The following is a 115,343-nucleotide window of genomic DNA, read 5'->3' on the forward strand; positions in this document are numbered from 1 at the left end:
CAAGCCAGTGCCGGTGACGTGATGCCAGCGGTTCGGAGGGCTAGGACCTCGGTGACATGGGCCGCGCCGATCCAGGATGCCCCGGCGTGGATGGCGGCCCGGGCCACGGGAATGGCGCCATGTCCGTAGGCGTCGGCCTTGACGACGGCCATCAGTTTGGCCGGAGCCACCAGGGCACTGATCCGTTTGACGTTTTCCCGGATGGCCGAGAGATCGATTAGCGCACGCCGTTCCCAGGTGTTTTCCCTGGTGGGGTCGTTGGCTGCAAGGGAGGATTCGGGGTGGGTTTGAGCAGTCACCGTTTCATTCTCCCACTGTGTGACACAGCACCGTGGCCGCCACACCGAATTCGATGGGCGGCCACTGGGTGGTTTTGCCGCTTCTGCGCTTAGTGGGGCCATTCGCCGACACGGTGCGGCCATTCGCCCACGATGTGCGGCCATTCGCCAACGGTTGCTGCTGCGGACATGCCCCGGACCGGGTGGATGGTGGTGATTCGCTTGTTCATGGCGCGTCCTCTCCAGAAAGTTGTTGGTCAAGATTCAAAAAATTCATTGGGCACCAGTGGTGGAGATTGTTATCCGATGCTGGCGGCTTGCCCGATGTAATTAGTATCTAACCGATCTTTGCTTAATGTCCAGCGATTTATTGAAATGATCCAAATCTTTTTATTTACAGGATATTTACATTATAAATTGTCACATTCATTGGTTATCCCAACCGCAGACCGCAGCGTCAAACAGGAAAGCCCTCCCCCACCGAAGTGGGGAAGGGCTTGACGGTGCCCCGCGGATGCGGGCTGGTCTAGGGCGAGTGGATCAGCCGCGGCGCTTGAGTTCGTCGCGAATTTCGGCCAGCAGTTCCACTTGCGGATCCATCGGTAATTCTTCTTCGACGATGCCCCTGCGGGCCTCCGCCCGAGCGGTGATCTTGTTCATCGGCAGCACGACGATGAAGTAGATGGCCGCCGCAATGAGCAGGAAATTGACCAGCACCGTCAGGAATGCGCCGAACAAGATCTTGTTCCCATTGATGTCCAGCACCAGGAAGGCGTCGAAGTTCGGCGACCCGACAAGCGCTGAAATCAACGGCATGATGATGTTGCCAACCAGCGCCGTGATGACGGCTCCGAAGGCTGCGCCGATGACGACTGCAACGGCAAGGTCTACGACGTTGCCCTTCATGATGAAATCTCTGAATCCCTTGAGCATGAGGCTCACACTACAACGCATTAGCCCGCTCGTCACTGCATGACTAGTGGAAACCTGATCCGTTACCCAAACTCCACCTGCCCGCCAAGCAGCAGCCCCGTCGGGTCGCGCTTAGATCTTGCGCAGCAGCATCCGCCGGATGGAGTGGTCCGAATCCTTACTCAGCACCAGCTGCGCCCGGCCCCGGGTCGGCAGCACGTTTTCCCTCAGGTTCGGCTCGTTGATCCGTTTCCAGATCCCGTGGGCGGTTTCCCTCGCCTCATCGTCGCTGAGCACTGCGTAGCGGTGGAAGTAGGATGCCGGATCGGCAAAGGCCCCGTCGCGCAGGCGCATGAAACGGCTGATGTACCACTCCTCGATATCCGAGGTGCGGGCATCGACATAGACGGAGAAGTCGAAGAAGTCACTCAGGGCCAGCCCTGCCGTTCCATCCTGCCGGGCCCGGGCCGGTGCCAGCACGTTCAGTCCCTCGACGATAAGCACCTGGGGACTGCGCACCACGATTTCGCGCCCTGGGACGATGTCGTAGGTCAAATGCGAGTACCAGGGCGCCCGGACCTCGGGGGCGCCGGACTTCACCTCGGAGACGAAACGAAGTAGCCGTCGCCGGTCATAGGACTCGGGGAAGCCCTTGCGATGCATCATCCCGCGCTTTTCCAGCTCCGCGTTCGGGTAGAGGAAACCGTCGGTCGTGATCAGCTGGACGTCGGGAGTATCGGGCCACCGTCGCAGCATCTCCTGCAGTACGCGGGCCGTCGTCGATTTTCCCACCGCCACGGATCCCGCCACGCCAATGACGAACGGGGTCCGCCGCGTCGATTCACCCAGGAACGTATTGGTTGCCCGGTGCAGCGCCCCGGAACCCTGGACATACAGGTTCAGCAGGCGCGACAGCGGCAGGTAGACCTCGCTGATCTCGTTGAGATTCAGCTGCTCGCCCAGGCCACTGAGGCGTTCGAGGTCCGCCTCGTTGAGGGGTTGCTCGATTTCATTGGACAGCCGGGCCCACGTCTGTCGGTCTAGTTCAACGAAGGGGGTTGCCCCGGCTTCGGCTCCACGCTGTCCGTTCACCGTTGCATTCTGTCAAGGTCGGGGGCCTATTCCCAAACGCGGCGACGGGCAAACGGCTTGACGTGGCCGGAAATATCGCGCCCACAGGCACGACATGCGTCACGTTTATGCAAATGCGGCATTCAGCGGCATGTACGCTTTTTCCATGTGTGGAATCGTTGGCTATGTAGGCTCACCCCAGAAAACCTCAGGAACCCACGGCGCCCAAGACGTCGTCCTTGAAGGTCTCCGTCGTCTTGAATACCGTGGTTACGACTCGGCCGGCATCGCGCTGGTCGCTCAGGACGCGGTGCATATGCGCAAGAAGTCCGGCAAGCTCTCGAACCTGATCGCCGAAATCGAGGACGCCCCGCTTCCGGCGTCACTGACCGGCATCGGCCATACCCGCTGGGCAACCCACGGTGGACCGACCGATGTGAATGCCCACCCGCATCTGGCCGACAACGGCCACCTGGCCCTGATCCACAACGGCATCATCGAGAACTTCTCCGAGCTCAAGGCCGCCCTGGTCAAAGAGGGAGTGCACTTCACCTCGCAGACAGATACCGAGGTCGCCGCAGCCCTGCTCGGAAGCATCTACCGCGGCGCCGGCGCCGGGGACCTGACCCGATCGATGCAGCTCACCGCCCAGCGCCTCGAAGGCGCTTTCACGCTGCTCGCCGTCCACCGGGACCACCCCGGTGTCGTCGTGGCCGCCCGCCGCAACTCCCCGCTGGTCCTGGGCCTGGGCGACGGTGAGAACTTCCTGGGTTCGGATGTTTCCGGCTTCATCGATTTCACCCGTCGTGCCGTCGAGCTGGGCCAGGACCAGATCGTGACCATCACCCCGGAGGCCCATTCCATCACCGACTTCAACGGAAACCCTGCCGAGGGCAAGGAATTCCACGTCGACTGGGATGCGGCCTCCGCAGAAAAGGGCGGTTACCCCTCCTTCATGGAAAAGGAAATCAACGACCAGCCGGCCGCCGTCGCCGACACCCTGCTGGGCCGCGTCGACGCCTTCAGCCGGCTGACGCTGGACGAGATGCGCATCGACCCGGAGGCCCTGAAGAAGGTCACCAAGATCGTCGTGCTGGCCTGCGGCACCTCGGCATATGCCGGATCCGTGGCCAAGTATGCGATCGAGAACTGGTGCCGGATCCCCGTCGAGGTCGAGCTGAGCCACGAATTCCGCTACCGCGATCCGATCGTCGATGCCAACACCCTGGTCGTGTCGATCTCGCAGTCCGGCGAAACCATGGACACGCTGATGGCCGTCCGCTATGCCAAGGAGCAGGGCGCCCTCACCCTGTCCATCTGCAACACCAATGGGTCGACCATCCCGCGCGAATCCGATGCGGTGCTCTATACGCACGCCGGCCCGGAGATCGCCGTCGCGTCCACCAAGGCGTTCCTGGCACAGATCACCGCCACCTACCTGTTGGGGCTGTACCTGGGCCAGCTGCGTGGAAACCTGTTCACCGGACAGATCAAGGACATCCTGGCCGACCTGGGCAAGATCCCGTCCAAGATCCAGTCGATCCTGGATCGCGCCGAGGAGATCAAGGAACTGGCACGCTCCATGTCCGATGCCAGTTCGGTGCTCTTCCTGGGCCGCCATGTGGGCTACCCGGTAGCCATGGAAGGCGCGCTGAAGCTCAAGGAGATCGCCTACATCCACGCAGAGGGCTTTGCCGCCGGCGAACTGAAGCACGGCCCGATCGCGCTGATCGACGAGGGCCAGCCGGTCTTCGTCGTGGTGCCCTCACCGCGCGGCCGCGATTCACTGCACTCCAAGGTCGTCTCGAACATCCAGGAGGTCCGCGCCCGCGGCGCCAAGACCCTGGTCATCGCAGAGGCTGGCGACCAGGCAGTGGCCGAGTTCGCCGAGTTCGTGTTCTACGTCCCGGAGACGCCGACGCTGTTGATGCCGCTCCTGTCCACCGTGCCGCTGCAGCTCTTCGCCTGCGAACTGGCGACGGTCAAGGGCCTGGATGTCGACCAGCCGCGTAACCTGGCCAAGTCCGTCACCGTCGAGTAAGCCAGAACGGATTCCTGCACGGCAGGCCCCGTCGTTCAACCTGAACGGCGGGGCCTGCCGTGCTCCGGGCTCGCACCACCCGGCACAAAACAAGGAGACATATCCCCCGGTTGCTTTATCTACTAATAATTGATCTCATTCGCTGCCAGAACCTCCACGGGCCAGGTAGATCCCCTTGGCATAGGCGGCCTGACCGATGTGCTGGCCCGTCTCATTGAGCACGGAGATCAGCCGCACGCCGGCGCTGACCTGTGGAGTGAAACGGGCGTCGACGATTTTCACATAGTCCTCCGCGGTCAGTTGGCGAACGATGCCCGTCGTCACTTCCTGCACCCGCTCGTGGTAGCCGGCAAGCAACCCGGGATCGCCCACACAGAATCCCGCCACCTCCTCCTCGCTGTGGCCATAGCCGGTATCCCACCGACCATACGGCAGCGCAAAACGCTCGTCCCAACCCCCTTCGCCCCAGCATTGGCCCGACACCGCGTCAAAGCCCAGGGCCCGGGCCAGGCCCGCCATATGGTCGTCCTGGACACGGGTCAGGTGCCACAGCAGCCAGCCCACGGAATTCGCCCGGGGTCCGGGCCGGTGCAGCAGCAACTGCCCGTCCGCGCCCTCGAGCACCTCGTTGACAGACTCCCGGATCCTGCCGAAACCGTCCAACAGCAATTCAGTGGCAATCCACATGGGCAGGCTCCTTCGGTACTGGTTTCCCTTCGCCCGAGCCTAGACCGGACGAGGCCCGAAGTCACCGCCCCGCGTTCACCGATAGAATCGGGGCATGATCGTGGGTATTGGTGTCGATGTCGTTCAGGTTTCCCGTTTCAAGGCACAGCTGGAAAGGACTCCGGCCCTGCTCGAACGCCTCTTCGTCCCAGCCGAACGCGGCCTGCATGTGCGCTCGCTGGCGGCCCGCTTCGCGGCGAAGGAGGCCATCGCCAAGGCGCTGGGTGCTCCAGCGGGCATGAACTGGCAGCACTGCCAGATCATCAAGGACGCCTCGGGCGACCCACAGGTGCATGTAGACGGGTCGGTGGCGGAGGCAGCAGCAGCCAAAGGCGTCGTGCATTGGCACCTGTCCATGAGCCACGACGGTGACCTCGCCACCGCCATGGTCGTGGCCGAGCGCTGAGGTCCGGCCGGGGCATTGCAAGCAACCGGCCTCGGATCTCGATACTCTGTACACATGATTCCTGCCTACACCGGGGCGCAGATTCGCCGCGCCGAACGTCCACTGCTCGAAGCCGGACAGGGGCCTGCCCTGATGCAGTCAGCTGCCCACGCCCTGGCCAACCAGGCGGTCCTCGAACTGCGGGACCTCTACGGCCGGGTATACGGTTCCCATGTCCTCGGACTCATCGGTCCCGGAAACAACGGCGGCGACACGTTGTACGCGCTGGCGGCATTGGCCCCTCGCGGGGTGCGGATCAGCGTCGTGCTTACAGGTTCCACCGCCCACCCCGAGGCCCTCGCAGCCTTTGTCCGGGCAGGCGGCCGCACGGCGGAGGCCTCGGAGCTGGACGACCTGCTGGAGAGGGTCGACCTGCTGCTGGACGGGGTCCTTGGACTCGGGGCAACCCGCCCGGTTCAATTGCCGCGGATTCCTTCCGACCTGCGCGTGCTGGCCTGTGATCTGCCCAGCGGTATCGATGCCGACACCGGCGCCGCCCTGGGCGCTGTTCCCGGAGCCCACGCCACCGTCACTTTCGGGGCGTTGAAGACCGGGCTGGTGGTCGGCGACGGCCATCTGGCTGCTGGAAGGATCAGGGTCGCCGATATCGGACTGGGGCGCCACCTGCCCGAACCCGAAGCCTGGGTGCTCGAAGACCACGACGTGTCCAAGATCCTGCACAGCTCAGATCCCGGCTGGCGCGCAGGCTCGGTGCACAAGTACCGCCGCGGGGTGCTGGGCCTGATTGCCGGATCAGAAGCCTACCCCGGTGCAGCCCTGCTCAGCGCGGGCGCCGCCGTCGCCGCCGGCCTGGGCATGCTGCGCACCCATGTCCCGCCCGCTATTGGAGCCGCACTGCTCGCAGCCGCCCCGGAGGCCGTGCCGTTGAGCGCTACGGAGCTGAAGCAGCTGGGCGTACGTAGCAGGCGCAACGACAAGTCGACCACTGGCCGCATCGGCGCATGGGCCCTGGGCCCCGGGCTCGATGCGACGGACGGCAACGGAGCTCTGGCCCATGCGCTGGCCTCGGAGCTGCCGGCGGTCATCGACGCCGGGGCCCTGTCCGCGGTGACTCCCGGCGCCGGCGAGGCCCGATGGATCCTGACCCCGCATGCCGGCGAGCTGTCGGCGTTGCTGGCCCGGACCGGACTGCATATCGGCGCCGCAGAGATTGCCGCAGACCCCCTGCGCTGGGCCCGTTGGACCGCAGTGTCCTACGACGCCGTGGTTCTGCTCAAGGGCCCGGCCACCGTGTGCGCAGGACCCGACGGGTACACGGTGGTCTCGCGGTCCGGCGGGGCCGAGCTGGCCACGGCGGGCAGCGGGGACGTACTCACCGGCCTGCTCGGTTCGCTGCTGGCGGCCGCCGGGCCGCACCCGGATGCCCGCACGCTGGTGCGCCTTGCGGCTGCTGCCGCATACATCCATGGCCGGGCCGGCGTCCTTGCCGCTGCTGGGGGGCCCTTTGGTGCGGCCACCCTGTTGCAGACACTGCCGGTAGCGCTGCGCGACCTCGGAGTCTGAGCGGCGGCCCGAGGGCCATGAGCCCCCAGTGGCGCTCAGGCGATCTCTACGGGCCCTGGGCGCCTACGGGTTGGGGTAGCGGCGCCCCATGGCCGCCACGGACCATCCTGAGGCTTCCCAGCCTGCGTGGTCGAGCACGTTGCGTCCGTCGATGATCCGCTTCTTCCGCACCAACGGTTCCAGGTCGCCGGGCTGAAGCGCCTTGAACTCTTCCCACTCGGTCAGCAGCAGCACCAGCGAGGCGCCATCCACCGCTTCGTAGAGCGAATCGCAATAGTCCAGGCGGGGGAAGCGCCGGGCGGCGTTCGCATTGCCCTTCGGATCGTAGACGGCCACCTCGGCGCCGGCGTTGAAGAGCCGGGTCGCGACGTCCAGCGCCGGAGAGTCCCGCACATCATCGCTATCCGGCTTGAAGCTCACACCCAGCACGGCGATTTTGGCCCCCGCCAGCTCGTCTGCGAGCATGGCCTCGGCCAGGTGCACCACCCGGTCGCGGCGGCGCAGGTTGATCTCGTCGACCTCGGCCAGGAAGCCCATGGTGTGGCTCAGGCCCAGTTCGCTGACCCGCGACTGCAGGGCCCTGATGTCCTTGGGCAGGCAGCCGCCGCCGAAGCCGACACCGGCATTCAGGAAACGGCGCCCGATGCGCGCATCGTAGCCCAGCGCATCGGCCAGCGTGCCGATATCCCCGCCGACGGTCTCGGTGACCTCGGCGAAGGCGTTGATGAAGGAGATCTTCGTGGCCAGGAACGCGTTGGCCGCCACCTTGACCAGTTCGGACGTCTCGAAGTCTGTCACCACGACGGGGGTCCCGGCCTCCAGTGCCGTTGCGTAGACCTCGCGCAGCATGGCCTCGCTGTCTATCGTGCCGATGCCGAAGACCAGCCGGTCCGGGGTCATTGTGTCGCGCACGGCGAAGCCCTCGCGCAGGAACTCGGGGTTCCACGCCAGCGACAGCTCCACTCCCGGACGCGCGTGTTCGGCCAGCAGCGCCTCGAGTCGACGGGCCGTGCCGACCGGGACGGTCGATTTGCCCACAATCAGCGCATCACGGGTGATATGCCGCGCCAGCGAGGTGGCGGCGGCATCGACGTATGACATGTCTGCCCCCTGGCCGTCGGTACGTTGTGGCGTACCGACGCCGATGAAGTGCACATCGGCCCATTCCCCGACCTCAGCGTAGGAGGTCGTGAAGCGCAGCCGTCCGGAAGCCACGTGCTTGCGCAGCAGCTCGGGTAACTCGGGCTCGTGGAAGGGCAGCAGGCCCTCAGCTAGGCGCTCGATCTTGGCCTGGTCGATGTCCAGCCCGATGACCTCGAAGCCCAGTTCCGCCATGCAAGCGGCATGCGTCGCACCGAGGTAACCGGTGCCGATCACCGATACCTTCAGTGACATGCCGGCCCCCTAGAGTGCCAGCTCGCGGCTGACCACGTCGGCCAGCGCACGGGCATGGGCCTCGGCGGTGGCTTGGTCACGCGCCTCGACCATGACCCGGACCACCGGTTCGGTGCCGGAGGGGCGCAGCAGCACGCGGCCGCCGTGACCCAGCTCGGCCTCGACCGCTGCCACGGCGGCGCTCAGGGCCTCATTGCTGTCGGCAGCCGCCTTGTCGACGCCCTTGACGTTGATCAATACCTGCGGAAGCACCGTCATCACGGAGGCGAGCTCCTTCAGCGTCTTGCCGGTGGCCTTCATCCGGGCAGCGATCTGCAGGCCGGTGAGCACACCGTCACCCGTGGTGGCGTGGTCGGCGAAAATGACGTGGCCGGACTGCTCGCCACCGAGGTTGTATCCGTTGGCGCGCATGCCCTCAAGCACGTAGCGGTCCCCGACACCGGTTTCCAGGATGTTGATCCCGGCTTCCTGCATCGCGATCTTCAGGCCGAGATTGCTCATGACCGTAGCGACGAGGGTATTGTCCTTCAGTTTGCCGGCGTCCTTGAGTGCGCTGGCCATGACTGCCATGATCTGGTCGCCGTCGACGACAGTGCCTTCGTGGTCAACTGCCAGGCAGCGGTCGGCATCACCGTCGTGGGCGATGCCCAGGTCCGCACCGTGTTCAAGCACGGCGGCCTGCAGCTTTTCCAGGTGGGTGGAGCCGTAGCCCTCGTTGATGTTGATGCCGTCCGGTTCGGCGCCGATCACGAAGAGCTCGGCCCCGGCGGCCTTGAAAACCTCGGGCGAACAGCCGCTGGCGGCGCCGTGGGCACAGTCGAGCACGACTTTCAGGCCATCGAGCCGGTTCGGCAGTGTCTGCAGCAGGTGCAGTATGTAGCGGTCCTCGGCGTCGGCAAAGCGCTGGACCCTGCCCACGTCGCCGGCTACGGGACGCCGTGGTTCAAGCTCCAGGTGCGCCTCGATGGCGTCTTCGAGCGCGTCGTCGAGCTTCTGGCCGCCACGGGCCAGGAACTTGATTCCATTGTCAGGCGCCGGGTTGTGCGAGGCCGAGATCATCACGCCGAAGTCGGCGTTCAGGTCGGCGACCAGATAGGCGGCCGCGGGGGTGGGCAGGGTGCCGGCATCGAAGACATCCACGCCAGATGCGGCGAGCCCAGCCTCGATGGCAGCGGAAATGAAGTCACCGCTGATTCGGGGGTCCTTGGCGACCACCGCGACCGGCCTGCGGCCGTCGGTGATCTTGTCGAACCCCAAAACGACGGAGGCGGCCTGCGCCAGCCTCATCGTCAGCTCCGGGGTCAGGAGTTCATTTGCTTTTCCGCGCACACCATCGGTGCCAAATAACCTTGCCATTGTTCTCCATCATAGGGCTCCGGAGGCCGTCACAGGCCAGGGGCACGGGCTGGCCAGTGCAAATTGAATTGATTTCACACCGAGCCGGCATCCACGCACGGGCCTGTGTGTGCTTAAACGACTCGGGGACCCGAGCGGAAACATGTTCCGTTCGGGTCCCCGAGGGTTCCGGCCCGGGGGCCGAGGCAAGCGGTTTAGCGCTTGGAGAACTGCGAAGCCTTACGGGCCTTCTTGAGGCCAGCCTTCTTGCGCTCGATGACACGTGCGTCACGAGTCAAGTAGCCGGCCTTCTTCAGGGCCGCACGGTTGTTGTCGCGGTCGATTTCGTTCAGCGAACGGGCGATGCCCAGACGCAGAGCACCGGCCTGGCCCGAGGGGCCACCGCCGTGGATGCGTGCAATGACGTCGTACGCGCCGTCGAGCTCGAGGAGCTTGAACGGTTCGTTGACATCCTGCTGGTGCAGCTTGTTCGGGAAGTAGTTGTCCAGCTGGCGGCCATTGATGGTCCACTTGCCGGAGCCCGGGACGACGCGAACGCGGGCAATTGCCTGCTTGCGACGGCCAACGGCTGCGCCGGCAACGGTCAGTGCCGGGCGCTCCTTGACTGCGGTTTCTTCAACGGTCACGGATTCCGAGGTGTACGAAGCCGGAGCTTCACCCTCGAATTCGTTCTGCTCTTCAGTGTTCTGAGCCACGATAATCTCCTAAAGTCTTTTTACTCGGGGCCCAGCGCTACTGCGCGACCTGGGTGATTTCGAAGGCCTTCGGCTGCTGGGCAGCGTGCGGGTGCTCGGCACCGCGGTAGACCTTGAGCTTGGACAGCTGCTGGGCAGCCAGGGAGTTCTTCGGAAGCATGCCCTTGATGGCCTTCTCTACGGCGAGCACCGGGTTCTTCTCGAGAAGTTCGGTGTAGCTCACCGACTTCAGGCCACCCGGGAAACCGGAGTGGCGGTAGGCGCGCTTCTGCTCGAGCTTGGCGCCGGTGAGGGCAACCTTCTCGGCATTGATGATGATGACATGGTCGCCCATGTCCATGTGAGCGGCATAGGTTGCCTTGTGCTTGCCGCGCAGCAGGGTTGCGGCCTGGACGGCAAGACGGCCGAGAACTACGTCGGTGGCGTCAATGATCAGCCATGAGCGTTCCTGGTCGGCCGGCTTTGGAGTGTACGTACGCACTGTGATTGCCTTCGTTTCCTTAGTTACTGGTCAAGCGCCCGCCCTGACTAAGGCTGTGAGATCCTTCGTCGGTTGGTGCGCTGTGTTATCCATGCGCTGTACCAGTTTTTCAGGTGAGGACTGAAGTCAACCGGCTGTCCTCGTAATGTTCGCATTCTCCGCAGACCAGTGGCCCTGCAACCGGGCCGTCACGCGAAGAAAGTTGTGTCGAACAAAGGACACGCACAACAGCATTAAATACTACCGGATTAAGCCTAGCCGTACAAAAGCCGGATTTTCCGGATACCCATCTCCCACTTGCCGGCGACCCCCGTCGCTACCACGTCCAATAGGCGGAGGCAGTGCGCAGGGGACCCATCGGGCATCCCGCGGAGTTCCCGCGACGGACATCCGGCTTGCGGCCACAGGCAGGACTGGTCCAGCCAGCGGGGTCCGGAGACGCTCAGCCACGGTGCCGGGCTTCATTCTTGCGCTCCGCAGGGCACGACGCAGCGCAGCGGTGATCCGATGTACCTCTTGTCCGGCGGAGGCACCGGCACTCCCGGGGAAAACGGTCCTCCAGTACGCAACACCGCATCCCGTGGCACCAGCGCGGCAAAAGCTACCTCGGCAAGGATCCAGGCTCCAGGCTCCGCACAGACTACCCAGCGCTGCCGCGTCACCCGGCACGTCCAGAGCCACGGAAAACGTCAGCTGGAGCTGGCTGAATTGACCAAAGAGCACCAACCCGCAAGCCTGGCTCGCCCTTGCCCCGGACAAAACGCCGGTCTGATCCACGAGGCGCTCGATGGCACTGACGCAGTTCGCTGCCGGTGGACCAATCCGTCATGGCGCAAGGCAAGCTCAGCGCGGCCGGAGTGGTCTAGCTTGCTGGACGACGCGAACCACCGTCGAATCGTTGCTCAACTCGAGGGTCCATGACACGGCGATGGATTTCCCGGACCCTACCGGTCCATGAAGCACGTTCCGCCGCCAGCGTCCGGGAGGCTTCCGCTCCGGGCCCCGCCATCGCTTAGTTCCTTGACCCTGCGCTTCGTGCTTCCGATGGCCCGACTCAGGCACCAAAAATGACCCGATGCCAACATCTAATGGGGCACCAACCCACAACGCGACTTTGTGCTTCTCCTCACCCTAGAAGCAACTTAGTATCCAGCCCCGCCTCCCAGAAAAACGAGCATGACCTGGATTGATGAATGAAATAGCACGTCATAGCCCAACTGGAGCATCCACGCGTGGGGGCAGATGAGTGGTGTCGGAACCCGGCAACCGCCGGGCACGAGTGAGTTCGGCTCGTTCACCCATCAAGGTGTCGGACGGGTACGCAACCTCCTCGAGCACCAGGGCATGGGGCACAGCGAGCTTGCTGAGCGAATCGCGCACCCGCTCCCCCAAGCGGTGCGCCATCCAGCCAGGCTCCTTCCGACCGTCGCCGACCATGAGCGCCGCCCCGATGAGCGAGCGGACCATGTTGTGGCAGAAGGCGTCCGCCTTCACATGGGCCACCAGGAGGCCCTCCGCATCGCGGGCGAAATGGAACTCGGTCAGCGTGCGGATGGTCGTTGCCATCGGCTTGGGCTTGCAGAATGTCAGGAAGTCGTGGCGGCCGAGCAGCGACTCCGCCTCGTCATTCATGAGCCCCTCGTCCAATGCCTCACCATGCCACATGGTCACGTGGCGGCGCAGCGGGTCCCATTTGTCCGGGCCGTCGGCGATCCGGTATGAATAGCGACGCCATAGCGCGGAAAAGCGCGCGTCGAATCCTTCTGGCGCCACGGAGATCTCGTGGACGACCACGGCTCCGCCCTGGCGTCCCAGGATGCCGTACAGGCGGCGCAGCAGCGCCTCGCAGGGGTCCAGGTCCTTGCCACGCGGAAGTTGGCTGTATTCGGTGGGGGTCAGGTCGAAGTGAACCACTTGGGCACTCGCATGGACACCGGCATCGGTACGTCCGGCAACCACCGTGCGGATCTGTCGGCGGATCAGCAGCGAGAGCCCGTGCTCGAGCACGCCTTGGACGGTGGGCAGGGTTGGCTGGACCCCCCAGCCCGAATAGGCTGCCCCGTCGTAGGCCAGCGTGGCCCGCAGCCGAACCGTCGCCGGCTCCCCGCCGTGCCGCGACTCCGGGCTCAGACCGATCGATTCGAGCGAGGGGATGATGGGCGCAGTCTTCATGGCATCCATTTTAGCCAGCGCCGGGGCTCCCCCAAGACCGTTAAACGGGACATGGTCCGTCCCCGCGATGCGGGAACGGACCATGTCCACCAGGTTCACTTCGAGAAAGGACTAGGCCTTGTTCTCTTCGGTGGCCTCGGTTGCCGGAGCTTCGGTCTCGACGACCTCTGCCTCGACGACCTCGACAGCTGCAGCCTTTTCGGCGGCCTTGACGGCCTCCTTCACGACTGCCTGCTTCGGGGACACCGGCTCCATGACCAGTTCGATGACTGCCATGGGCGCGTTGTCGCCCTTGCGGTTACCGATCTTGGTGATGCGGGTGTAGCCACCATCGCGCTCGGCCATGACCGGTGCGATGTTCTCGAAGAGCTCGTGAACGATGCTCTTGTTGGTGCGGCTGCGCGAGGCAATGATGCCCTGCACACGACGACGGTTGGCCAGGTCTCCGCGCTTTGCGAACGTGATCAGACGCTCTGCATGCGGGCGAAGGCGCTTGGCCTTGGTCAGCGTGGTGGTGATGGATTTGTGCTCGAACAGCTGTGCCGACAGGTTCGCGAGCATCAGGCGCTCGTGCGCGGCGCTACCGCCGAGACGCGCTCCCTTTGGTGGGGTAGGCATGATGTAATCTCCTCAGATGGTACCCACCGGTCCACACCGCGAAGGTGCGGACCGGAGGGCAAAAGTTCTTTATGGTCGAAGGGGCCTAGGCCTCTTCATCACCGTAAACGTCGTCTTCATCGATCGCGGCGGCGCGAGCGGCAAGGTCGAACCCTGGAGGTGAATCCTTCAGGGACAGACCAAGATCGATCAGCTTCGCCTTGACCTCGTCGATGGACTTTGCACCGAAGTTACGGATGTCCATCAGGTCGGCCTCGGAACGTGCCACGAGTTCACCCACGGTGTGGATGCCCTCGCGCTTGAGGCAGTTGTACGAGCGAACGGTCAGTTCAAGATCCTCAATTGGCAGCGCCATGTCGGCGGCGAGTGCGGCATCCGTCGGGGACGGGCCAATCTCGATGCCTTCGGCTGCCGTGTTGAGTTCACGGGCCAGACCAAACAGCTCGACCAGGGTCGTACCGGCAGACGCCACGGCGTCACGCGGTGCGATTGAATCCTTGGTTTCAACGTCGACAATCAACTTGTCGAAGTCGGTGCGCTGCTCAACACGGGTGGCTTCCACGCGGAAAGTCACCTTCAGAACAGGCGAGTAGATGGAGTCGACCGGAATACGGCCGATTTCCTGATCCGCGCTCTTGTTCTGCGAAGCCGAAACGTAACCGCGGCCACGTTCGATGGTCAGCTCCATGTCGAACTTGCCCTTCGCGTTCAAAGTCGCGATGTGCAGGTCCGGGTTGTGGAACTCGACGCCGGCCGGCGGAGTGATATCCGCTGCCGTGACGACGCCGGGACCCTGCTTGCGCAGGTAGGCGACGACAGGTTCGTCGTGCTCGGAGGACACCGAAAGGTTCTTGATGTTCAGGATCAGTTCGGTGACGTCTTCCTTCACACCCGCTACGGTGGTGAACTCATGCAGTACACCGTCAATCCGCACACTGGTGACAGCTGCACCAGGGATGGAGGACAGCAGGGTACGGCGGAGCGAGTTACCAAGGGTGTAGCCGAAGCCCGGCTCCAACGGTTCAATGACAAACCGGGAACGGTTTTCCGCTACTACTTCTTCGGTCAGGGTGGGTCGCTGTGCAATAAGCACTTACATTTCCTTTCAGCGAGCATCCGCTATATGACGCAACACAGGGGGTGGAAAGGACGATGGCCGCGAGGCGTACGTCGGTTTCGGTCTGGTCAGGCCGCGGGGCGTCCATGCCGCCGCAACTCCCCCAGGGGATCTGCGGCGGCAGGGACGCTTTGGCGGTCTATTAGACGCGGCGACGCTTCGGCGGGCGGCAACCGTTGTGTGCGCTCGGGGAAACGTCCTGGATGGACCCAACCTCAAGGCCGGCGGCCTGCAGCGAGCGGATCGCGGTTTCGCGGCCCGAGCCCGGGCCCTTCACGAAAACGTCGACCTTGCGCATGCCGTGCTCCTGTGCGCGCTTGGCAGCTGCTTCAGCAGCCATCTGTGCGGCGTACGGAGTCGACTTACGCGAACCCTTGAATCCAACCTCGCCGGCCGAGGCCCAGGAGATTACAGCACCGGACGGGTCCGTGATGGACACGATGGTGTTGTTGAAGGTGCTCTTGATGTGCGCCTGACCCAGCGCGATGTTCTTCTTGTCCTTGCGACGCGGTTTGCGGACCGCTCCACGAGTCTTGGGGGGCATGCTTACTCCTACGAAATGATTTGGCTAAGGGGACCGCTAGGTTTAGCGGGTCTTCTTCTTACCGGCAACGGTGCGCTTCGGGCCCTTACGGGTACGTGCGTTCGTCTTGGTGCGCTGACCGCGGACCGGCAGGCCCTTGCGGTGGCGAATGCCCTCGTAGGAGCCAATCTCGACCTTGCGGCGGATATCGGCTGCCACCTCACGGCGGAGGTCACCCTCGACCTTGAAGCTGCCTTCAATGAAGTCACGCAGCTGAACGAGTTCAGCGTCGGTGAGATCCTTGACACGAGTGTCGGGGTTGATCCCGGTCTCGGCAATAGTATGTTCTGCACGGGTCTTGCCCACGCCGTAGATGTAGGTAAGCGCAATGATCACGCGCTTTTCGCGCGGGATGTCTACGCCAGCTAGACGAGCCATATTTGGTGTCTACCTTTCGATATGCGGAGGTCTAAAGCAGTACATAACCCGGTTTCCCGGTCCCCGGCCTCCGTGCCGAGGGTGTGCGTCCCGCGTAGTGGACGCTGTACTGCCGAATTATTAGCTACGCGCAGGTCAAAGCTCCCGAGAGGGGAAACTTAGCCCTGGCGCTGCTTGTGGCGTGGGTTTTCGCAGATCACCATGACCCGGCCGTTACGACGGATCACCTTGCACTTGTCGCAGATCGGCTTCACGCTAGGGTTAACCTTCACGGTTTATTTCCTTTGCGGTTGCTGTTTCAGTGGAGCAGTAACTACCAGCGCCGGCGGGCGGTGCCCGTCGGTCGAAAGTCTTTACTTGTAGCGGTAGACGATACGTCCGCGGTTGAGGTCGTATGGACTGAGTTCCACCACTACACGGTCCTCAGGGAGGATTCGAATGTAGTGCTGACGCATCTTTCCCGAGATAGTCGCAAGTACCACGTGCCCGTTCGGCAGCTCAACACGAAACATCGCATTGGGCAGCGCCTCCGACACGGTGCCTTCTACCTCGATGACACCCTCTTTCTTGGCCATATCCTCCGCTAACTTTTATGCCGATGACGGGTGCCACCGGCGTGTATGGTTTGTGGTTGCTGCCATCCGACCCGACCATAACGGCCATTTTGGGCACAGACATAGAGACAACCAACAATCAAGCCTACGTGTTCATCAGCGAAAATGGAAATCATCCCGCGAACAGCACACTGTTACCTTCGACACACGCCATTAGTTAAGTGGATAGGACCAGGGCCACCCATCGGGCGGTACCGGTCCTATCCGTTCTGCTACGGCGCCCGACGGGTCCCGAACCCGAAGGGGCTAGGGCATGATCGGGGTCGGCACGACGCCAAAGGGGGCCAGCCCCTCCACTCCCCCGTCATGGGCCGTGAGGACCCAGATGCCGCCGAGGTGGATGGCCACGCTGTGCTCCCACTGCGAGGCGCGCGCACCGTCGGTGGTCACCACCGTCCAGTCGTCGGCCAACACCTTGGTCTCGATGCCACCACGGACCAGCATCGGCTCGATGGCCAGGCACATGCCGGGCTTGATGCGTGCGCCACGGTGCCCGGTGCGGAAGTTCAGCACGTCGGGGGCCTGGTGCATTTCCGAACCGATCCCGTGGCCGACGTAGTCCTCCAGGATGCCCAGCGGCGCACCGGGGACACCTGAGACGAAGTCGTCGATGGCATCGCCGATGGCTCCGACATAGCGGGCCTCGGCCAGCGAGGCGATCCCGCGCCACATGGCCTCGCGGGTGACGTCCGAAAGGCGCTGGTCTTCCGGATCGGCAGTACCGACGATCACGGTGCGTGCAGAGTCGGCGTGCCAGCCCTCGATGATGGCACCGCCGTCGATCTTCAACACGTCACCGTCGGCAAGCACGTAGCCGCTCGGGAAACCGTGTACCACTTCCTCGTTCACCGATGCGCAGATGGAGGCAGGGAAGCCATGGTATCCCTTGAAGTTGCTGGTGGCGCCGTGACGCTCAAGCACGCCGGCAAAGACCTCGTCCAGACGCGCGGTGGTGACGCCGATCTGGGCCGCTGCCACTGCCTCATCCAGCGCTTCGGCCAGGACCAGGCCTGCCTCGCGCATCTTCAGGATCTGCGAATTGGTCTTATATTCGATTTTGGGCTGGCCGAATGCCATGGGAGGGGGTTCCTTCCGGATTGCTGTTGCTTAAATATCCCACATAAGACCAGTGAGGATCCCCGCCGGGCGGGCGGGGATCCTCACTGGTTCAACACGGGGGGGGTGTTAGACGTTCTGGCCCAACGCGTTGAGCACGCGCGCGGTCACATCGTCGATATCGCCGAGTCCGTCCACCTGGCGGACAATGCCGCGGTCCAGGTATCGGTCGACGACGACCTGGGTCTGCTCGTGGTACAGGGCAAGGCGGTGGCGGATGACGTCCTCGGTGTCATCGGCACGACCTTCGATCTGTGCGCGCTTGAGCAGGCGGGCGATGAGTTCCTCGTCGTCGGCGGTCAGCTGCAGCACGGCGTCCAGTGCCTCGTCACCGAGGATCGAGTCGAGTTCGTCGACTTGGGCGCTGGTACGCGGGTAGCCATCGAGCAGGAAGCCCTCAGCCGCGTCGGCCTGGGCCAGACGGTCCCGGACCATGTTGTTGGTGACGGAATCCGGGACGAAGTTTCCGGCGTCGATGTACTTCTTCGCCTCCAGTCCCAACTCGGTCTGTTCCTTCACGTTGGCGCGGAAAATATCGCCGGTGGAAATAGCCACCACGTTGAGGCGTTCGGAAATCCGTGCAGCCTGGGTGCCCTTGCCCGAACCGGGAGGGCCAATGATCAACAGTTTGGTCATCGCAGAAGTCCTTCGTAGTTGCGCTGCTGCATTTGAGCGTTGATTTGCTTGACGGTCTCAAGACCCACGCCAACCATGATGAGGATCGAGGTGCCGCCAAAGGGGAAGTTGTGATCGGCGTTGATCAACACGAACGCGATCAACGGGATCAGGGCCACGAATGCCAGGTAAATGGCTCCGGGCAGTGTGATGCGGCTGAGCACGTATTCCAGGTACTCCGCCGTCGGACGTCCTGCGCGGATGCCCGGGATGAACCCACCGTACTTCTTCATGTTGTCGGCAACCTCGGTCGGGTTGAAGGTGATCGCGACATAGAAGTAGGTGAAGGCAATGATCAACAGCGTATAGACGATCATGTACAACGGCGAGGAGCCGGAGAAGTTGGACTGCAGCCAAATGGCCCACTCCGGCATAGTCCCATCCGCGCGCACGTTGAACTGCGTCAGCATGCTCGGCAGCGCCAACATCGAGGAGGCAAAGATGACCGGAATGACGCCGGCCATGTTGACCTTGATCGGGATGTAGGTTGAAGTTCCACCGACGGTCCGGCGTCCCACCATGCGTTTGGCGTACTGGACCGGGATCCGGCGCTGTGACTGTTCAACGAAGACCACCAGTGCGACGATCGCCAGACCGATGATAATGACACCAACGAAGGTGCCCCAGCCCTGCGTGTTGGCGATGGTCCCCATGGAAGTCGGGAAGCCCGAGGCGATGGAGATGAAGATCAGGATGGACATGCCGTTGCCGACGCCGCTCTCCGTGATCATTTCGCCCATCCACATGATCAGGCCGGTGCCCGCTGTCAGCGTGATGATCATCAAGAGGATGACAATCAGCGATTCATCGGGAACCACGGGGAACTGGCAGCCCGGGAACAAGGTGCCGCTGCGCGCCAACGAGACCAGTGTAGTTGCCTGAAGCAGGCCCAAGGCAATGGTCAGGTAGCGGGTGTACTGCGTGAGGATCGCCTGGCCGGACTGGCCTTCCTTGTGCAGTTCCTCGAAGCGGGGAATGACCACGCGTAGAAGCTGAACGATGATCGATGCCGTGATGTAGGGCATGATGCCCATCGCGAAGACAGACACCTGCAGGAGGGCGCCGCCGCTGAAGAGGTTCACAAACTGGTAAAGACCACCAGTGGTGTTGCTCGCCTCCAAGCACATCTGGACGTTTCCGTAGTTAACTCCGGGTGCGGGTATGTAAACACCAATGCGATAGATCGCTATGATGCCGAGCGTGAACAACAACTTGCGTCGCAGGTCAGGCGTCCGGAATACCCGGGCAATGGCGCTGAACAAGCGTCCTCCTGAATGATGTGGATCCGGCTAGGGCCGGAGTTGACCTCCTGAGTCTACCGGGTGATGCCCCTCACCGCGCAAATGTAGCGCGTGATTTCAAGCATGACGGCAATCCTCCGTCTCCGGCGTATTCTCCGCAGCCCACGCCACAGACATAAAAACAGCTTCCTCAGTGCGTCAATGGAGCCCGGTAAACGAAAAGAAGGTCCCATCCGAAACCGGGATATCCCGGTCCGGATGGGACCTTCTTCAGTTGATCAGATGACCAGCTGGCTTAGAGCTCGATAACCGAGCCGCCGGCAGCGGCGATCTTCTCAGAAGCCGACTTCGAGAAGGCGTTGACCTTCACGTCGACCTTGACGGTGATGTCGCCGGTGCCCAGGACCTTGACGGGCTGGTTCTTGCGAACTGCACCCTTCTCGACCAGTGCCTCGACAGTGACCTCGCCACCTTCGGGGAACAGCTCCGAGATCTTGTCCAGGTTGACAACCTGGAACTCGACGCGGAACGGGTTCTTGAAGCCGCGAAGCTTCGGAAGGCGCATGTGCAACGGCAGCTGGCCGCCGGCGAAGCCGGCCTTGACCTGGTAGCGTGCCTTGGTGCCCTTGGTGCCACGACCAGCAGTCTTGCCCTTGGAGCCTTCACCGCGACCCACACGGGTCTTACGGGTTTTGGCGCCTTCGGCCGGACGCAGGTGGTGAACCTTCAATGCGTTGTCTTTTTCAGCCATGATTACTTCGCCTCCTCAACCTTTAAGAGGTGCGGAACCGTGTTGATCATGCCAACGGTCACAGCATCGGCGGTACGGAACACGGTGTGTCCGATGCGCTTCAGGCCGAGTGAACGCAGGGTATCGCGCTGGTTCTGCTTGCCACCAATGGTGGACTTGATCTGGGTGATTGCCAGCGTCGCGTCGCTAGGGATAATGTTCTTAGCCACTATTACGCACCTGCCTTCTGGTTCTGGATGTTACGCAGCATCTGCTCCGAAACAACTTCATCCAACGGCAACCCACGGCGAGCGGCAACTGCTGCCGGCTCTTCCAGGGCCTTCAACGCGGCCACGGTACCGTGGACGATGTTGATCTGGTTCGTGGAACCCATGGACTTGGAAAGAACGTCGTGGATGCCTGCGCATTCGAGCACGGCGCGAACCGGACCACCGGCGATGACGCCGGTACCCGGGGACGCCGGACGAAGCAGAACGACGCCTGCAGCGGCTTCACCCTGCACCATGTGCGGGATGGTGGTGCCGATGCGGGGAACGCGGAAGAAGGACTTCTTTGCTTCTTCAACGCCCTTGGCGATGGCCGCGGGAACTTCCTTGGCCTTGCCGTAGCCGACGCCGACCATGCCGTTGCCGTCTCCAACCACAACAAGTGCGGTGAAGCTAAAGCGACGGCCGCCCTTGACGACCTTGGAAACGCGGTTGATCGCTACAACGCGCTCAAGGAACTTGTCCTTGTCTTCGTTGCGGCTGTCCTTCGAATCGCGGCCACGGCCACGACCCTCGCCACGTCCGCGGCTTTCGCCGCCACGTCCACGGCTTTCGCCGCGACGAGCGCCGGCGTTGTCCGCGGCGGGAGCAGCAGCAGTCTCGACTGCCTCGGTAGCTTCAGACACCTGAGTTTCCTTCTTGTTAGTAGCTTCGCTCACAGTGCCAGCCCACCTTCGCGTGCGCCGTCTGCAACAGCTGCCACGCGACCGTGGTACTTGTTGCCGCCGCGATCGAAGACCACTGCATCGATGCCAGCAGCCTTGGCACGCTCGGCGACGAGCTCACCAACGCGCTTGGCCTTGGCGGTCTTGTCACCGTCGAGGGCGCGCAAGTCTGCTTCCAACGTGGACGCGGACGCCACGGTGATGCCCTTGCTGTCATCGACGATCTGCACGAACATGTGACGTGCCGAACGGTTGACGACCAGGCGCGGACGCGCCTCGGTGCCTGTGATGCGCTTACGAACACGCAGGTGACGACGGCCGCGTGCGGCTGCCTTGCTCTTACCCTTGATTCCGAGAGCCATGGTTACTTACCGGCCTTTCCGACCTTGCGACGCAGGATTTCGCCTGCGTAGCGCACGCCCTTACCCTTGTACGGGTCCGGCCTGCGCAGCTTGCGGATGTTGGCGGAAACTTCGCCCACAGCCTGCTTGTCAATGCCGGAAACGGTGATCTTCGTGTTGCCCTCAACGGTAAACGTGATGCCTACCGGCGGCTCAACGATGACCGGGTGCGAGAAGCCCAGGGCGAACTCGAGGCTCTGGCCCTTCGCTACAACGCGGTAACCCGTACCGTGGATTTCCAGCTTCTTTTCGTAGCCAGCGGTAACACCGATGATCATGTTCTCGATCAGGGTGCGGGTCAGGCCGTGCAACGAACGGGAATCCCGCTCGTCGTTCGGGCGCGAGACCGTAATCGTGGCTTCGTCCAGTACAACGGAGATCGGGCTGGCCACTACGTGGTTCAGCTCGCCCTTTGCACCCTTGACGGAGACGGTATCTCCGTCGATCTTTACCTCAACGCCGGCAGGAACCGTGATGGGAAGACGTCCAATACGTGACATGGTTTCTAATCCCTTTCCGGTTACCAGACGTAGGCGAGGACTTCCCCACCTACACCCTTCTTGGCTGCCTGGCGGTCGGTAAGCAGACCGGAGGACGTGGACAGGATAGCGATGCCGAGGCCCCCGAGGACATGCGGCAAGTTGGTGGACTTTGCGTATACACGCAGGCCCGGCTTCGAAATACGGCGAACGCCAGCGATTGAACGCTCGCGGCTCGGGCCGAACTTCAGGCTGATGGTCAGCGTCTTGCCAACCTCGGCTGCTTCCTCAACGAAGGAGCCGATGTAGCCCTGTTCCTTAAGGATCTGAGCAACGCGCACCTTCAGCTTCGACGACGGCATGGATACCGTGTCGTGGTAAGCCGAGTTGGCGTTGCGCAGACGAGTCAGCATATCTGCGACAGGATCTGTCATTGTCATTTGGGCTTCTGCCCTTCCTCGTTACGGTTTCCGCGCAAGCACGGACCTGCAACGTAGTTAGTCTAGTTGTCGGTCTTGAACGGGAAGCCAAGCGCCTTAAGCAGCGCGCGACCTTCCGCATCAGTCTTGGCCGTGGTAACTACGGTGATATCCATGCCGCGAACGCGGTCGATGGAATCCTGGTCGATTTCGTGGAACATGGACTGTTCCGTCAGACCGAAGGTGTAGTTGCCGTTACCGTCGAACTGCTTGCCGCTCAGGCCGCGGAAGTCGCGGATACGGGGCAGTGCAAGGGTTACCAAGCGGTCGAGGAATTCCCACATGCGATCGCCGCGAAGCGTTGCGTGGGTACCAATCGGCATGCCTTCGCGCAGCTTGAACTGTGCGATCGACTTGCGTGCCTTGGTAACCAGCGGCTTCTGGCCGGTGATGGCGGTGAGGTCGCGGACTGCGCCGTCGATGAGCTTGGAATCCTTGGCGGCTTCGCCAACACCCATGTTCACGACGACCTTGACCAGGCCCGGGATCTGCATAACGTTTTCGTACTTGAATTCGTTCTGCATGGCCTCGCGGATTTCCGCGGCGTACTTGGCCTTGAGGCGGGGCTGGATATTCACAGCTGCTTCAGTCATTACAGTGCCTTTCCGGAAGCCTTGGCGTAACGAACACGCACAGTCTTCTTCACGCCGTTCTTTTCCACAGATTCCTCGCGGAAACCGACGCGGGTCGGCTTCTTGGTTTCCGGGTCAACGATGGCGACGTTCGACGCGTGGATCGGGGCTTCAACAACCTCGATGCCGCCGGTCTGCGTGCCACGCTCGGTCTGGCCTGCCTTGGTGTGCTTGGTGACGCGATTAACGCCCTCAACCAACACGCGGTTGGTCTCGGTGACGACCTTCAGGACCTTGCCCTGCTTGCCGTTGTCCGAGCCAGCGATGACCTGAACCAGGTCACCCTTTTTGATTTTTGCACCCATGGTTACAGCACCTCCGGAGCCAGGGAAACGATCTTCATGAACTTCTTATCGCGAAGCTCACGCCCAACCGGTCCGAAAATACGGGTTCCGCGGGGTTCGCCGTCAGCCTTGAGGATTACGGCGGCGTTCTCATCGAACTTGATGTAGGAACCGTCGACGCGGCGACGTTCCTTCTTGGTGCGAACGATGACAGCCTTGACGACGTCACCCTTCTTTACGTTTCCGCCCGGGATTGCATCCTTGACGGTAGCGACGATAACGTCGCCGATGCCTGCGTAGCGACGGCCTGAGCCCCCGAGAACACGAATGGTAAGGATTTCCTTAGCACCGGTGTTATCGGCAACCTTCAGTCGCGATTCCTGCTGAATCACTTTTTACTCCTGTCGTCTCGCCGGTTCTCCCAGGGAGCCTAGCGGAACAGATATGGTCCATCTCCGGCTGTCGCTTACCCCCATCTCCAAACAGTGGCGAACAAGTTCGCTGCTGCTGGGGAGACAGGGCCGAGGCGATGCGCCGCAGAGCCGTGCCGCACCCTAGAATCCGGCGGCAAGCCGGCTTCTGGGCACTAGTAGTCTCGAATCGAGAGGTGGATAGTCTCTACATACAAGACGCACAGGATTTCAATCTTACGTTAAAAAGAGCGAGACCCGAAATCCTGTGATAAACACGGGATTTCGGGCCTCGCTCAGGTGGTCCGCACTAGGCGGTCCGAACGTTCCGAGTGGGAACGACGATCAGGCTACTTAGCCTTTTCGACGATCTCCACGAGACGCCAGCGCTTGTCAGCGGACAGCGGACGGGTCTCAACGATGACAACGAGGTCGCCGATGCCGGCGCTGTTCTCTTCGTCGTGAGCCTTCACGTTCTTGTTGCGACGCAACACCTTGCCGTAAAGGGCGTGCTTAACACGGTCCTCGACGTCAACGACGATGGTCTTCTGCATCTTGTCGGAAACCACGTACCCGCGGAGGGTCTTGCGGTCGCCGCGCTCTGCTGCTGCAGCCACTGCGTTCTCCTTCTCGCTCATTACTTGGCTTCCTCAGTCGCTTCGGCTTCGGTCGCCTTCTTGGAAGACTTCTTAGCCTTCTTGGCTTCCTCAACCGGAACGACGACTTCCTGACGAATGCCCAGTTCGCGTTCGCGCAGCACCGTGTAGATGCGGGCGATGTCGCGCTTGACAGTCTTCAGACGGCCGTGCGATTCGAGCTGACCGGTGGCCGACTGGAAACGGAGGTTGAACAGCTCCTCCTTGGCCTTCTTCAGTTCCTCAACCAGACGGGCGTTATCAAAGCCGTCCAGCTGCTCGGTTACGAGATCCTTGGATCCGATTGCCATTCCTATTCACCACCCTCACGACGCACGATGCGTGCCTTAAGCGGCAGCTTATGGATTGCCAGGCGCAGTGCCTCGCGAGCTACCTCTTCACTTACACCGGAGAGCTCGAAGAGAACTCGTCCCGGCTTGACGTTTGCGATCCACCACTCAGGCGAACCCTTACCGGAACCCATACGGGTTTCGGCAGGCTTCTTCGTCAACGGACGGTCCGGGTAGATGTTGATCCAGACCTTTCCGCCGCGCTTGATGTGACGGGTCATGGCGATACGAGCGGCCTCAATCTGGCGGTTCGTGACGTATGCAGGCGTTAGAGCCTGGATGCCGTACTCACCGAAGGCTACCGTCGTTCCGCCAGTTGCTGCGCCACTCCGACCGGGGTGGTGCTGCTTGCGGTACTTAACTCGGCGTGGGATAAGCATTTAAGCCTGTCCTCCTTCTACAGCCGCCGCCGGTGCCTCTACAGCTGCTGCTGCTTCAGCTGCCGGAGCAGCGGTGTTGCGGTCGTTACGACGACGGCGTTCGCCACCGGCGGCCGGACGAGCGCCGCCCGGACGATCGCCACGTTCGCCGCGGCCACGAGCCGGAGCTGCTGCAGCCTGAGCTGCCAGTTCCTTCGAGGTCACGTCGCCCTTGTAGATCCAAACCTTCACGCCGATGCGGCCGAAGGTGGTCTTGGCTTCGAACTTGCCGTAGTCGATGTTCGCACGCAGGGTGTGCAGCGGCACACGGCCTTCGCGGTAGAACTCCTTGCGGGACATTTCGGCCCCACCCAGGCGACCCGAGCACTGGACACGGATGCCCTTGGCTCCGGCGCGCATGGCCGACTGCATTGCCTTCTTCATCGCACGGCGGAAAGCCACGCGGGAAGTCAGCTGCTCGGCGATGCCCTGAGCAACAAGCTGAGCTTCGATCTCGGGGTTCTTGACCTCGAGGATGTTCAGCTGAACCTGCTTTGCGGTGAGCTTTTCCAGCTCGCCACGGATGCGATCGGCTTCGGCGCCGCGGCGGCCGATAACGATGCCCGGGCGTGCGGTGTGGATATCCACACGCACACGGTCACGAGTACGCTCGATCTCAACGCGGGCGATGCCTGCGCGCTCCATGCCAGTGGTCATGAGCTCGCGGATCTTTACGTCCTCACGAACGAAGTCCTTGTAGCGCTGACCTGGCTTGTTGCTGTCTGCGAACCAGTGCGAAACGTGGTCGGTAGTGATACCGAGTCGGAACCCATGCGGGTTGACTTTCTGTCCCATTTACTTTTCCCCACCCTTCTCCGGGCTCGCAACGACCACAGTGATGTGGCTGGTGCGCTTCTTGATCTGGTATGCACGACCCTGAGCACGCGGCTGGAACCGCTTCATGGTCGGGCCCTCGTCAACAAACGCTTCGCTGATGAACAGCTCGTCTTCGTTGAACGCGACTCCGTCGCGATCTGCGGCGGCACGGGCATTTGCCACGGCCGACGCTACAACCTTGAATACCGGTTCCGATGCCTGCTGAGGAGCAAACTTCAGAATCGCCAATGCCTCATTCGCTTGCTTGCCACGAACAAGGTTGACGACGCGCCGGGCCTTCATAGGCGTTACGCGGATATGGCGCGCAATTGCCTTGGCTTCCATTGCTTTCCTTCTCTCGTCTATCGAAGAAGTGCTAAGCACTCGCTAACCCCAGGGGGTTAGCGGCGCTTGCCCTTCTTGTCGTCCTTCACGTGGCTGCGGAACGTCCGCGTCAAAGCGAATTCGCCGAGCTTGTGCCCGACCATCGACTCGGTGACAAACACAGGGATGTGCTTGCGTCCGTCGTGCACGGCGATCGTGTGCCCCAGCATGTCGGGGATGATCATCGAACGGCGGGACCACGTCTTGATGACGTTTTTGGTGCCCTTTTCGTTTTCAGCTTCGACCTTGAGGAAGAGGTGCTGATCGACGAAGGGGCCTTTCTTCAGGCTGCGTGGCATGTTTCCAGGCTCCTATCGCTTGTTCTTGCCGGTACGACGGCGACGCACAATGAGCTTGTCGCTTTCCTTGTTCGGACGACGGGTGCGTCCTTCACGCTTACCGTTCGGGTTGACGGGGTGACGTCCACCGGACGTCTTACCCTCGCCACCACCGTGCGGGTGATCTACCGGGTTCATGGCAACGCCACGGACGGTCGGGCGGACGCCCTTCCAGCGCATGCGCCCTGCCTTGCCCCAGTTGATGTTCGACTGCTCGGCGTTGCCAACCTCGCCGATGGTTGCGCGGCAGCGCACATCAACGTTGCGGATTTCGCCCGACGGCAGACGCAGCTGAGCGAAGCGGCCCTCACGGGCAACCAGCTGGATCGATGCACCGGCGGAGCGGCCCATCTTGGCGCCGCCACCCGGACGCAGCTCCACGGCGTGGATAACGGTACCCACCGGGATGTTGCGCAGCGGCAGGTTGTTGCCCGGCTTGATGTCGGCGCCTGCGCCGGCTTCAATCGAGTCGCCCTGCTTCAGCTTGTTCGGGGCAATGATGTAACGCTTGGTTCCATCAATGTAGTGCAGCAGCGCAATGCGAGCCGTGCGGTTCGGGTCATACTCGATGTGAGCGACCTTTGCCGGCACGCCGTCCTTGTCGTGACGACGGAAGTCGATCAGACGGTACTGGCGCTTGTGTCCGCCACCCTTGTGACGGGTGGTGATCTTACCGGTGTTGTTACGGCCGCCAGTCTTGTGGAGCGGGCGGAGCAACGACTTTTCCGGGGTGGACCGGGTGATTTCTGCGAAGTCAGCTACGCTCGAGCCGCGAAGGCCCGGGGTAGTCGGCTTGTATTTACGGATTCCCATAGTATATTTCCTCGTTAAAGTGGTCTCCGCTTAAGAAAGCGGACCGCCGAAGATGTCGATCGTGCCTTCTTTAAGGGAAACGATCGCGCGCTTGGTAGCTTTGCGTGCACCCCATCCGAATTTGGTGCGCTTGCGCTTGCCAACACGATTAAGGGTGTTGACGGAATCAACCTTGACGTTGAAGATGCTCTCCACTGCCAGCTTGATTTCCGTCTTGTTCGAGCGCGGGTCGACCAGGAAGGTGTATTTGCCTTCGTCGATCAGACCGTAGCTCTTTTCCGAGACGACGGGTGCGATGACCACATCGTGCGGAGCCTTGGAGAAGGTGCTCACTTGGCTTCCTCCTTCTGGACCATGGCATCGAATGCTGCCTTGGTGAAGATGATGTCATCGGAAACCAGCACATCGTAGGTGTTGAGCTGGTCTACGTAGAGCACGTGCACCTCAACGATGTTGCGCACCGAAAGTGCTGCTACGTCGTTGTTGCGCTCGATGACTACGAGCAGGTTCTTGCGCTCGGACAGAGCGCGAAGGTTCGCCAGTGCTTCCTTGGTGGACGGCGTAGTGCCGGCGACCAGGGCTTCGATGACGTGAACGCGGTTGTTGCGAGCGCGGTCAGACAGGGCGCCGCGCAGTGCAGCAGCCTTCATCTTCTTGGGGGTGCGCTGGCTGTAGTCACGCGGGGTCGGGCCGTGTACGACGCCACCACCGGTCATGTGAGGAGCACGGATGGAACCCTGACGGGCGCGGCCGGTGCCCTTCTGAGCGTGCGGCTTGCGACCTGCGCCGGAAACCTCGGCGCGGGTCTTGGTCTTGTGCGTACCCTGACGAGCAGCAGCCAACTGGGCCACAACGACCTGGTGCAGCAGCGGAACGTTCGTCTGGACATCAAAGATCCCGGAGGGGAGTTCGACGTTGAGTGCCTTGATAGACATGTACTTATGCTCCCTTCACGGCAGAGCGGACGAGGACGACCTTGCCACGGGGGCCGGGAACGGCACCCTTGATCAGCAGGAGGTTCTTCTCGGCATCGACACCGTGAACCGTGAGGTTCATGGTCGTGACGCGCTCGGCACCCATGCGGCCGGCCATTTTCTGGCCCTTGAAGACGCGTCCCGGGGTGGATGCTCCACCAATGGAACCCGGCTTACGGTGGTTCTTGTGAGCACCGTGCGATGCCGGAGCGCCGTGGAAGCCGTGACGCTTCATGACACCGGCAAAGCCCTTGCCCTTGGAGGTTCCAACGACGTCGACCTTCTGGCCGGCGGCGAAGAGCTCGACGGACAGTTCCTGGCCCAGGGCGTAGGAAGCGGCGTCGGCGGTGCGCAGTTCAACGACGTGGCGGCGCGGGGTAACCCCGGCTGCTTCGAAGTGACCTGCGAGCGGCTTGGTGACCTTGCGCGGGTCGATCTGGCCGTAGCCGATCTGAACCGCTACGTAGCCATCGCGCTCGGCGTTGCGAAGCTGGGTGACAACGTTGCTGTCGGCCTGCACAACGGTTACCGGAATGAGGTTGTTGTTCTCATCCCATACCTGGGTCATGCCGAGCTTCGTGCCCAGCAGGCCCTTTACATTACGGGTTGCGGTCATAGTTTTCTCGCCACCTCCCCTAGAGCTTGATTTCGATGTTGACGTCCGCCGGCAGGTCGAGACGCATCAGCGAATCTACGGCCTTCGGGGTCGGATCGATGATGTCGATCAGACGCTTGTGCGTGCGCATTTCAAAGTGCTCACGGCTGTCCTTGTACTTGTGCGGCGAACGGATAACGCAGTACACGTTCTTCTCCGTCGGCAGCGGCACAGGGCCAACTACGGTTGCGCCTGCGCGCGTGACCGTCTCAACGATCTTCCGGGCAGAAACGTCAATGACCTCGTGGTCATACGACTTCAGCCGGATGCGGATTTTTTGTCCCGCCATGGCGTCATGCCTCTTTCTGATAGCACTCTCTGTCAAATTACTGTGCCCTACGGGTCCTTGACGGACCGGCACGCCTCATATCGGACTGAATCCGGATGAAATCCGGGTTCCTCACCCCGCCGAGGCCGACCCCCGCGCTCGGGCGTGTCGCGTTTTTAGCGCTTCACGAACCGTAGAAATTCGAGGGGGTGTCGTCTTTCGCTTTTCCACTTCGGCCGTACCGCTCCCTGGCCCCGGGCATTATCCCGGGCGAGACGCGATCCCTGTTGAATAACCCACTGTCCCGGTATCGGAGAACCGATCGGCAGACAGAGAGCACGGAAAAGCTATCGAACAACTTGTCCAGTGTGGCAGGTATTGCAGCCAAACGCCAAATCGACGTCTCCATCAGCTCACGTCCTCCGCTGGGCCAGCGGCGCTGATGAAGGGAGTACCGGGCCGAAAATCCCGCATTTTCAAGCCGGAAACTCCGCCAATGCCCATCACTGAGCGGCGATCGATATTCTGTCTAACCGTAGGTGAGGTGGCAAAAGTCACCGTCTGTCTTTGTGACCGCTGGCTATCGGCCGGGCGGCGGCGGCGGGGGTGTCACGAGCGCTGCTGCCTCGGGCACCGGGGCGGCAGGCGCGCCCGTATGTTGCGGTGGCTGGCGTTTACCCATTCGCGCAAGCCGCCAAAGGGCTACGGCAATCAATCCACCGGCCAGGACAAAGAGCAACAGGAAAGTGTATCCGCGCAGGAACCACAGCACCATCAGCCCGCTGCCGACAGCGCCCCAGATGACAAAAGTTCGGCGGTTGAGCAGCAACCCCGCGGCCAACAGCCCCGTGTAAGCCAGCAGAATCCAGAGCTGGCGCCCCGGTGTCCACCCGGCGATGGCGCCCAGACTGAGAAGCCCCGCCGATGCCCCCAGAAGGACAGTCGCCCGAGCACCACGCCGTCTCATGAATTCATAGCCCGCAAATAAGGCCAAGATGACAACCCAGTACTGGGTACCCCAGAAAAGGTCGATTCCGTCCCGATACACGGTCCATCCTCTTTGCGCCGAAGCGGCAGCAACCAGCAAGGCAGCTTCCATCCCGGTTTCCCGGAGGGAAACCGGAAATTCGGTCCATCCGGCGGCGAAGGCCGCGACCACGAGCAGGATGCATCCGGTATAGGCCCAGGTTCCAAAACTTGTGGCACCGATCAACCCCGCCATGCCTAGAATCAGCAGTGCGCCGAGGTGAAGTATCCGCGCGTGGGCGTTGCACCACCCCTGATGTACGGATCCAATGCCCTTCAATGACATGATCGGTGCATGGAACCGGCCTCCGGCAAGTCCCGCTATGAACAACACCGCGGCTGCTGTCGAGAGTCCAGCAACCGAATCGGCAGGTTCAGTCCAACGCAGTTGAAGAGCCTCATGCCACCAACTGATCGCGGCCAGTGCGGCGGGAACGGTTAGCAACACCGTGCCGGATACCAGTATTGCCCGTCCTGTAGTCGCGGAGAAAACCGCAAAAGCAAGGGCACCGAGCAGGTAGGCCAACAGCATCCAGCTCGATGAACCACTTATCTGGAGCACCAGAATCGTCCCGGCGAAAACCGTGACGAAGAATGCACGCAAGCCTCGGTATCCCACTCCCCCGATAGCCGAGGCCTCAGCCTTGAGCAGCGCTGTGGCAAGTGCGGTGCACAAGAGTGTGGCCACGACCGAATCCCACAGAGGTTTCGGCAGCCACCCCCCGTCGCGCAGCCCCGGTTCCCACACCGGTGTCACCACAAGGATCAACACCCCTAGGCCCACTCCGAGAGAAGCCATCTTGTGAAGGCCGAGATGCGGTGCTGAATCTCCGCGCAGCCACCACCCCAGGGAGAATCCGCTCAGGCACAGTCCTTGGACCAATAGCGCAGCCTGGTCGACCTGTGTGCCGGCAAACGCGACATACGATACAGGGAGCATGAGCAAAACGCCCTGAGTTAACCAGCCCATTTCCCGGCGCAGTCCGATCCCGCCGAACCCCAAAGATCCATTTTTGAACCAGAATCTGAATGATTGAGCGAGCGCCAGCGTAAACGCGGCTAGCGCCATTCTTCCGTGCGCGTCGGCACCCCACATATCAGCCAGCCGCAACGCTGAACCCGTGAAGAGCAGCTGTGCCAGAATTGCGTACCATCCCTTGACCTGAGGGCGTCCCGGTGCGGATATGCGGCCCCCTACATAAACCAACGCAACGCTCGCTCCAGCGATCAGCAACCAATCTGGCTCTATCAGAGCAAGGACTGGTAGGACGAAAGCAATCCCCAAGAGCCCAATAAAGTGGGCGACCAATCTGGCCATGCCAGCCGCGGACCCACGCGGGTCCACCCAGTCAAGATCTCTAGAGGTATTGGAAGCAGGTTCTCGTTCATGCCAGTGCGTTCCCAAGACAATGGTGGCGGCAACGAACAATGCAATAAGCAGCACTATTGCCATCAATCTTGCCCATGGCATCAACAGCCATTCCGGCTCCGTTCTTCCGTTGAAGTCGAAAACACCGCCGGCACCGATGAGCAGCCCCAACACCGCGGTGGCAGTCAAGGAACCTACAGCTAACATCACCGCCTCGGGCACAAAGGCAACCACTGATTTCTGGCCCACAGAAGTGTTCGCTCGGTACGGGCTCAAGCGGGACGCCGAAACCAGCAGCTGAAGGATCGTCATGAGAATGAATCCCACACCCGCGGCCTGGAGAACAAGGCTGCCGACGGATGCGTCCCTGCCTCCCACCATGCTCGGTGCGAAGGTGGCCCCCGCCGCTAGCCATCCAACCAGAGCCGCAGCGGTAATCGGCGTCAGGGCCCTCATGGCAAGCCCCACCTGTCCACGCAATACAGGATCCACCCGGCGGACAGCCCACCAGGCCAAGATGATCGCGGCGATCAGCACCAAACCCTGCCGACCTGGAGCTCCATTGAAAGGTTCAACGACTACCGGCAATGCCGCCAACAATGGCATCCAACGCAGCTTTGCTCCGAGCACGCGTGTTGCGCAGGCCGCCGTCAGCAACAGCGCCAGGATAGACCAGTTCAGATCAGCTACGGCCCAGGCACTTTGATCCCCCGCAATCCAGCGTTCACCACCGGCAAGTACCAGTAGTGCCGTCACGCCAAGCACAATCTTTGTTTCAGCGGCCAGCTTGGACTCATCCATCCCTGCCAGCCCCATATAGCGCCGGCGGGCTGCCAAGACGGTCAGCTGTTGAGCCAATACGAAGCAGGCAGTGACTCGAAAAGCCATTTCGTTTCCGACCTCGAAATGGCTCAGCAATGCACTCAAAGCAAGCGTTCCGCTTAACCTGATTGCCATCAGGTGAATGCGACGTTCGGCTGGGCCGGCCTGAAAAAAGGCCACTGTGTAGTAGACCGCAGCGGCCGTGAAGACCCAGAGGTACTCGGCTGCGGTGAGGACCTTGAAGGACAGCAAGGCTGCTGCAACCGTTGCAGGCACCAGGAAACGATGTGCTGCAGTGAAGGATTCCAGATAGATGCTATGGAGCCAGCGTGGTCGCCGGGCTGCCAATAGGGTCAGGCCGGAAGCGACAATCATGCTGAAAATGAAATACCAAATCAAACCGCGGTTCAAAACGGCTCCCCCGGACCATGCTGTAGAAACGAGGAACACGGTGGATAGGGCAGCAAGCACCCGGCTTTTCATGCGCGAGCAGGCAAAAATAAATGCCGCCGTTCCCACTAGGGAACCGCCAAACCATGAGGCCCCCGAATCCTTTCCAAGCAGCAGGTAATAGGCCAAAGCGGTGATCGGGATCAGCGCCAGACCTGTCCCGGCGAAGGCGACTGCGGCGGGCCGCAATCTACTGCTTTTGGCATGCATCAGCAGTCCACCAGTGTAGAAAGCAACGGTCAGCAGTCCCAGCCCGAGCACTTTCACCAGCGCGGGGAAGACGAGACCGATGATGAGGGAGGAGGCCGCAACCACCATCAGCGCAGCAACATACAGCGTGATGTTGATATTGCGGAGCGTTCGCTGCTCAGGGCTCAGTGCAGGCCTTTGGGCGGCCGGCGGCAGCACCCAAACCGGTGTCGGCGACGCTGTCACGAGGACAGGGTCAAAGGGTACGGAAACCATCGGGCTCCCGGCATCGGTCGTACCGAAATTTGCTGGTCCATGCAGGTCCTGCGCCGTTCCTTGCCGGGCCGAGACCGGCTGAGGCTCCGGTCTGTTCGGAGGCGGGAAACCTGGCGTGGTGGACTTCGCACCCGCAGATGCGCTTGCCGCGTCGAAGCCCTGTTGCCAGGCCTTGGCCAGCTCGAGCTTGAGCCGGTTCGTTGCGCCCTGTCCGTTCCGGCCCTGCCCCCAACCGATGAGCAGCCCGATGAGCAGACATACGACCGCCAACAGCAACCACATGGGGAATCTCCTTCTCCGGAAAGTCTTGAATATCCAAGCTTAACCCTAGAAGAACCACTTTTCCCGCATTCAAACTAACTGATGGATATATATGTCCGGTAAAAGACGAAAGACCCCGATGCCGAAGCATCGGGGTCTTTCGTTAGCCAATCAGGCCAGGATCAAAGCTTGAAATTAAGCGGTGATCTTGGTGACCTTGCCTGAACCAACGGTGCGGCCGCCTTCGCGGATAGCGAAGCCGAGGCCCTCTTCCATGGCGATCGGCTGGATCAGCACGACCGACATTTCGGTGTTGTCGCCTGGCATGACCATTTCCGTGCCCTCGGGCAGGGTGATGACGCCGGTTACGTCCGTTGTGCGGAAGTAGAACTGCGGGCGGTAGTTCGAGTAGAACGGGTTGTGACGTCCGCCTTCATCCTTCGAGAGGATGTAGACGTTGGCCTCGAAATCGGTGTGCGGGGTGATGGAACCCGGCTTGACGATAACCTGGCCACGCTCGACGTCTTCGCGCTTGATGCCGCGAAGAAGCAGACCACAGTTCTCGCCGGCCCAAGCCTCGTCGAGCTGCTTGTGGAACATCTCGATACCGGTAACCGTGGTCTTCTGGACCGGACGGATGCCGACGATCTCGACCTCGGAGTTGATGGCGAGGGTACCACGCTCGGCGCGGCCCGTAACAACGGTGCCACGGCCGGTGATGGTGAAGACGTCTTCAACCGGCATCAGGAACGGCTTGTCGCGGTCACGAACCGGGGTCGGCACGTGCTCGTCAACGGCGTCCATCAGGTCCTCAACGGACTTGACCCAAACCGGGTCGCCTTCCAGAGCCTTCAGGCCCGAAACGCGGACAACCGGTGCCTCGTCGCCGTCGAAGCCCTGCGAGGACAGAAGTTCGCGAACTTCCATTTCCACGAGGTCAAGCAGCTCTTCGTCATCGACCATGTCGGACTTGTTCAGTGCGACCAGCAGGTAGGGCACGCCAACCTGGCGGGCCAGCAGAACGTGCTCGCGGGTCTGAGCCATCGGGCCGTCAGTAGCGGCAACCACCAGGATAGCGCCGTCCATCTGGGCAGCACCGGTGATCATGTTCTTGATGTAGTCAGCGTGACCCGGGGCATCAACGTGCGCGTAGTGGCGCTTCTCGGTCTGGTACTCAACGTGCGAGATGTTGATGGTAATGCCGCGCTGGCGCTCTTCCGGAGCCGAGTCGATCTGCGAGAAATCGCGCTGCTCGTTAAGATCCGGGTACTTGTCAGCAAGCACCTTGGAAATGGCGGCGGTCAACGTGGTCTTACCGTGGTCAACGTGACCAATGGTGCCGATGTTGACGTGCGGCTTGTTCCGCTCGAACTTTGCCTTTGCCACAGGTTCCTCCTAGAAACGTTTACAGAAGACGTACCTCGCCCACTCGGATCGCGGGCGAACTCATACAAGTCTACTGGGGGCTGAATGAATTCTTTAAATCTTGGCTTCCATCGGGGCTCTTACCGAGTCCATCAGTCGGCCCGCAGGGGCCCTGGCCTGGAATTCCAGGCCAGGGCATCCACGTTGCGGTGCTTGCCCGGATTGCCGGGTTCACAACCAATAATGCATCCTTGGGAGATTACTCGCCGCGGGACTTCTGGATGATCTCGTCGGCAACAGCCTTCGGGACCTCAGCGTAACTAGCGAAGGTCATCGAGTAGACGGCACGACCCTGGGTCTTTGAACGCAGGTCACCAATGTAACCAAACATCTCAGACAGCGGAACCGTAGCTCGGATAACCTTCACGCCCACTGCGTCTTCCATCGAGGCGATGGATCCACGGCGGGAGTTCAGGTCACCGATGACATCGCCCATGTACTCCTCGGGAGTACGGACTTCGACATCCATGACCGGCTCGAGGATGATCGGCTGGGCGCGGCGTGCGCCTTCCTTGAACACCTGTGAACCAGCAATCTTGAACGCCATTTCCGAGGAGTCAACGTCGTGGTAGGCACCGTCGAGGACGATTGCCTTCACGCCGACCATCGGGTAACCGGCCAGGATGCCAAACTTCATGGCGTCCTGGATACCGGCGTCGATCGACGGGATGTACTCGCGCGGGATACGGCCGCCGGTGACGGCGTTCTTGAATTCGTAGATGACACCATCAACGACCTCAAGCGGCTCGAAGGTGACCTGCACCTTTGCGAACTGGCCGGAGCCACCGGTCTGCTTCTTGTGAGTGAAGTCGACCTTTTCGGCGGCCTTCTTGATCGTTTCGCGGTAAGCAACCTGCGGCTTGCCGACATTGGCTTCGACGCGGAATTCGCGGCGCATGCGGTCCACCAGGATATCCAGGTGGAGCTCGCCCATGCCGCCGATTTCGGTCTGGCCAGTGTCCTCGTTGAGGGAAACGGTGAACGTCGGGTCCTCAGCGGAGAGCTTCTGGATGGCCGTGGAGAGCTTCTCCTGATCACCCTTGGTCTTCGGCTCGATGGCCACGAAGATAACCGGTGCCGGGAAGGACATCGATTCGAGAACGATCGGGTTGGCCGGATCGCACAAGGTATCACCGGTGGTGGTGTCCTTGAGGCCAATCACAGCGTAGATGTGGCCCGCGTGGACCTCTTCTACCGGCATTTCCTTATTGGCGTGCATCTGGAAGAGCTTGCCAATGCGTTCCTTCTTCTGCTTCGTCGAGTTCAGCAGCTGAGTACCCGGAGTTGCCTTACCGGAGTACACGCGGATGAAGTTCAACTGGCCGAAGAACGGGTGCGTTGCGATCTTGAAAGCAAGTGCCGAGAACGGCTCGTCTTCACTCGGCTGGCGAGTGATTTCGATTTCTTCGTTCTTCGGATCGTGACCGATCGTCGCGCCGACATCCATCGGGTTAGGAAGGAAGTCGATAACGGCATCAAGCATCGGCTGAACGCCACGGTTCTTGAAGGCTGAACCACAGAAGACCGGGTAGATCTCCGAGTTGATGACCATCTTGCGAATGCCGGCCTTGAGTTCAGCAATGCTGATCTCTTCGCCTTCGAGGAACTTCTCCATGAGCTCGTCAGAGCCCTCGGCGACGGCCTCAACCAGGTTGGCGCGGTATTCCTCGGCCTTTTCCTGAAGATCCGCGGGGATCTCCTGGATTTCGTAGGCGGCACCCATGGTGACGTCGCCCTTGGAGTCGCCTTCCCAGACGAAAGCCTTCATCGTCAGGAGGTCGACAACGCCGGTGAACTCCGACTCGGAGCCGATCGGCAGCTGCATGACCAGCGGCTTGGCACCAAGGCGCTTGATGATGGTGTCGACGGTGTAGTAGAAGTCGGCACCCAGCTTGTCCATCTTGTTGACGAAGCAGATACGCGGAACGTTGTACTTGTCAGCCTGACGCCAGACAGTCTCAGACTGCGGCTCGACGCCTTCCTTGCCATCGAAGACGGCAACGGCGCCATCGAGCACGCGCAGGGAGCGCTCCACCTCAACGGTGAAGTCAACGTGACCCGGGGTGTCAATGATGTTGATCTGGTTGTTGTTCCAGAAGCAGGTTACGGCGGCAGACGTAATCGTGATGCCGCGTTCCTTTTCCTGCTCCATCCAGTCAGTCGTCGAAGCACCATCGTGCGTTTCGCCGAGCTTGTGGTTCACACCCGTGTAGAACAGGATGCGCTCCGTGGTGGTGGTCTTACCGGCATCGATGTGCGCCATGATGCCGATATTGCGGACCTTATTGAGGTCGGTAAGCACGTCCTGTGCCACGATGTCTCCCTTAGTTGGTTGTGTCCGGTACAACGACGGAATCGGCACTTAAGTGCCCATTCCGTCGTTGTCAAAAACCGCTTTTTACCAGCGGTAGTGGGCGAATGCCTTGTTGGATTCAGCCATCTTGTGCGTGTCTTCGCGGCGCTTGACAGCGGCACCGAGACCGTTGGACGCGTCCAGGATCTCGTTCATGAGACGTTCGATCATCGTCTTTTCGCGACGGGCCTTGGAGTAGCCAACGAGCCAGCGAAGAGCCAGCGCGGTGGAGCGGCCCGGCTTGACCTCAACCGGAACCTGGTAGGTGGCGCCGCCGACGCGGCGTGAGCGAACCTCGAGGGCCGGGCGGACGTTGTCCATGGCCTTCTTCAGGGTCACGACCGGGTCGTTTCCGCTCTTGGCCAGTACGCCTTCGAGTGCTCCGTAAACGATGCGCTCTGCGGTGGACTTCTTGCCGTCGACGAGTACCTTGTTGATCAGCTGCGTGACCAACGGGGCACCGTAGACCGGGTCGGAAACGAGGGGGCGCTGAGGCGCGGGGCCCTTACGAGGCATTACTTACTCTCCTTCTTGGCACCGTAGCGGGAACGAGCCTGCTTACGGTTCTTGACACCCTGGGTATCGAGGGCGCCACGCACGATCTTGTAGCGCACACCCGGAAGGTCCTTCACTCGACCACCGCGGACAAGCACGATGGAGTGCTCCTGCAGGTTGTGGCCGACGCCCGGGATGTAAGCGGTAACTTCAACGCCGCCGGCAAGGCGCACGCGGGCAACCTTACGGAGTGCCGAGTTCGGCTTCTTCGGGGTGGTGGTGTACACACGGGTGCATACGCCACGACGCATCGGGTTGCCCTTAAGGGCAGGGGCCTTGGTCTTTTTGACCTTCGGCGAGCGGCCCTTACGGACCAGCTGCTGAATAGTAGGCACTTTCGTGTCCTCCGATTTCTTGGTTCTGCCGCACCTGCCACTCTTGACGAGGCTGCAGGAACTGCGCTTTTGGTCGTTTCATCGCACCGTCCGCGGATTCGACCGTAGGCGTGCAAAAGTGTGGCATCTGTTGCGCAACCTACCCGCAACCCGGACCGTGTCCATTTGCCACACATAAAAACAATTAACACAAGAGTAGCACGAACTCGAACACCTTAATGACGTGGATCTCATCACACGACCGGCGGAAGCCGCGCGCGCATCGGGAAGACTGGTTATCTCCTGCCCGATTCACTGCTTCGCCACGGCCGACGCTCCCGAGCAATGCTGCACAGACGCCGAAGACGCGCTGCCATGTCCAAGATCCCTGGGCTGACACGGCGCCTTCAGCCCGAAAAGCCGGTGGTTTGCGGGATGTCGTGGAGTCGGCTGTCATGCTCCCGTCGTGCTCGTTTGCCGCCATCCCCGCCAGGTCCCGACCGGCGATGTCACCGAAGGTCCGCGCCGGGCCTATGTTAATACCACCGGCGGTGTCATGCACTCCCCTGATGCTGGCTTGGTCGTTGCCCACCACACGCAGCCCCCCCGATGGCCGTCCCATCGCTGCGCAGCACCCTGGAACGAGCATCCGCAACCATCCCGGCAAAGGTGCCGAAGGATCCGGGCACGCTCTTCACCACATGGAACGGCCACTTCTCAAGGGTGCCCAGCGTCGGGCTCGAGGCGTTCTTCGGGCCTCCGCCATAGCGCTTGAATTCGCTGGCCCCGCTGCCGAACTTCGGATCTACGCCCAGCCGGGCGTTTTTATTGAACTCGGCAACGGTTACCTCGAGACCCACCGCATCGAGGCAGCGCACCACACGCTCCCGGTCGTCATGGTTCCCGCCCTCGCTCTGGAACCGGTTACCGCGCACCCAACAGGTCCCCGCCGAAGAGGCCGTGCCCCTGCTCAAGTATTCGGTCTTTTCTGCTGCCAGCACGCACGCGCCGTGCGCGGAGGTGATCAATGCTGCAGAAAGCCACGCCGCACCTGTGGCGAGCACCAAGATATCCACTTCTCGGTCCCACTGTTATGCAGGGCACTGTTTCACGACTCCCCGTTGGCATAAGGACTGTGCTTCACCGCCGCGCCGTCAGAACCGTATGAAACGCCCAACCATGTACTGTCCACGATATTTTTGCCATTGATTATATAGGGGCTGAGCATGGTTTCCAGCCGACGGTTCCTCCGGCCCTGACCGCCAGGAAAACACTCCGGCGACGGCACCGCATCCGCTGGATCATCGCCGTGATGCAGTCCGCTTTCCCGAGGGGTTAAGAACGGCCCTCATCCAGCCACGACCGGTTGCCATAGGGGCGCTTCTCGGCGCCCATCGTGCGTGAGAGCGAGTGCCCGGCGGCAACCAAGACCGGAATGATCAGCTGTGGGGAGTCCTCGGCCACCGGAGTGACTACGGCGATCGCGCCGACCACCGCATTCCGCACCCCGAATACCGGCACGGAATAGGCCACGTTCGACTCGACTAGAACGCCCTTGAGGCAGGAATAGCCGCGTTCGCGGATCAGTGCCAAGTGCGACCTGATACTGATGGGATCGATATCGGTAGACGGAGTCACCCGCTCGAGATCCGTGGACAGGAATCGCTCCTGGACCGGATGCGGTGCGTGGGCCATCATCGTCAGGCCGGCTGAGGTGGTGTGCATGTCGAGTCGTCCGGCAACTTCGGCCAGGATCGAAGCCGTACCGTGCTGGTCAAGCCGTTCCAGATATAGCACGCTGTGGGATTCGAAGCGCGGAATCGATAGCGAAACGTGTTGCCTTACTGCCGCATGGATGCCCTCAAGCACCGGAAGACCTCGACGGCGAAAGTCCTCTGCCGGGTTGCTGCGCGCCGCCAGTTCCCACATCTGGATGCCCACGCCCAGTCGGCCTTCGGGATCGCGTTCGAGCAGTCCCGCATCGAGCAGCTCCGTGGCCAGCCGATGCGTGGTGCTGGTGGACAGGCCGGTGGACCGTGCGAGCTCGCTCATGGTCAGCTTCGGCGTGTCACGTCCGAAGGCGCGCAGGATCTTCACCGTCCGTTCAATCACGGACTCCCCCGAGAGTGAATTTGCCACGCATTTCCTTCCCGGTTCCCTGGCCCGATGCCCTCAGCGCTTAAGCCTACAGATGCCACTGGCCGACATACCCCGAATGGGGCATGCCGGCCAGTGGTGTTACATCGGGTGGTGTCCGGAACCGTTGGTCCCGGACATCTCCGGTGCCTTAGCGGTAGTCGTTACCGAGGTCGTAGTCGTCCATCGCGATGGCGTGGAATTCCGGGCTCATGCCCGGCTCAACACCGTCGTAGTCGAAGCCCGTTGCAAACGCGCTCTGACCGGTGAACAGGTTCGCCTTGGCCGCTTCGGTCGGTTCGACCGTCACCTGGGTGTAGCGATCCAGACCGGTACCGGCCGGGATCAGCTTACCGATGATGACGTTTTCCTTCAGGCCGAGCAGCGGATCGGACTTGCCTTCCATTGCAGCCTGGGTCAGGACACGCGTGGTCTCCTGGAAGGATGCGGCGGACAGCCAGGAATCCGTGGCCAGCGAGGCCTTGGTGATGCCCATGAGCTCGTCACGTCCCGAAGCCGGGGTCTTTCCTTCGGAGACCGCACGGCGGTTCTCGTTCTGGAAACGGTTACGCTCTGCCAATTCACCGGGCAGCAGGTCGGTTTCGCCCGACTCGATGACGGTGATGCGGCGAAGCATCTGACGAACGATGACTTCCACGTGCTTATCGTGGATGCCTACGCCCTGGGACTGGTAGACCTCCTGGACTTCGCGGACGAGGAACTTCTGTGCCTCGCGCGGGCCCAGGACACGCAGGACCTGCTTCGGGTCGATTGCACCGGCAACCAGCTGCTGGCCGACGGCGACGTTGTCGCCGTCCTGCACGAGCAGGCGGGCACGACGCAGAACCGGGTAGGCGATTTCTTCGTCGCCATTGTCCGGAGTGATGACCACGCGCAGCTGCTTGTCGCCATCTTCGATGGTGACTCGGCCGGCAACCTCGGAGATCGGGGCGACACCCTTGGGGGTACGCGCCTCGAAGAGCTCCTGGATACGGGGCAGACCCTGGGTGATGTCTTCCGCCGAGGCGGCACCACCGGTGTGGAAGGTACGCATGGTCAGCTGGGTACCCGGCTCGCCAATGGACTGGGCTGCAATGATGCCCACGGCTTCGCCGATGTCCACGGTCTTGCCGGTGGCCAGCGAACGGCCGTAGCACAGCGCACAAGTTCCGACTGCCGATTCACAGGTCAGCACGGAGCGGACCTTGATCTCGGTGACGCCGGCCTTGAACAGTTTGTCGATGAGCACGTCGCCCACGTCAGAGCCGCCCGCGGCCAGGACGGTGCCCTTTGCATCGATGACGTCGGTTGCCAGCGTACGGGTGTACGCCGAGTTCTCGACGGTCTCGTGCATGCGAACCGTACCGATCTCGTCCACCGAGGCGATCGGCACGGTCAGGCCGCGCTCGGTGCCGCAGTCGGACTCGCGAACGATGACATCCTGCGAGACGTCCACCAGACGACGGGTCAGGTAACCCGAGTTGGCGGTCTTCAGCGCGGTATCCGCCAGGCCCTTACGGGCACCGTGGGTCGCGATGAAGTACTCGAGGACCGACAGGCCCTCGCGGTACGAGGACTTGATCGGGCGCGGGATGATCTCACCCTTGGGGTTTGACACCAGGCCACGGATACCGGCGATCTGGCGCAGCTGCAACCAGTTACCGCGAGCCTTGGAGGTCACCATTCGGTTAATGGTGTTCAGCTCTTCCATGCCGGCCTGCATGGCCGCGGCAACCTCGTCGGTCGCCTTGGTCCAGATGTCGATCAGGTCCGAACGGCGCTCGACGTCGGCGATGAGGCCCTTGTCGTACTGCTGCTGGACCTTCAACGCACGCACTTCGTACGGGGCAAGGATTGCGGCCTTGTCCATGTTCGAGGTAATGTCCGAGATCGCCACGGTGATGCCGGAGCGAGTCGCCCACTTGAAGCCGGAATCCTTGAGGTTATCCAGCGTTGCTGCTGTGACGACCTTCGGGTAGCGCTCAGCGAGGTCGTTGACGATGTCCGAAAGGGCATCCTTGCCTGCGACACGGGCAACCCAAGGGTAGTCCACGGGCAGCGTCTCGTTGAACAGGACCTGACCGAGGGAGGTTTCGATGAGGGCAGGCGTGCCTGCTTCCCAACCTTCCGGGGCCGGCTGCTCCTCGGACGGCACGAAGCCGTCAACACGGATCTTGACGATCGAGTTCAGGTGCAATTCGCCGCGGTCCATGGCCATGATGGCCTCGGATGCCGAGGTGAATGCCCGTCCCTCGCCCTTTTCACCCGGACGCTTGGTGGTCAGGTGGTGAAGGCCGATGATCATATCCTGCGTGGGCAGGGCAACCGGGCGGCCATCGGAAGGCTTCAAGATGTTGTGCGAGGAAAGCATCAGGATGCGCGCCTCTGCCTGGGCCTCGGGGCTCAGCGGCAGGTGGACTGCCATCTGGTCACCGTCGAAGTCGGCGTTGAACGCGGCACAAACAAGCGGGTGCAGCTGAAGGGCCTTGCCCTCGACCAGCTGCGGTTCGAATGCCTGGATGCCTAGGCGGTGCAGGGTGGGTGCACGGTTGAGCAGCACCGGGTGTTCGGTGATGATCTCTTCCAGTACATCCCAGACCTGCGGACGGTAGCGCTCGACCATGCGCTTGGCGCTCTTGATGTTCTGCGCGTGGTTAAGGTCAACCAAGCGCTTCATCACGAACGGCTTGAAGAGCTCCAGCGCCATCTGCTTGGGCAGACCACACTGGTGCAGCTTCAGCTGCGGGCCGACGACGATGACCGAACGGCCGGAGTAGTCGACGCGCTTGCCGAGGAGGTTCTGACGGAAACGACCCTGCTTGCCCTTGAGCATGTCGCTCAGGGACTTCAACGGACGGTTGCCCGGTCCGGTGACCGGACGGCCACGACGGCCGTTGTCGAACAGCGAGTCAACGGCTTCCTGAAGCATGCGCTTCTCGTTGTTCACGATGATTTCCGGAGCGCCGAGGTCCAACAAGCGCTTGAGGCGGTTGTTGCGGTTGATCACACGGCGGTACAGGTCGTTGAGGTCGGAGGTCGCGAAGCGGCCACCGTCCAGCTGCACCATCGGGCGCAGTTCCGGCGGGATGACCGGTACGGCGTCCAGAACCATGCCCAACGGGGAGTTGGTCGTGGTGAGGAACGCGTTGACAACCTTCAGGCGCTTCAGGGCACGCGTCTTGCGCTGGCCCTTGCCGTTCTGGATGATTTCGCGCAGGATCTCCGCTTCGGCTTCCATGTCGAAGCCCTGGAGGCGCTTCTTGATGGCTTCGGCGCCCATGGAGCCTTCGAAGAACAGTCCGTAGCGCTCGCGCAGCTGACGGAACAGTCCTTCGTCGCCTTCCAGGTCGGCGACCTTCAGGTTCTTGAAGCGGTCCCAGACCTGCTCCATCCGCTCGATCTCGGCGTCGGCGCGCTTACGCACCTGGGCCATCGTCTTATCGGCGAAGTCGCGGGCCTTCTTCTTTTCCGCTGCCTTGGCGCCTTCGCCCTCCAGGCGTGCCAGCGTCTCTTCCAGATCGCGCGCGATGGCAGCGATGTCGGAGTCGCGGGTGTCGATCAGGTTCTTGCGTTCCAGATCGTGCTGTGCCTGCAGGTTCGGGAGCTCGGCATGACGGCGGTCTTCGTCGACTGCGGTGATCATGTAGGCAGCGAAGTAGATGATCTTCTCAAGATCCTTCGGTGCCAGGTCAAGCAGGTAGCCCAAGCGCGAGGGAACGCCCTTGAAGTACCAGATGTGGGTCACGGGAGCGGCAAGCTCGATGTGGCCCATGCGTTCGCGGCGCACCTTGGCTCGGGTAACTTCGACGCCGCAGCGTTCGCAGATGATGCCCTTGAAGCGCACGCGCTTGTACTTACCGCAGTAGCACTCCCAGTCGCGGGAGGGGCCGAAGATCTTCTCGCAGAAGAGTCCGTCCTTTTCCGGCTTGAGCGTGCGGTAGTTGATGGTTTCCGGCTTCTTAACCTCGCCGTAGCTCCACCCGCGGATCTCTTCCGCGGTTGCGAGGCCAATGCGCATAAGGCCGAATGAGGATTCGCTGGACATATGGTCCCTGTCTCTCTCGTATGTTCTCTGAAGTCTGTTGCCGTGACGGTGGGGATTCCGCCACGTGGGTCTTTGAGGGGTCCGTTGCCGGAGGCGGGGGCCCGGTTGTTCACCGGGACCCCGCGCTCCTAGCTAGACCTCTTCGACGGAGTTCGGTTCCGACCGGGAAAGGTCGATGCCGAGTTCTTCCGCGGCCCGGAAGACTTCTTCGTCCGAGTCCCGCATTTCGATCGTGGTGCCGTCGGTGGAGAGGACTTCCACGTTCAGGCACAGCGACTGCATTTCCTTGATGAGCACCTTGAAGGATTCCGGCACGCCGGGCTCCGGGATGTTCTCGCCCTTGACGATGGCCTCATAGACCTTCACACGGCCGTGGATATCATCGGACTTGATCGTCAGCAGTTCCTGCAGGGTGTAGGCGGCACCGTAGGCCTCCAGGGCCCACACTTCCATCTCACCGAAGCGCTGGCCGCCGAACTGGGCCTTACCACCCAGCGGCTGCTGCGTGATCATGGAGTACGGACCGGTGGAACGTGCGTGGATCTTGTCGTCGACCAAGTGGTGCAGCTTCAGGATGTACATGTAGCCAACGGACACCGGATCCGGGAACGGCTCGCCGGAGCGGCCGTCGAACAGGCGCGCCTTGCCGGAGTTGCCGATCAGGCGCTCACCGTCACGGGTCTTCGCCGTGTGGTCGAGCAGCCCGCGGATCTCGTTCTCGTCCGCACCGTCGAACACCGGGGTGGAAACGGTCGTCGGAGCGGATTCACGCGGCAAGTTCGGAAGGTTCTTAATCCATTCCGGCTCGCCCTCGATCTTCCAGCCCTGCCTGGCTGCCCAGCCCAGGTGGATTTCCAGAACCTGGCCGACGTTCATTCGACCCGGAACACCCAGCGGGTTCAGGACGACGTCAACGGGGGTTCCGTCTTCCATGAACGGCATGTCCTCGATCGGAAGGATCTTGGAGATGACGCCCTTGTTACCGTGGCGCCCTGCCAGCTTGTCACCATTGGTGATCTTGCGCTTCTGTGCCACGTAGACGCGGACCAGCTGGTTGACGCCCGGGGGCAGCTCGTCGTCGTTGTCGCGGTCGAAGATGCGAACACCGATGACTGTGCCGGACTCGCCGTGTGGAACCTTCAACGAGGTGTCGCGCACTTCGCGGGACTTCTCGCCGAAGATGGCGCGCAACAGGCGCTCCTCGGGGGTGAGCTCGGTTTCGCCCTTCGGCGTGACTCGGCCAACCAGGATGTCCCCTGCTTCGACCTCGGCACCGATATGGATGATGCCGCGCTCGTCGAGCTGGGCCAAGATGTCCTCGGACACGTTCGGGATGTCACGGGTGACTTCCTCGGCACCAAGCTTGGTGTCGCGGGCGTCAACCTCGTGCTCCTCGATGTGGATCGAGGTCAGCACATCGTCGGAAACCATGCGCTGCGAGAGGATGATGGCATCCTCGAAGTTGTGGCCTTCCCAAGACATGAAGGCAACCAACAGGTTCTTGCCCAGTGCCAGTTCACCCTTGTCGGTGGACGGGCCGTCGGCCAAGATCGAGTTGAACTCGACGCGGTCGCCCTCGGAGACCATGACGCGCTGGTTGTAGGCGTTGCCCTGGTTGGAGCGTGCGAACTTCATCACCGGGTAGGCGGATTCAGTTCCGTCGTCGTTCATGACGGTGATCAGGTCCGCAGAGACCTCGGAGACGACGCCCGGGTTGACGGCGGTGATCGAGTCACCGGCGTCGATCGCGACGTACTTCTCCATGCCGGTACCGACGAGCGGGGATTCCGAAGCCAACAGCGGCACGGCCTGGCGCTGCATGTTGGCGCCCATCAGTGCGCGGTTCGCGTCATCGTGCTCGAGGAACGGGATCAGCGCGGTTGCTGCCGAAACCATCTGGCGAGGGGAAACGTCCATGTAGTCGATTTCCGACGGATCCACGAGCACGGGCTCGCCGCCGCCGCCACGCTCACGGCAGAGGACCAGGTCCTCGACGAAGCCATTGGCTTCGTTCATGGGCGCGTTGGCCTGCGCGATGATGCTCTCGAGCTCTTCATCCGCGGTCAGGTAATCGATCTGGGCGGTCACGATGCCGTCCACGACCTTACGGTACGGGGACTCGATGAAACCATAGGCGTTGATGCGGGCGTAGGTTGCCAGCGAGCCGATCAGACCAATGTTCGGGCCTTCAGGGGTTTCAATCGGGCACATGCGGCCGTAGTGCGACGGGTGAACGTCTCGAACTTCCATGCCGGCGCGGTCACGGGACAGGCCACCCGGGCCCAGCGCGGAAAGACGACGCTTGTGCGTCAGACCGGCCAGCGGGTTGTTCTGGTCCATGAACTGCGACAGCTGGGAGGTTCCGAAGAACTCCTTGATGGCAGCGACAACGGGACGGATGTTGATCAGGGTCTGCGGCGTGATGGCCTCGACGTCCTGGGTCGTCATGCGTTCGCGGACGACGCGCTCCATGCGGGACAGGCCGGTACGGACCTGGTTCTCGATGAGCTCGCCAACGGCGCGGATGCGGCGGTTGCCGAAGTGGTCGATGTCATCGACCTCAACGCGCACGTTCACCGGTTCGCCGTTGCGGATGCCGCCGATGGTCTTCTCGCCTGCGTGCAACGCCACCAGGAACTTAATCATCGCAACGATGTCGTCCAGGTTCAGCACAGAAGCAATCGAGGAGTCCAGCGGGGTTTCGACGCCGAGCTTGCGGTTGATCTTGTAACGACCAACCTTCGCCAGGTCGTAGCGCTTGGAATTGAAGTACAGGTTGTCCAGCAGCGACTGCGCCGCATCAACTGTCGGCGGCTCGCCCGGGCGAAGCTTGCGGTAGATATCCAGCAGTGCTTCTTCCTGGGTATCCGTGGTGTCCTTTTCGAGGGTCGCACGGATTGACTCGTACTGGCCGAACTCTTCCAGGATCTGGCCTTCGGTCCAGCCGAGTGCCTTCAGCAATACGGTGACCGACTGCTTGCGCTTGCGGTCGAGGCGAACGCCGACCTGGTCGCGCTTGTCGATTTCGAGTTCGAACCAGGCACCACGCGACGGGATGATCTTCGCGGTGAAGATGTCCTTGTCACTGGTCTTGTCCGGGGTGCGCTCGAAGTAGGCACCCGGGGAGCGGACCAGCTGAGACACGACGACACGCTCGGTGCCGTTGATGATGAAGGTGCCCTTGTCGGTCATCAGCGGGAAATCGCCCATGAACACGGTCTGCTGCTTGATTTCGCCCGTGTTGTTGTTCATGAACTCGGCCTTGACGTACAGCGGCGCGGCGTATGTGGCGTCGCGGTCCTTGCACTCGGCCATGGTGTACTTCGGATCGGCAAATTCCGGTTCCGAGAAGCTCAGGGACATAGTCTCCTGGAAATCCTCGATCGGGGAGATCTCTTCGAAGATCTCGGCAAGGCCGGACGTGGATGCCACGCCGGAGATGCCTTCCTCACGGGCCTTTTCCACGCGCTTCTTCCAACGCTGGTTGCCGACGAGCCAATCAAAGCTCTCGGTCTGCAGCGCCAGGAGGTTAGGCACGTCAAGGGGCTCGTGAATCTTTGCGAATGAGAGTCGGCCGGCATATTCTGCGCTTCGGGCCGAGCTAGCGGTTTGGTTATTAGAGGTGCTCGAGGCGACCAAGAGGGATCCTTCCACAGACCGTCAGGTTTCCGACGCCCGCCCTTCTGCATGGGATAGCCCATGAACAGCACCTTGTGAGCAGGCCTACCGCTATATGAGGGCCGAAGGTAAAGAGGGAAGACGCAAAGCTCCATACTACACGTTTCCGCCTACCATGTCGAACGCCCCGCGCGCAACCACACTCGTCCACCGCGCAGCCGGACCACCCGGCCACTTGCTCCCGGGTACGCCGCCGCCAGCCTCGCCGTGCATTCTGTGGCGGGCACCACAGGGGCTAGTCTGGAGGAAAGTCCGCTCAAGCACACCATTCCGAAAGCAGGCAGATCGAACATGGCCTCACCTCGCGACGCAGTCATTATTGCCGGAGCCCGCACCCCGTTCGGGCGGCTCAAAGGCCAGCTGGCCCCGCTTACCGCAGTCCAGCTCGGAGCCGCAGCCATCCGCGGCGCCCTCGAACGTTCGGGGGTGCCGGCCGAGGACGTCCAGGCTGTCATCATGGGCCATGTGGTGCAGGCCGGCTGCGGACAGAACCCTGCTCGCCAGTCAGCCATCGCCGCAGGGATCGGCTGGGACGTCCCGGCCTCCACCACCAACAAGGTCTGCCTGTCCGGTCTTGCCGCGATCACCGACGCCGCCCGGCTCATCCGTCTGGGCGAGGCCGATGTCGTCGTGGCTGGCGGCCAGGAATCCATGACCAACTCCCCGCACCTGCTGCCCGGCAGCCGCCAGGGCTGGACCTATGGAAACATCACGGCCTTGGATTCGGTAGCCCACGACGGACTCACGGACGCCTTTGACGGCAATTCCATGGGTGTGAGCACCGAAGCGAAGAACACCGTACTGGGTCTGGGCCGCACCGAGCAGGACACCATCGCCGCAGGTTCTCACCAGCGCGCCGCAGCAGCTGCCGACGCCGGGATCTTCGAGCAGGAAATCGTTCCGGTGGCTATTGCACAACGCAAGGGCGAGCCGTTGCTGCTCAGCACCGACGAGGGAATCCGACCTGATACCACCGTCGAGTCTCTGGCGGCGTTGCGTCCGGCCTTCGCCACGGACGGCACCATCACTGCGGGCAATTCATCGCCGCTTTCCGACGGGGCCGCAGCCCTCATCCTCACCTCGCGCGAATACGCCGAGGCGAACAACCTCGTGGTACTTGCCGCCATCGGTGCACCGGGACAGGTGGCGGGACCGGATAATTCGCTGCACTCTCAGCCCTCGCACGCGATCACGGTGGCGTTGGCCAGCGCTGGGTGGAACACCGGGGATCTGGACTTCATCGAAATCAACGAGGCCTTCGGAGCAGTGGCCTGCCAGTCGCTCAAGGACCTGGACTACCCCTGGGAAAAGGCGAACATCCACGGCGGTGCCATCGCACTGGGGCACCCGATCGGCGCTTCTGGGGCGCGTCTGGCCCTGCATGCGGCGCTCGAACTCAAGCGTCGCGGTTCCGGCCGCGCTGCCGTGAGCCTGTGCGGCGGCGGCGGGCAGGGCGAGGCCCTGCTGCTGATTCGCGAACCCTAGCCCCATGACCGGGCCGGGCTTGGAGCGCTTCGTCCGTGAAGCGGCGGCCCGCGGCATCACGGTCGAAGTCGTGGGCCCGGCCTGCGGCCTCTTCGCTGCCGGAGGCTGGGCCGGATCTTGGGCTTAAAGCCCTCGGATATCGTCAAGTCATTGGTGATCAGGCACAAGGACGGGTCCTTCTTCTTCGCACTGATCCCCGGCGACCGGCAGGTCTCCTGGCCCAAGCTGCGCGCGTTGCTCGGCGTATGCCGCCTGCCTCTGCCCAGCGACGAATTGGCACTCGAGGCCCCAGGTTATGACCGCGGCACCATCACTCCCCTGGGCTCAAGCACGCCGTGGCCCGGCTATGCCGACGCCTCGGTGCAAGGGCAGCTGGTCACCATCGGCGCCGGCGCCCACGGATGCTCGGCCTTCATGGATGCCGATGAATTAGTCGCCGGGCTCGGTGCGGTGAGCGCAGACACCCGTGATCAGGCCTGAGTCGTCAGCTTCGTTCCCGGTGCAATCGCTCCGAGGTTCCACCGAGGAATCCCGTCAACGACACGGTGATCCTGCGCAGGCCCGCAGCCGTCGCCTTGGATAGCTTCCGGCCCCAGCGGAGCTCAACGAACCGATAGACCAGGTAGGCAGCGGTCAAAACCACGCCGAGCACGATTAGCAACACGGCATACGGATCCAGTATCGGGCTCAGCTGCTTGATCAGCCACCATCCCCAGACCTCGTGCAGCAAGTAGACCGGGTAGGTCAGCGCACCGGCCAGCGCGAGGCCTGGGAGTGACACATGGCCCAACCGAGTCAGGGAGATCAGTGCGATGGCGGCAAAGAGTGCCACTACGATCATCCAATAGACCCAGGCGGGCACCGCGTACCCGACCAGTTCGGCGGCGTCCCGGCTCGCGCCGGCCCCCGTCTGGTAAGCGGCAAAGACGACGTTGAATCCGAGCACTAGCCATCGTGCCGGGGTGTGCCCGAAGCGGTAGATCAGAAAGAGGACCATCCCACCGGCGAAGAGCGGGGCGTACTCGGGGACCAGCATCTGCTCACGCCAATTGGCGTGGATCCCGCTCGTCGCGATGACGGCCAGTGGCCACAGCATGGTGAAGGCCAGTAACCGTAAGGGTGTCATACAGCGCAGGAGCATCAGCGCGGCGATCCAGACGTAGAAGCGCAACTCGGCCCACAACGTCCAATAGACCCCGTCCATATGTGGAATGCCAAAACCCTGCTGGAGCATCGTAAGGTTCACCATCCAGTCCACGATGGTCCGGCCCTCCCCCATCGCGGGCCAAATAAACAGGACGAGGATTCCGGAAACTATCACCGCAACCCAGTATGCGGGAAAGAGCCTGCCGATGCGGCTGCCCACGAATGCCGGGATGTCCTTGCCGTATGAGGAGAGCAGGATGACGAATCCACTGATGATGAAGAACAGCTGTACGCCCATGTTCCCGAACATGGTCACGCGAGAAAGATCAGGCCAGGCCTCCTTTGCCTGAGTCCCGTTCCAGAATTCGTGGTGCCAGGCGGTGTAGTGGTACAGCACCACCAGCATCGCTGCCACGAAGCGAAGTCCATCCAACAATGACAGCCTAGGTCCTGGAGCGGGGGCAGCTGCCTCCCGAGGCTGAGTGGATGGCGCTTCTCGCCCTTGGGCCGGATAACCCATTTTGCTGACCTCATTCATCACAGGTTCATTCATAACGAATCGTTACACTAGCATCGCCAAATGGGCGCGCCCCGGGAAACCACGGGCCGGTCCCTCGCTCGTGTCGTCCCGGCGGGGAAATGCGCAAAGCAAGGGCAGTTCACCGCACGGCGGTTAAAAGGGAAGGACCCCCGCCGATCTTGCGATCAACGGGGGCCCTTCGCGCAAAGCGCGGTTACTACTTGACGGTAACCGTGGCGCCGGCGGCCTCGAGGGCCTCCTTGGCCTTCTCGGCAGCTTCCTTGGTTGCACCTTCGAGGACGGCCTTGGGAGCCGAATCAACGACCTCCTTGGCTTCCTTCAGGCCCAGGGAAGTCAGCGCGCGAACTTCCTTGATCACTGCGATCTTCTTTTCGCCAGCCGACTCGAGGACTACGTCGAATTCGGTCTGCTCTTCGGCTTCGGCTGCGCCACCGGCGGCCGGGCCTGCAACTGCAACAGCAGCGGCGGTGACTTCGAAGGTCTCTTCGAAGGTCTTTACGAACTCGGAGAGCTCGATGATGGTCATTTCCTTGAATGCTTCAAGCAATTCTTCGGTGCTGAGCTTCGCCATGATGAAGGCGTCCTTTCCAGGGGGCGGCATTTACATGCCACGAAAAAATAGGGAGTTTGAAAAAGCCTTAGGCTTCTTCGGTGGTGGCTTCGGCAGCGGGTGCTTCCTCGGCCTCAGCAGCGGGAGCATCGGCCTCGGCCGGGGCAGCGCCACTATTTTCTTCGAGCTTGATGCGCAGTGCGTCGATGCTGCGGATCGCGGCGGAAGCCGGAGCCTGCAATACACCAGCAACACGGGCCAGCTGGAATTCACGAGACTCGAGCGCAGCCAGAGCGGCCACACCTGCAGCGTCAAGGGACTTGCCCTCGAAGAAGCCGGTCTTGATGATGAGTTCCTTGTTGGCCTTTGCGAAATCCGTGAGGCTCTTTGCAGCAGCAATAGCATCGCCCTTGATGAAGGCGATTGCCGTCGGGCCGGCAAGCTGGCCATCGAACGCGTCGATGCCGGCTTCCTTTGCTGCGATGCCAGTCAAGGTGTTCTTGACGACCGCGTACTTGGTTTCGAGACCAAGTGAACGGCGCAATTCCTTGAGCTGTGCAACGGTAAGCCCACGGTATTCGGTCAGGACAGCGGCGGTCGACTCCTTGAAGTCGGCGGTGATTTCTTCAACTGCGGAAACCTTAGTCGGCGTTGCCATAACACTCCTTCCGGGGTATAGATCTGATGCCGGTCGTACCCGGAACCCCGGTCAGGATCGAGCCTGACATAAAAAACGCCCCATGCAGATGCACGGGGCTGAAACTCGAACCAGTCAAACTGATGAGCTACAAACTTCGTTCACCTGCGCAGGTCGTCCCTAGGGGAACTTTCGAGGAATTCTCCGTGCAAGCACGAATCTTCCCAACCGACGGTCTTTGGTAGATTTCAGCGTAACAGTGCCGGACGGCCCACGCCAAATCGAGTGGCCCCGACCGTTCGGAATCATGAAACTTAAATGGCTGAGGCCGGCTGCAGTCGCTCAACTTGGGGGATAGAGCGGAAGCACCCGGCCTCACATGCAACGGTATGGCTTGGGGGTACAGACCGTTGCACAGTTGACTCTTGGTGGCTTTGGGGGTCCAACCAAAAATCAGTGGCGCCGAAGCACCTCGTTGACTTCAATGAGTCAACCATTTAAGACTAGCAGGGTTAAACAGATCCGCACAGATGAAAAGTTTGTTACAGTAATGTCAATTCGTTGGTCTTTTTCCGTTCCAAGCCTCCCGAGACCTCGGCAATTCAACGCGTCGTCCCAGCTCAGGTACGGAAGGTGAGAATGGCCGCCATTTTGACACATTTCCGTTGAATGCTCGTCCACTACCACGAAGCAATAAACATCACACGGTGTACTAATGAGGTTCCCTGGGATTTATCGGGGATAAAACGCCTCGTCCGGGACCCCTTACCGACCATTTCGGCAAGCCAAGCCCGCTGTCCGGATCTGATGAATTCCACTATCCTTTTTGCGTCCCGGTGGATCGATCGATTGTCGGTATTCACAGCATCGATCGGATCCTTCAATCCAAGCTCCTCGAGATATCCCGCCCAGCACCTCAAGCCACGCACGGCAGGGGATTCTCTTCGCCCGCCACACCGCGGGTGCTGCCATCGCTGAGAGGGACGCCATCGAATATCTCGGTGGGTTGATTCCCTACCGCCCGGATCAGCATCCAGTCCCCCGGTATCGAGACGGGTTTTCGCGGCAGCGTAACAGAGCCTGGATTCGGACCGGCGAGCTGCTGCAGGGGTCGACTGCTCTCGTTTCCCGTCCGGCGCGACATGCTCCCTCATCATCCGGGGTGAGAAGGGCAACGACGGTCTCCTGCCGGCTGGACAACCGGTGCGGGGTTGATGCGTACGACGCAGCGGCAACTGAACATCCAAAGGGGTTGGAAACGCAATCCGGCATCCGGATGGTTCCGGAATCCTCGCATCCCCGGCATCCCTACTGTGCGCTTCTACTTGATCTGGTCCCTGGATCCGTTGGCCACAGCAGCCTCACGTCCAGCGCAGTGCTGCCGTGTCGGCAATGCTGACACCGCCGGCACGGGAATTGCCCACGCATTCCGGCCCGGACACAGCCGGAAGGTCCGCGGCCGAGTCGCCTCGGGCAAGAACCTCGCACTTCTTCACTGTGTCAAGGTCAAGGGCATCACCGAATCGCGGCTCAGCCTTCCGTGGAGGAGGAAATTACGGTGCTCGATGATGCGGTTGTCCGCGCTGGCTCCCCCGGCTGCGGGCAAAGCACTTGTTAATCAAAAATTCCCCCGCGGCTGAGCCACGGGGGAATTCCTGCCAAAGGTGAAGGACTAGCCTTCGACGAGCACCTTGGTGACGTTCGGGTCAACCGGGATGCCCGGGCCGAACGTGGTGGCCACGGTGGCCTTGGTGATGTAGCGGCCCTTGGAGGAGGACGGCTTCAAACGAAGCACCTCCTCCAGTGCTGCTGCGTAGTTCTCGGCCAGCTTTGCGGCGTCGAAGGAAACCTTGCCAATGATGAAGTGCAGGTTCGAGTGCTTGTCGACGCGGAAGTCGATCTTGCCACCCTTGATGTCGTTGACTGCCTTGGCGACATCCATGGTCACCGTGCCGGTCTTCGGGTTCGGCATCAGGTTACGCGGGCCCAGGACCTTGCCCAAGCGGCCAACCTTGCCCATGAGGTCCGGGGTCGCAACCGCGGCGTCGAAGTCGGTCCAGCCGCCAGCGATCTTGGCGATCAGGTCGTCCGAGCCAACGAAGTCGGCGCCGGCTGCGATTGCTGCCTCTGCCTTTTCGCCGTTTGCGAACACCAGGACGCGGGCAACCTTGCCGGTGCCGTGCGGAAGGTTCACGGTGCCGCGAACCATCTGGTCGGCCTTGCGGGGGTCGACGCCGAGGCGGAAGGCAACCTCAACGGTCGAGTCCATCTTCGAGGCCGTATTCTCCTTGGCCAGGGCGATTGCCTCGACCGGGCTGTAGAGGTTGTCGGCATCGATCTTAGCCGCGGCGGCTACGTATGCTTTGCTGCGCTTTGCCATCTGCTTTTTCTCCTTTTGCAGTCGTGGTCATTCATGGGTCGCGCGCGACCCTGCCACTGCGACGCGGTGCCCCGGGTGCCGGGGTTCCGTCGTCGTAATCTATGTTGGTGGTGCTCCCCGAGGGGTGCGGTCGAGGGCTGTTAGCCCTCTACGGTGATGCCCATGGAACGGGCGGTGCCGGCGATGATCAGGGCAGCAGCCTTGATGTCGTTGGCGTTGAGGTCTTCCATCTTCGTGGTGGCGATCTCCTCAACCTGTGCCTGGGTCAGCTTCGCAACCTTGACGGTGTGCGGGGTAGCGGAACCCTTGGCAACGCCTGCAGCCTTTTTGATCAGCTCGGCTGCCGGCGGGGTCTTCGTGATGAAGGTGAAGGAACGGTCTTCGTAGACCGTGATCTCCACGGGGATCACGTTGCCGCGCTGGGCTTCCGTTGCGGCGTTGTAGGCCTTGCAGAATTCCATGATGTTGACACCGTGCTGGCCAAGCGCGGGACCGATCGGCGGTGCCGGGTTGGCGGCGCCTGCCTTGATCTGCAGCTTGATAAGGCCGGTGACCTTCTTCTTGGGAGCCATTTTCAGGTCCTTACTACTCATATGAATTCCCCGCAGCACAGGAGCGTGTCCGGGGGTTTGGCCGCCGTGGCGCGGCGGCCGGATCGTTCCCTGCCGGTAAAGCATCCGGCCGGAACGAAGATTTTGGGGTGTTAGACGATCTTGGTGACCTGTGCGAAGGACAGGGTCACCGGGGTTTCGCGTTCGAAGATCGATACCAAGACGACCAGCTGCGAGGAATCCAGCTTGATCTCGGAGATCGTAGCCGGAAGGGTCTCGAACGGTCCGTCGTTGACGATGACTGCTTCGCCGACCTCGAAGTCGACGTTGACCTCGGTGATCGGGGCGCGGCCCGGCTTACCGGACTCGGAAGGATCTTCGGTGACGATGGTGTGCTTGAGCATCGAGAAGACCTCGTCAAGGGACAGCGGCACCGGATCATGTGCGTTGCCAACGAAGCCGGTGACACCCGGGGTGTGGCGCACTGCGCCCCACGAGGCATCGGTCAGTTCCATGCGGACCAGGACGTAGCCGGGGATGCGTACGCGGCGAACGATCTTACGCGTGGTGTTCTTGATTTCCACGACCTCTTCCATGGGGACCTGGATTTCGTAGATGAAATCCTCCATGGACAGGGTCTGGATGCGGGTCTCCATATTGAGCTTGACCCGGTTTTCGTAACCCGCGTAGGAGTGGATGACGTACCAGTCGCCGGGCTGGCGGCGAAGCTGCGTACGGAATTCCTCAACCGGGTCAACTTCCGGAGCCTGCTCGGCTTCTTCGGAATCGTCGACATCCTCGGAAACGGCGGGAGCCTGCTCGGCGTCCTCGGAAACGACGGAATCGGCCGATACCTCTTCGGTATCGACCTCTGCTGCCTGCTCAACGACTTCGTCGATGGCTTGCGGTTCGAGTTCCTGTTCGGACACTGGGGTTCCTGCTTTCTTTTACTGGATCACCAGACGAAATGGTGTGCTTCGTTCCGGCTTACTGCTCGGGAGGATTGGTGAAGACCAGGATCGATCCGTTACTGAAGAGGAAGTCCAAGCCGGTAACGATCAGCATCATCAGAGCGACGAAACCCAGGACCACCAGCGTGTAGTTCACCAACTCGCTTCGGGTGGGGGTCACCACCTTTTTAAGCTCGGAGATCATCTGACGGAAGAACAGGACCAGACCGGCAAAGATGCCTGCCTTGACGGGCTTCTTGCCGTGCGGGCCGTCCTGCGAACTTGCCGCAGCCGTTTCGGTCACCGGTTCCTCATTTCGCGTTAGCCAGATGAAACAGCCACGGTGCGCTGCAGCCATTGACCACAACACACCGTGACGTGAATTTGCGTGCGCTTCCTCCCGGCAAAGCCGGGTTTCAGCTACTGCGCAGGGCAGACAGGACTCGAACCTGCAACCTGCGGTTTTGGAGACCGCTGCGCTACCAATTGCGCCACTACCCTTCGGACCGAAATCCGCGTGATGTTCCCCACCGAAAGTGCTCCGGCTTGATACATCGCGGTGTTTTTCAACACCGAGGATCAAGTCTACGCAAAGACGGGGCCCAATGTCGAACCGAGTTCATCCGCGGAAAAAAATCCTTGTGTTCCAGGGGATTTTCCAAAGACGATTCAGCTCCTGAGCGGGGCACCCCTGTCCGGGCCAGTCGTTGTTGTTTTCCGTACCGCAGGAATCCGAAAAAATGCGCAGCACCGCATCAAATGCGGATGCCGACCACTTGAAGCCATAGCGGGCACCCGGCGCCACCCAGGACGCGTCCGTTTCATCACGGAGGCCGGGCAGGCCGGCCAGGTCCTTCGAAGAAGGTACGGTGCGCGGCAGTCCACCCGACGAGACCCGGTTGCCCGGCTCCGTCATCGCCGGGTCATCAAACCGTTCGCAGGGCAGTGGCTTCCAGCCGAGGGCCACCCCCCACACTGATCTCGGTGGAGGGATGGACCGGCACCCCGGCGAGGGAATTGAGCACCAGGCAGCTGCATGCAGGCCTGGCGTGGAGTCCGGCGTGACTGTTGCCGTTGAGCATTGTTCCCCCGCCTGTGGGCAGCTCCTTGGGCACAGGCGGCCTGCCCCGACCGGACCGTCGCGGTAGTCTGGGGGTCATGACTTCCCCCGCTTCGCCGCTCCATTTCCCCGCCCGCATCGGCACCCTGATCCTCACCGTTTTCGCCGCGGGAGCCGTTCCCGGTGCAGTGCTCGAACTCATGGCGGGACCAGACGTGGACGGGCGCAACGGATTGAGGGCCGCGGTGGTTGCCCTGCCGATGCTGATCAGCCTGGCCGCATGGTTCGTGCTGCGCCGGCAGAAGGAGGTCCGCGGGGTCATGGTCCTGCAGGTGCTGCTTGCCGCCGTGCTGGGACTGGCAACGGCCGGTTCGGCGGCACCGTTGAGCTGGTATCTGGGCGCCGGATTGGTGCTCTGGGCGATGCGCCTGGGCCGTAACGAACTGATGTGGGTCGGCACCGTGCTGCTGGTGCTGTGCGCGGGCGTGCAGTTCGGCATGCTGCCCGCCGCCGGTTTCGGCTACGTCCTGGCTGGAGTGTTGGCGCCGCTGATCCTTACCGGGGCCGCAGCCTACTCATGGTGGCGGTTGCGCACCGGCGGGGACATCGTGCGGGAGGCCAGCGCGGCCGATGAGCTGCACCGCAGCCGCTACGGCACGCTACCGGGCCAGTAGCCCCCCTTCAGCCTGGCCGGAGGGCGCCGCGGGCCCTCCGGACACGTTACATTCGTGCCCGTTCTTCGCCCCGGGGCGACACCACCACTAAAGTGGGTGGTGAACTTCATCTCCCCTTCCAGGAAGCGACGACATGTCACGCATCTCCCGACGCATCGGGTCCATCGCAGAGTCCGCCACCCTCGCCGTAGACGCCAAGGCGAAAGCGCTGAAGGCCGCCGGCCGCCCGGTCATCGGGTTCGGCGCCGGGGAGCCCGACTTCCCGACCCCCGACTACATCGTCGAAGCCGCGGTCGAGGCGGCGCGCAACCCGCGCTTCCACCGTTATTCCCCCGCCGCCGGACTGCCCGAGCTGCGTGCCGCGATCGCCGAGAAGACCATGCGCGATTCGGGCTACGGCATCGAAGCGAACCAGGTGCTGGTCACCAACGGCGGCAAGCAGGCCGTCTACAACACCTTCGCCACGCTGCTGGACCCGGGGGATGAGGTCCTCCTGCCGGCACCGTACTGGACCACCTATCCGGAGGCCATCCGGCTGGCCGGCGGCGTGCCGGTCGAGGTCTTCGCCGGCCCCGAACAGGGCTACAAGGTCACCATCGAGCAGCTCGAGGCGGCACTGACCGAGCGCACCAAGGTGCTTTTGTTCGTTTCCCCGTCCAACCCGACCGGCGCCGTGTACTCCCCGGAGATGGTCGCGCAGATCGGCCGCTGGGCTGCGTCGAAGGACCTCTGGGTCGTCACCGATGAGATCTACGAACACCTGACCTACGATGCGGCATCGTTCACCTCGATCGCCACGGCGGCCCCGGAACTGGGCGACAAGGTCATCATCCTCAACGGCGTCGCCAAGACCTACGCGATGACCGGCTGGCGCGTGGGATGGATGGCCGGACCGGCTGACGTGATCAAGGCGGCGACCAACCTGCAGTCCCACGCCACCTCGAACGTCGCCAACGTCTCGCAGATGGCGGCGCTGGCAGCCGTCTCCGGCTCGCTCGATGCCGTCGCGCGGATGCGCACCGCGTTCGACCGCCGCCGCAAGGCCATGGTCACCGCCCTGAACTCTATCGACGGCGTGGACTGCCCGACACCGGAGGGTGCGTTCTACGCCTATGCCGACGTGCGCGGCATGTTCGGGCGCGAGATCCGCGGCATCGTCCCGGCGACCTCCGCCGAGCTGGCCGCGCTGATCCTCGAGCAGGCCGAGGTGGCGGTGGTTCCGGGCGAGGCGTTCGGCCCCTCGGGCTACATCCGCCTGTCCTACGCGCTGGGCGACGATGACCTGGCCGAGGGCGTGGCACGCATCCAGTCGCTGCTCGGCGAGGCCCAGTAGCCCCACCATGACGACGGACCGGCCGGGTTCCCGCACTGCGGGGACGCCGGCCGGTCCGGTTTAACCGGTGACAGGATTACAGGATGCGCCGGTCCACCGCCCAGCGGGTGAGTTCATGGCGATTGGAGAGCTGGAGCTTGCGCAGCACCGAGGACACGTGGGTTTCCACCGTCTTGACCGAGATGAACAGGTCCTTGGCGACCTCCTTGTAGCTGTAGCCGCGGGCTATCAGCCGCATCACCTCCAGCTCGCGAGCCGAGAGCAGGTCAAGGTCCCCGTCGGCACTGACCGCGGCCTGGGTGCCGAACGCGTCGAGCACGAAACCGGCAAGCCGCGGGGAAAACACCGCGTCCCCGCCGGCCACCCGGGCGACGGCATCGGAAATCTGCGCACCCGAGATGCTCTTGGTCACATAGCCGCGGGCGCCGGCACGGATCACCGTGACCACGTCCTCCGCCGCGTCAGAGACGCTCAAGGCGAGGAAACGGGTCTCCGCGAACAGATCGGTGCACCCGGCGAGCACCTCGGCCCCGCCGCCGCCGCGTCCGCCGGGCAGGTGCACGTCCAGCAGTACCACGTCGGGACGGTGCAGGTGAATCCGTTCGATGGCCTCCTCGACCGAGGCCCCCTCCCCCACCACGGTGATCCGCGCGTCGAGGTCGGCCTTCAGCCCGGACCGGAAGATGCCGTGGTCATCGATGATGACCACGCGCAACGGCTCATTCATGTTCTTCTCCCTGGATGTGCTTCATGGACAGGCGCACCTCGGTGCCGTCCTCTGAACTGCCGATGGACGCCGAGCCGCCATTGCGGTCCATGCGCCCGATGATCGATTCGCGGACGCCGAGCCGGTCCTGCGCCACGGCCCCGACGTCGAAGCCGGGACCGTGGTCCCGGACGAACACCTCGACGCCGTCGCCGCGCGCCTCCACGTAGACCGAGACCGACCCGCCGGCGTGCTTGGCCGCATTGACCATTGCCTCGCGGGCGGCCTGCAGCAGCGCGTCGTGCCCGGCCAGGCCGGAAAGCTGCCCGACGGTGACCACGTCGATGTGCGCCCCGTGGCTTTCCTCCACCAGCGCCGCCTCGCCTCGGATGGCCTCGGCGATGTCGCCCTCGGCGGCCGGGGCCTCACGGTAGAGCCATTGGCGCAGTTCGCGTTCCTGGGCCCGGGCCAGCAGCATCACCCGGGCCGGGTCCCCTGCCCGGCGTTGGATCAACGCGAGCGTCTGCAGCACCGAATCGTGCAGGTGGGCCGCTATCTCCGCACGTTCGTCGGCGCGGATCCGCGAGGCACGTTCGACCTTGTAACCACGCCAGAAGCGCAACGCCCAGGGCAGCAGCACCAGTGCCACGCCGCCGAGCAGCACCGCGCCGACCAGCAGCCCGGAGAGCAGCGCCGACCAGGCGACGGTGCCCGAGAGCAGCAGGACCAGGCCCAGCACCACCAGTGCGACGCCGGCCACCAGCCGGGCCAGGCCGGCGGCACGGTTGGCCCCGGCGCTGCGGATCAGCCCCTCGCGTCCGCCGGAGTCAAGCTGCATCCACGTGATGACAGCGCCGGCGACGATGATCAGCACCGGCCAGATCACGCCCCAGTTGATCTGAAGGCCCAGCAGCTGGGCGGCGACCAGGCCGGCGACCAGCAGCAGGCCGGCACCGGCGAGGATCTCCCGGTTGGCGCCGCCGCTTCCCGCGCGCTGCGATTCCACCACCCGGTTCAGCGATTCAGCAAGGGAGGTGCGGCCCGGGCCGGCCCGCAGTTCCGCCTCGCGGGCGGCATCGTCCAGCGTGGGCATGAAGATCCAGAGCCAGCCGTAGAGCACTATCCCGGCACCCCCGGCGAACACCGCTGCGACCATCAGCAGGCGCACGGCTCGCGGCGAGAGGCCCAGGTGCGCGGCGAGTCCGGCGCAGACGCCGGCCAGGATGCGCGGCTCCGCGCGAACCAAGGCGGGGCGGGTCTGGGCTGTTGTCATGCTTCCATCCAAGCACGGTTCGGGGTCGGGAACCGGGGTTTCGGGGGTAATCCCGGTGCGGTTTCAGGGTTCACTCAGGGCCGACCCCCATGGCGGGGGCCGAAGTTCCGCGGAAGGATGGAAGCATGAACGAAGCACCTGTTGAAAACGGATTTTTCCGCTGGGTCAGGACCCTGGGGGTCAACCGCAGCGAACACGGCTGGATCGGCGGCGTCGCCTCCGGCATCGGCGCCCGGTTCGGCATCGACCCGGTCCTGGCCCGCGGCATCATGGTGGTCCTCGCCCTGTTCGGCGGGTTCGGCATAGCCGCCTATGGATTGGCGTGGGCCCTGCTGCCGGGGCACGACGGCCGCATCCACCTGCAGGAGGCGGCCCGCGGCCGTTGGGCCAGCGGGATGACCGGTGCGCTGATCTTCTTCATCGTGGGCAGCGTCGGCGAGCCCTGGGGTGTGGGCTGGTGGGGCTGGGACGGCGGCTGGGGCTGGATCTGGCCGGTCGGCGCCGTGGCCTTGGTGCTGTGGCTGGTTTTGTCCCGTGAATCACCGGGAGCCGACGCCGACGGATCCACCCGCACCTCCCGGTTCAAGGCGGCCTTCGGTCAGCAGGGGCCGCGGGGCGGCTACTCCACTGCGGCGCAATCCACCCACGCCGCATCCACCACGGGAACCATCCCGCCGCTACCCGAGGACGCCACCGACATGAACAACACTTCTCCCACCGATCCGGCCTCCGGCACCGAGCCGGGACCGGTCAGCCTGCACAAGCCACCGGCCGATTCCGCTGGATTCGGCTCCGGATTCGACAGCGGCTTCGATGCCGGATTCGACTCCGGCTACCAGCCGCCTGCCTATGTTCCGGCTCCGGCCGAACCCCGGGCTCCGCGGATCCCGCGGGCACACCCGCTTCCCGGATACCAGGGCGCCATCGTGCTCGGCATCGCGGCCCTGGCAGCAGGCCTGATCCTGGCCCTGGAGAACATGAACGTCATCAGCCTGGGCGCCAGCCCGGTGGCGGTCGCCCTGGCCGCGGCGTTGCTGGTGATCGGCATCGGCGTCATCGCCGCCGCGGTGCGCCGGCACACCGGCGGCGTGCTGATCGGCCTGGGCATCCCGGTACTGGTGCTCTCGCTGGTCTTCGGCGGGACTGCGCTGGGTTCCGCCAGCCGCACCGCCTGGATCGGCGGAATCACCGACCAGACCGGCAACGCCTACACCTATGTGTTCCACTCCGGGCAGCTTGACCTGACCGGGTATTCCACCATCACCCAAAACACCACGCTCACCGTCGACAACGTCTTTTCCTCGGTGGACATCGCCGTACCGGGCAACATACCGGTAGTGGTGGAATCCACCGGCGTCTTCAGCAGCCTCGAGCTGCGCACTGCCGACGGCGTCACCGGGACGAGCACCAGCTCCGGGCAGCTGAACCCCGGAGCCACCGGACCGACTCTGACCATCAAACTCGACGGAGCGTTCACCAGCGCCACCGTCACCTCCCAGAAAGCAACGGTGACACCATGAGCGAGCCATCCACCGCCGAATCCCCCGCCCTCCCCGAGGAACCCGTCCGGTTCCCCGTCGGGACGCTGGTGTTCGGACTCGTCCTGGTCCTGGTCGGGGCGCTGCTGCTGGTGTCGCTGCTGACCGGGTTCACCTTCAACCCCGGCATGCTCGCCATCTGCGTGCTGGTAGCCGCCGGCCTGGTGCTGGTCATCGGCGGCATCGCCGCCAGCCGCCGGCACCGCTGAGCCTCCCACCCCTTTCCCACGGCACCTCCCACCTGAAAGACTCAATCCCATGGATAACATCTACTCGGCCCTCCGTTCGATCCCGCTGCGCCGCGGCCCCAAGCGCATGCTCGCCGGCGTGGCCGGCGGCATCGCCGAGAAGTTCGGTTGGGATGTCAATCTCGTCCGCATCGGGATGCTGCTCTCGTTCCTGCTGCCGGTGATCGGCATCGGCCTGTACCTGGTGTTGTGGCTGGTGCTGCCCTACCAGGACGACTCGATAGTGCTCGAGCGGATGCTCACCCGGAAGTAGCCGCCTGGGGGATCCCGAACCGCTCCAACGGTCCCAGACCCCCTCGCGCGTCCCCGACATCGCCGTCATCCGGGTGTGGCCTTCGTTCCGTCCTGTGTCGGCGGTGCCTGTCCGGCGGCGTCATCGACTGATTTGCCTGGTGCTGACCGTCAGTTCGGCCAGGATGTCCAGGTCGACGTCGATGCCCAGGCCCGGTCCCTCCGTGAGCTGGACTTCGGGCAGCAGGTATTGGAGGTTTCCGGGTTCCTTCGTGAACTTCACGGGTCCCGAGAGCTCCGTGGAAACGATGTTGGGATGGCTGACGGCGAGATGGAATCCCGCGGCGGAAGCGATGCTGGTTTCCAGCATCGATCCGATCTGCACCTTTAAGCCACCGAGTTCGGCCTGGGTGGCCAGGCGGTGGCACGGGGTGATCCCGCCGCTTTTCATGAGTTTGAGGTTGACCATGTCCACTGAGCGGTCGCTGACGAAGCGGGCCAGGTCGTCGGCGTCGATTACCGATTCATCGGCCATGAGGCGGGTAGTGGTGTCTTGGCGCAAAAGCCGAAAACCATCGATGTCCCCGGCCCTGAGCGGCTGTTCCACCCAGTCGATCCGGTAGGGTTCCAAGGCGCGGATCATGTCCCGTGCCGTCGCCGGGTCGGACCATCCTTGGTTGGCGTCCACCCGGATGTCCAGGTCGTTGTTGATCGCCGCCCTGACCGCGCGCACCCGTTCGATGTCCAGGCCGTCGTTGCCGCCGAGCTTCATCTTAAGCTGACGATACCCTTGGCTCCGCGCCTGGACGGCTTGTTCCGCCAGGACTCCGGGCGCAAGGATGCTCATCACCTTGGCGATGGTGGGGGCTTGAGGCCGGCGTCCACCCAGCAGGGCATAGACCGGTCGCCCGGCCGCCTTGCCGGCAAGGTCCCAGCAGGCTATGTCGACGGCGGCCTTCGCTGCTCCGCAGCCCCTAAGCGTGCGGTCTAGCTGCTGGTGTATTGCCGTGATGTCTCGCGGGTCCATTCCCAGGATCGCGGGGATGAGTTCGGTTTCCAGCGCCAGGGCCACCCCGGCGGGCGTCTCGCCGGTGATGTGGGCATCCGGGACGCTTTCGCCGTAACCGATCGCCCCATCGTCGGTCTCCAGGGTGAGGATGACGCTGGGCATCGAATCGTAGGTGGCGTATGAAACCACGAATGGTTCCAGCAGGGGAACGTCGATGAGCGTGATGATGACGCGGGAGATCTTCATGGAGTGGCTCGCTATTCATGGGTGGGGCAAGGCGGTCTGGGCAACGGATCCGTGCCGTGGGCACGGAGGCTCACATGACGCTTTCGAGGAAGGCGATGGTCCGTGGGTTCTTCGGGTGGTCCAGCACCTCGGCGGGGGTACCGGATTCGACCACTACGCCGCCGTCCATGAAGACCACGCTGTCCGCGGCGCTGCGGGCGAAGCCGATCTCGTGGGTCACTACGATCATGGTCATGCCCTCGGCGGCCAGCGTGCGCATGACGTCGAGAACGTCGCCCACCAGTTCCGGGTCCAGCGCGCTCGTGGGCTCGTCGAACAGCAGGAGCTGGGGATCCATGGCCAGGGCCCGGGCGATGGCGACCCGTTGCTGTTGGCCGCCGGAAAGTTGCGCCGGATAGGCTTTGGCCAGGGGCGCCAGGCCCACCCGGTCCAGCAGTTCCATCCCCCGCCGGAGGGCTTGTTGCTTGGGGATCTTCTTGACGCCCGAGGGAGCGGCCCAGATGTTCTCCAGGGCCGTCATGTGCGGGAAAAGGTTGAAGCGCTGGAAGACCATGCCGATGCCGCTGCGCTGCTTCGCCACTTCGCGGGGATTCATTTCGAAGATCCTGCCGTGGCGTTGCGCGTAGCCGATCAGCTCGCCACCTACCGAGATCCTGCCTCCGTCAATCCGTTCGAGGTGGTTGATGCAGCGCAGGAAGGTGGATTTGCCGGAACCGGAGGGGCCCAACAGGCACATGACTTCGCCGACATTCACGGTCAGGGAAATCCCCTTCAACACCTCCAGTCCGCCATAGTGTTTCCGGACGTTGGTGGCGACGACGAGCGGGGCGGTTGCCGCAGGGACATCACGGCGGCCGGTCGGGGCTGGTGCCTCGATCATGGCTGGGTTCCTTTCGGTACTGGGTGGCCCGGGGTCCTACGCCATGCCGCACTGATCCTGCCCAGCGGGGTGGGGGCCAGCTGACGGGAGTTGCCCTTGCCGTAGTGGCGTTCCAGGTAGTACTGGGGAATGGCGAGGATGGATGTGAGGAAGAGGTACCAGCAGCTGACCACGACCAGCAGCTCCACCTGGCGCAGGTTCTGGGAAGAGATCTGGGTGGCCACGGTGTACAACTCGAGCACCGCGATCACGGAGAGCAGCGAGGTGTTCTTCAGCATCGAGATGGTCTCGTTGCCCATCGGCGGGATGATGACCCGCATGGCTTGCGGAAGCACCACCCTGAAGAGGGTGAAGGTCGGGGACATGCCCAGCGACGACGCTGCTTCGTGCTGGCCGGTGTCGACCGAGAGCATGCCGCCGCGGATGATCTCGGCAGAGTATGCGGCCTGGTTCAGTGTCATGGCCAGGAGCCCGGCGGTGAAGGCCGGCACCAGGGTATTGGTGTCGATGGAAAACGCCGTGAGCTCGGTCAAGGGAATGCCGAGGGAAATCTGCGCATACAGTAGCCCGAGGTAGCCCCAGAAGACGATTTGGATCAGCAACGGGGTGCCCCGGAAAACCCAGACATAGAACCAGGCGAACGCGTTCATCACGGGGTTCTTCGATAGCCGCATGATCGCCAGCAGGACACCGAGGATGGTGGATACCACCATCGCTACCACGGTCAGGATCAGGGTGAGGCCCACTCCGTTGAGGATCCGCGGGTTGAAGACGAAGCTGCTGATCGTTGCGTGGTCGATGTTGGGGTTCTCCCACAACGAGGATGCCAGCGCCGCGAAACCAAGTGCCAGCAGGCCCGCCCCGACCCAGCGCCAAGGATGCCTGAGCGGGACGGCGACGACGTCGTCCGGGGCTGCCCCGTCGATGGACCGCTCATCGGCCGTCGCGGAGCCTTCCCCCGGGGGGATGGTCGCGGTTCCCTGTTTCATGGTTTGGCTGCTCCCACGTTCAGGCCGGCTTCCTTCACGGCGTAGGCCGAGAGGTCGTACTTGGCCAGGATGGTTTCGTAGTTGCCGTCGTCAATGATCGACTGGAGGGCCGCCTGCAGGGCCTTGGAAAGTTCAGCATCCTTTTTCAGCACGCCGATTCCGGTATGGACCGGGTTGTACCCGGCCGGGTAGGCCGGGTCGTTGACCAGGTCGAAGATTTTGCCGTCCCCGGCAGTCTGCGCGGCGTAAGCCGCCGCTGCCGAGTCCACCACGTCCGCATCGGCCTTCCCGGAGCGGACCGCGGTCTGCACGTCGGTCTCCAGGGGGAGCTCCGACACGCGGATCGGACTGGAACCCCTCCCGATGCATTGCTGGTCGTAGCCGTGCAGGATCTCTGCCTGGACGGTGGCCTTCTGCACCGCGACGTCCTTGTCGCAGAGGTCCAGTACCGTGGTGATGTTCTTTGGATTTCCCGCGGGGACGAGGATGGAGAATCCTGCATGGAAGTAGTCCACGAAATCCAGGGTCTTCTGGCGTTCGGCCGTGTCGTTCATCCCCGACATGATGATGTCGTTCTTGCCCGATTGCAGCGACGGGATGATGCTGTCGAAGGCCTGGGTCTGCAGCTCGAGCCTCACCCCGAGCTTCGCGCCCATGGCTTGGGCCAGATCGTAATCCAGGCCGGTGAGCTGCTGGTTCTCATCAAACATCTCCATGGGTGGATAGGGGATGTCGGAGGCGACCTTGATGACGCCGGAGCTCCGGTAGCTTTCGGGCAGTAGCGCGGCCGCGGCCGGGTCGACATCGGCGGCCGAAGGCGCCTCGACGTTGGTTGCTGTCGTCGCTCCCGCCGAGCAGGCCGTCAGGCCCACTCCGAGGCTCAGTCCTGCCAGGGCAAACATCATTCGGGCTCTTGCCCCACGATGGTCGGTACTCATATGGTGCTCCTTCGGGGTGGGTTAAGACGGATCGGTCAGGCTCAGGCGGTACCAGCCACTGCGGGTGACGCCGGTGGCCAGGTAGCCGGAGGCAAGCGAGGATTCCAGGATCCCGCGCAGGTGGCTACGCCATTGGCCGGCTTGCCCGGGGTCAGTGGCCCGCATCAGGACGATGTCTTCGGGGGCACGGCACCAGAGGCCGCCGTCGGCTTGGAAAAGGCCGGGCTGCTGATCCGGACCGTATTCCAACACCTTGACGCGGGTTCGGGGGTCGAATTCCACCTCCCCGGGGAGTCCGCGGCTGGCTTGGACGCTGCGTTCGGAGACCAGCGGCCAGTGCGCAACGAGCCGGTCGCTCTCGTCGTTGGCGTTGATGTCGTCCAACATTGCGCCGTAAAAGTCTCGGGCGTATTCCGAAGCCACGGCACCGAGCTTGGTCAGGTTGAATCGGGCGTTCCGGCTCACCAGCGGATCAAATGTCCACGTCATGGACTCGATGCCCCGGGCCAGGGACCAGGCCCGTTGGTGCTGTTTCAGGGCGAATCCGACGCCCCTGTCACCGGTCCCGGGCAGGACGCCGGCGATCAGCGAATAGGTGGCCGTCCCACCGGGCGTAACGATCCCCACGGCGGCCCCGCAGAGACGTCCGGCCCGATCATAGGCGGCCGACACATTGCACCCGGCATGCGAAATGCTGCGTAGCAGGTCATAGGGAACCGGCGCCCCGTGGGGTGACATGCCCCAGATCGAGATGAGGAGTCCTTCGACGTCCCGGAGCCGTTCACGGTCGTGTTCATCCACCACGAGGACGCCTGCTTTGGCTGCGGCGGCGGTCGCCGCCTCGGCGGCCTGGCTGGCGAGGGGGCCCGCATCGAGAGTCATTGACATGTGTCTACTCTCGGGGGGATGCCCTCCTCTTGGCTTCGGCGCAGAGCACCAGCCTAAAGCCAATGCATTGTGTCTGGGCACAAGCCGCATTAGCATTGTTCCTCATGGCCACCGAGTCCGGATCACCCGGCAACATCACCTTGCCGGCGCTACTTCGCGTTTTGGCGAGTCCCGCCGTCACGCTGCGCTCCCATGCGATTCCCCCAGCGCTGTCGCTGACCAGTCCCGCGCTGCACGACCCGCATGCACCAATGGAGGCAATCCCCGGGGCCATTCTCCTCGGGCTTGGACTCCACCCGGCCGAACCCCTCACCACCTCCATCGTGCGCGAGGCCGCGGCGGCGGGTTTTGCCGCGCTGGTCATCAAGCAATATGCCCAGGAGCTGGGGCACGTCATCGCCGCAGCCGACCGGTCGGGCATCGCACTGCTGGTGGTCGACGACGACATCGGGTGGCGCCAGCTCGATACGCTCCTGGACTCGGCGCTCAAGGCCTCGGCGGAAGCCGGAAGCACGCTGTCCACGCTGGGCGTGGGCGACCTCTTCGCCTTGGCCAATGCCATAGCGGCCATGGTGGGTGGTGCCACGGCCATCGAGAATCTGCAGGAACAAGTGCTGGCCTATTCAACCCTCGCCCACCAGCCCATCGATGAGGACAGGCGCCAGGGAATCCTGGGTCGCCAGGTTCCGTATCTTCCGGAGAACGCCGGACAGTACGCTGCCGTATTCCGCTCCCGCGGGGTGGTCCGGATCGAAGGGGTCGGTTCGGCGTTGGACCGGCTGGCCATTGCCGTCCGGGCCGGCAGAGAGCCCCTCGGGTCGATTTGGGTGGTGGACCAAGACGGTGACCTGGATGCCGGCGCCGAGCAGGCCTTGGAACGGGCCGCCGAGCTGGCCGCCCTGCACATGCTGCGGGCCCGAAGCGCCTACGACCTGGCCCGCCAACAGCGCGCCGAGTTCCTGCGCAACCTCATGGAAGGCGGGGAGGACGCCACGCTGATCGCAGAGCAGCTGGGGCTTCGGAACTCCGGCCCGTTCATGGTCATCGCCGTCCAACCGGACATGGGACAGGCGACGGAGATGACGCTGGGCCGGCTCGTGGACCTCGTCGCGACCGAATGCGAGGTCCACCGTCGGGGGGCGCAGTGCGTACTGATGGGCACCACCATCTATGCGCTATTCTCCGAGGTGGATCCCTCATCGTTCAGGCCCATTGAATCCCTGGCCCGGCGAATCACCGAGCGATCTCGAGTATCCCTGGCCGTTGAGCTGCGCATTGCCGCCGGGCCCGCGGCCGCCAGCGCATCGGAGATCGCCCGGGCCAGGCACCAGGCCGATCTGGTCCTGCTCATGCTCGGTTCCAACCCTGCCACCGGCACCTATGCGAGCGCGAGCGAGGTCCGCAGCAAGCTTGCCCTCCTGGACCTGGCCGCGCATGTGCGCACGACGCCGAACCTGATGTCGGCCGCCGCGGAAAGCATCACCGCATGCGATGCCCGGACCGGTTCCGAATATGCGAAAACGCTGCGGACCTACCTTGACTGTTCCCGCGATTCCGCCCGGACCGCAGCCGAGTTGTCCCTCCACCAAAACACCTTGCGGTACCGCCTCAAACGGGTCGGTGACTTGTTTGACGTCGACCTAGACCAGCCAGAGGACACCCTACTGCTCTGGTTAAGCCTTCACCTGCTTGAACTCAATTAATGACGCGGCAACAACGTCCAGACCCCCCCGGTGGCGCAAGGCCCGGGCCGCGGGCAGTGTGCGAGCCCGGCATCCCCACTGAGCGCATGTCAGGGATGGCCGCGGCGCGACATGGAAGCACCTGGTGTTGGCCGTCACACAGTGCGCTCGGTAGACTGAGGGGCATTGAGCCCAGCGTCGCGCTCCACCGAAGACCGCCGTAGTTGGTGGTGAGAGCGCAAATGAAAGCTGAGTGAACATGCGAATCGGAATCCTGACCAGCGGCGGGGACTGCCCGGGTCTGAACGCGGTGATCCGCGGGGCAGTGCTGAACGGCATCAAGAGCTACGGGCACGAGTTCGTCGGCTTCCTCGATGGCTGGCGCGGCGTGGTCGAAGGCGACGTCATCGAGCTTCCCCGCCATGCGGTGCGCGGCATCTCCAAGCAGGGCGGCACCATCCTGGGCACATCGCGCACCAACCCCTACGAGGGCGACCGGGGCGGTCCGGAGAACATCAAGGAAACGCTGCAGCGTCTGGGCATCGACGCGGTGATAGCGATCGGCGGCGAGGGGACGCTGGCCGGGGCCAAGCGGCTGACCGAGGCCGGATTGGACATCGTGGGCGTGCCCAAGACCATCGACAACGACCTGGACGCCACCGACTACACCTTCGGCTTCGACACGGCGAACCAGATCGCCGTGGAGGCCATCGACCGACTACGCACCACCGGCGAATCACATCACCGCTGCATGGTCGCCGAGGTCATGGGCCGCCACGTCGGCTGGCTTGCGCTGCATGCGGGCATGGCGGCTGGCGCGCACGCGATCCTGATTCCCGAGCAGTCGGTCACCATGGCGCAGATCAACACCTGGGTACGCGAGGCCCACGACCGCGGCCGTGCGCCGCTGGTGGTGGTGGCCGAGGGGTTCGTTCCGGAGGGCGCAGAGGCGCCGCACTCCGAACGCGGACTGGACACCTTCGGGCGCCCTCGCCTAGGCGGCATCGGCGAACGCCTGGCCCCGCTGATCGAGGACGCCACCGGCATCGAGACCCGCGCCACTGTACTCGGGCACATCCAACGTGGCGGCGTTCCGAGCGCCTTCGACCGGGTGCTGGCCACCCGCCTGGGCATGGCGGCGGTGGATTCGGTGCAGGAGGCGGCCTGGGGCACCATGGTCTCGCTGCGCGGCACGAACATCAACCGGGTTCCCTTCCAAGCCGCGCTGAACAACCTCAAGCGCGTGCCGCAGGCCCGATACGACGAGGCGCGCATCCTCTTCGGATAACGTGTCAGGTATGGAACTTGAGTTCGGCACCCGTGCCATCATCGGTTTGGCATGGGCCCGGCGATTCGGTCTGGCCGATTCCGCGCTGCAACCCCTGGACACCGGCATCTGCTCGGAGCGGATGCTGCTGCCCGAGGAGGAGGCCGACACCGTGCGGTTCCTGCGCCTGATGGGGCACTGCGTGCTCGCCGGGCCGCAGTGGTTCCTGGACGCGGCCGCAGGATACGGAGATGCGGCACTTTCCGAGGAGCAGGCGCTGCTGCGGGTGGCCCGCGATTCGGGCAGGGCACCGGGTGCACGCGGGATGGGCGAAGCCACGCTCTACTACCTGGACGAGCCGATGGACATCGTCGGCTCCGATTCCGTGGTGGTCTCCCACGATGCTCAGCATGCCGCCGAACTCGAGCAACTGTGCCCCCGCGACGACGTCGCGGAGGTCGGACTCACCGGATTCGACCACCACTTCACCCTGCTTTCCACCGAGGACCGGACCCCGCTTGCCGGTTCCGGCTATGTGGTCGGGGAGGGGATCCTGGCCGATGTCGGCACGCTGACCCAGCCCGGTCTGCGCCGGCACGGGCTCGGTTCTTTCGTCACGGCGGTGGCCATCGACGACGCGCTCACGCAGGGTCTGATCCCGCAGTGGTGCGCCCCGGTCGAACACCGCGCCGCGCACATGACGGCCCGCACCCTGGGCTTCGTCTCGGCCGGCTCGCTGACAGCCATGTCGTTGGGCTCCTGAGCCGCGCTATCGCGCCAGTCCGCCTCTCCGCGTGTTGGACAGTGCCACGAAAGCGTGTATATGCTTTCCCCCTGCTCAGGTAATCCTCCTTCGTTCCCGCGCCCGTGGCACCTGCCCTTTCCGTCGCCGCCCACCTGCGCGTTGATGGCATTTCACACTCCTTTGCCGACCGCCGCGTCCTGACCGGCATCAGCTTTACCCTCCCCGGCGGTGAACGCGCAGGACTGATCGGGGAAAACGGTTCCGGCAAGTCGACGCTGCTGCGCATCATCGCCGGACTGGCGAGCGCGGATGCCGGTTCGGTGAGCGCAGTGCTGCCTGGCGGTAGGGCAGCCCGGATCGGGCTGCTGCATCAGGAACCGCCGTTTTCCCCCGATGACACCGTCCTCCAGGCGTTGGAATCGGCAGTCGCACCGGTGCGCGCCGCCGCCGCGGCGCTTGAACAGAGCGCCGCGGCAATGGCCGCCTCCCCCGGGGACGTCGCCGCCAGCGACGCGTTCTCGGCGGCCTTGGAGCTGACCGAACGGCTGGGGACCTGGGACATCGATTCCCACATCTCCTCGATGTGCTCCGGCTTCGGGCTGTCGGACCTGGACCTCGAGGGGACAACGGGTGCGCTCTCGGGCGGCCAGCTCTCACGGCTGTCACTGCTCTGGGTGCTGCTCAGCGCCCCGGATGTGCTGCTGCTGGATGAGCCGACCAACCACCTCGACGACGCGGCGACGGCCCACCTGCGCACCGTGTTGGCCGCGTGGCCGGGGCCGGTACTGATTGCCAGCCATGACCGGTCCTTCCTCGATGACTCGCTCACCTCGCTGATCGACCTTGATCCGTCACCGATGCCGCAGGCGTTTGCCCGATCCCTGGTCGGGGATGGGGACGGTTCGGGGATCGGCACCACCCGCTTCAGCGGCAGTTACACCGGCTACCTGCAGGCCAGGCTCGATTCCCGCGAACACTGGGAGCGCCGGTACACCGATGAACAAGCCGAACTCAAGCGTTTGCGGGCCTCGGTACGGGAGAACCAGGGTGTCGGACATGCCAATTGGAAGCCCCGCAGCGAGGTCCGGGCGATGGCGAAGTTCTCTTCCGACAGGAACGCGAAGGTCGTTTCCCGTCGGGTCAACGACTCACGCTCCCGGCTTGATGAACTCCAAGCGCAGCAGATCCGCAAGCCCCCAAGGGAACTGTGCTTCAGCGGCCTGAATGCAGCCGGATCCACTGCCGGTTCCGGGCGGTCCTTCTCCGGTCCGGTGCTGGCAGCCGCCGCTGTTGCAGTGGACGGCCGCCTGCCGGCGAGCTCGCTGAGTGTGGCAGCCGGTGAGAAATGGCTCATCACGGGTCCCCACGGATCGGGCAAGTCCACGCTGTTGGACCTCTTGGCCGGGCGGTTGGCCCCGGATGCCGGGTCGGTGAACGCCCCGGCTTCGCTGCGCATCGGCCTGCTGGCCCAAGACGTCGAGCTACCGGATCCGCGGGAACGCGGCCCCGGGCGCACCGTCCTGCGGGCCTACACCGATCTCGTCGGAGAGCGGCTGGCATCCGAGGTGCCGCTGCGGTTGTTCGGCCTGGTCGCCGGCCGGGACGAGAACCGCCCGGTGGCAACGCTCAGCGTCGGTCAGCAGCGCCGGCTGGCACTGGCGATCCTCCTGGCCGACCCGCCTGATGTGTTGCTGCTCGATGAGCCGACCAACCACCTGTCGCTGGTGCTTGCCACCATGTTGGAGGCCGCGATCCCGGATTACCCCGGCGCCGTGGTCGTGGCATCGCACGACAGGTGGCTGCGCCGCGGATGGACGGGGAGGCGCTTGGAGCTCTCCGATGCGGCCGGAGGCCGGTAGGCGGACGGAGTCCCGGCCAATGGCCGGGACCCCGTATCGTGACGTCTGCGTTTCGCTACGACAACGGGTGTTTCAGGCGCCCAGCTCGTGCGTGCGGTCCTGGATGTGCCAGGGCGAGTCGTAGCCCTCCGGGGAGCCGAGCAGCTCGAGGAACGGCTTGGCGTCAAAGGCCTCCGGGCCCAGCACTCCGGCTCCGGTCCAGACGCCGGTGGCCAGCAGTTCCAGCGCGATGACCGGGTTAAGCGCGGTCTGCCAGACAACGGCCTGGGAGTTGTCCCGGGCCATTGTCTCCTCGTTGTCGGCCACGTGGTAGAGGTAGACGCGTTTCGCGGCACCGTCCTTGTCCTTGCCGGTGACCAGCAGCCCGGCGCAGGTCTTGCCCTTCATCAGGTGGCCCAGCTGTGCCGGATCCGGCAACACGGCGGCGACCATGTCGCGCGGGGAAACCATCTGGCCCTTGACGTTGACCGGCTGGGTGGAGTCCAGGCCAAGCATGTGCAGGGTCTTGAGCACTGAAATGAATTCCTCGCCCAGGCCGTACTTGAAGTTGACCCTCTTGGCATCGATCCAGCGCGGCATCAGCAGCACCTCTTCGTGCTCCACGTTCACGCACTCGACCTCGCCGATGCCCTCGGGGAAGTCGAAGACCTCCGGCTCGGAGAACGGTGCCGTGGTGAACCAGCCGCGGTCCGCCTCATACATCACCGGCGGGTTCAGGCATTCCTCGATGGTGGTCCAGATGGAGAACGACGGGGCGAATTCGTAGCCATCGACCGTCAGATTCGCTCCGTCGCGCACACCGAGCTCGTCGATTTCGCCGAACAGCTCGTCCGCAGCGTAGCGGGCGAAGACATCGGAGAGACCCGGCTCGACGCCGATGCCGCACAGGGCCAGGACGCCGCGGGCGGCGAGCTCTTCGCTCTGCTTGAACTGTTCGTCGCCGAGCTTCACGCCGGTGAGCTCGTGCGGGTTTTCGGGGTGCGGGCTGGACAGGCTCATGGCCATGTCCAGGTAGGTCGCCCCCGCGGTGGTGACACCGGTGAAGATCGGCATGACGAAGCGCGGGTCAACGGCGTTCAGAGTGTGGGTGATGCCGTGCTTCCGGACCAGCGCCTCGACCGCGGCGGCGTCGGACGCGTCAACCTGGGCCGCCTTGAAGCGGGGGTCGGCCAGCTCGGTGACCAGGGCCTCGGGACGGGAGGGGTCGTAGTCGGCGATGACGCAGGTGGTGAAGAAGCTGCGGCGCTTGGCGATGCGGGCTGCCGCCGCGCCGACGCCGCCGGCGCCGATGATGAGGATCTGCATGATGAGGCCTTTCTAATGGCAGTGTGCTGCGTGGTGATCCGGCGATTGCACCGGATCGGGGGAAGAAGTCTGCGACCGGGGGTGTGGCGTCCCGGGTTTATTCTGGGGCCAGGATCTTTGAATCCTTGTTGATGGTTTCCTTCTTGAAGTACGGCTTCGACTCCGGGAACGCCGCCCAGGCGAACATCGCCACGACACCCAGGGCCAGCGAGCCGATTCCGATGACGAAGGTGCTTCCGACTCCGGCGATCGTCGCGTTTCCGTAGTCGGGATCGGCCATGTCGATGGCCGACTGCACAAAGGCCCAGGCCATGAACACCCCGCCGAGCAGCGGGAAGAAGAAGCGGTGGAAGAAGTTGCGCGCGGAGGCGAACAGGCTGGAGCGGAAGTACCAGATGCAGGCGAAGGATGCGATGCCGTAGAACAGCGCGATGGCCAGGCCGATGGAGAGCACCGAGTCCTGCAGCACGTTGTTGCTGACCATGCTCATGCCCACGAAGTAGGCGATGGAGATGATGCCCATCAGCAGCGTGGAGAACGTCGGGGTCTGCGACTTCTCGCTGACCTTGGCGAAACGCGCCGGCAGCGCCTTGTAGATGCCCATGGCGAAGGTGCCGCGGGCCGTGGGCAGGATGGTGGTCTGCGAGGAGGACAGCGCGGAGATGGCGACGGCGATGACCAGGAACCAGCCCAGCGGCCCCATGGCCAGCGAGGCCAGTCCGTAGAAGACGTCGTCCGCGTGCGACTCGTTCGCCAGCCCGGTGCCCGTATCGCCGACGCCGGCGTACATCATCACGGCGAGGGTGATGCCGACGTATGTGACCAGCAGCAGGACGGTGGAGAGGATGGCCGCGCGGCCCGGGGTCTTTTTCGGGTCCTTGGTTTCCTCTGTCAGCGCCAGGCAGGTGTCCCAGCCCCAGTAGATGAACAGGGCCAGCATGACTGCCTGGACCATGCCCGAGTGATCCGCCAACATCGGGTTGAACCAGTCAAGGGAGATCGGGGTGGCATCCGGTGCGTTGCCGGTGAAATAGCCGACGAGGCAGCCGATGACGAAGGCGGCCATGGCTGCGTACTGGATGAGCAGCAGGACCGTCTGCACTTTCTCGCCGAGTTCCACGCCGCGCATCGACACGTAGGTCATGATGGCGATGGTCACGGCGCCCAGGCCCACGACCAGGACCCGGTTTTCGACGAGCGAGCCGTCTCCGACCAGGTGCAGGATGTAGATGGCGGTGATTTCGGCGAGGTTCGCCATGACGAAGATGCCGGCGACGGCGAGGGCCCAGCCGGAGAACCAACCGGTGCGCGGTCCGAAGGCCTTGGCCGCCCAGGTAAAGACGGTGCCGCAGTCCGGAAGCGCGTTGTTGAGCTCGCGGTAGGCGAAGGCGGTGAACATCATCGGGACGAAGGCGATGATGAAGGCGATGGGAGCCTGCGCGCCGACGGCCAGCACCACGTAGCCCAGTGTCGCGGCGATCGAGAAGAGCGGCGCCGTGGAGGCCAGCCCGATGATCGTCGAGCCGGCGATGCCCAGCGTCCCCGCGGCCAGGCCCTTGCCGGACATAGCCGGCCCAGCCTGTTGGACGACTGGTTTCGACTTCGTGGTTTGCATTCGGGCACCCCTGCTAGCTTTGTGATCCACCGCATAGGCGGTTGTGACCTAAAACCTACCATCTGGTTGGTAAGTTCACAAAGTGACGCATGGCACTGTCATTGGGTGGTGTTCCGCAGAGGCCTCGAATCCCGGTTAGGCCCGCGGACCGGCCGCTTGCTGCAGCCGCTCGATCATTCCCAGCAGGTCCGTTGCCACCGAGGCGCCCAGGAACGATTCGTCACCCTCGCCCAGGCTCAGCAGCGCGTTATGGTTGATGCCGTCGCCGGCAAAGAGCACCAGCTTGGCCAGCAGTTCATCCCCCAACCCCTGCAGCAGCGCCTCGTACCAGCCCTCGCGGCAGGTCCTCAGCAGCTCGAGTGCGGCCTCGTCGCCGGTTTGCCCCAGCCGGTACACCGCCTCGATGAGCCGTTCCAGCAAGCTGTCGCGCCGTTGGGAGGAGACCACGTAGTACCGTGCTGCGTTCGGGGGGTCGGCCAGCATCCGGTGCGCGTCGGCGGCGGCCTGCGCTCGGAGCTCGGCAAAGATGCCCTGGCGCAGCGCGTCCATGGAGGAAAAGTGGTAGAGGACCCCGGCCTTGGAGAGGCCGCAGGCGACCCCGAGCGCTTCGAGGGTGGCTGCACGCATGCCTTGGTACACGATCAGGTTCAGGTACGCGGTGAGGATGGCCTCCCGCTTTCCTTGTTGGGTCAGCATCCGATCATCCTATGCCGAGGGGCCGGACGGGACCCCCTCAGGTGTTTAGCCCGCGACCAGGCCCGCCACCCAGGCGAACCACCGGCAGCGGGCTGCCGGTGGTTCGCCTGGGTGTGGTTCACTACGCGCTTGGGTTGTTGGCCGCTAGCGGCGCGGTCCGCCGCGCAGGAAACCGGTTTGGCGTCCGAGCACCTGTCCGGCATCGGTTGCCACGATCATTTCCTGGGCCGCGGCATAGGCCTCATCGCCGTCCACGACGCTGAGCCCAGCCGCCGGGTCGACGTTTCGCTTGATGACGGCCAGGGCAATGGGCCCGGCCTCGAAGTGCAGCGCGTCGGAGGTGATCCGGCCGACGGCCTTCTCCCCCAACCGGACCTCGGAGCCCGGTGCGGGAAGCGTGTGCATCGAACCGTCCAGGTGCAGGAAGACCAGGCGGCGCGGCGGGTGGCCGAGGTTATGGACGCGCGCGATGGTCTCCTGGCCCTTGTAGCAGCCCTTGTCCAGGTGCACCGCAGTGCGCATCAAATCCAGTTCGTGCGGGATCGTCTTCTCATCGGTGTCCACCCCGGCGCGCGGTCGCCAGGCGGCGATGCGCAGCGCCTCGACGGCCATCATGCCCGCGAGCTTCATCGACGCCGTCGCCGATTCGAGCTCCGGGCGCGGGACGAGGTATTCATACCAGGGGCGTTCGACGCCCGGGTGCTCGGCGGCCGAGTAGGCGTAGCCGCCGGTGACGACGCCTGGCCAGGGATCGCGCCAGCAGGTTAGGCCGGAGAACTCGGGAACCGGAGCGCACGAGGCGACGACGGCATAGTCGGCACTGACGTCGGTGACCGAAACGCGCAGCATGAAGCGCATGCGGTCCAGCCACCCGGCGATGCTCGGGGCTTGGCCCGGTTCGACGATCAGCCAGGAGGTCTGCCCGTCATCGACCAGGCGCAGGTCGTGCTCGATGCGCCCCTGCACGCTCAGCAGCAGGGTCTGGACGGCGACGCCCGGTTCGAGTCCCAGCAGCAGCTGGCTGCTCAGGCTGTTGAGCCAGGAGAGCCGGTCTTCCCCGGAGACGGTGACTACGCCGAAGTGCGAGAGGTCGGCGAGGGCCTGGCCGCCGAGCAGCCGGCGCTGTTCGCCGCTCGGGTCGCCGTAGTGGGCCGCCACCCCGGCGTCGATGCCCGCGCCTTCGACGGCGCCGGGACGTTTGAGCAGGGGTGAGGTCATGTTTGTTACGCCGTTTTCTTCAGTGCAGCCGAAGCGTGGGCCTTGAGGTCATTGTCTCCGGTGGAGACATCCCATCGCCAATACAGGTCGCCGTTGACCAATCCATACATGCGGGTCGCCGAGGCATATTCCTTGGCGTGGGACCCGCGCATCACCAGATCAGTTGCCAGGTGGATCTGCGGGCCCCTGATCTGGCCGTAGTACAGCTCGGAGATTCCCCCGGGGTGCACTATGCCGACCTGGATCTTGAAGCCGCACTCCTCGGTGCGCAGCTCCTCCACGGCATCGGCCGATCGCAGCGCCGGCACCACGTCGCCCGGGCGCATGCCCGGTCCTCCGTCGGCATCGAGCAGCGGCCGTTCCAGGGACCAGAATCCGGTCTCGATGGACAGTGGGCGCAGCTTGGTGCCGGCCTCGTCGGTCAACCAGGACTCGGCCCGGTACTCGAGGTACGGCAGGCCGATATGGCTGAAGACGACGGACTGGAAGAAGTGCTCGTCGTCGGCTTCGCCCTCCCCGAGCCGGCCGGCGCCCTCCCAGGTGCCGATCAGCCAGGAAAGCGGAACGAGTTCGGGAGTGAGGTCCGTGGGGATTTCGATGGGCATGCCGGAAGCCTTCCTGGGGAGTAGGCGGTGCTTACTTCTGACCCTTGAACAGGCGGGTGACCACGAGGCCGGCGAAGCCAGCCATGCCGACACCGGCAACGACGAGCAGCGAGATGAAGAAGATTTCCAGGGCGAGGTAAGTTTCCATGGCACCATCCTAACGCTTTTGCCCGTCCCGTTTCCGCTCCGCGTCGCGGGACGGAATTATGCGATGCACGCCACATCCTCGGCGCCGCCGCGGGGTGGTCAGCTGACCAGCAGCGTTTCGACGAACCAGGCCATGGCACCGCAGACGAGCACCGGCACGATGCCGGCGGCTATTGCACCGCGGTTATCCGCGGGGCCGCCCTCGCTGACCAGGATCGCACGGAACGCCACGATGACTGCACCGGTGACCGCGCCAAGCACGAGCGCCGGCACCAGGTCCACGTCCGCGAACAGCACGCTGCTGACGCCTCCCAGCAACACGGCGACAATCCAGCCCAGCGGGGCCACGATCCGGTCCGGCCAGCGGATCGCTCCGATCAGCCCGGCGCCGACCATGCTGATGCCGGCCACCACGACTACCGGGGTGCTGTGGCCCAGCCCGTCCAACGCCACCCAGCCGGAGCCGAGTACCGCGATGAGCACGCCGGTGGCACCGATGGCCGTTCCCTCGAGGCGCATCGCGCCCCCGGTTCCACGCAGCAGCTGGGCCAGGAAGGCCAGGAGCACGCCGGCGGCAACGCAGGGAGCCAGCCAGTCCATGGTCGGCCCGGATCCGGTTCCGATCGCCAGCGCGGAAGCTCCCGCTCCGGCAATCAGCAACACGACGCCGAGTGCCGCCTTGCCCGGGAAGCCCAGCAGGCTCCCCCACCCGAGGGCGAGCCCCGCCAACAGCACCACCACCACCCCGAGGGCCGCGAACGAGGATTCGGTGGGCGCGTAGGAGGCCCCCACGATCAGCAGGGTTGCCAGAATGGCCGAGGCCATGACTTTGAGTCTCACCTTATCTATCCTGCCTTACCGCACCGTTTTCAGGCCCACCGGGCGGCCGTTCGTCATGCTCTGCGGCGTGGTTCCGTGGGCAAACTATACTGAAAACCACCCCGACCCCGAGGAAGTGTCCGGTTCCGTTTCCGTTCAACACCTCATAAGGAGGCACCCCGTGGCCAGCATCCGGCTCCTGAGCGATGCCCCCGGTCCCGCCCACGGCGTGCTGCCCGCCCTCGGGCTGCTGGGCCACGAGCTTCTACTGCTTCCCGCCAGCGCCACGGCACTGCTCGGTGCCGAACCCGGGGACGTGATCATGGTCGATGCCCGCAAGGACTTGGTCGGTGCCCGGGCGCTCTGCCAGCTGCTGCGCAGCACCGGATCCGCGACCCCGACGCTGCTGGTGCTCACCGAGGGCGGCATGGCGGCGGTCTCCGGACTCTGGCAGGTCGACGACGTCGTGCTGGATTCCGCCGGTCCGGCGGAGGTCGAAGCCAGGCTGCGCCTGGCCCTGGCCCGCGCGCAACCCGCCCAGGCACTCGAGGTGGCTCCGATCCGTGCCGCCGGCGTCGTGATCGACGAAGCGAGCTACACGGCGAAGGTCCACGGATTGCCGCTGAACCTGACCTACAAGGAATTCGAGCTGCTCAAGTACCTGGCCCAACACCCGGGGCGGGTCTTCACCCGCGACCAGTTGCTGCACGAGGTCTGGGGCTACGACTACTACGGAGGCACCCGGACAGTGGACGTGCACGTGCGCCGGTTGCGCGCGAAGCTGGGCACCGAGAACGAGCAGCTGATCGGAACCGTACGCAACGTGGGCTACCGCTTCGCCCAGCAGCGCGAGGATTCCACCGAGCTCATCGGGGCCTGAGCAGGCCCGACGCGCCACCGGCCGGAACCACTGCCCGTCGACGTCGTGGAGCCGCGGCGGCTATGTTAGGAACATGAACGCACCGACCAGCTCCAACTGGACCATCGATACCGTCAAGGGCGCGCCAGAACCCGATATCTTCGCCCGGGTACGCGCCTTGGCCACCGCCGCCGAGGAATCCGATGGCAACCCGCCACTGAGCGAACAGACGCTCGTGGAGCTGCGCACAGCCGATGACCCGGATATGCTTCTCGGCGCCTACGCCTACCTCTCCGAGGGCGCAACCCACGATTCCGGGGAACTGATCGGCGCCGCGGTGGCAGTGCTTCCCACCGACGGTTCACCGGGCACGCTGGAGATCGCGGTGCATCCGGAATTCAGGAACTGCGGTATTGGTTCGGCGCTGGTTGAATCGCTGGGCGCGGGCATCGGCTTGGAACGGCTGCGCGCCTGGGCCCACGGCAACCACGAAGCCGCCGCGAAGCTCGCCGCCGCCCATTGCTTCATTCCGGTCCGCGAACTATGGCGGATGCGCCTGGTACACCAGGCGGACCTGGCAGAGCCCGCACTGCCCGCCGGAGTCACGCTGCGCGCCTTCAACACGGCGACCGATCCCGACGCGTGGCTGGCGGCGAACGCTGCCGCCTTCGCCCACCACCCGGAACAGGGCTCGATGACCCGCTCGGACCTCGACGCCCGCATGGCCGAGGACTGGTTCGATCCGGCGGGGTTCCTGATCGCCGTGGACGAGGCCGGCACGATGCTCGGCTTCCACTGGACCAAGGTCCATGTCCCGGCACCGGGTACCGGCGGCCCGCACCCGGGAATCGGCGAGGTCTACGTCGTCGGTGTCGTCCCCGAGGCCCAGGGCACCGGGCTGGGCAAGGCACTGACGCTGGCAGGCATCAGGCACCTGCGCAATGCCGGGCTCGAGGCCGTCATGCTCTACGTCGACGCGGATAACGAGGCGGCGGTGAAGCTGTACCGGAAATTGGGCTTCACCCGCTGGGATGTCGACGTGATGTACGCACCGGCTTCGGTAGAGTAGGGGACAGACGCACTGCCGTGCCCCGGCCTACCGCGGGCACGGGTTCCATCCAGCACGCATAGGGGACACCGTTACATGGATCCGCAACCCGCCACCTCATCGCTGGGCATTACGGACGTGCCTGCGGCACGGGCCACCCAGGACCGCATCGAGCTGCCCGAGTTCGAACCGCCGCTCGGCCCGGAGGGCGACTTCGCCGAGGACCGCTTCCTGGACCGGGAGCTCAGCTGGCTGCACTTCAACTCCCGCGTGCTCGAACTGGCCGAGGACCCGGACTTGTACCTGCTGGAGCGGGTCGGTTTCCTCTCCATCTTCGCCTCGAACCTCGACGAGTTCTTCATGGTCCGCGTCGCCGGGCTCAAACGCCGCATTGCCACCGGATTGGCTGTGCCCTCGGCAGCCGGGCTGAGCCCGATCGACCAGCTCGAACTGATCCTCAACGAGGCCAAGGACCTGCAGCGCCGGCACGCGCACGTCTTTGCCGAGCAGGTCCGCCCCGCCTTGGCGGCAGAACAGATCCTGCTCACCCGCTGGGCCGAACTCGATGAGCGCGCCCGCGAGGAACTGCACCGCTGGTTCATCGACCAGATCTTCCCCGTGCTGACCCCGCTCGCCGTGGACCCCGCACACCCCTTCCCGTACATCTCCGGGCTCTCGCTGAACCTTGCCGTGGTGGTGCGCAACCCGGTCTCCGGCAAGGAGCTCTTCGCCCGCGTGAAGGTGCCGGACCGGATGCCGCGGCTGATTTCGGTGGACGGCCCGCGCGCAGGGAACACCGCCTGGCGCGTGGCCCGCTTCGTGACGCTCGAGGAGGTCATCGCCGTCCACCTGGAACACCTGTTCCCGGGCATGGACATCGTCGAGCACCACACGTTCCGCGTCACCCGCAACGAGGACCTCGAGGTGGAGGAGGACGATGCCGAGAACCTGCTCCAGGCACTGGAGAAGGAACTGCTGCGCCGCCGATTCGGTCCGCCGGTGCGCCTCGAGGTGGCCAACGACATCGCCCCGAACATCCTGGCGTTGCTGGTGCGCGAGCTGGGCATCGAGGAGGATGAGGTGTTCGCGCTGCCGGCCCCGCTGGATCTGCGCGGGCTCTCGGTGATCGCCGGCATCGACCGGGTGGACCTGCACTACCCCAAGCACCTGGCCCACACCAGCCGCGCCCTGAACGAGTCGGAGACCTCCAAGGCGGCCAACGTGTTCGCCGCGATGCGCCGCCGCGACATCCTGCTGCACCACCCCTACGACTCGTTCTCCACCTCGGTGCAGGCGTTCCTGGAGCAGGCGGCCAGCGACCCGAAGGTCATGGCCATCAAGCAGACCCTGTACCGCACCAGTGGCGATTCGCCGATCGTGGATGCGCTGATCGACGCCGCGGAGGCCGGCAAGCAGGTCCTCGCCCTGGTGGAGATCAAGGCCCGCTTCGACGAGCAGGCAAACATCTCCTGGGCACGGAAGCTCGAACAGGCAGGCGTGCACGTGGTCTACGGCATCGTCGGGCTCAAGACGCATTCCAAGCTCTCCCTGGTGGTGCGCCGCGAAGGAGACAAGCTGCGCCGGTACTGCCACATCGGCACCGGCAACTACCACCCGCGCACCGCCCGCTACTACGAGGACCTGGGCCTGCTGACCACCGACGACCAGGTCGGCGAGGACCTTTCGCGGCTGTTCAACCAGCTCTCCGGGTATGCTCCGCGCTCCACCTTCAAGCGCCTGCTGGTCGCCCCGCGCTCGCTGCGCTCGGGCCTGATCGACAGGATCGAGACCGAGATCGCCAACCGCAAGGCGGGCCTCGCTGCACGCGTGGTGATCAAGGTGAACTCGATGGTCGACGAGGCCATCATCGACGCGTTGTACCGGGCCAGCCAGGCCGGGGTGCGGGTCGACGTGATCGTGCGCGGGATCTGCGCGCTGCGCCCGGGCGTGCCGGGTCTGAGCGAGAACATCTCGGTGCGCTCGGTGCTGGGCCGCTTCCTGGAGCACTCGCGTGTGTTCTACTTCGCCAACGCCGGCAACCCGTGCGTGTACATCGGCTCGGCCGACATGATGCACCGGAACCTGGACCGCCGCGTGGAGGCGCTGGTGCGCCTGTCCAACCGGGAGGACATCGCCGAGCTGGGCTCGCTGCTGGACCGCTACCTGGATCCGGGAACCGCCAGCTGGCACCTCGATGCACAGGGAGTCTGGACCCGGCACCACAAGGACGCCGAGGGCAACCCGCTGCTGGATGTGCAGAGCTGGTTGCTCGAGTCGCGGACCCGCCAGCGCGGAGCGGCCCGACGCTGATGCTGCACCTTGCCCGATCCTCCGACTCGGCCGCCATCGCCGAGGGCGGCTTTTCCGTGGTGGCCGCCGGCGCCATCCCCTGGCGCATCACCGACGGCACCCTCGAGGTGCTGATGATCCACCGCGACCGCTACGACGACTGGTCCTGGCCCAAGGGCAAGCTGGACCCCGGGGAAACGGCGCCCGAGGCCGCGACCCGCGAGGTGTTCGAGGAGATCGGCATGGACATCACCCTGGGCATTCCGCTGCCGGCCATCGAATACCTGGTCGGTTCCCGGCGCAAGGTCGTGTACTACTGGGCGGCGAAATCCCCGGGCACCGTTGCCGTGCCCGATGGCAAGGAAACGGATGCGGTGCGCTGGTGCGAGCCCAAGACAGCGGCCAAGTGGATGACCAATCCCTCCGATGTCGAACCGCTTCACGCGCTGGTCGCCGCGCACGAGGCCGGCAAGCTCGATACCGTCCCGTTCATCGTGGTGCGCCATGCCAAGGCCAAGCCTCGCTCGAGCTGGACCCGCGAGGAGGGCAGGCGCCCGCTGGCCGCCACCGGGCAGCGCCAGGCCCTGGCTGTGGCCCGGCTGTTGGCCGCCTGGCGTCCGGCCAAGGTGGCTTCCAGCCCGTGGACCCGCTGCGTGCAGACGGTCGCGCCCTATCTTCACCAGCACCGCTACACGGTGAAGCTGATGGCCCAGCTCACCGAGCACGAGGCCACACGCAACCCGGCCAAAGCCAGCAAGGCCATTGCCAAGCTGATCGACAAGGTCCGCCCGCAAGCTGTTTGCACGCACCGCCCGGTGCTGCCGCTGGTGCTGGAGGAACTCGCCTCGCGGATGGGGCGCAAGCTGGCAGCCCGGCTGCCGGCCGAGGACCCGTACCTGCGCCCCGGCGCGCTGATCGTGGCCCACCAGCCGGTGGCGGGAAAGGGGAAAATCGTCTCGCTCGAAATTTACGACGCATTCGCCGACTGAAACCACCCCGCCGGTGCCGCCGGCAACGGCGGCGCTGTAGGGTGGCAGTAACGCGGCGGTTCCACACGCGGGCCGCGCGCCGGCAGCGTTCGCACGCGGTAAGGAGCCCAAGATGCACATCCGTCACCAGCAGCCCGCCAAGATAGTCCACGAGGGCCTGCGACTGGACCACGACGAGGATCGCGGCCGCTATTCGCTGTGGCAGGGCGTCACCTACATCGGCTTCCTCGGTTACAGGGTCCAAGACGGGGTCGCCACCCTGCAGCACACCATCATCAACGAGGAATACGGGCGCCACGGCTATGCGCGCGCCCTGGTCACCCTCGTGCTGGACCAGATGCGCGCCCGCGGGCTGAAAATCATCCCGGAGTGCACCTACGTGGCCGGCTACCTGCGCCGCTACCCCGAATACAACGACCTGCTCGTCCGTGCCTGAACCAGGGCCCTGCGCCCCGTCCGCGGTCGAACCTGCCATCGTCGACCCCGCCGACCTGGACCGGGGACAGGTGCTGGCCTGTACGACGCCGTGGGCTGGAGCGCCCATACGAGGGATCCGAACACGCTGTTCGCCGCGTTGACCGGATCCTCGGCGGTTGCGGCGGCCCTGGCGGAGGGCGAGCTGATCGGACTGGCCCGGGTCGTGTCCGACGGCGCCAGCATCTGTTACCTGCAGGACGTACTGGTCCACCCGGAGCACCGGCGGACCGGGCTCGGCGCACGCCTGGCTTGCCTGCTGTTCGGTCGCTATCCGCGGGTGCGGCAGAAGGTGCTGCTCACCGACGGCGAACCGGGGCAGGCCGCCTTCCATGCATCGCTGGGCTTCTCGCTGGTCGGCGGGGACGACTCCCCTGCGCTGCGTTCCTTTGTCCGGTCCGACTGAGATAATCTGCTCCATCCGTTGATCTTTGTCTCAATGACTTGATACATTGAGACAAAGATCAATCCAGGGGGTTCCCGATGGGCACGCAATTCATGCAGGCACTTTCGGCGAGCGCGACATCGGCTGCAGTCCTTGCCGTCTTCGCCTACGCCGGGCTGCGCTTCATGGCAGGGAACCCCGGTTCCGGCCCCGCGGGCCTGGGAGTACCCCGGCATGCGGGATGGATCTCGGCCATCGCACTGGTGCTCATCCACCTGATCGGCTGGCACACCAGGCCGAAGCGGACCGGTTCCGTGCGCCGGGCAACGCTCCAGGCACGCAGGCTCTCCAGCTACCTACCGCGCAAGCTGACCTGGTTCTTCGCCGCCTGTGTTGCCTTGGCGCTGGCCGTGGCCGCCGCGTCGCTGGTCCGCCCCGGATATTCCCCGCAACCCCCGGGGCCGCTGTTCGATGCGGCAGGACTGTAGGTGGGGCACACCGCAGGTACTGCCGGACTGGTACCCGGCAGCGTTGCGGGTCCGCACTTCCTGGTTGCCATTGTGCTCCCGGCTGCCGCAACGGCGTTGCTGGTAGCGCTGGCGGTGCGCCGCCCACCGCTGGGCACCCTGGACGAGCAGGAAAACGATGCGCTGCGCCGGATCCGGGTGAACCGGCTCCTGCGCACCGGCTCCTGGGCCGTGTTGATCATCGGCGGCGCATCACTGAACTACGTGGACCGCCCGGTCACGGACCTCGGCCCGGTCTTCCTGCTGCCCCTGCTGAGCCTGATCGCCAACATCGGCCAGGGCCTGAGGCTGGTGGCTAGGGTGGTCCTCGTTCCGTGGGCTCCCCCGAAGCTGGCGCAGCGGCTCAGCCCCACCCCGGGAATGCGGGCCCTGACATGATCCCGGTACCCCGTCCCCCCGGTGGAAACACACCCTCAGACCGCACATGCCCGACCGGCCCACCCGGCGAGCGCACGCAACAGACGCCCACCACTCCCCTGCCGCACCGAAGGAACTCGCCATGACCACCTCGCTGTATCTGAACCTCGGTTTGAGCATCGCACTGGTAGCGGCCATCGTCTACGCGTGGCTGCGCCATCTCTCCTCCGGCAGGGGGCGTGAACACCCGCTGCTGGTGGTCAGGCGCCATGCCTGGTGGACGGCATTCATCGCCCTGTTCGCCAGCGGTACACTGGGCCTGCCTTCCATCTGGACGATTGACGGTGCCGGTACCTCCGCCTCGAGCATCCCCGCGCAGGACATCTGGGTGCATGTGCCCCAGGCCTTGGGTCCGGGGCTGTGGCTCGGGGCCATCTACCTGCTGGGTCAGTTCACCTGGCCGCGGCAGGTCGGCAGTGCCCGTTCGGCGTCGCTGCGGATCCGCCGGATGACCAATTACGTGCCCAGGACGCTTGCCGCCGTCTTCGCCGGCTCGGTCTTGGTGGCGGCGGGCGTCATGGCGTGGGCCTGGGGCACTCCGGGCACACCCAACACGGCGACCGCCACCGGTGCCGACGGGGTGCGTTTCATCCTGGGTCCGGGCTACGGCAATACGCCGGGGTTCAATGACATGGATACCGAGTACGGGGCCCTGGGCAACCTGCCCGGAAACCAGATCGCCCCGCTGCTGCTGACGGGCCTGCTGGTGCTCGTGGCGGCGGTCATCACCATGCTCTTCGTGATCACCTCGCGCCCGGCGCTCTCGGTGCTGGATGCCGAGGAGGATGCAACGCTGCGCACGCTCTGGATGAACCGGCTGTTGCGCACCGGCGTGCTCGTCGCCATCGGGTATGCCGCGGCCGCGGTGCAGTTTGTCGGCTTCGCCCAGGAGCAGCGCGAAACGCTGGCGGCGTTGGAAAGCGCATCCCCAGCACGCATCGCGGAGGGCCTGGTGTTCCTGCCGGGTTCGATAGCCGTCGGCGCGCTGCTCGTCACAGCGCTGGCCATGCTCTTCTGGCCAGCACCGGCGCTGAGCGCACCGGCCGACGCGGAGGACCTAGCCGGTGGCGCATCCCCCGGTTACCGGGTGGCCATGACCCTGCTGACCGCCACCCAGTTCGTCGCCATCCTGGTATTGCTGGTTGCCGGTACAGCCGCAACGTTCGCCGTGAGCGGGACCACGACCCGTTCCGAGGTCATGGTGAGCGAAATGGGCCCCGACGGGCAACAGGTCCAGCATTTGATCGAAACAACCCCCGAGGTCCCCTTTGCCGGGTTCCTGACCCCTGCCACACTGCTGTTGGTCCTCGTCGTGCTCTACTACATACTGCATTTTTCCGTGGTCTCGTGGATCGGCTTCCGGCTCTGCGACGGCAGGACCACACGTGCCGCAGTGCAACCGCTGCTCCCCCGCTGGTTCCTGATCACCAACGCGGCCATGCTGGTGGCGGCCCTGATCGCGGTGGCGCTCTACGCGCTCGGCGGTACGACCGCCGGGGCCGTATCTGCTTGGTGGCTTGCCGCCATGTTGGCCATCACGGCACTGATCGGCGCCGGGTTGTACCGGCTGGCCCAGATCACCGGCCCACTGCTGCTCGGCAATGGTCGCGAGGACGTGACGCTGCGGATCATTATCGCGCACCGGGCCGTGCGGGTCGCCGGAGGCCTGAGCCTGATCTGCATCGGCATCCTGTCCTCGGCACTCGATCATGCCGGTCCGATGCTGGCCCCGCTCTCCGGGAACCCCGCCCTGCTCCAGACCGACGGGAACCCCACCGCGGTCACCATCGTGTTCTCGGTGCTGGGGGTGCTGTGGTGCTTCCTGCCCGCAGCAACCGTGGGCACGCGGCATGCCGAGTCGCTGCTGGGCACCGGCTCCGCCGCAAAACAGGCCGGAACCCGATGAGTTCCACCGCGGCCATGGCCGACGAATTCGTGCTTGCGCTGCGCCTGCCCCTGGTGGTGCGGTTCATGGTGCGGTGCCCGTGGGATTTTGACACCGTTGCCATGGCCCGCAGCCTCGGTTGCTGGACGCGGTTCGACGCCCGGCTCCGGAACGCCGGTTCCGAGGTGGCCAGGCAACTGCGGATCCGGCCACCGGAGGCGAGCCGCACATGAGCGCGTTGATCACCGTCGACCTGCGCGATGCGACTCCTCCGTATGAGCAGATCAGGGCCCAAGTCGCCTCGCTGATCGCCATCGGCACGCTTACCGATGGCGAGCGCCTGCCCACCGTCAGGGCCCTGGCCGCGGACCTAGGCGTGGCCACCGGCACGGTATCGCGCGCCTATAAGGAACTAGAGTCCTCCGGGCTCATCGCCAGCCGGCGCAGGCTCGGCACCGTGGTCACCCGACCCGCCGAAGGCTCCGGCCCAGGAGGCGCCGGAGCGGCCGAGAACCTTGATCTGCACCGCGCGCTTGACCTGTTGGTGGCCGAGGCCGACCAGGCAGGAATTGATGACCAGACGCTGCTTGACCTGCTCCGGGGGCGTTTGCGTACCAGACGCTGAGCAGGGATTCCGGGTGTGGGGATCATCCCAGTTCGGCGTTCGACGGCCGGCGCGCGGATGTGGCGGCCGCTCGCAACGGTAGACTGTCATGGTGACGATTCCTACTCCCTACGAGGACCTGCTGCGCGATGTGCTCGCCAACGGCACACCCAAAGGCGACCGTACCGGCACCGGGACACTCAGTGTGTTCGGCCGGCAGCTGCGCTTCGACCTGGCCGATTCGTTCCCGCTGGTCACTACCAAGCGGGTCCATTTCAAGTCGGTCGCGCTCGAGCTGTTGTGGTTCCTGCGTGGGGATTCGAACGTGCGCTGGCTGCAGGAAAGCGGCGTCAAGATCTGGGATGAGTGGGCGGACGCCGACGGCGAACTCGGTCCGGTCTATGGGGTGCAATGGCGCTCCTGGCCGACCCCCGAGGGCGGACACATCGACCAGATCACCCAAGTCATGGACTCACTCGCGCAGAACCCCGACTCACGCCGGCACATCGTCTCGGCCTGGAACGTCGGCGAGATCCAGGACATGGCGCTGCCACCGTGCCATGCGTTCTTCCAGTTCTATGTGGCCGATGGCAAGCTCTCCTGCCAGCTCTACCAGCGCAGCGCCGACATGTTCCTCGGCGTCCCTTTCAACATCGCCTCGTACGCGCTGCTGACCACCATGGTCGCCCAGCAGCTCGGACTCGGCCTGGGCGAATTCGTCTGGACCGGCGGGGACGTGCACATCTACACCAACCACCTGGACCAGGTAAAAGAGCAGCTGAGCCGCGAACCCTACCCGTACCCGCAGCTCGCCATCACCCGCACTCCCGAATCGATCTTCGACTACGCGTTGGAGGACTTCGAGGTCCGCGGCTACCGACACCACCCCACGATTAAGGCACCGATCGCCGTATGAGCAGAGCCCAGACGACCGCCGGACACCGCGCGGACACAGCACCCGCCACCGAACGCATCGGCATGATCTATGCCCGGACCACTGACGGTGTCATCGGCGCAGCCGGTTCGATGCCGTGGTCGGTCCCCGAGGACCTCGCGCACTTCAAGCGCACTACCATCGGCCACCCGGTCATCATGGGCCGTAAGACCTGGGATTCGTTCCCGGAGAAGTTCCGTCCGCTGCCCGGACGCACGAACATCGTCATCACCCGCAACGAGGCGGCCCGCCGGGAAATGACAGCGGCCGGAGCAACAGTCGTGTCATCTCCCGAACAGGCGCTGAAGACGGCCCGCGCGGCCGAGGGCTCCGAGGAGATCTGGATCATCGGCGGCGGGGAAATCTTCGACGCCCTGGCCGATGCGGCCAGCCTCGCGGTCATCACCGTGATCAACTCCGCGGCGCCGGGCGACACCCGCGCCCCGCAGCTGGACTCGACGTGGAAGAGCACCATGGTCGAACCGGCCAACGGCTGGCTCACCTCGTCGTCCACCCAGGAATACCGCATCGAACTGTGGGAGAAGAACTAATGAAGGAAGCCTTCAAGGAAATGTTCTCCAAGCCCGAACCGCTGTTCGTGCTCGGCCATATGCTGCTGCCGTTCTTCGCCCTGGTCTGTGCCGGCATGGGCCTGTGGATGGTCCTGGACGGCCACAAGATCACCGGACTGATCATGCTCTTGGTCGTCACCCAGGTCTTCGCCTTCGGTTCACTGTGGGCCGTGGGCAGGCGCAAGCGCGCCCTGCTCGAAGAGGCAGCCGCAGTGGAAAAGGACTCGGCCGCCTCATAACGGCCTTGCAGCATGAGCCACTACGATCCCGCCAGGGAACAGCGTGACGAGGCCACCCGGGCGTGGCACAATATGGCAGCATCGCCTGGCGATGACCGGCTGCTGCTACGCACCACGGCGGGGGAGCTGCACAGCTACCGGGCCGAGGAGATCGGCTTCACCACCTCCAGATCAGGAACCAAGCTCAGAACCGGCACCGGCATGCTGGTCATGGCCATCCTGTGCTCCCTCATGGCCCTGATCCCCCTGTACTTCGCCTTCACCACTCCCGAAAAAACTGGTGACGAACAGACGGGCATGGTCTTCGCCGCGCTCTTCGTGATGGGCATAGGCCTGATGTTCCTGGCTTATTGGAGGCGCGAGAATCGGGCAAAGCGTCTGCGCAGGAAGCGCAAGCTGCCCGAACCGATCCTGGATTCACACGGCTGATCGGCACGACGGCTCAGCTGCTGCTGGAATAGCCGCTGCTGCCCGCATCGAAGCGGTATCCGATCTCGTATCGGGCGTAGAACAGCCCGTTCTCGAACCGGTCCTGCATCCGTTCGGCGAAGGAGGCTGCCTCCCCGAGGTTGGCGAAGACCCCGACAACTCTGTGATGCGGCGAATCATCGTGTCGGACGATCCAGACACCTGGTGTGTGTGACATTCGTCAACCATCGGGCCCGCAACCCGGATTCCGCCCGCCTCCGGAAGTAACGGACTCTTCTCCGCACTCCCCCAGCCCGTACGCTAGTCCCATGAATTCTTCCGTTGGCTTTGTCGGTTACCGCGGCATGGTCGGCTCCGTCCTGATGCATCGCATGCAGGAGGAGGGCGACTTTGCTCACCTCGATCCAGTGTTCTTCTCCACCTCCAACGCCGGAGGCGCCGCTCCGGCGTTCGCCGACGGTGCGGGCACGCTGAAGGACGCTTACGACCTGGACGAATTGGCCAAGCTGCCGATCATCGTCACCGCCCAGGGCGGGGACTACACCTCCGCCGTGCACTCCAAGCTGCGCGCCCGCGGCTGGGACGGGCTCTGGATGGACGCGGCCTCCACCCTGCGCATGAACGATAACTCGATCATCGTGCTCGATCCGGTGAACCGGGACGTCATCGATGCCGGCCTGGCCTCCGGGACCAGGGACTTCGTCGGCGGCAACTGCACCGTCTCCTGCATGCTCATGGGTCTGGGCGGACTGTTCAGCAACGGCCTGGTCGAATGGGGCACGGCCATGACCTACCAGGCGGCCTCCGGCGGCGGCGCTCGGCACATGCGCGAACTGCTCACCCAGTTCGGCGACATCAACGCCCACGTCTCGGCCGAACTCGACGATCCCGCATCGGCGATCCTCGAGATCGACCGCAAGGTCCTTGCCGCCCAGCGCGGCGGGCTCGACGCCACCCAGTTCGGCGTTCCGCTGGCCGGTTCACTGATCCCGTGGATCGATGCCGATCTGGGCAACGGCCAGTCCAAGGAAGAGTGGAAGGCCGGGGTTGAAACCAACAAGATCCTGGGCACCACAGAGGCCGGCCGGGTCATCATGGACGGGCTGTGTGTCCGCATCGGTGCCATGCGTTCGCACTCGCAGGCTCTGACGCTCAAGCTCACCGAGGACATCCCGGTCGCCGAGATCGAGAAGCTGCTCGCCGAAAACAACGAGTGGGCCAAGGTCGTTCCGAATACCAAGGAAGCCACCGTCGATGCACTGACCCCGGTTGCCGCCTCCGGCACCCTGGACATCCCGGTCGGCCGCATCCGCAAGATGGAGATGGGCCCGAATTACATCTCGGCCTTCACCGTCGGCGACCAATTGCTGTGGGGTGCGGCCGAGCCGCTGCGCCGCATGCTTGCAATCGCCCAGGGCCGCCTCTAAACAAGCCCCCCTGCCGCACGATCTTCGAAGGCCCCGTCCACTGCCGTGGACGGGGCCTTCCGTGTGTGCTCCTCGCGAACGTGTTGTGTTCGCCCAGCGGCGAGACGTCGGCTGCCCACGCTTCTTCAACGACTCACCATCCAAGCAGAGACGGAGAAGCGCAAACGGCTGGCAGGACGTAGCGTGTTCAGGGAAAGCGGTGGCACCCGGCCCCGCAACTGATGAAGGAACGGCCAGCGATGACAGAGCAAAACACCACCACGCCCCCGGGCTTCAGCGCAGCTGAGCATGAAGCGATGAAAGCACGCGCGGCAGAGTTGCGTGCCGAGGGGAAGCCGGGCGCCAAGAAGGCCGAGGGGCTGCAGTCGGTGCTCGAGGCCATTGCGAAGATGGAACCGGAGGACCGTGTGCTCGCCGAGCGCGTGCATGTCATCGTTTCGGCGCAGGCGCCGGGGTTATCGCCAAAGACCTGGTACGGAATGCCGGCCTACGCAAATGAGGACGGCAAGGTCGTTTTCTGCTTCAAGAATTCTGGCAAGTTCAATGCACGCTACTCGACCATCGAGTTCCAGGATGCAGCACGCCTCGACGACGGCGAGATCTGGCCCGTGTCATTCGCGCTCCAATCGTGGAGCCCGGCGGTTGAGCAGAAGGTCACCGAACTGGTGAAGGCCGCCGCTTCCTGAGCACCCACCGTCGGCACGCCCTCCAGCTGGCAGCGCGGGACGGAAACAACGTCTACCTGGTCGGGGGTTCAGCATCCAGGAGGGCCAGGAGACGACCTGTTTCTGCGCCGTTGATCGGGCTGTCCTGCAAAGCCTGCGCTGTTGCACGGCCCTGTGCCGCCAACGAGCTGGTCAGCAAGCCCGTGTGATCGACCCATGCCAGCTCGGCCAGCATCTTGATGCTGCGTTCGGCGGCTCGGGGGTCGTCCATGGCATAGCGCAGCAATTGGCGCATGGTGAGATCGAGCATGTCCTCGAGTCCGGGACGCGGCACCAGCACGCGGGCAATCCCGTCCTCATCACAGACCAGATGGGCCCCGGTGGCGCGCCCCATCAACCCACATAACAGCGCCGAAACGTGCCCGATGGCGTGTACGGCGGTGGTGGCGTCGTTGATTCCTGGGGAGAGCGCCCGGGCCGCAATGTCCAGCAACTGTTGCAGTCCCAGGGTCGCATCTTGCGCCGAGGTCCTTTCAAACCCGGTGGCAACGCATTCTTCCATCGCATCGGCAAGGGCTGCAAGCGCCTCGTTGTTCAGCTCGCCGCCGGCGCCATGGCGGGCACGGGCGAAGGGAACCCCACGCACCAGCGAATCTCCGGGGACCGACTCGAATACGATGAAGACCCCGGAGGCGGTTGCTGCGGCACATACCGCTGCATAGTCCACGGTGAGCAGGAAACCCGAGGACCGGCTCTCGATCGGCCGGAATCCCTGGCCGCGGCCGGTCTGCACGCTGGGCCGCACCTGGCCGGGATCCTCGGCATCACTGAAAACGCGCTTGAGGGTGGCCGCGGCCTCGTCGAAGACCGTTTGGAGCATGCTCTCGACGCGGATTTGTCGGGCCAGATGGGACAGGAAGCCGACCAGCGCCAGGACGCTGGCCACGGCCAGCAAAAAGGCAACTGTCGTGGAGATCCGGGGGACGAACCCCTCGTACGCGCCCGAAGGGTTCCTGACGCTGCGCAGGACGGTCAGGGCGAATACAAAGGTGGCCAGAAAAAGCGCCAGCGTACCGTGTACGATCCTGTCGCGCGTGAAGGTCCGCAACAGGCGTGGGGAGAATTGGCTGCTAGCAAGCTGCAACGTCACCACGGTGAGTGAAAAGGTCAGTGCGGTCACCGTGATCATGGCCCCGGCAATGGTTTGCAGCAGGTTGCTGGCAGCCTCGGACCCGCCGCCAAAGAGCAACGCAGAGACGCTGGAGTCGCCGTTGCCTCCCAGCTTCCTGTCCAAATCGGGGAGAAACTGGCCCGCTGCGATCGCCAGCACGATTGCGGTCAGCGGCACCGGCCACAATTGGGACCGCAGCGAATCCAGCAGGTCGGCAACCCGATTGTGAACACGGGCCGCTCTTCCCGTTCCAGGTTTTTTCGGCTTAGGTCGTGGTCCGGGCTCGGATGCTCGGGTGTTAGCTGGGGGCATAAGCCAAGGGTAGCCGAGGGGTTCCGAAGTGCCGGATTGCTGGAGCGAAGCAGTGGGCTTCTGGAGGTTACTGTCCGGCCATGGGCGTGCATGGAGCATGCTTTCGCCTCTATTGTTCACGGCGCTGGGGTCGAATAACAACGGTCGACCTGACGGTTCCGGGGAAATATTAGCGGAAGGTATGCCTTCGAAACGAATTTCTGCAGCCGCCGCTGTGGAGCGGTTCTGGCCGATGATCTGGCCGGCAGATTTTCGAAAGCCACAGACTTCTTCATCGCCATATCCGCGGCACTGCGGGGTTCGGGGCCCAGATTTTCCACTTCGCCACCTCGCTGAGGATTACGTGTGATGACGTGTGTATTTCCCCTTGTCTCCATTCTCGGACACGAAACCCACACAGTCATTGGACTTCTGCCGGGTGACCCAACGCCAAGGTATGGGGCGTCGGATGATATCAGACTGGATGAAAACGATTTGAATCAACGGAGCACATGAGAAGCGTTCCGGCCTTTGTCTAGGTTGGGCGAAGCGACAAGTGCGCAAAGGATGAGGGCTGTCGCTCCTGCCAAGAACGGGATTGCCAGGACCACAAGTCGTAGCGAGCACGCCTCCGAGCCCGGCACCGATGGCGGGCCCGGACCGGCCAAACAGTTCGGAAACGGCATTACCCCTGCCCTGGTGATTGTTCGGGACCAGCCGTTGCCAAAGCACACCCACCCATGCCGGGCCATGCGGGCTGGGCGGTACCGTGAGAGCTTCGGGCCAACATCACGGAACCCCGGCAAATTCACAGCGAAAAAGATGGTTCGATGTCCGAACAAAGTGTCTACGCTTTAACCATGCAACAGCGGGAGTTTGCCGGCGAACTTGATGCCGCGGCGGCGGCCGTGCGGGCTCTGGTGCGCGTTTCACGCCTCCTGGAACGGTCGTTGGAAGAACTAAGCCTGCCGCACTACCGGGTGCTGGCGGCCCTTTCAACCGGTGAAGAACTGGCGTCGAGGGTTGCCGCGCGTCTCGCGCTGGGCCGCCCGGCGGTGAGCGCCGCCGTCGCATCCCTTGCTGAACGTGGACTACTGGTCCGTGTCGATGTTGCCGGGGACCAGCGGACGGTGGCACTGCGCCTGACCGCTGCGGGCTGGGAGACGCTGGCCCGAGCGGACGCGGCAATGTCGGGTGAGCTGAGGGTGCTTGCCGCGAAGACGGCCGACCCCGAAGGCCTGTTTGAAACAATTGGCTTGCTCAACGAGGCTGTCAGTGCAACGTACGCCGAACGCCGGGCCGGACACACCGGCATCAAACCTGGAACAGCGGCGGCAGCAGCTTCCTCCACACGCGGTGGACCGGCGGAACCGTGACCCAGTCCCGGGCCCGCGCCCTTGGAACCTGCACGCAGAAGGTGGGCCACGGACGGGAAAAGGGCCAGGGCTGGGTGCGCAGACTCGGCGGATACCTGATGCGGCACCGGTCCGACCTGACGATTTCCCTAGGTGCCGCGATACTCGGCAGCACGGCCCAGGTTCTCGTCCCACTGGTCACGCGGCAGATCGTGGACAACGTCATCCTCATCCCGACGTCTCCGCTGTGGCCATGGCTTGCCCTGTTGATCCTGCTGGGGGTGGCGACGTTCGCCTTCTCCTATCTGCGCCGCTACCACGGCGGGCGGGTTGCGCTTTCGGTGCAGTACGATCTGCGCAACGACATGCAGGAGCATCTGCAGCTCATGGACGCCGGCAATCTTGACCGGATGCCCACCGGCCAGCTCGTGGCGCGCGCCAATTCCGACTCCGCACTTGTCCAGGGCCTGCTCTCCTTTCTGCCCATCGTGAGCGGGAACGTGCTGATGATGCTGATGTCCATTGGCGTCATGCTTTACCTCTCGCCCTTGTTGGCGGTCATCAGCCTCCTCATGGCCCCCGCCCTGCTGCTGGTTTCCTACCGGATGCGCTGGCGGATCTTTCCCGCCACCTGGGACGCGCAGCAGCGTGAGGGCGACGTCATCCAGATCGTTCACGAGACGGTCAACGGCGTCCGTGTCGTGAAGGCCTTCGGGCAGGAGCAGCATGAGATCGGCAGGGTCGCCGACGCCGCCGGAAAACTCTACGGCTCGCAGATGCGCGCCACCCGGCTGCAGGCCCGCTACCAGCCGCTGCTGCAGGCGATCCCCTCCCTGGGGCAGGTCGCGGTGCTCGCCGTCGGCGGCTACCTCGTCCTGCATCAGGAAATCACGCTCGGCACGTTCCTGGCATTTTCGACCTACGTCGGCCAGCTCATGGCTCCCGCACGGCAGCTGGCCGGCCTGCTCACCATCGGCCAGCAGGCCCGCGCGGGCCTGGAGCGCATCTTCCAGCTCCTTGACCTCAAACCAGCCATTGCCGACGCCCCCGGAGCGATCGAACTGCCCGACGTTGCCGGCGACATCGAGTTCCGTAACGTCACCTTCGGCTACACGGGGATGACCGACGGCCGTGCCACGACAGTGCTCGATGGCATCAGCTTCCACATTCGCCAAGGGGAACGCGTGGCCCTGGTCGGCCCCAGCGGCAGCGGCAAGTCAACGGCGACGAGTCTGGTCTCCCGCTTTTACGACCCCCCAGCAGGTGCCGTGCTGGTTGATGGACATGACGTCCGCGACCTCACCCTGAAGTCGCTGCGCAGCCGGATCGGATCCGTGTTTGAGGAGAGCTTCCTGTTTTCCGACACCGTCAGGGCCAACATTGCCTACGGCAGGCCCGGTGCCACCGAGGAGGAGATCAAGGCAGCCGCACGAATCTGCCAGGCGCACGGCTTCATCCAGGCGTTACCCGCCGGGTACGACACCCTGGTGGGCGAGCGCGGGCTGATTCTCTCGGGCGGCCAACGCCAACGGATCGCGCTGGCGCGGGCCATCGTGGCCGACCCGCGCATCCTCATCCTCGACAACGCCACGAGTGCCATCGATGCCAGGACGGAGGAGGCCATCCATGACGGGCTGCGCGGGGTCATGCAAGGGCGGACCACACTCATGGCTGCGCATCGGCTTTCCTCCCTTCATCTTGCCGACCGGATCCTCGTGTTCGACGCCGGGCGGGTCGTGGCGGGCGGCACCCACGAGCACCTGCTGGCCACCAGCACCATCTACCGCTCACTACTGACAGGACTCGTCGAGGACGAGGAGGCCCCTCCCCCCCGCCGGATCCGGCATCGAGGTGCTCGCTGCCTACTCGGCAAGAAAGAAGGTCAGGGCTGCGACGGATTCGAGCCGGGGAACCACTGCCAACGGCTTCTCCGGCACCACCTCCGCCGCGTGGGGGGAGCCGCGGGGAAACGGGTCCGGCCCAAGTGCTGCTTCCGGCACGGGACGGGGGACGGCAGGCGTCGGCGCACCCAGCATCGGTGCCGGGCTGGGCCGCGGAGGGGGAGGCGGCTGGCGGCGGAATCTTGCGCCTACCCCGGAACTACTGGCCCGGGTGGCTCGCCTGCGTCCAGTACGGGATACGGCCGCCGTCGACCTGGCCAAGGAGACGCGCCCTAACCCGGCCTTTACCCTGTGGGGGCTGCTGCGCGAATTCCGCCGGCCGCTGCTGCTCGGACTGCTGCTGGTGGTGCTCGACGCCGGCACCTCCCTGGTGGGGCCCATCCTTGTCCGTGCCGGCATCGACCAGGGCGTCAGCCAAGGACTGGAATCGGTGCTGTTCGCCGCATCGGGCATCTACCTCATCGCCACGCTGGCGGACCTGATCATCGAGATCGGTGAAACCTTTGTCACGGGCCGCACTGCGCAGCGGATCATGCTGTCCCTGCGGATCAGGATTTGGGCCCAACTGCAGCGCCTTTCCCTTGACTACTATGAGCGTGAAATGACCGGGCGCATCATGACCCGCATGACCACCGACGTGGACCAGTTCGAGTCGTTGATTGAAAACGGGCTGCTCTCGGCCCTCGTCGCCTTCGTCACCTTTGCCGGGGTTGGAACGGCACTTGTCATCTTCAACGCCGAACTCGCCTTGAGCGTGTTCTCCATCGTCATTCCCCTCGTCATTGCCACAGTGATGTTCAGGAACCGGGCAGCCCGGCTCTACGACCAATCGCGCGACCGCATCGCCGTCGTCAATGCCGACTTCCAGGAAAGCCTGGCGGGGGTGCGCGAGTCGCAGGCGTTTGTGCACGAGGCCGTCACGATTGAGCGGTTCAAGGAGCTCGGGCGCCGCTACCTGGATTCCAGGATGGCCGCACAAAGACTGGTTGCCACGTACTTTCCCTTTGTCGCGTTCCTTGCCGACGGGGCAGCCGCCATTGTCCTGGGCGTTGGCGCCGGCATGGTCACCGGCGGAGCGCTCACCGCTGGCGCCCTGATTGCGTTCCTGCTGTACATCGACATGTTCTTCTCTCCCATCCAACAGCTCTCCCAGGTATTTGACGCCTGGCAGCAGACCCGTGTGTCGGTCCTGCGGATTGCGGACCTGATGCGGATGGAAACGCTCACGCCCAATGCCCCGGCGGCCGCGGATCCCGGCATGGTCGAGGGAAGGCTCGAGCTGGAGGGGGTCCACTTCAGCTATCCGTCCGAGCCCATCCACCGCAGTGGCCGCCCTGCCCTCCGCGGACCAGCCGATGCCCGTCAGACCGGCCCTGCCTATGCCGGCACCGGCAAGCCGCCCGAAGCAGTCCGCGGCGTGCAGTTGCGGATCGAACCAGGAGAGACAGTGGCGCTGGTGGGCGAGACGGGTGCGGGGAAGTCAACCGTCTTGAAGCTGTTGATCCGTTTTTACGACCCCGATACCGGCAGTGTCAGGCTTGACGGCATGGACCTGCGTGCCCTGGACCTCACCGGATATCGGCGCAGGCTGGGCTATGTCCCGCAGGAGCCGTTCCTGTTCACGGGTTCCGTCCGTGACAACATCGCCTATGGCCGTCCCGATGCCGACGATGCCACGGTGGAGGCCGCCGCCCGTGCCGTGGGTGCCCACGACTTCATTGCCATGCTCGACGGTGGCTACCGGCACGAGCTTGCGGAGCGCGGGCGCTCGCTGTCGGCCGGGCAGCGCCAGCTCATCGCCTTGGCCCGGGCCGAGCTGGTGGACCCCGCCATCTTGATGCTTGACGAGGCCACCTCAAACCTGGACCTGGCCACCGAGGCAAAGGTCGGCGCTGCCATGCGCCGACTATCCAAGGGCCGCACCACCGTGCTGATCGCACACCGACTGCAAACGGCAAGGACAGCCGACAGGATCGTTGTGCTGTCGCAGGGGCGGATCGTGGAATCCGGTTCACATGAGGAACTGCTCAAGCTGGGCGGGGAGTACGCGGCCATGTGGGAATCGCATGAGTCAGGTGCCGCCGGATAATCCACCTGGCTCCGGCTGCCAAGCCCCTGGACCCATCGGCAATGTCGGCATCTTGGACCGGGAAGCCATCTTGATCTGAGCCTGCCGGGCTGCTTGGCCGCCGGTGGCGGAACTGAGGGCTGGATGAAGACGCCCAGGGTTCCAACGATGCGTAGTGGTGTTCCGTTGATGCGGCGTGTTCAGGTGCACGGCACCAAAAACCATGCCCCCAGGACCAGAGCCGCATCCCTGTGGGGCAATAGACGCTAGGTTTTGCGTAACATCCCGGAGATCAAGGACGTAGAAGTGGTGACCTCGCTGCTGCAGCTGTGGATTTGATCGCTTCGTGGCGGCTTTCAGTGATCACTCGGTGTCGCGCCAGCGGCCCGTAAGCCGATTGTCTCCCGGGCGGGCGGGCGGACCCGCGGCAAACTGTCGGTCCGCTGGGGGCACCGCGCCGGTGTTGACGGGCAAAATTGCCCTGTTGCCGAATCCCGCCAAACATTATGGAGAACACCATGGATACCATCCCGAATCCCTAGGTCAGCTTCCGCGGCACGGATCGCCCCTTTGCCGATTTTGACTTCACCAAGACCGACGGCGCCGCCGATGAGAACAAGGTGATGCACGGAGACCTGCGCGCGCCCAACGGAATGAACCTGAAGGCGGCCGACACCCCCGCGTCTATGGAACGGAAAGGCGGCACCGCCATTTCGGTCACGCTCAGCGGCGATGACAAGGATGAAATGACGGCGTACTCGGAGAATCCCAGCGACGGGGCCCAGATCGGGGAACAGCTTGCCCCGGCACCGTGGGGCGACTGGTTCGGCATGCTCAGCGACAAGTTCGGCGTTGACTGGATGGTCGACATCGCCGGGCCGGACACCCGGGACAGCAGGCTTCGATTCCTGCCGGACGGGGCAAGCCGCGAGAGCCGACCAGGTGCGCCGGGACCGCGGCTTAGCATGCCCGTGCCTGACGGGCAACAGGCCTGCGCCCGAAGATGGCAAGCGCCCGGTTGCCCCGGGCCGCACGGTTGGATCTGCGCACCAAAACACCACCGACGCGTGGAGAATCGCGTAATGGCCAAATGACTGGCAATACAACCCTGCTAGTACCGCGTCAGGCAACCTTTGCCCGTTTGATGAGTGAGGCCCGACGAATGACCTTGCGCAGCTTCGGGTCGGTGCTGTGGTGGTTACGCCAAATAATGAAGCGGCGGATCATCCCGGCCTGGGCCCGGTGGCTGGGATGGTCCGTGCCATCCAGGGCAAAGTAGCGCAGCGCGGTGAACTGGGGCTCAATCCGGTTCAGCCACGAGCTGTAATACGGCACGTAGGCGATCTCGACGTTGTTCGCCGCAGCCCAGTCCCCGACCCGGGTATCGACCTTCGTGGAGCGGTGCGGGGAGTAGTTATCCATGATGATCGCGATCCGCTGGGCTGCGGGATGCAGCGACCTCAGGTAGCGGGCGAAAGCCAGGAACTCCGTCCGGCGCTTGCGGGCCTTGACGTGTCCGTAGAGCCGGTTGGTGGACAGGTCGTAGCCGGCCAGCAGGTGCCGTACCCCGTTCGGTCGCTGGTAGGTCGCCCGCCGTCGGCGGCGGCGCGGGGCAGCCTGATCCCCTGGGCCGGCGGCCTTCGGTGCCCATTGGTGCCCGGGATGCGGCTGCAGGTTCAAGGGCCCGAATTCGTCGAAGCAGATGACGACCTCCGGATCCCCGTCACCGGGGTTGGCCTTTCCGTCGGCGATGTCATAGAGGTGAAGGACGCGATCCTTCTTCGCTTCGTAGTCCGGATCCGTGCTGCCCTTCCAGGTTTTGATGGATTGGAAAGGAGACATTTTGTTGGCGCAACAGCATGCGCAGTCCCTCATGGGAAATGTCCTCTACCACCTCCTTCTGAACCAGGTAGTCGACCAGTTTGGACAGGCTCCAGGTGGAGAACGGCAGGTCGTGGTCCCCTGGGCGATCCAGGGCGATCCTGCGGATCTGTTCGCGTTGGGCGTCGGTGAATTTCGCCGGGCGCCCGCCGGCATAGTGGGGTTCCAACGAGTCGAGCCCGTCGGTGTTGAAGTGGTGCAGGACGTCTCGGACCCGGTCGGGGCTGGTGAAGGCGACTTCGGCGATCGGGGCCACGTCCATGCCCCGGGCCGAGAGCAGCACCATCTGGGCCCGGCGCCAGGTTACCACCGGTCCGGACCCGCCGCGCCACACGATCTGCAGCAGCCGGGCCTCTTCGTCGGCCTCGATGTCTCGAACCGTCACATGATGTGTCATCGCAGCCTCCTGGGAAGGGCGGAAACCCGTACCACCAGCGTGCGCCGAAAACACCGTGCCCGCAACGGGAACCGGCCCCGGCCCCGGCCATCAGACTAGGAAAGCAAACATTGCAAGCCGCGGTACTAGTCATCCCAGGATGGCCAACTTGCCGGCAGATTGCGTGGCGGCGCGGGGCCCCGAGCTGACATGCGTCACCTTTCGGGGTCTTCCTGTTGGCGGGCCAAGGCCGGTGATAGGTTCCACCTAACGCCCGTCGTGCACGGGTTCCACGGGGGAACAGGCACAAGTGAGGAGCCAAAGGAATGCTTTCCGATTCATCCCTGCCCATCATCAAGGCCACGCTTCCGGTGGTCGGCGAAAACATCCAGGAGATCGCCAGCCGCTTCTATGAGCACATGTTCGCCGGTCGGCCGGAACTGCTCGACGGGTTGTTCAACCGGGGCAACCAGGCCGACGGAAAGCAACAGCAGGCGCTGGCTGGATCGATTGCTGCCTTCGCAACCGCACTGGTGGAACGGCCCGACCGCCTCCCGGAGAACCTGCTGGATCGAGTGGCGCACAAGCATGTCTCGCTGGGCCTGCGTCCCAACCAGTACGCAATCGTCCATGAGAACTTGATGTGGGCCATCGGCGACACCTTGGGGGCGGCGGTGACCCCCGAGGTCGCAGCGGCCTGGGACGAGGTCTATTGGATCATGGCGAACATGCTGATCAACAAGGAACGCGGGCTCTACTCGGCGCTGGACCTGAACCCGGACGAGATCTGGCGCACCTGGGAGGTCGCCGCCCGAATCGAGGAAACCCCCGATGTGGTCAGCTTCACGGTCAGGCGCACCGACCCGCGCCCCACCAAGCCCTCACTGCCGGGCCAGTATGTCTCGCTGAAAATGCTGATGAACGACGGTGTGCACCAGCTGCGCCAATACAGCCTCACCAAGGCCGACGACGGGGACCACCGGCAATTTGCGGTCAAGCGGGTGGCCGGTCTCGACGGGAACCCCGACGGCGAAATGAGCAAGCTGCTGCATTCTTCGCTCAAGGTGGGAGACCGCGTCCAGCTCTCGGCGCCGTTCGGGGACGTGGTGTTGAAGTACTCCAACCGGCCGGTGGTGTTTGCCAGCGCCGGGATCGGAATTACTCCCATGGCCGGGATGCTCTCACACATGGCCAAGGCCGGGGTCGACCGCAAGGTCCACCTTTTGCATGCCGACGCGGATCCGGGGTCCTTCGCCCTGCGCAGCCAGGTCGAGGAATCTCTGGCGGAACTGCCGGACGGGAAGCTCGACGCCTGGTTCGTGACGCCCGGCCTGGAGCCCGCGCAGAATGAACATGCAGGTTTCATGAACCTTGAGGACACCGAAGTGGCCGAGGACGCGGAGTACTACCTGTGCGGCCCCCTGCCGTTCATGCAGCATGTGCGCAGTGCACTCATCGCACGTGGCATTCCGGCCAAGGACATCCAATACGAGGTCTTTGGCCCCGACCTTTGGCTGGCAGACTTCCAGTAGCAGGCCGTCGCGGTCGGTCGGGGTCGGTCGCGTACCTGCCCCTTTGGCGGGTGGGCGGCCCAAAAAATTCGTGGGGTCCTAACGTATTCGGAAAAAGGGTCCCACGAATTTCCCCCGATTGGTTAAGTTTCGCGGATCAGCCGCAGGCGCCAAGCCTCCGGACCCTCTTCGAGGCAGCTGGTTGCGAAACCGCCCTGGGCCCGCGCCTCAAGCCGGGCAAACAGCCGCAACGGATTGTGCGGTGCCACCCGGATTGGACCGCTGCCCACTGCCAGGGAGTCCAGCGCACCGAAGATCGTGTCGTGGCGGATGTTGTGCGGAATGGGCCGGTAGGTGACTTTGTCGAAAATCCTGTCGGGATTCCCAACGACGTCATCCAGATCGGTCACGGTGTGCGGAATCGATATGAACGGCTCGCCCTGCGCGGCTGATTCGGTTCGTTCTTCCAAGATGGACCCCTGCTCCAGTCCCACCACGCCAGAAATTCCCGCCTGAAGCCAGCCACCGCCATACGCATCCCTGCTCTGGGTTTTCGCGCCAACGCAGCCCACTTTGCACTGCTCGTCGCGGTCAACACCCTCGTCGGGGGCATGTCCGGACCGTAACAAAACGTCCTGCCGATGCCGGCCCACACCGGGCCCCCGCCGCCGCGCGGAGGCCCCGCAGCCACAATCGCAGCGCTTCCCAGTTCCCGAACTCGCTGATCTTCATGAATCCCAATTTCCTTGACCTCCGCCTCGATGACACCGATTCGTAGATTCAGTGCATACTCCAAGGTCCACCCGGCTACGCACGCCGTGTGGACACGTGTCCGTGGCAAACGGCAACTGGTATGTGCTCCGTTGGATGCATAGGGTGAAGGCATGAAATTAAGGTCAAAGAAATCAGGCTCAGCCGATAGCACTAAAACGGGGCAACCCAACACGGGCCTGAGACCTGTGCAACCAATCGCTTCCATCCGTCCGTTGCCTTACAACTGACCATGCAGCCCTCGGACGATTCCAGCGAAGGACAGCTTAATCCCACCAACGCCCCGTTCCCCGGTGTGGAAAAATCATCGGAGGGGCTGATCGCCAACCTGCCACCGGCTTCCTTTTCCTTTGTGATGGCCACTGGAATAGTCTCGACCGGCCTGGACCTCTACGGTGCACCGTTGCCGGCGCTGATACTTTTCATCGTTGCCATTCTCGGCGGCATGGCGCTAGCCGTCGCGACCCTACTTCGATTAGTCGGGACGTTCGGTCTGGTGATGCGCGATGTCCGCAGTCCCGGCCGTGCTTTTGGTTTTTTCACGATCGTCGCGGCCGCCAATGTGCTAGGCACGCGTTTCGAAATGCACGGATGGACCAAGACGGCCATGGCGATGGCCGTCTTGGGTGCCATCATGTGGGTGGTGCTCAACTACACGCTGCCCACGGAACTGCTGGTCGCGGAGCGCAAAAAACCCATCATCGCGGAAATCAACGGCAGCTGGTTTCTGTGGGTCGTGGGAACCCAGTCCGTTGCCGTGGCCGCAGCCATGACTTCCCGGTTGGGCGGATCGGCCCTGATGGGGGCTGCTGCCGTCGGCCTGTGGGGTGTGGGTGTGATGCTCTACTTGATCGTGGCCACACTTGTCACGATACGGTTGCTCACCCATTCTGTGGATCCAGCGTCGCTGAGCCCCACCTACTGGATCTACATGGGTGCCACGGCCATCTCCGTACTGGCCGGATCGCAGATATTGCGGCTTCCCGCCGAGATGCCCATCCTGGAAACGGCGGCGCCGGTCGTGGCCGGAGTCAGCTACATCTTGTGGGCCCTTGGCCTGTGGTGGATCCCGCTGTTGCTTCTCTTCGGGATCTGGCGGCACGTGCTGCGGCACCGGCCGTTGCGCTATGAAATTAGCCTATGGAGCATCGTTTTCCCGCTTGGCATGTATGCCAGCGCCAGCATGCTCTTTGGCAGGGGGCAGGGGCTGGACTTCATGGTGGTCCTTGGCCAGATCATCATTTGGGTGGCGCTGCTCGCCTGGCTTGCGTCGGCCCTCGCCATGGCCCTTGCAGCAATCACATGGCTTCGCCACCGCCGAAATCTCCGTGAAACGCAGCCGGATCACCGGCCATAAGGAAGCTACCAACAACGCGGCAAGGGGACCTTCCGCGCCCAAGGCTTCCCATCCAAGAAACAGCCGGCCTGACCCCGAGGGCAAAATGCTGTTCGCTTGGTCTTCATTTTCGGCGACGGGGGATCGTATCGACCTTGTCCCACCCACGCCGGTGTGCCCGCGATCCCTCGTGGGCGTCCCTGCTGCGGTACAGGACATACGGGCGGAAGAGGTATCCCACGGGCGCCGTGAACACGTGCACCAAGCGGGTGAAGGGCCACAGCGCAAACAAGGTGATGGCGGCAATCGCGTGGAACTGGAAACTCAACGGGGCACCGACCATCAACTCCGGCTGCGGGTTGAAGTAGAAGATGCTGCGGAACCAGACCGAGACCCCTTCCCGGTAGTTGTAGTCCCCAGCCACTCCGGAGGCGGTGTTCACCAGCCCGCCCAGGATCACAATGCCAAGCACGAGGTACATGATCTTGTCCATCACCGTGGTTGCCCCCATCACCGCCTTGGTGAAGCGGCGCCGGTAGAGCAGCCCGAAGAATCCAACAATGGTGAAGACCCCGGCAACGGCGCCCACCGAGATCGCCATGAAGTGGTACATTCCATCCGAAACGCCCATGGCGTCCGTCCAGGACTTGGGAATACCGAGGCCCATCACGTGCCCGAGGAAGACGGCCAGAATGCCGAAGTGGAACATCGGGTTGGCCCACCGCAGGATGCTGCTCTCATACATCTGGCTCGAGCGCGACGTCCATCCGAACTTGTCATAGCGGTATCGCCAGATGTGCCCCAGGACAAAGATCGTCAAGCAGATGTAGGGGAAAATCAGCCACAAGAAAACATCCATCACACGCCTCCCGGCATCGGTGCCACATCAGGCATTCCGTAGGTGTTCAGGCCGACCTGCTCCTCTTCGGGCCCTTCGGCAATCAGCCGCGCCACGACTTCGTGATCATTGCCCTTCAGCGGCGGAAGGGTCGCGCAGACCGATTCAAGGGCCCCCGACCACCCCGAGTCCGCCTCCCGCAGGTGGATCCGCAAAAGCTCCAGGCCCGCCCGGTTGTCCAGGATCATTTTCAGGCCGGCCCGCGCATCGGTCAGGGCACCGAACTCCAGAACCACACACAAATGGTCTGGCAGCTGTTCCTCAGCCAGGTTCAGCCCTGCCCTGGCGTAGACCTGCTTGATGCGCAGCAACGCCAGCCCCCTTTTCCTGGTCTCGCCATTTGAAAAGTACGTCAGGAACAGGCAGCCGCGCCGGCGTGTATCGAAGGTGTCAACGTATTCGCTCTGCGTCGCACTCACTGTTGGCCTCCGCAGGTACTCGATCGTTTCCAGCAGGCCCGTCCCGATCTTGGCCGGCAGGCTCGCGGCGACCTCGTTGAGCATATCCAGGCGAGAAAGCAGCAGCTCGTCGGGGTAGTCCAGCAGGACGGATGCGCACTGCCAGACCGCGGTGATTTCGTCCGGGGAATACTTCAGGGACGGCACCTTGGGCGTCACGGGTTGGTTCCCCGGGCAGGTGGAGGATCGGGGAACAGCCCGGTGGGGATGCCCTGGCCGTCCCAGTTCAGCAGGTTGATGCGCACCCCTTCGGGGCGGCCCGGGACATCCGGTCCCGCGGCCCCGGGGTTTTCACTGAAGGAATCATCCATGCCGCCCATGCCAGGTCCGCCATCGACATTCAACGAGCAGTCGGTGGCGATGTTCTCCAGCTTGTGGGCGTCCTCATAATGGGCCGCCGGGATCACGTAGCGTTCCTCGTACTTGGCGATGGCCAGCAGCCGGTACATGTCCTGGATCTGTTGCCCGGTCATCCCCACCGATTCGGCGATGGATTCGTTGGGTTCCCATCCCATGTTGATGTCACGCATGTAGGAGCGCATGGCGGCAAGCTTGTGCAGGACATTGTCCACCGGCACCGTGTCACCCGCGGTGAAGAGTCCTGCCAGGTACTCGATCGGGATCCGAAGCTGATCGATGGCCGCAAACAGGTTTTCCTTGCGCTCCGCATCTTCCCCGGTATCGCTGACCGCATCCACCACCGGGGAGAGCGGCGGAATGTACCAGACCATCGGCATGGTGCGGTACTCGGGGTGCAGCGGCAGGGCCACCTTGTATTCATTGATCAACGCCCAAATCGGAGAGCGCTGGGCAGCATCCACCCAGTCATCCGGAATACCGGCCAGCTTCGCCTCGCGAACGACTTCCGGGTCCCGCGGATCTAGGAACACGTCGCGCTGGGCCTCGTAGAGTCCGTGTTCGTCGGTGGTGGATGCTGCCTCCAATACCTTGTCAGCGTCGTAGAGCATCAGCCCGAGGTAGCGCAGGCGCCCCACGCAGGTCTCCGAGCAGATGGTGGGCTGGCCGATCTCGATGCGCGGGTAGCAGAAGGTGCATTTCTCGACCTTGCCGGTCTTGTGGTTGAAATACATCTTCTTGTACGGGCAGCCGCCCACGCACTGGCGCCAGCCGCGGCAGCGGTCCTGGTCCACCAGTACGATTCCGTCCTCCTCGCGCTTGTAGATGGCCCCGGTAGGGCAGGAGGAAACGCAGGAGGGGTTCAGGCAGTGCTCACAGATGCGCGGCAGGTAGAACATGAAGGTTTGTTCGTATTCGAACTTGATCTTGTCCCCGATCTGCTTGAGGATCGGGTCGTTGTGCGTGTTCTGGGTTGACCCGGCCAGGTCGTCGTCCCAGTTCGAGGACCAGGTGATCTTGGTGTCCTGACCGGTGAGCAGCGACTTGGGCCGTGCCACCGGCATGTGCTTTTGGGCAGGGGCGGTGGTCAGGTTGTCGTAGTCGTAGGTCCATGGTTCGTAGTAGTCCTTGATGCCCGGCAGGTTGGGGGCCGCGAAGATGGTCATGAGGTTCTTCAGCCGTCCGCCTGCCTTGAGCTTGATCCGGCCGCGCTTGGTCAGCGTCCAACCTCCTTTCCACTTCTCCTGGTCCTCGTAGGTGCGCGGGTATCCCTGTCCGGGCCGGGTTTCCACGTTGTTGAACCAGACGTGCTCGGCCCCGGACCTGTTGGTCCAGACCTGCTTGCAGGTGACCGAACAGGTGTGGCAGCCGATGCACTTGTCCAAGTTCATCACCATGGCCATCTGTGACATGACACGCATCAGTACTCCACCTTCTGGTTGCGGCGGCGGATCACTGTGACTTCGTCGCGTTGGTTTCCCGTGGGCCCCATGTAATTGAAGGCGTAGGTTTGTTGGGCGTAGCCGCCGATCATGTGCGTGGGCTTGATCATCAGCCGGGTCAGCGAGTTGTGGTTGCCGCCGCGCTGGCCGCTGGTCTCCGACAGGGGCATGTCGATCAGCCGGTCCTGGGAGTGGTACATGTAGACGGTTCCCTCGGGCATCCGGTGGGAGACGATGGCCCGGGCGGTGACGGTGCCGTTGCGGTTGACCGCCTCGATCCACTCGTTGTCCTTCACCCCGATCTTCTGCGCATCGATCGGGCTCATCCAGATCCCCGGCCCGCCCCGGAACAGCGAGAGCATGAACAGGTTGTCCTGGTACTCGGAGTGGATGGACCATTTGTTGTGCGGCGTCAGGTACCGCACTGTGATTCCCGTGGATGATGTGGAACCGATGGCCGGTTCGTCGAACAGCGCCGTCATGTCCAGCGGCGGGCGGAAGGTTGGAAGGGACTCGCCCAGCTCGGTCATCCAGTCGTGGTCCAGGTAGAAATGCATCCGCCCGGTGAGCGTGTGCCACGGCTTGAGCCGCTCGACATTGATGGTGAACGGGGAATACCGCCGTCCCCCGGATTCGGAGCCGGACCACTCCGGGGAGGTGATCACCGGCACCGGCCCACGCTGGGTGTCGGCAAAGGTGATGCGCTTGCCCTCGTGCTCCGAAGCCAAATCGTGCAGCTTGGTGCCGGTGCGTTTCTCCAGCGTCTTGAAGCCCTCGGTCGCCAGGCGCCCGTTAGTGGTGCCCGAGAGCATCAGGATCATCTCGCAAGCCTGGAAGTCCTTCAGGATGTCCGGACGCCCGTGGGCCGTGCCACCGCGGACAACCCCGTTCTTCTTTTTCAGCTCCTCGATCTCCGGGCCCAAGTCAAAGGTGACGCCCTTGGTGGTGGCCCCCAGGGTGTCCAGCAGGGGACCCACCGAGCGCATCTTCTCTCCGATCGCGGTGTAGTCCCGCTCGACCTCGATGATCTTCGGCATGGTCACCCCCGGCTCGGGCTCGCATTCGCCGTACTTCCAGTCCCGTACCTTTCCGTGCGGAGCAGCCATCGCGTCGGGGGTGTCATGGGTCAGCGGCGCGGCAACCACGTCGGTCTGCGTGCCCAGGTGGCGTTCTGCAAGTTTGCTGAAGACCCTGGCGATCTCCTGCCACGCATCCCAGTCCGTGCGCGCGAGCCAAGGCGGGGAAATGGCGGGGTTGAAGGAGTTCACGAAGGGGTGCATGTCAGTGGTAGACAGATCGTATTTCTCATACCAGGTCGCTGCCGGCAGCACGATATCCGAGTGCAGGGTCGAACTGGTCATCCGAAAATCCAGCGTCGTCAGCAAATCAAGTTTGCCGATCGGCGCCTTCTCATGCCATTTCACGTCCTTGGGTCTGAAACGTTCGGTGGTTTCCTTCGCGGTGATGGTGTGCGAGGCCCCCAGCAAGTGATTCAGGAAGTACTCGTTTCCCTTGGCCGAGGAACCGATCAGGTTCGAGCGCCACAGCGAAAGCACCCGGGGAAAGTTCTCCGGCGCGTCGGGGTCCTCCGCGGCGAAATTCAGTTTCCCTGCCTTGAGTTCCTCGACCACGTAGTCCTTGGCAGTTTGCCCCTTCTCGCGGGCTTGCGCGCCGATTACCAGAGGGTTGCGGTCAAAGGTGGGATAGGAGGGCATCCAGCCCAGCCGCGCGGATTGTGCGATGACATCGGCCATCGTCTTGCCCGCCAGCTGGCCCTTGCCTGTCCGGGCGGTGAGCGCGTCCGCACCGAACTGGTCGTAACGGAACTGGTCGGTGTGCAGGTACCAATAGGCAGTCTGCACCATGTTTCGCGGCGGGCGCATCCAATCCAGGCCATTGGCCAGCTGGGTGTAACCGGTCAACGGACGGACCTTTTCCTGGCCCACATAGTGCGCCCAGCCGCCACCGTTCACCCCTTGGCACCCGGTGACCGTGGTCAGGGTCAAAAACGTGCGGTAGATGGTGTCCGAGTGGAACCAGTGGTTGGTTCCGGCGCCCATCAGGATCATGGAACGGCCCTTGGAATCTTCGGCGTTCTGCGCGAATTCCCGACCGATCTTCTCCGCCGAAGCGGCCTTGACACCGGTGATTCTTTCCTGCCAGGCCGGGGTGTATGGGGAGTCGGCGTCGTCGTATCCGGTAGGCCACCGCCCCGGAAGTCCGGGGCGCCCCACTCCGTATTGGGCGAGCAGCAAGTCGTAGACGGTGGTCACCCAACGTCCGGCGACCCGGCGTGCCGGAACCCCGCGGCGAATGACCCCGATGTTGCCCTGGCCGGCGTCGAAGCGCGGCATGTCCACACTCACGTTTTCATCGGCATGATCGAACAGCGTGAGCCTCGGGTCGATTTCCCCTAGATCCAGGTTCCACTTGCCCACCCCCGATTCGCCGTAGCGGTGGCCCAGGGTGCCCGGGGGCACCACCAGGGAGTCGGTCGCCGCATCCACGAGCACCGCCTTGAAGGCCGCATTCTCCTCTTCAAAGGCAATTTCCGTGGTCAGGTCCTCGGCGGTGAGGAATTTTCCGGCGGTGAAGGTGCGTTCCCCGTCCGCGTCCCGCGCTTCGTCCAGGATGACCAAGAACGGCAGGTCGGTGTACTTCTTCACGTACCCGGTGAAGTAAGGGGTCTGGCGTTCGACATGGAATTCCTTGAGGATCACATGTCCCATGGCCATCGCCAGGGCGCCGTCGGTGCCCGGCTCGGCGGCCAGCCATTCATCGGCGAACTTGGTGCTGTCGGCAAAGTCGGGAGACACCACGACCACTTTTTGCCCACGGTAACGAGCCTCGGTCATCCAGTGTGCGTCAGGGGTCCGGGTCACCGGAACGTTGGAGCCCCACATCATGAGGTAGCCGGCATCCCACCAGTCCCCCGATTCGGGCACATCCGTCTGGTCGCCGAAAACCTGCGGGGAGGCGATCGGCATGTCGGCATACCAGTCGTAGAAGCTCAGCATCGAGCCGCCGATCAGGTTCACGAAACGGGCCCCGGAAGCGTGGGAGACCATCGACATGGCGGGGATCGGCGAGAACCCTGCCACCCGGTCCGGCCCCCATTTGCGAATGGTGTGCACATGCGCGGCGGCGACGATCTCGACCGCCTCGTCCCAGGATGCGCGCACAAGTCCGCCCTTGCCGCGGGCCTGTTTGTACCTCGCGGCCCGTTCCGGGTCCTCGGTGACATCCGCCCAAGCCAGCACCGGATCCTTCAGCCGGGATTTGGCTTCCCGGTACATCTCCAGCAAGACCCCGCGGATGTACGGATAACGGGTCCGGGTCGGCGAGTAGGTGTACCAGGAGAAGGAAGCACCACGCGGACAGCCGCGCGGCTCGTATTCGGGCTTGTCGGGACCTGTGGTGGGGTAATCGACGGCCTGAGTTTCCCAGGTGATGATGCCGTCCTTGACGTACACGTTCCACGAGCAGGAGCCCGTGCAGTTCACCCCATGGGTGGAGCGGACCACCTTGTCGTGGCTCCAGCGATCGCGATAGAACGCGTCCCCGGTACGCCCGCCGACCTTGAGCAGGGTGCGCCCATCGGGGGACACAACTTCCTTGTTGGTAAAAAATCTTCGGGTCTTGATCAATGCATCGGTCAATCCGCTATTCATGCTGGTGCCCATGACGATCCTTCTCCCCCGGCGCAAGAACGCCAGAATGAATCGGTACGCAACCCCAAATCCGGGTCCCGCAAGGTGAATCTGCCAACATCGTAACAGGGGCGATCTGGGACCACCATCACCCCATTGACAGTGATTCAACGCGCACCTTTGACGCCATGGGCTTTTCAGCACGTCGTGGTGGTGGCTGTTCGGACAGGCTTGGAGCTCATCATGAACACGAATAAAATTCCCGGCTAGGGCTACAGCTACACACGTCACCGAGCTCGTGGAGCAACCCCTCAAAATGACGTTATGGCGCCGGAACCACGCCAACCGGCCTATTGCCCGGGGACTCATCCATCATTCGATGCAGGGTCGCATTACACGTCAACCCGCTACACCGAAGCACTGACAATCGAGGGTCTGGAACCGTCCATTGGCAACGTGGGGGATTCCCCGGGACAACGCGCCGGAGGGCCCCCTCACCCGGCCACCATCCGCGGCTTCTTGCACAAAATCGACATCCCGCCCCAACGCGGATGAACCTCCCCAATACGACACCTTGCGCTCCAGAACCCGGCGCCTGTCCTCGCCCAAGCGCTGGCCTACCACCACACCAGCACCACCAAGATTGCCGCCGAAGCCGGATCACCTTGGGCTGGCTATGCATCAGGGGCCCACGACCCACCAGCCACCATCTCGAGCGCACCGCCGTCGAACTGTACGTCCGGATCATCCATTCCATCGTGGGCCGCCCTCAGGGCCGGGGTAAGATTGAGCGCTTCTTCGGCACCATCAACACCGAAGTGCTCGCTGCGCTACCCGGACACCTCGGCCCCGGAAGCCGCACCCCGCAGCCGGCCCTCGATCTTCCGGGCCTCGACCGCGAGATCGGCGCATTCATCACTACCTACAACGACCGCACCCATGGCGAGCTGGGCATCCCACCCCGGGACGCGTGGGTCGCTGACGGACGGCTACCGCGCATGCCCGAAACCCTCGGGGAACTCGACGGGCGTCTGCTCACCGTTTCGAAGAACCGCGTCGTGCAACGCGAGGGCATCCACTTCCAGGGCCAGCGCTTCCTGGCTACCACTCTGGCACCATTTGTCGGGCACACCATCACCATCCGCTACGACTCCCGCGACCTCTCCAAGATCCGTGTCTATGACCGTGACACCTCCATCTGCACCGCCGTCGACGAAGCCCACCCGAAGGCAGCCATCGAAGCCTCCGACGGCATCCTGATCATCTCCCCCGAATACAACCGCTCCATCCCCGTCGCGCTGAAGAACGCCATCGGATGGGGTTCACGCCCCTGAGCACCAATTCTTTCGCCCGCAAGCCCACAGGCATCATCGGTGCCTCGCCCGGAGGCATCGGCACGACCGCCATGCAATCGTCCATGCAATCGTCCATGCGCAGCGTACTGAGCTTCCCGGACGCTCCGCAACTCACCGGGCCCGAGGCCCACATCACCTTCGACCGGGCAGCAAATGGCACGGACGGAGAGCGGGAGAACGCATCCACAGCGGCATTCCTGCACCACTACATG

Annotated in this window: 113 protein-coding genes, 1 tRNA gene and 2 pseudogenes (2 of these 116 cut by a window edge); 38 read left to right on the forward strand and 78 right to left on the reverse strand. The window is 63.9% G+C overall.

All coding sequences use genetic code 11. The annotated features are described in order from the left end of the window. The 3 genes from alr to coaA form a co-directional block, all read right to left on the reverse strand. Positions 1-299 carry the start of an alanine racemase gene (gene alr, locus E9229_RS00555; protein WP_407671311.1) on the reverse strand. It extends 898 nt beyond the left edge of the window, so 299 of the gene's 1,197 nt are visible here — the first part of the coding sequence; the start codon lies at positions 297-299; its stop codon lies off the left edge, out of view. Positions 300-818: 519 nt separating this feature from the next. Beyond that, positions 819-1,211 carry a large conductance mechanosensitive channel protein MscL gene (gene mscL / locus E9229_RS00560; RefSeq protein ID WP_183511789.1) on the reverse strand — a complete coding sequence of 131 codons (393 nt, stop codon included), beginning with the start codon at positions 1,209-1,211 and terminating at the stop codon, positions 819-821. A 111-nt stretch (positions 1,212-1,322) separates the two neighbouring features. Then, positions 1,323-2,282: a type I pantothenate kinase gene (gene coaA, locus E9229_RS00565; RefSeq protein ID WP_183509278.1), complete on the reverse strand. Its 960-nt coding sequence runs from the start codon at positions 2,280-2,282 to the stop codon at positions 1,323-1,325. Between the two features lie 145 nt (positions 2,283-2,427). Here coaA and glmS point away from each other — a divergent pair, with 145 nt between their 5' ends. Next, positions 2,428-4,302: a glutamine--fructose-6-phosphate transaminase (isomerizing) gene (glmS, locus tag E9229_RS00570; protein WP_183509279.1), complete on the forward strand. Its 1,875-nt coding sequence runs from the start codon at positions 2,428-2,430 to the stop codon at positions 4,300-4,302. 135 nt (positions 4,303-4,437) lie between these two features. Here glmS and E9229_RS00575 read toward each other — a convergent pair whose 3' ends face one another. After that, positions 4,438-4,989 (reverse strand): mycothiol transferase, encoded by a 552-nt coding sequence (locus E9229_RS00575; protein WP_183509280.1) that lies wholly within the window; start codon positions 4,987-4,989, stop codon positions 4,438-4,440. A 94-nt stretch (positions 4,990-5,083) separates the two neighbouring features. Here E9229_RS00575 and E9229_RS00580 point away from each other — a divergent pair, with 94 nt between their 5' ends. Both E9229_RS00580 and E9229_RS00585 read left to right on the forward strand, forming a co-directional pair. Next, entirely contained in the window at positions 5,084-5,434 is a 351-nt protein-coding gene (locus E9229_RS00580) for a holo-ACP synthase (protein WP_183509281.1), read from the forward strand. Between the two features lie 54 nt (positions 5,435-5,488). Beyond that, entirely contained in the window at positions 5,489-6,997 is a 1,509-nt protein-coding gene (locus tag E9229_RS00585; protein WP_183509282.1) for an NAD(P)H-hydrate dehydratase, read from the forward strand. Between the two features lie 63 nt (positions 6,998-7,060). Here E9229_RS00585 and E9229_RS00590 read toward each other — a convergent pair whose 3' ends face one another. The 43 genes from E9229_RS00590 to rpoB all read right to left on the reverse strand — a co-directional run bounded on the left by E9229_RS00590 (position 7,061) and on the right by rpoB (position 48,317). Then, a complete protein-coding gene (locus E9229_RS00590) occupies positions 7,061-8,392 on the reverse strand; it encodes a UDP-glucose dehydrogenase family protein (protein WP_183509283.1) in 1,332 nt (443 codons plus the stop codon). 9 nt (positions 8,393-8,401) lie between these two features. Then, positions 8,402-9,748: a phosphoglucosamine mutase gene (gene glmM, locus E9229_RS00595; protein ID WP_183509284.1), complete on the reverse strand. Its 1,347-nt coding sequence runs from the start codon at positions 9,746-9,748 to the stop codon at positions 8,402-8,404. Between the two features lie 194 nt (positions 9,749-9,942). Beyond that, positions 9,943-10,443 (reverse strand): 30S ribosomal protein S9, encoded by a 501-nt coding sequence (gene rpsI / locus E9229_RS00600; protein ID WP_183509286.1) that lies wholly within the window; start codon positions 10,441-10,443, stop codon positions 9,943-9,945. 37 nt (positions 10,444-10,480) lie between these two features. Next, on the reverse strand, positions 10,481-10,924 hold the full coding sequence (gene rplM, locus E9229_RS00605) for a 50S ribosomal protein L13 (protein WP_183509287.1): 444 nt from the start codon (positions 10,922-10,924) through the stop codon (positions 10,481-10,483). A 1,206-nt stretch (positions 10,925-12,130) separates the two neighbouring features. Beyond that, complete coding sequence (locus tag E9229_RS00610; protein ID WP_407671312.1) at positions 12,131-13,096, reverse strand: tRNA pseudouridine synthase A; 966 nt, start codon at positions 13,094-13,096, stop codon at positions 12,131-12,133. Positions 13,097-13,207: 111 nt separating this feature from the next. After that, positions 13,208-13,714 carry a 50S ribosomal protein L17 gene (gene rplQ / locus E9229_RS00615; protein WP_183509289.1) on the reverse strand — a complete coding sequence of 169 codons (507 nt, stop codon included), beginning with the start codon at positions 13,712-13,714 and terminating at the stop codon, positions 13,208-13,210. A gap of 85 nt (positions 13,715-13,799) precedes the next feature. Continuing rightward, positions 13,800-14,807: a DNA-directed RNA polymerase subunit alpha gene (locus E9229_RS00620; RefSeq protein ID WP_183509290.1), complete on the reverse strand. Its 1,008-nt coding sequence runs from the start codon at positions 14,805-14,807 to the stop codon at positions 13,800-13,802. Positions 14,808-14,973: 166 nt separating this feature from the next. Next, a complete protein-coding gene (rpsK, locus tag E9229_RS00625; protein ID WP_183509292.1) occupies positions 14,974-15,375 on the reverse strand; it encodes a 30S ribosomal protein S11 in 402 nt (133 codons plus the stop codon). Positions 15,376-15,417: 42 nt separating this feature from the next. Further along, positions 15,418-15,792 carry a 30S ribosomal protein S13 gene (gene rpsM, locus E9229_RS00630; RefSeq protein ID WP_183509293.1) on the reverse strand — a complete coding sequence of 125 codons (375 nt, stop codon included), beginning with the start codon at positions 15,790-15,792 and terminating at the stop codon, positions 15,418-15,420. Positions 15,793-15,950: 158 nt separating this feature from the next. Next, complete coding sequence (gene rpmJ, locus E9229_RS00635) at positions 15,951-16,064, reverse strand: 50S ribosomal protein L36 (protein ID WP_071894985.1); 114 nt, start codon at positions 16,062-16,064, stop codon at positions 15,951-15,953. 81 nt (positions 16,065-16,145) lie between these two features. Beyond that, complete coding sequence (gene infA, locus E9229_RS00640) at positions 16,146-16,367, reverse strand: translation initiation factor IF-1 (protein ID WP_068731548.1); 222 nt, start codon at positions 16,365-16,367, stop codon at positions 16,146-16,148. A gap of 285 nt (positions 16,368-16,652) precedes the next feature. Further along, a complete protein-coding gene (gene map, locus E9229_RS00645) occupies positions 16,653-17,483 on the reverse strand; it encodes a type I methionyl aminopeptidase (RefSeq protein ID WP_183509294.1) in 831 nt (276 codons plus the stop codon). A gap of 108 nt (positions 17,484-17,591) precedes the next feature. Further along, complete coding sequence (locus E9229_RS00650) at positions 17,592-18,158, reverse strand: adenylate kinase (protein ID WP_183509295.1); 567 nt, start codon at positions 18,156-18,158, stop codon at positions 17,592-17,594. Beyond that, positions 18,155-19,459 (reverse strand): preprotein translocase subunit SecY, encoded by a 1,305-nt coding sequence (gene secY / locus E9229_RS00655; protein WP_183509297.1) that lies wholly within the window; start codon positions 19,457-19,459, stop codon positions 18,155-18,157. The genes E9229_RS00650 and secY overlap by 4 nt, the downstream gene beginning before the upstream one ends. A 274-nt stretch (positions 19,460-19,733) precedes the next feature. Beyond that, positions 19,734-20,189 (reverse strand): 50S ribosomal protein L15, encoded by a 456-nt coding sequence (gene rplO, locus E9229_RS00660; protein WP_183509298.1) that lies wholly within the window; start codon positions 20,187-20,189, stop codon positions 19,734-19,736. Positions 20,190-20,191: 2 nt separating this feature from the next. Beyond that, positions 20,192-20,398, reverse strand: coding sequence for a 50S ribosomal protein L30 (gene rpmD, locus E9229_RS00665; protein ID WP_183509299.1), 207 nt, complete (start codon positions 20,396-20,398; stop codon positions 20,192-20,194). A gap of 2 nt (positions 20,399-20,400) precedes the next feature. Further along, complete coding sequence (rpsE, locus tag E9229_RS00670) at positions 20,401-21,081, reverse strand: 30S ribosomal protein S5 (RefSeq protein WP_183509301.1); 681 nt, start codon at positions 21,079-21,081, stop codon at positions 20,401-20,403. A 29-nt stretch (positions 21,082-21,110) separates the two neighbouring features. Then, on the reverse strand, positions 21,111-21,482 hold the full coding sequence (rplR, locus tag E9229_RS00675; RefSeq protein ID WP_183509302.1) for a 50S ribosomal protein L18: 372 nt from the start codon (positions 21,480-21,482) through the stop codon (positions 21,111-21,113). Between the two features lie 2 nt (positions 21,483-21,484). Continuing rightward, a complete protein-coding gene (rplF, locus tag E9229_RS00680) occupies positions 21,485-22,021 on the reverse strand; it encodes a 50S ribosomal protein L6 (protein ID WP_183509303.1) in 537 nt (178 codons plus the stop codon). Positions 22,022-22,041: 20 nt separating this feature from the next. After that, entirely contained in the window at positions 22,042-22,440 is a 399-nt protein-coding gene (rpsH, locus tag E9229_RS00685; RefSeq protein ID WP_183509304.1) for a 30S ribosomal protein S8, read from the reverse strand. A 62-nt stretch (positions 22,441-22,502) separates the two neighbouring features. Continuing rightward, positions 22,503-23,072 (reverse strand): 50S ribosomal protein L5, encoded by a 570-nt coding sequence (rplE, locus tag E9229_RS00690; RefSeq protein ID WP_183509306.1) that lies wholly within the window; start codon positions 23,070-23,072, stop codon positions 22,503-22,505. Beyond that, the gene (gene rplX, locus E9229_RS00695; RefSeq protein ID WP_183509307.1) at positions 23,072-23,416 is read right to left on the reverse strand and encodes a 50S ribosomal protein L24; all 345 of its coding nucleotides are present in this window, start codon (positions 23,414-23,416) and stop codon (positions 23,072-23,074) included. Before rplX ends, rplE begins: the two co-directional genes overlap by 1 nt. A 2-nt stretch (positions 23,417-23,418) precedes the next feature. Beyond that, positions 23,419-23,787 carry a 50S ribosomal protein L14 gene (rplN, locus tag E9229_RS00700; protein ID WP_071212943.1) on the reverse strand — a complete coding sequence of 123 codons (369 nt, stop codon included), beginning with the start codon at positions 23,785-23,787 and terminating at the stop codon, positions 23,419-23,421. A gap of 368 nt (positions 23,788-24,155) precedes the next feature. Beyond that, a complete protein-coding gene (gene rpsQ / locus E9229_RS00705; RefSeq protein WP_183509309.1) occupies positions 24,156-24,443 on the reverse strand; it encodes a 30S ribosomal protein S17 in 288 nt (95 codons plus the stop codon). After that, the gene (rpmC, locus tag E9229_RS00710; protein WP_183509311.1) at positions 24,443-24,751 is read right to left on the reverse strand and encodes a 50S ribosomal protein L29; all 309 of its coding nucleotides are present in this window, start codon (positions 24,749-24,751) and stop codon (positions 24,443-24,445) included. Before rpmC ends, rpsQ begins: the two co-directional genes overlap by 1 nt. 2 nt (positions 24,752-24,753) lie before the next feature. Further along, positions 24,754-25,170 carry a 50S ribosomal protein L16 gene (gene rplP / locus E9229_RS00715; protein ID WP_183509312.1) on the reverse strand — a complete coding sequence of 139 codons (417 nt, stop codon included), beginning with the start codon at positions 25,168-25,170 and terminating at the stop codon, positions 24,754-24,756. Further along, positions 25,171-26,004 carry a 30S ribosomal protein S3 gene (gene rpsC / locus E9229_RS00720; RefSeq protein ID WP_183509313.1) on the reverse strand — a complete coding sequence of 278 codons (834 nt, stop codon included), beginning with the start codon at positions 26,002-26,004 and terminating at the stop codon, positions 25,171-25,173. Then, complete coding sequence (gene rplV / locus E9229_RS00725) at positions 26,005-26,370, reverse strand: 50S ribosomal protein L22 (protein ID WP_183509314.1); 366 nt, start codon at positions 26,368-26,370, stop codon at positions 26,005-26,007. It lies immediately after the preceding gene. 56 nt (positions 26,371-26,426) lie between these two features. After that, entirely contained in the window at positions 26,427-26,708 is a 282-nt protein-coding gene (gene rpsS / locus E9229_RS00730; protein WP_183509315.1) for a 30S ribosomal protein S19, read from the reverse strand. A 12-nt stretch (positions 26,709-26,720) separates the two neighbouring features. Then, on the reverse strand, positions 26,721-27,560 hold the full coding sequence (gene rplB, locus E9229_RS00735) for a 50S ribosomal protein L2 (protein ID WP_183509316.1): 840 nt from the start codon (positions 27,558-27,560) through the stop codon (positions 26,721-26,723). 30 nt (positions 27,561-27,590) lie between these two features. Then, the gene (rplW, locus tag E9229_RS00740; RefSeq protein WP_183509317.1) at positions 27,591-27,893 is read right to left on the reverse strand and encodes a 50S ribosomal protein L23; all 303 of its coding nucleotides are present in this window, start codon (positions 27,891-27,893) and stop codon (positions 27,591-27,593) included. Beyond that, positions 27,890-28,495: a 50S ribosomal protein L4 gene (gene rplD / locus E9229_RS00745; RefSeq protein WP_183509319.1), complete on the reverse strand. Its 606-nt coding sequence runs from the start codon at positions 28,493-28,495 to the stop codon at positions 27,890-27,892. Before rplD ends, rplW begins: the two co-directional genes overlap by 4 nt. A gap of 4 nt (positions 28,496-28,499) precedes the next feature. Next, a complete protein-coding gene (rplC, locus tag E9229_RS00750; RefSeq protein WP_183509321.1) occupies positions 28,500-29,150 on the reverse strand; it encodes a 50S ribosomal protein L3 in 651 nt (216 codons plus the stop codon). A gap of 19 nt (positions 29,151-29,169) precedes the next feature. Continuing rightward, positions 29,170-29,478 (reverse strand): 30S ribosomal protein S10, encoded by a 309-nt coding sequence (rpsJ, locus tag E9229_RS00755; RefSeq protein WP_003803825.1) that lies wholly within the window; start codon positions 29,476-29,478, stop codon positions 29,170-29,172. Positions 29,479-30,037: 559 nt separating this feature from the next. Further along, entirely contained in the window at positions 30,038-33,871 is a 3,834-nt protein-coding gene (locus tag E9229_RS00760) for a hypothetical protein (RefSeq protein ID WP_183509322.1), read from the reverse strand. 174 nt (positions 33,872-34,045) lie between these two features. After that, complete coding sequence (gene tuf / locus E9229_RS00765) at positions 34,046-35,236, reverse strand: elongation factor Tu (RefSeq protein WP_183509323.1); 1,191 nt, start codon at positions 35,234-35,236, stop codon at positions 34,046-34,048. A 238-nt stretch (positions 35,237-35,474) separates the two neighbouring features. Further along, a complete protein-coding gene (fusA, locus tag E9229_RS00770; RefSeq protein ID WP_183509325.1) occupies positions 35,475-37,589 on the reverse strand; it encodes an elongation factor G in 2,115 nt (704 codons plus the stop codon). A gap of 84 nt (positions 37,590-37,673) precedes the next feature. Continuing rightward, complete coding sequence (gene rpsG, locus E9229_RS00775; protein ID WP_183509326.1) at positions 37,674-38,144, reverse strand: 30S ribosomal protein S7; 471 nt, start codon at positions 38,142-38,144, stop codon at positions 37,674-37,676. Next, the gene (gene rpsL, locus E9229_RS00780) at positions 38,144-38,518 is read right to left on the reverse strand and encodes a 30S ribosomal protein S12 (protein ID WP_183509327.1); all 375 of its coding nucleotides are present in this window, start codon (positions 38,516-38,518) and stop codon (positions 38,144-38,146) included. Before rpsL ends, rpsG begins: the two co-directional genes overlap by 1 nt. Positions 38,519-39,051: 533 nt before the next feature. Next, positions 39,052-39,561 carry an FAD-binding protein gene (locus tag E9229_RS19150; RefSeq protein WP_312855690.1) on the reverse strand — a complete coding sequence of 170 codons (510 nt, stop codon included), beginning with the start codon at positions 39,559-39,561 and terminating at the stop codon, positions 39,052-39,054. Between the two features lie 271 nt (positions 39,562-39,832). Next, positions 39,833-40,636, reverse strand: coding sequence for an IclR family transcriptional regulator (locus E9229_RS00790; protein ID WP_183509328.1), 804 nt, complete (start codon positions 40,634-40,636; stop codon positions 39,833-39,835). 148 nt (positions 40,637-40,784) lie between these two features. Further along, positions 40,785-44,678: a DNA-directed RNA polymerase subunit beta' gene (locus tag E9229_RS00795; RefSeq protein ID WP_183509330.1), complete on the reverse strand. Its 3,894-nt coding sequence runs from the start codon at positions 44,676-44,678 to the stop codon at positions 40,785-40,787. A 132-nt stretch (positions 44,679-44,810) separates the two neighbouring features. Next, the gene (gene rpoB / locus E9229_RS00800; protein ID WP_183509331.1) at positions 44,811-48,317 is read right to left on the reverse strand and encodes a DNA-directed RNA polymerase subunit beta; all 3,507 of its coding nucleotides are present in this window, start codon (positions 48,315-48,317) and stop codon (positions 44,811-44,813) included. Between the two features lie 330 nt (positions 48,318-48,647). Here rpoB and E9229_RS00805 point away from each other — a divergent pair, with 330 nt between their 5' ends. Both E9229_RS00805 and E9229_RS00810 read left to right on the forward strand, forming a co-directional pair. Continuing rightward, complete coding sequence (locus E9229_RS00805; RefSeq protein ID WP_183509332.1) at positions 48,648-49,841, forward strand: acetyl-CoA C-acetyltransferase; 1,194 nt, start codon at positions 48,648-48,650, stop codon at positions 49,839-49,841. A gap of 4 nt (positions 49,842-49,845) precedes the next feature. Then, a pseudogene (locus tag E9229_RS00810) lies at positions 49,846-50,321 on the forward strand (aminoacyl-tRNA deacylase). A gap of 4 nt (positions 50,322-50,325) precedes the next feature. Here the strand turns inward: E9229_RS00810 and E9229_RS00815 are convergent. The 9 genes from E9229_RS00815 to E9229_RS00855 all read right to left on the reverse strand — a co-directional run bounded on the left by E9229_RS00815 (position 50,326) and on the right by E9229_RS00855 (position 57,512). Then, positions 50,326-51,420, reverse strand: coding sequence for an acyltransferase family protein (locus E9229_RS00815; protein ID WP_183509334.1), 1,095 nt, complete (start codon positions 51,418-51,420; stop codon positions 50,326-50,328). A 304-nt stretch (positions 51,421-51,724) separates the two neighbouring features. Further along, the gene (rplL, locus tag E9229_RS00820) at positions 51,725-52,099 is read right to left on the reverse strand and encodes a 50S ribosomal protein L7/L12 (protein WP_183509335.1); all 375 of its coding nucleotides are present in this window, start codon (positions 52,097-52,099) and stop codon (positions 51,725-51,727) included. A 67-nt stretch (positions 52,100-52,166) separates the two neighbouring features. Then, complete coding sequence (gene rplJ, locus E9229_RS00825) at positions 52,167-52,736, reverse strand: 50S ribosomal protein L10 (RefSeq protein ID WP_183509336.1); 570 nt, start codon at positions 52,734-52,736, stop codon at positions 52,167-52,169. Between the two features lie 1,651 nt (positions 52,737-54,387). After that, positions 54,388-55,095, reverse strand: a complete 708-nt coding sequence (gene rplA, locus E9229_RS00830; protein WP_183509337.1) for a 50S ribosomal protein L1 — start codon at positions 55,093-55,095, stop codon at positions 54,388-54,390. A 140-nt stretch (positions 55,096-55,235) separates the two neighbouring features. Continuing rightward, complete coding sequence (rplK, locus tag E9229_RS00835) at positions 55,236-55,667, reverse strand: 50S ribosomal protein L11 (RefSeq protein WP_183509339.1); 432 nt, start codon at positions 55,665-55,667, stop codon at positions 55,236-55,238. 131 nt (positions 55,668-55,798) lie between these two features. Then, the gene (nusG, locus tag E9229_RS00840) at positions 55,799-56,575 is read right to left on the reverse strand and encodes a transcription termination/antitermination protein NusG (RefSeq protein ID WP_183509340.1); all 777 of its coding nucleotides are present in this window, start codon (positions 56,573-56,575) and stop codon (positions 55,799-55,801) included. A 58-nt stretch (positions 56,576-56,633) separates the two neighbouring features. Beyond that, positions 56,634-56,900 (reverse strand): preprotein translocase subunit SecE, encoded by a 267-nt coding sequence (gene secE / locus E9229_RS00845; protein WP_312855564.1) that lies wholly within the window; start codon positions 56,898-56,900, stop codon positions 56,634-56,636. A 124-nt stretch (positions 56,901-57,024) separates the two neighbouring features. After that, positions 57,025-57,097, reverse strand: a tRNA-Trp gene (locus E9229_RS00850). A 118-nt stretch (positions 57,098-57,215) separates the two neighbouring features. Next, positions 57,216-57,512, reverse strand: coding sequence for a hypothetical protein (locus tag E9229_RS00855; protein ID WP_183509342.1), 297 nt, complete (start codon positions 57,510-57,512; stop codon positions 57,216-57,218). Between the two features lie 242 nt (positions 57,513-57,754). On the opposite strand from E9229_RS00855, the gene E9229_RS00860 reads away from it, so the two are divergent. Beyond that, positions 57,755-58,330, forward strand: coding sequence for a hypothetical protein (locus E9229_RS00860; protein ID WP_183509344.1), 576 nt, complete (start codon positions 57,755-57,757; stop codon positions 58,328-58,330). Positions 58,331-58,463: 133 nt separating this feature from the next. Further along, on the forward strand, positions 58,464-59,663 hold the full coding sequence (locus E9229_RS00865) for a pyridoxal phosphate-dependent aminotransferase (RefSeq protein WP_183509345.1): 1,200 nt from the start codon (positions 58,464-58,466) through the stop codon (positions 59,661-59,663). A gap of 76 nt (positions 59,664-59,739) precedes the next feature. Here the strand turns inward: E9229_RS00865 and E9229_RS00870 are convergent, their stop codons facing one another. Beyond that, entirely contained in the window at positions 59,740-60,390 is a 651-nt protein-coding gene (locus E9229_RS00870; protein WP_183509347.1) for a LuxR C-terminal-related transcriptional regulator, read from the reverse strand. After that, complete coding sequence (locus E9229_RS00875) at positions 60,383-61,642, reverse strand: ATP-binding protein (protein WP_183509348.1); 1,260 nt, start codon at positions 61,640-61,642, stop codon at positions 60,383-60,385. The genes E9229_RS00870 and E9229_RS00875 overlap by 8 nt, the downstream gene beginning before the upstream one ends. 125 nt (positions 61,643-61,767) lie before the next feature. On the opposite strand from E9229_RS00875, the gene E9229_RS00880 reads away from it, so the two are divergent. Genes E9229_RS00880 through E9229_RS00890 form a run of 3 tightly spaced genes read left to right on the forward strand, consistent with a single transcriptional unit; the run spans position 61,768 to position 63,681 of the window. Beyond that, positions 61,768-63,162 (forward strand): PspC domain-containing protein, encoded by a 1,395-nt coding sequence (locus E9229_RS00880; RefSeq protein WP_183509350.1) that lies wholly within the window; start codon positions 61,768-61,770, stop codon positions 63,160-63,162. Continuing rightward, on the forward strand, positions 63,159-63,389 hold the full coding sequence (locus E9229_RS00885; protein ID WP_183509351.1) for a hypothetical protein: 231 nt from the start codon (positions 63,159-63,161) through the stop codon (positions 63,387-63,389). The genes E9229_RS00880 and E9229_RS00885 overlap by 4 nt, the downstream gene beginning before the upstream one ends. Positions 63,390-63,438: 49 nt before the next feature. Then, the gene (locus E9229_RS00890; protein ID WP_183509352.1) at positions 63,439-63,681 is read left to right on the forward strand and encodes a PspC domain-containing protein; all 243 of its coding nucleotides are present in this window, start codon (positions 63,439-63,441) and stop codon (positions 63,679-63,681) included. Between the two features lie 120 nt (positions 63,682-63,801). Here E9229_RS00890 and E9229_RS00895 read toward each other — a convergent pair whose 3' ends face one another. The 5 genes from E9229_RS00895 to E9229_RS00915 form a co-directional block, all read right to left on the reverse strand. Further along, a complete protein-coding gene (locus E9229_RS00895) occupies positions 63,802-64,914 on the reverse strand; it encodes a mandelate racemase/muconate lactonizing enzyme family protein (RefSeq protein WP_183509354.1) in 1,113 nt (370 codons plus the stop codon). Between the two features lie 70 nt (positions 64,915-64,984). Continuing rightward, complete coding sequence (locus E9229_RS00900; RefSeq protein ID WP_183509355.1) at positions 64,985-65,794, reverse strand: amino acid ABC transporter ATP-binding protein; 810 nt, start codon at positions 65,792-65,794, stop codon at positions 64,985-64,987. After that, the gene (locus E9229_RS00905; RefSeq protein ID WP_183509356.1) at positions 65,791-66,783 is read right to left on the reverse strand and encodes an amino acid ABC transporter permease; all 993 of its coding nucleotides are present in this window, start codon (positions 66,781-66,783) and stop codon (positions 65,791-65,793) included. Before E9229_RS00905 ends, E9229_RS00900 begins: the two co-directional genes overlap by 4 nt. Next, the gene (locus E9229_RS00910) at positions 66,780-67,721 is read right to left on the reverse strand and encodes an ABC transporter substrate-binding protein (RefSeq protein WP_246380297.1); all 942 of its coding nucleotides are present in this window, start codon (positions 67,719-67,721) and stop codon (positions 66,780-66,782) included. Before E9229_RS00910 ends, E9229_RS00905 begins: the two co-directional genes overlap by 4 nt. A gap of 21 nt (positions 67,722-67,742) precedes the next feature. Continuing rightward, positions 67,743-68,603, reverse strand: coding sequence for a hypothetical protein (locus tag E9229_RS00915; protein WP_183509357.1), 861 nt, complete (start codon positions 68,601-68,603; stop codon positions 67,743-67,745). Positions 68,604-68,713: 110 nt separating this feature from the next. Here E9229_RS00915 and E9229_RS00920 point away from each other — a divergent pair, with 110 nt between their 5' ends. The 4 genes from E9229_RS00920 to E9229_RS00935 all read left to right on the forward strand — a co-directional run bounded on the left by E9229_RS00920 (position 68,714) and on the right by E9229_RS00935 (position 74,162). Continuing rightward, positions 68,714-70,312 carry a PucR family transcriptional regulator gene (locus tag E9229_RS00920; RefSeq protein ID WP_183509358.1) on the forward strand — a complete coding sequence of 533 codons (1,599 nt, stop codon included), beginning with the start codon at positions 68,714-68,716 and terminating at the stop codon, positions 70,310-70,312. A gap of 238 nt (positions 70,313-70,550) precedes the next feature. Next, on the forward strand, positions 70,551-71,579 hold the full coding sequence (locus E9229_RS00925; RefSeq protein ID WP_183511791.1) for an ATP-dependent 6-phosphofructokinase: 1,029 nt from the start codon (positions 70,551-70,553) through the stop codon (positions 71,577-71,579). A gap of 10 nt (positions 71,580-71,589) precedes the next feature. Beyond that, a complete protein-coding gene (locus E9229_RS00930) occupies positions 71,590-72,321 on the forward strand; it encodes a GNAT family N-acetyltransferase (RefSeq protein ID WP_183509360.1) in 732 nt (243 codons plus the stop codon). A 104-nt stretch (positions 72,322-72,425) separates the two neighbouring features. Continuing rightward, positions 72,426-74,162 (forward strand): ABC-F family ATP-binding cassette domain-containing protein, encoded by a 1,737-nt coding sequence (locus E9229_RS00935; protein ID WP_183509361.1) that lies wholly within the window; start codon positions 72,426-72,428, stop codon positions 74,160-74,162. 72 nt (positions 74,163-74,234) lie between these two features. Here the strand turns inward: E9229_RS00935 and E9229_RS00940 are convergent, their stop codons facing one another. From E9229_RS00940 to E9229_RS00965, 6 genes are all read right to left on the reverse strand, one after another. Next, complete coding sequence (locus E9229_RS00940) at positions 74,235-75,467, reverse strand: saccharopine dehydrogenase family protein (protein WP_183509362.1); 1,233 nt, start codon at positions 75,465-75,467, stop codon at positions 74,235-74,237. Between the two features lie 97 nt (positions 75,468-75,564). After that, positions 75,565-77,034 (reverse strand): APC family permease, encoded by a 1,470-nt coding sequence (locus E9229_RS00945; protein ID WP_183509363.1) that lies wholly within the window; start codon positions 77,032-77,034, stop codon positions 75,565-75,567. Between the two features lie 183 nt (positions 77,035-77,217). Beyond that, a complete protein-coding gene (locus E9229_RS00950) occupies positions 77,218-77,778 on the reverse strand; it encodes a TetR/AcrR family transcriptional regulator (RefSeq protein WP_183509365.1) in 561 nt (186 codons plus the stop codon). 144 nt (positions 77,779-77,922) lie between these two features. Continuing rightward, positions 77,923-78,996 (reverse strand): CAF17-like 4Fe-4S cluster assembly/insertion protein YgfZ, encoded by a 1,074-nt coding sequence (gene ygfZ, locus E9229_RS00955; protein WP_183509366.1) that lies wholly within the window; start codon positions 78,994-78,996, stop codon positions 77,923-77,925. A gap of 5 nt (positions 78,997-79,001) precedes the next feature. Then, on the reverse strand, positions 79,002-79,601 hold the full coding sequence (locus E9229_RS00960; RefSeq protein ID WP_183509367.1) for a nitrobindin family protein: 600 nt from the start codon (positions 79,599-79,601) through the stop codon (positions 79,002-79,004). A gap of 246 nt (positions 79,602-79,847) precedes the next feature. Then, entirely contained in the window at positions 79,848-80,588 is a 741-nt protein-coding gene (locus E9229_RS00965) for a permease (protein WP_183509369.1), read from the reverse strand. A 160-nt stretch (positions 80,589-80,748) separates the two neighbouring features. On the opposite strand from E9229_RS00965, the gene E9229_RS00970 reads away from it, so the two are divergent. The 15 genes from E9229_RS00970 to E9229_RS01040 all read left to right on the forward strand — a co-directional run bounded on the left by E9229_RS00970 (position 80,749) and on the right by E9229_RS01040 (position 92,218). Beyond that, a complete protein-coding gene (locus E9229_RS00970) occupies positions 80,749-81,447 on the forward strand; it encodes a winged helix-turn-helix transcriptional regulator (protein WP_312855565.1) in 699 nt (232 codons plus the stop codon). Between the two features lie 73 nt (positions 81,448-81,520). Further along, a complete protein-coding gene (mshD, locus tag E9229_RS00975) occupies positions 81,521-82,495 on the forward strand; it encodes a mycothiol synthase (protein WP_183509370.1) in 975 nt (324 codons plus the stop codon). Positions 82,496-82,570: 75 nt separating this feature from the next. After that, positions 82,571-84,784: an RNA degradosome polyphosphate kinase gene (locus E9229_RS00980; protein ID WP_183509371.1), complete on the forward strand. Its 2,214-nt coding sequence runs from the start codon at positions 82,571-82,573 to the stop codon at positions 84,782-84,784. Next, positions 84,784-85,752 carry an NUDIX hydrolase gene (locus E9229_RS00985; protein WP_183509372.1) on the forward strand — a complete coding sequence of 323 codons (969 nt, stop codon included), beginning with the start codon at positions 84,784-84,786 and terminating at the stop codon, positions 85,750-85,752. Before E9229_RS00980 ends, E9229_RS00985 begins: the two co-directional genes overlap by 1 nt. 112 nt (positions 85,753-85,864) lie before the next feature. Next, positions 85,865-86,188 carry a GNAT family N-acetyltransferase gene (locus E9229_RS00990; protein WP_183509374.1) on the forward strand — a complete coding sequence of 108 codons (324 nt, stop codon included), beginning with the start codon at positions 85,865-85,867 and terminating at the stop codon, positions 86,186-86,188. Between the two features lie 90 nt (positions 86,189-86,278). Then, complete coding sequence (locus tag E9229_RS00995; RefSeq protein WP_312855566.1) at positions 86,279-86,632, forward strand: GNAT family N-acetyltransferase; 354 nt, start codon at positions 86,279-86,281, stop codon at positions 86,630-86,632. Positions 86,633-86,709: 77 nt separating this feature from the next. Next, positions 86,710-87,099, forward strand: coding sequence for a hypothetical protein (locus tag E9229_RS01000; RefSeq protein WP_183509375.1), 390 nt, complete (start codon positions 86,710-86,712; stop codon positions 87,097-87,099). Beyond that, the gene (locus tag E9229_RS01005; protein WP_183509376.1) at positions 87,100-87,516 is read left to right on the forward strand and encodes a hypothetical protein; all 417 of its coding nucleotides are present in this window, start codon (positions 87,100-87,102) and stop codon (positions 87,514-87,516) included. A 121-nt stretch (positions 87,517-87,637) separates the two neighbouring features. Next, the gene (locus E9229_RS01010) at positions 87,638-89,461 is read left to right on the forward strand and encodes a hypothetical protein (protein WP_183509377.1); all 1,824 of its coding nucleotides are present in this window, start codon (positions 87,638-87,640) and stop codon (positions 89,459-89,461) included. Continuing rightward, on the forward strand, positions 89,458-89,673 hold the full coding sequence (locus E9229_RS01015) for a hypothetical protein (RefSeq protein ID WP_183509378.1): 216 nt from the start codon (positions 89,458-89,460) through the stop codon (positions 89,671-89,673). The genes E9229_RS01010 and E9229_RS01015 overlap by 4 nt, the downstream gene beginning before the upstream one ends. Beyond that, positions 89,670-90,065, forward strand: a complete 396-nt coding sequence (locus E9229_RS01020; RefSeq protein ID WP_183509380.1) for a GntR family transcriptional regulator — start codon at positions 89,670-89,672, stop codon at positions 90,063-90,065. The genes E9229_RS01015 and E9229_RS01020 overlap by 4 nt, the downstream gene beginning before the upstream one ends. 91 nt (positions 90,066-90,156) lie before the next feature. Then, positions 90,157-90,960 (forward strand): thymidylate synthase, encoded by an 804-nt coding sequence (locus E9229_RS01025; protein ID WP_312855691.1) that lies wholly within the window; start codon positions 90,157-90,159, stop codon positions 90,958-90,960. Beyond that, positions 90,957-91,529 (forward strand): dihydrofolate reductase, encoded by a 573-nt coding sequence (locus E9229_RS01030; RefSeq protein WP_183509382.1) that lies wholly within the window; start codon positions 90,957-90,959, stop codon positions 91,527-91,529. The genes E9229_RS01025 and E9229_RS01030 overlap by 4 nt, the downstream gene beginning before the upstream one ends. Continuing rightward, positions 91,529-91,789, forward strand: a complete 261-nt coding sequence (locus E9229_RS01035; RefSeq protein ID WP_407671313.1) for an NF038396 family protein — start codon at positions 91,529-91,531, stop codon at positions 91,787-91,789. The genes E9229_RS01030 and E9229_RS01035 overlap by 1 nt, the downstream gene beginning before the upstream one ends. A gap of 12 nt (positions 91,790-91,801) precedes the next feature. Then, the gene (locus E9229_RS01040) at positions 91,802-92,218 is read left to right on the forward strand and encodes a hypothetical protein (RefSeq protein WP_183509383.1); all 417 of its coding nucleotides are present in this window, start codon (positions 91,802-91,804) and stop codon (positions 92,216-92,218) included. 13 nt (positions 92,219-92,231) lie between these two features. On the opposite strand, the gene E9229_RS01045 is transcribed toward E9229_RS01040, so the two are convergent. Continuing rightward, positions 92,232-92,435 (reverse strand): hypothetical protein, encoded by a 204-nt coding sequence (locus E9229_RS01045; protein WP_183509384.1) that lies wholly within the window; start codon positions 92,433-92,435, stop codon positions 92,232-92,234. A gap of 91 nt (positions 92,436-92,526) precedes the next feature. Here E9229_RS01045 and asd point away from each other — a divergent pair, with 91 nt between their 5' ends. Next, the gene (gene asd / locus E9229_RS01050; protein ID WP_183509386.1) at positions 92,527-93,645 is read left to right on the forward strand and encodes an aspartate-semialdehyde dehydrogenase; all 1,119 of its coding nucleotides are present in this window, start codon (positions 92,527-92,529) and stop codon (positions 93,643-93,645) included. Positions 93,646-93,884: 239 nt separating this feature from the next. Further along, positions 93,885-94,331: an iron chaperone gene (locus E9229_RS01055; protein WP_183509387.1), complete on the forward strand. Its 447-nt coding sequence runs from the start codon at positions 93,885-93,887 to the stop codon at positions 94,329-94,331. 52 nt (positions 94,332-94,383) lie between these two features. On the opposite strand, the gene E9229_RS01060 is transcribed toward E9229_RS01055, so the two are convergent. Continuing rightward, positions 94,384-95,691: a DUF2254 domain-containing protein gene (locus tag E9229_RS01060; protein WP_407671345.1), complete on the reverse strand. Its 1,308-nt coding sequence runs from the start codon at positions 95,689-95,691 to the stop codon at positions 94,384-94,386. Positions 95,692-96,602: 911 nt separating this feature from the next. Between E9229_RS01060 and E9229_RS01065 the strand changes: the two genes are divergently transcribed. The 4 genes from E9229_RS01065 to E9229_RS01080 all read left to right on the forward strand — a co-directional run bounded on the left by E9229_RS01065 (position 96,603) and on the right by E9229_RS01080 (position 102,190). Continuing rightward, positions 96,603-97,148 (forward strand): MarR family winged helix-turn-helix transcriptional regulator, encoded by a 546-nt coding sequence (locus E9229_RS01065; RefSeq protein ID WP_183509390.1) that lies wholly within the window; start codon positions 96,603-96,605, stop codon positions 97,146-97,148. Continuing rightward, positions 97,145-99,304, forward strand: coding sequence for an ABC transporter ATP-binding protein (locus tag E9229_RS01070; protein WP_221184331.1), 2,160 nt, complete (start codon positions 97,145-97,147; stop codon positions 99,302-99,304). Before E9229_RS01065 ends, E9229_RS01070 begins: the two co-directional genes overlap by 4 nt. Then, on the forward strand, positions 99,240-101,117 hold the full coding sequence (locus tag E9229_RS01075; RefSeq protein ID WP_221184332.1) for an ABC transporter ATP-binding protein: 1,878 nt from the start codon (positions 99,240-99,242) through the stop codon (positions 101,115-101,117). Before E9229_RS01070 ends, E9229_RS01075 begins: the two co-directional genes overlap by 65 nt. 599 nt (positions 101,118-101,716) lie before the next feature. Beyond that, on the forward strand, positions 101,717-102,190 hold the full coding sequence (locus E9229_RS01080; RefSeq protein ID WP_183509391.1) for a VOC family protein: 474 nt from the start codon (positions 101,717-101,719) through the stop codon (positions 102,188-102,190). Between the two features lie 28 nt (positions 102,191-102,218). Here the strand turns inward: E9229_RS01080 and E9229_RS18905 are convergent, their stop codons facing one another. Further along, positions 102,219-102,938 (reverse strand): transposase, encoded by a 720-nt coding sequence (locus tag E9229_RS18905; RefSeq protein ID WP_221184333.1) that lies wholly within the window; start codon positions 102,936-102,938, stop codon positions 102,219-102,221. Continuing rightward, a complete protein-coding gene (locus E9229_RS18910; RefSeq protein ID WP_221184334.1) occupies positions 102,850-103,374 on the reverse strand; it encodes a helix-turn-helix domain-containing protein in 525 nt (174 codons plus the stop codon). Before E9229_RS18910 ends, E9229_RS18905 begins: the two co-directional genes overlap by 89 nt. Positions 103,375-103,679: 305 nt before the next feature. Here E9229_RS18910 and E9229_RS01090 point away from each other — a divergent pair, with 305 nt between their 5' ends. Next, entirely contained in the window at positions 103,680-104,885 is a 1,206-nt protein-coding gene (locus E9229_RS01090; RefSeq protein WP_183509393.1) for an FAD-binding oxidoreductase, read from the forward strand. Between the two features lie 122 nt (positions 104,886-105,007). Here the strand turns inward: E9229_RS01090 and E9229_RS01095 are convergent, their stop codons facing one another. Further along, positions 105,008-105,334 (reverse strand): DUF2249 domain-containing protein, encoded by a 327-nt coding sequence (locus E9229_RS01095; RefSeq protein ID WP_246380299.1) that lies wholly within the window; start codon positions 105,332-105,334, stop codon positions 105,008-105,010. A gap of 533 nt (positions 105,335-105,867) precedes the next feature. Here E9229_RS01095 and E9229_RS01100 point away from each other — a divergent pair. Then, positions 105,868-106,992, forward strand: a complete 1,125-nt coding sequence (locus E9229_RS01100; protein ID WP_183509395.1) for a tellurite resistance/C4-dicarboxylate transporter family protein — start codon at positions 105,868-105,870, stop codon at positions 106,990-106,992. A gap of 103 nt (positions 106,993-107,095) precedes the next feature. On the opposite strand, the gene narI is transcribed toward E9229_RS01100, so the two are convergent. From narI to E9229_RS01120, 4 genes are read right to left on the reverse strand one after another with little or no spacing between them, the layout of a single operon-like run. Next, complete coding sequence (narI, locus tag E9229_RS01105) at positions 107,096-107,830, reverse strand: respiratory nitrate reductase subunit gamma (RefSeq protein ID WP_183509397.1); 735 nt, start codon at positions 107,828-107,830, stop codon at positions 107,096-107,098. Beyond that, positions 107,830-108,486: a nitrate reductase molybdenum cofactor assembly chaperone gene (gene narJ / locus E9229_RS01110; protein WP_183509398.1), complete on the reverse strand. Its 657-nt coding sequence runs from the start codon at positions 108,484-108,486 to the stop codon at positions 107,830-107,832. The genes narI and narJ overlap by 1 nt, the downstream gene beginning before the upstream one ends. Next, positions 108,483-110,105 carry a nitrate reductase subunit beta gene (narH, locus tag E9229_RS01115; protein ID WP_183509399.1) on the reverse strand — a complete coding sequence of 541 codons (1,623 nt, stop codon included), beginning with the start codon at positions 110,103-110,105 and terminating at the stop codon, positions 108,483-108,485. Before narH ends, narJ begins: the two co-directional genes overlap by 4 nt. Next, positions 110,105-113,809, reverse strand: a complete 3,705-nt coding sequence (locus E9229_RS01120; protein WP_183509400.1) for a nitrate reductase subunit alpha — start codon at positions 113,807-113,809, stop codon at positions 110,105-110,107. The genes narH and E9229_RS01120 overlap by 1 nt, the downstream gene beginning before the upstream one ends. Before the next feature lie 965 nt (positions 113,810-114,774). On the opposite strand from E9229_RS01120, the pseudogene E9229_RS01125 reads away from it, so the two are divergent. Beyond that, a pseudogene (locus tag E9229_RS01125) lies at positions 114,775-115,343 on the forward strand (NADPH-dependent FMN reductase); it runs 87 nt beyond the window's last position.

This window comes from Paeniglutamicibacter cryotolerans, from assembly GCF_014190875.1.
GTDB lineage: Bacteria > Actinomycetota > Actinomycetes > Actinomycetales > Micrococcaceae > Paeniglutamicibacter > Paeniglutamicibacter cryotolerans.

Coding starts and splice junctions, on each gene's coding strand:
- E9229_RS01045 (WP_183509384.1), bottom strand. CDS start 92,435: ATGTCACACACACCAGGTGTCTGGATCGTCCGACACGATGATTCGCCG.
- E9229_RS00980 (WP_183509371.1), top strand. CDS start 82,571: ATGGATCCGCAACCCGCCACCTCATCGCTGGGCATTACGGACGTGCCT.
- E9229_RS01090 (WP_183509393.1), top strand. CDS start 103,680: ATGCTTTCCGATTCATCCCTGCCCATCATCAAGGCCACGCTTCCGGTG.
- glmS (WP_183509279.1), top strand. CDS start 2,428: ATGTGTGGAATCGTTGGCTATGTAGGCTCACCCCAGAAAACCTCAGGA.
- E9229_RS00580 (WP_183509281.1), top strand. CDS start 5,084: ATGATCGTGGGTATTGGTGTCGATGTCGTTCAGGTTTCCCGTTTCAAG.
- E9229_RS00870 (WP_183509347.1), bottom strand. CDS start 60,390: ATGAATGAGCCGTTGCGCGTGGTCATCATCGATGACCACGGCATCTTC.
- E9229_RS00590 (WP_183509283.1), bottom strand. CDS start 8,392: ATGTCACTGAAGGTATCGGTGATCGGCACCGGTTACCTCGGTGCGACG.
- E9229_RS00585 (WP_183509282.1), top strand. CDS start 5,489: ATGATTCCTGCCTACACCGGGGCGCAGATTCGCCGCGCCGAACGTCCA.
- rpsG (WP_183509326.1), bottom strand. CDS start 38,144: ATGCCTCGTAAGGGCCCCGCGCCTCAGCGCCCCCTCGTTTCCGACCCG.
- rplR (WP_183509302.1), bottom strand. CDS start 21,482: ATGGCTCTCGGAATCAAGGGTAAGAGCAAGGCAGCCGCACGCGGCCGT.
- map (WP_183509294.1), bottom strand. CDS start 17,483: ATGGCATTCGGCCAGCCCAAAATCGAATATAAGACCAATTCGCAGATC.
- E9229_RS01100 (WP_183509395.1), top strand. CDS start 105,868: ATGCAGCCCTCGGACGATTCCAGCGAAGGACAGCTTAATCCCACCAAC.
- E9229_RS00910 (WP_246380297.1), bottom strand. CDS start 67,721: ATGAGTACCGACCATCGTGGGGCAAGAGCCCGAATGATGTTTGCCCTG.
- E9229_RS00875 (WP_183509348.1), bottom strand. CDS start 61,642: ATGACAACAGCCCAGACCCGCCCCGCCTTGGTTCGCGCGGAGCCGCGC.
- E9229_RS00900 (WP_183509355.1), bottom strand. CDS start 65,794: ATGATCGAGGCACCAGCCCCGACCGGCCGCCGTGATGTCCCTGCGGCA.
- rpsK (WP_183509292.1), bottom strand. CDS start 15,375: ATGCCCCCCAAGACTCGTGGAGCGGTCCGCAAACCGCGTCGCAAGGAC.
- infA (WP_068731548.1), bottom strand. CDS start 16,367: ATGGCCAAGAAAGAGGGTGTCATCGAGGTAGAAGGCACCGTGTCGGAG.
- rplX (WP_183509307.1), bottom strand. CDS start 23,416: ATGGGTGCAAAAATCAAAAAGGGTGACCTGGTTCAGGTCATCGCTGGC.
- E9229_RS01015 (WP_183509378.1), top strand. CDS start 89,458: ATGAGTTCCACCGCGGCCATGGCCGACGAATTCGTGCTTGCGCTGCGC.
- E9229_RS00945 (WP_183509363.1), bottom strand. CDS start 77,034: ATGTCCGGCAAGGGCCTGGCCGCGGGGACGCTGGGCATCGCCGGCTCG.
- E9229_RS00855 (WP_183509342.1), bottom strand. CDS start 57,512: ATGACGGAGCCGGGCAACCGGGTCTCGTCGGGTGGACTGCCGCGCACC.
- E9229_RS00925 (WP_183511791.1), top strand. CDS start 70,551: ATGCGAATCGGAATCCTGACCAGCGGCGGGGACTGCCCGGGTCTGAAC.
- rplK (WP_183509339.1), bottom strand. CDS start 55,667: ATGGCTCCCAAGAAGAAGGTCACCGGCCTTATCAAGCTGCAGATCAAG.
- rplP (WP_183509312.1), bottom strand. CDS start 25,170: ATGCTTATCCCACGCCGAGTTAAGTACCGCAAGCAGCACCACCCCGGT.
- E9229_RS00805 (WP_183509332.1), top strand. CDS start 48,648: ATGGCCTCACCTCGCGACGCAGTCATTATTGCCGGAGCCCGCACCCCG.
- rplV (WP_183509314.1), bottom strand. CDS start 26,370: ATGGAAGCCAAGGCAATTGCGCGCCATATCCGCGTAACGCCTATGAAG.
- E9229_RS01000 (WP_183509375.1), top strand. CDS start 86,710: ATGGGCACGCAATTCATGCAGGCACTTTCGGCGAGCGCGACATCGGCT.
- E9229_RS00920 (WP_183509358.1), top strand. CDS start 68,714: ATGGCCACCGAGTCCGGATCACCCGGCAACATCACCTTGCCGGCGCTA.
- glmM (WP_183509284.1), bottom strand. CDS start 9,748: ATGGCAAGGTTATTTGGCACCGATGGTGTGCGCGGAAAAGCAAATGAA.
- E9229_RS00610 (WP_407671312.1), bottom strand. CDS start 13,096: ATGAAGACTGCGCCCATCATCCCCTCGCTCGAATCGATCGGTCTGAGC.
- rpmC (WP_183509311.1), bottom strand. CDS start 24,751: ATGGCAATCGGATCCAAGGATCTCGTAACCGAGCAGCTGGACGGCTTT.
- mscL (WP_183511789.1), bottom strand. CDS start 1,211: ATGCTCAAGGGATTCAGAGATTTCATCATGAAGGGCAACGTCGTAGAC.
- rplO (WP_183509298.1), bottom strand. CDS start 20,189: ATGGCTGAAAAAGACAACGCATTGAAGGTTCACCACCTGCGTCCGGCC.
- asd (WP_183509386.1), top strand. CDS start 92,527: ATGAATTCTTCCGTTGGCTTTGTCGGTTACCGCGGCATGGTCGGCTCC.
- E9229_RS00895 (WP_183509354.1), bottom strand. CDS start 64,914: ATGAAGATCTCCCGCGTCATCATCACGCTCATCGACGTTCCCCTGCTG.
- ygfZ (WP_183509366.1), bottom strand. CDS start 78,996: ATGACCTCACCCCTGCTCAAACGTCCCGGCGCCGTCGAAGGCGCGGGC.
- rpsC (WP_183509313.1), bottom strand. CDS start 26,004: ATGGGACAGAAAGTCAACCCGCATGGGTTCCGACTCGGTATCACTACC.
- rplF (WP_183509303.1), bottom strand. CDS start 22,021: ATGTCACGTATTGGACGTCTTCCCATCACGGTTCCTGCCGGCGTTGAG.
- rpsS (WP_183509315.1), bottom strand. CDS start 26,708: ATGCCACGCAGCCTGAAGAAAGGCCCCTTCGTCGATCAGCACCTCTTC.
- narI (WP_183509397.1), bottom strand. CDS start 107,830: ATGGATGTTTTCTTGTGGCTGATTTTCCCCTACATCTGCTTGACGATC.
- E9229_RS01120 (WP_183509400.1), bottom strand. CDS start 113,809: ATGGGCACCAGCATGAATAGCGGATTGACCGATGCATTGATCAAGACC.
- E9229_RS00990 (WP_183509374.1), top strand. CDS start 85,865: ATGCACATCCGTCACCAGCAGCCCGCCAAGATAGTCCACGAGGGCCTG.
- E9229_RS00865 (WP_183509345.1), top strand. CDS start 58,464: ATGTCACGCATCTCCCGACGCATCGGGTCCATCGCAGAGTCCGCCACC.
- mshD (WP_183509370.1), top strand. CDS start 81,521: ATGAACGCACCGACCAGCTCCAACTGGACCATCGATACCGTCAAGGGC.
- rplC (WP_183509321.1), bottom strand. CDS start 29,150: ATGACCGCAACCCGTAATGTAAAGGGCCTGCTGGGCACGAAGCTCGGC.
- rplA (WP_183509337.1), bottom strand. CDS start 55,095: ATGGCAAAGCGCAGCAAAGCATACGTAGCCGCCGCGGCTAAGATCGAT.
- E9229_RS01010 (WP_183509377.1), top strand. CDS start 87,638: ATGACCACCTCGCTGTATCTGAACCTCGGTTTGAGCATCGCACTGGTA.
- E9229_RS00650 (WP_183509295.1), bottom strand. CDS start 18,158: ATGACCAAACTGTTGATCATTGGCCCTCCCGGTTCGGGCAAGGGCACC.
- E9229_RS01030 (WP_183509382.1), top strand. CDS start 90,957: ATGAGCAGAGCCCAGACGACCGCCGGACACCGCGCGGACACAGCACCC.
- E9229_RS00795 (WP_183509330.1), bottom strand. CDS start 44,678: ATGTCCAGCGAATCCTCATTCGGCCTTATGCGCATTGGCCTCGCAACC.
- E9229_RS00930 (WP_183509360.1), top strand. CDS start 71,590: ATGGAACTTGAGTTCGGCACCCGTGCCATCATCGGTTTGGCATGGGCC.
- E9229_RS00575 (WP_183509280.1), bottom strand. CDS start 4,989: ATGTGGATTGCCACTGAATTGCTGTTGGACGGTTTCGGCAGGATCCGG.
- rpsQ (WP_183509309.1), bottom strand. CDS start 24,443: ATGAGCGAGAAGGAGAACGCAGTGGCTGCAGCAGCAGAGCGCGGCGAC.
- E9229_RS18910 (WP_221184334.1), bottom strand. CDS start 103,374: ATGACACATCATGTGACGGTTCGAGACATCGAGGCCGACGAAGAGGCC.
- rplQ (WP_183509289.1), bottom strand. CDS start 13,714: ATGCCTACCCCACCAAAGGGAGCGCGTCTCGGCGGTAGCGCCGCGCAC.
- E9229_RS00890 (WP_183509352.1), top strand. CDS start 63,439: ATGGATAACATCTACTCGGCCCTCCGTTCGATCCCGCTGCGCCGCGGC.
- E9229_RS01020 (WP_183509380.1), top strand. CDS start 89,670: ATGAGCGCGTTGATCACCGTCGACCTGCGCGATGCGACTCCTCCGTAT.
- rplD (WP_183509319.1), bottom strand. CDS start 28,495: ATGTCTATCAAGGCACTCAACGTCGAACTCCCCTCCGGGATCTTTGAT.
- rpsH (WP_183509304.1), bottom strand. CDS start 22,440: ATGACAATGACAGATCCTGTCGCAGATATGCTGACTCGTCTGCGCAAC.
- E9229_RS00905 (WP_183509356.1), bottom strand. CDS start 66,783: ATGAAACAGGGAACCGCGACCATCCCCCCGGGGGAAGGCTCCGCGACG.
- E9229_RS00915 (WP_183509357.1), bottom strand. CDS start 68,603: ATGACTCTCGATGCGGGCCCCCTCGCCAGCCAGGCCGCCGAGGCGGCG.
- E9229_RS00860 (WP_183509344.1), top strand. CDS start 57,755: ATGACTTCCCCCGCTTCGCCGCTCCATTTCCCCGCCCGCATCGGCACC.
- rpsM (WP_183509293.1), bottom strand. CDS start 15,792: ATGGCTCGTCTAGCTGGCGTAGACATCCCGCGCGAAAAGCGCGTGATC.
- E9229_RS00940 (WP_183509362.1), bottom strand. CDS start 75,467: ATGCAGATCCTCATCATCGGCGCCGGCGGCGTCGGCGCGGCGGCAGCC.
- E9229_RS01055 (WP_183509387.1), top strand. CDS start 93,885: ATGACAGAGCAAAACACCACCACGCCCCCGGGCTTCAGCGCAGCTGAG.
- E9229_RS18905 (WP_221184333.1), bottom strand. CDS start 102,938: ATGTCTCCTTTCCAATCCATCAAAACCTGGAAGGGCAGCACGGATCCG.
- rpsJ (WP_003803825.1), bottom strand. CDS start 29,478: ATGGCGGGACAAAAAATCCGCATCCGGCTGAAGTCGTATGACCACGAG.
- E9229_RS01035 (WP_407671313.1), top strand. CDS start 91,529: ATGAAGGAAGCCTTCAAGGAAATGTTCTCCAAGCCCGAACCGCTGTTC.
- E9229_RS00950 (WP_183509365.1), bottom strand. CDS start 77,778: ATGCTGACCCAACAAGGAAAGCGGGAGGCCATCCTCACCGCGTACCTG.
- rplJ (WP_183509336.1), bottom strand. CDS start 52,736: ATGGCAACGCCGACTAAGGTTTCCGCAGTTGAAGAAATCACCGCCGAC.
- E9229_RS00885 (WP_183509351.1), top strand. CDS start 63,159: ATGAGCGAGCCATCCACCGCCGAATCCCCCGCCCTCCCCGAGGAACCC.
- rplL (WP_183509335.1), bottom strand. CDS start 52,099: ATGGCGAAGCTCAGCACCGAAGAATTGCTTGAAGCATTCAAGGAAATG.
- narH (WP_183509399.1), bottom strand. CDS start 110,105: ATGCGTGTCATGTCACAGATGGCCATGGTGATGAACTTGGACAAGTGC.
- E9229_RS00985 (WP_183509372.1), top strand. CDS start 84,784: ATGCTGCACCTTGCCCGATCCTCCGACTCGGCCGCCATCGCCGAGGGC.
- E9229_RS00880 (WP_183509350.1), top strand. CDS start 61,768: ATGAACGAAGCACCTGTTGAAAACGGATTTTTCCGCTGGGTCAGGACC.
- rplB (WP_183509316.1), bottom strand. CDS start 27,560: ATGGGAATCCGTAAATACAAGCCGACTACCCCGGGCCTTCGCGGCTCG.
- E9229_RS01065 (WP_183509390.1), top strand. CDS start 96,603: ATGTCCGAACAAAGTGTCTACGCTTTAACCATGCAACAGCGGGAGTTT.
- rplE (WP_183509306.1), bottom strand. CDS start 23,072: ATGACTGAAGCAGCTGTGAATATCCAGCCCCGCCTCAAGGCCAAGTAC.
- E9229_RS00760 (WP_183509322.1), bottom strand. CDS start 33,871: ATGTGGTTGCTGTTGGCGGTCGTATGTCTGCTCATCGGGCTGCTCATC.
- E9229_RS01040 (WP_183509383.1), top strand. CDS start 91,802: ATGAGCCACTACGATCCCGCCAGGGAACAGCGTGACGAGGCCACCCGG.
- E9229_RS00960 (WP_183509367.1), bottom strand. CDS start 79,601: ATGCCCATCGAAATCCCCACGGACCTCACTCCCGAACTCGTTCCGCTT.